The 115,343-nt window shown below is 41.9% G+C and carries 87 protein-coding genes and 1 tRNA gene (2 of these 88 only partly in view); 36 read left to right on the top strand and 52 right to left on the bottom strand.

Going from position 1 to position 115,343, the window contains the following annotated elements; all coding sequences use genetic code 11:
* The 10 genes from H8744_RS02555 to H8744_RS02510 all read left to right on the top strand — a co-directional run.
* A protein-coding gene (locus tag H8744_RS02555; RefSeq protein ID WP_262433352.1) for a SusC/RagA family TonB-linked outer membrane protein crosses the window boundary here: on the top strand, nt 1–2,505 show its 3' portion. It extends 696 nt beyond the left edge of the window; the window shows 2,505 of its 3,201 coding nt (coding positions 697–3,201); its start codon lies beyond the left edge, outside the window; the stop codon is at nt 2,503–2,505.
* A gap of 22 nt (nt 2,506–2,527) precedes the next feature.
* Nucleotides 2,528–4,159, top strand: a complete 1,632-nt coding sequence (locus H8744_RS02550) for a RagB/SusD family nutrient uptake outer membrane protein (protein ID WP_262433351.1) — start codon at nt 2,528–2,530, stop codon at nt 4,157–4,159.
* Nucleotides 4,160–4,202: 43 nt separating this feature from the next.
* Nucleotides 4,203–6,083: a hypothetical protein gene (locus tag H8744_RS02545; protein ID WP_262433350.1), complete on the top strand. Its 1,881-nt coding sequence runs from the start codon at nt 4,203–4,205 to the stop codon at nt 6,081–6,083.
* Between the two features lie 283 nt (nt 6,084–6,366).
* Nucleotides 6,367–7,623 (top strand): GTPase HflX, encoded by a 1,257-nt coding sequence (hflX, locus tag H8744_RS02540; protein WP_262433349.1) that lies wholly within the window; start codon nt 6,367–6,369, stop codon nt 7,621–7,623.
* A gap of 17 nt (nt 7,624–7,640) precedes the next feature.
* Nucleotides 7,641–9,632: a DUF4954 family protein gene (locus tag H8744_RS02535; protein ID WP_262433348.1), complete on the top strand. Its 1,992-nt coding sequence runs from the start codon at nt 7,641–7,643 to the stop codon at nt 9,630–9,632.
* Between the two features lie 186 nt (nt 9,633–9,818).
* Nucleotides 9,819–11,456: a fumarate hydratase gene (locus H8744_RS02530; RefSeq protein WP_262433347.1), complete on the top strand. Its 1,638-nt coding sequence runs from the start codon at nt 9,819–9,821 to the stop codon at nt 11,454–11,456.
* A gap of 153 nt (nt 11,457–11,609) precedes the next feature.
* Nucleotides 11,610–12,770, top strand: coding sequence for an acyltransferase (locus tag H8744_RS02525; protein WP_262433346.1), 1,161 nt, complete (start codon nt 11,610–11,612; stop codon nt 12,768–12,770).
* A gap of 403 nt (nt 12,771–13,173) precedes the next feature.
* Nucleotides 13,174–14,091 carry a HEPN domain-containing protein gene (locus H8744_RS02520; protein ID WP_262433345.1) on the top strand — a complete coding sequence of 306 codons (918 nt, stop codon included), beginning with the start codon at nt 13,174–13,176 and terminating at the stop codon, nt 14,089–14,091.
* A gap of 153 nt (nt 14,092–14,244) precedes the next feature.
* A complete protein-coding gene (locus H8744_RS02515; RefSeq protein WP_262433344.1) occupies nt 14,245–14,622 on the top strand; it encodes a hypothetical protein in 378 nt (125 codons plus the stop codon).
* Nucleotides 14,622–15,044 (top strand): DUF6575 domain-containing protein, encoded by a 423-nt coding sequence (locus H8744_RS02510; RefSeq protein ID WP_262433343.1) that lies wholly within the window; start codon nt 14,622–14,624, stop codon nt 15,042–15,044. Before H8744_RS02515 ends, H8744_RS02510 begins: the two co-directional genes overlap by 1 nt.
* Nucleotides 15,045–15,102: 58 nt before the next feature.
* Here the strand turns inward: H8744_RS02510 and H8744_RS02505 are convergent, their stop codons facing one another.
* The 5 genes from H8744_RS02505 to frr all read right to left on the bottom strand — a co-directional run bounded on the left by H8744_RS02505 (nt 15,103) and on the right by frr (nt 22,284).
* On the bottom strand, nt 15,103–16,392 hold the full coding sequence (locus H8744_RS02505; RefSeq protein ID WP_305067424.1) for a TolC family protein: 1,290 nt from the start codon (nt 16,390–16,392) through the stop codon (nt 15,103–15,105).
* A gap of 49 nt (nt 16,393–16,441) precedes the next feature.
* Nucleotides 16,442–19,486: an efflux RND transporter permease subunit gene (locus H8744_RS02500; protein ID WP_262433341.1), complete on the bottom strand. Its 3,045-nt coding sequence runs from the start codon at nt 19,484–19,486 to the stop codon at nt 16,442–16,444.
* A 12-nt stretch (nt 19,487–19,498) separates the two neighbouring features.
* Entirely contained in the window at nt 19,499–20,578 is a 1,080-nt protein-coding gene (locus H8744_RS02495; RefSeq protein WP_262433340.1) for an efflux RND transporter periplasmic adaptor subunit, read from the bottom strand.
* A gap of 118 nt (nt 20,579–20,696) precedes the next feature.
* Complete coding sequence (gene rsgA / locus H8744_RS02490; RefSeq protein WP_262433339.1) at nt 20,697–21,629, bottom strand: ribosome small subunit-dependent GTPase A; 933 nt, start codon at nt 21,627–21,629, stop codon at nt 20,697–20,699.
* Between the two features lie 94 nt (nt 21,630–21,723).
* A complete protein-coding gene (gene frr, locus H8744_RS02485) occupies nt 21,724–22,284 on the bottom strand; it encodes a ribosome recycling factor (RefSeq protein WP_262433338.1) in 561 nt (186 codons plus the stop codon).
* 168 nt (nt 22,285–22,452) lie between these two features.
* Between frr and H8744_RS02480 the strand changes: the two genes are divergently transcribed.
* On the top strand, nt 22,453–23,001 hold the full coding sequence (locus tag H8744_RS02480; RefSeq protein ID WP_305067327.1) for a very short patch repair endonuclease: 549 nt from the start codon (nt 22,453–22,455) through the stop codon (nt 22,999–23,001).
* Nucleotides 23,002–23,039: 38 nt separating this feature from the next.
* On the opposite strand, the gene pyrH is transcribed toward H8744_RS02480, so the two are convergent.
* From pyrH to H8744_RS02465, 3 genes are all read right to left on the bottom strand, one after another.
* Nucleotides 23,040–23,750 (bottom strand): UMP kinase, encoded by a 711-nt coding sequence (gene pyrH, locus H8744_RS02475; RefSeq protein WP_262433337.1) that lies wholly within the window; start codon nt 23,748–23,750, stop codon nt 23,040–23,042.
* Between the two features lie 128 nt (nt 23,751–23,878).
* Nucleotides 23,879–24,610 carry a DUF4373 domain-containing protein gene (locus H8744_RS02470; RefSeq protein ID WP_262433336.1) on the bottom strand — a complete coding sequence of 244 codons (732 nt, stop codon included), beginning with the start codon at nt 24,608–24,610 and terminating at the stop codon, nt 23,879–23,881.
* A 278-nt stretch (nt 24,611–24,888) separates the two neighbouring features.
* A complete protein-coding gene (locus tag H8744_RS02465) occupies nt 24,889–26,211 on the bottom strand; it encodes an MATE family efflux transporter (RefSeq protein WP_262433335.1) in 1,323 nt (440 codons plus the stop codon).
* A 137-nt stretch (nt 26,212–26,348) separates the two neighbouring features.
* Here H8744_RS02465 and H8744_RS02460 point away from each other — a divergent pair, with 137 nt between their 5' ends.
* The gene (locus tag H8744_RS02460; protein ID WP_262433334.1) at nt 26,349–27,032 is read left to right on the top strand and encodes a tetratricopeptide repeat protein; all 684 of its coding nucleotides are present in this window, start codon (nt 26,349–26,351) and stop codon (nt 27,030–27,032) included.
* Here the strand turns inward: H8744_RS02460 and H8744_RS02455 are convergent.
* The 3 genes from H8744_RS02455 to H8744_RS02445 are packed head-to-tail and all read right to left on the bottom strand — an operon-like array spanning nt 27,022 to nt 28,514.
* Nucleotides 27,022–27,783, bottom strand: a complete 762-nt coding sequence (locus H8744_RS02455) for a biotin--[acetyl-CoA-carboxylase] ligase (protein WP_262433333.1) — start codon at nt 27,781–27,783, stop codon at nt 27,022–27,024. The genes H8744_RS02460 and H8744_RS02455 overlap by 11 nt on opposite strands.
* On the bottom strand, nt 27,767–28,123 hold the full coding sequence (locus tag H8744_RS02450) for an MmcQ/YjbR family DNA-binding protein (protein WP_262433332.1): 357 nt from the start codon (nt 28,121–28,123) through the stop codon (nt 27,767–27,769). The genes H8744_RS02455 and H8744_RS02450 overlap by 17 nt, the downstream gene beginning before the upstream one ends.
* A 25-nt stretch (nt 28,124–28,148) precedes the next feature.
* The gene (locus H8744_RS02445; protein WP_262433331.1) at nt 28,149–28,514 is read right to left on the bottom strand and encodes a YraN family protein; all 366 of its coding nucleotides are present in this window, start codon (nt 28,512–28,514) and stop codon (nt 28,149–28,151) included.
* Between the two features lie 87 nt (nt 28,515–28,601).
* Here H8744_RS02445 and H8744_RS02440 point away from each other — a divergent pair, with 87 nt between their 5' ends.
* The 4 genes from H8744_RS02440 to H8744_RS02425 all read left to right on the top strand — a co-directional run bounded on the left by H8744_RS02440 (nt 28,602) and on the right by H8744_RS02425 (nt 41,549).
* Nucleotides 28,602–28,835 (top strand): hypothetical protein, encoded by a 234-nt coding sequence (locus tag H8744_RS02440; RefSeq protein ID WP_262433330.1) that lies wholly within the window; start codon nt 28,602–28,604, stop codon nt 28,833–28,835.
* Between the two features lie 5 nt (nt 28,836–28,840).
* Entirely contained in the window at nt 28,841–29,287 is a 447-nt protein-coding gene (locus tag H8744_RS02435; protein WP_305067423.1) for a nucleoside deaminase, read from the top strand.
* 34 nt (nt 29,288–29,321) lie between these two features.
* Nucleotides 29,322–31,439, top strand: coding sequence for an LruC domain-containing protein (locus H8744_RS02430; protein ID WP_262433328.1), 2,118 nt, complete (start codon nt 29,322–29,324; stop codon nt 31,437–31,439).
* A gap of 318 nt (nt 31,440–31,757) precedes the next feature.
* On the top strand, nt 31,758–41,549 hold the full coding sequence (locus tag H8744_RS02425; RefSeq protein ID WP_262433327.1) for a LamG-like jellyroll fold domain-containing protein: 9,792 nt from the start codon (nt 31,758–31,760) through the stop codon (nt 41,547–41,549).
* Between the two features lie 478 nt (nt 41,550–42,027).
* Here H8744_RS02425 and H8744_RS02420 read toward each other — a convergent pair whose 3' ends face one another.
* From H8744_RS02420 to H8744_RS02410, 3 genes are all read right to left on the bottom strand, one after another.
* The gene (locus H8744_RS02420) at nt 42,028–42,315 is read right to left on the bottom strand and encodes a DUF4834 family protein (RefSeq protein WP_262433326.1); all 288 of its coding nucleotides are present in this window, start codon (nt 42,313–42,315) and stop codon (nt 42,028–42,030) included.
* Nucleotides 42,316–42,377: 62 nt separating this feature from the next.
* Nucleotides 42,378–43,085 (bottom strand): CDP-alcohol phosphatidyltransferase family protein, encoded by a 708-nt coding sequence (locus H8744_RS02415; protein WP_262433325.1) that lies wholly within the window; start codon nt 43,083–43,085, stop codon nt 42,378–42,380.
* Nucleotides 43,086–43,095: 10 nt separating this feature from the next.
* Nucleotides 43,096–43,782 (bottom strand): phosphatidylserine decarboxylase family protein, encoded by a 687-nt coding sequence (locus H8744_RS02410; RefSeq protein ID WP_305067422.1) that lies wholly within the window; start codon nt 43,780–43,782, stop codon nt 43,096–43,098.
* A gap of 164 nt (nt 43,783–43,946) precedes the next feature.
* Here H8744_RS02410 and dnaE point away from each other — a divergent pair, with 164 nt between their 5' ends.
* The 4 genes from dnaE (at nt 43,947) to H8744_RS02390 (ending at nt 50,977) form a co-directional block, all read left to right on the top strand.
* Entirely contained in the window at nt 43,947–47,744 is a 3,798-nt protein-coding gene (dnaE, locus tag H8744_RS02405) for a DNA polymerase III subunit alpha (protein ID WP_262433323.1), read from the top strand.
* A gap of 104 nt (nt 47,745–47,848) precedes the next feature.
* Entirely contained in the window at nt 47,849–48,163 is a 315-nt protein-coding gene (gene trxA / locus H8744_RS02400) for a thioredoxin (RefSeq protein ID WP_262433322.1), read from the top strand.
* Between the two features lie 28 nt (nt 48,164–48,191).
* Nucleotides 48,192–48,527 (top strand): hypothetical protein, encoded by a 336-nt coding sequence (locus H8744_RS02395; RefSeq protein WP_262433321.1) that lies wholly within the window; start codon nt 48,192–48,194, stop codon nt 48,525–48,527.
* A 125-nt stretch (nt 48,528–48,652) separates the two neighbouring features.
* Nucleotides 48,653–50,977, top strand: coding sequence for a GH92 family glycosyl hydrolase (locus H8744_RS02390; RefSeq protein WP_262433320.1), 2,325 nt, complete (start codon nt 48,653–48,655; stop codon nt 50,975–50,977).
* A gap of 203 nt (nt 50,978–51,180) precedes the next feature.
* On the opposite strand, the gene H8744_RS02385 is transcribed toward H8744_RS02390, so the two are convergent.
* From H8744_RS02385 to H8744_RS02305, 17 genes are all read right to left on the bottom strand, one after another.
* Complete coding sequence (locus H8744_RS02385) at nt 51,181–51,276, bottom strand: smalltalk protein (RefSeq protein WP_262436253.1); 96 nt, start codon at nt 51,274–51,276, stop codon at nt 51,181–51,183.
* Between the two features lie 61 nt (nt 51,277–51,337).
* Entirely contained in the window at nt 51,338–52,282 is a 945-nt protein-coding gene (locus H8744_RS02380) for an MraY family glycosyltransferase (protein ID WP_262433319.1), read from the bottom strand.
* Between the two features lie 30 nt (nt 52,283–52,312).
* Complete coding sequence (locus tag H8744_RS02375; RefSeq protein ID WP_262433318.1) at nt 52,313–53,269, bottom strand: NAD-dependent epimerase/dehydratase family protein; 957 nt, start codon at nt 53,267–53,269, stop codon at nt 52,313–52,315.
* Nucleotides 53,270–53,334: 65 nt separating this feature from the next.
* Nucleotides 53,335–54,060, bottom strand: coding sequence for a WecB/TagA/CpsF family glycosyltransferase (locus tag H8744_RS02370; protein ID WP_262433317.1), 726 nt, complete (start codon nt 54,058–54,060; stop codon nt 53,335–53,337).
* Nucleotides 54,061–54,129: 69 nt separating this feature from the next.
* Nucleotides 54,130–55,143, bottom strand: coding sequence for a polysaccharide pyruvyl transferase family protein (locus H8744_RS02365; RefSeq protein WP_262433316.1), 1,014 nt, complete (start codon nt 55,141–55,143; stop codon nt 54,130–54,132).
* A gap of 7 nt (nt 55,144–55,150) precedes the next feature.
* The gene (locus H8744_RS02360; protein WP_262433315.1) at nt 55,151–56,314 is read right to left on the bottom strand and encodes a glycosyltransferase; all 1,164 of its coding nucleotides are present in this window, start codon (nt 56,312–56,314) and stop codon (nt 55,151–55,153) included.
* Nucleotides 56,315–56,411: 97 nt separating this feature from the next.
* The gene (locus H8744_RS02355; RefSeq protein WP_262433314.1) at nt 56,412–57,245 is read right to left on the bottom strand and encodes a glycosyltransferase family 2 protein; all 834 of its coding nucleotides are present in this window, start codon (nt 57,243–57,245) and stop codon (nt 56,412–56,414) included.
* A 5-nt stretch (nt 57,246–57,250) separates the two neighbouring features.
* Nucleotides 57,251–58,336 carry an EpsG family protein gene (locus H8744_RS02350; RefSeq protein ID WP_262433313.1) on the bottom strand — a complete coding sequence of 362 codons (1,086 nt, stop codon included), beginning with the start codon at nt 58,334–58,336 and terminating at the stop codon, nt 57,251–57,253.
* A gap of 80 nt (nt 58,337–58,416) precedes the next feature.
* Nucleotides 58,417–59,814: a lipopolysaccharide biosynthesis protein gene (locus tag H8744_RS02345; RefSeq protein ID WP_262433312.1), complete on the bottom strand. Its 1,398-nt coding sequence runs from the start codon at nt 59,812–59,814 to the stop codon at nt 58,417–58,419.
* A 6-nt stretch (nt 59,815–59,820) separates the two neighbouring features.
* Nucleotides 59,821–60,999, bottom strand: a complete 1,179-nt coding sequence (locus tag H8744_RS02340) for a glycosyltransferase (protein ID WP_262433311.1) — start codon at nt 60,997–60,999, stop codon at nt 59,821–59,823.
* Between the two features lie 3 nt (nt 61,000–61,002).
* On the bottom strand, nt 61,003–62,067 hold the full coding sequence (locus H8744_RS02335; protein WP_262433310.1) for a nucleotidyltransferase family protein: 1,065 nt from the start codon (nt 62,065–62,067) through the stop codon (nt 61,003–61,005).
* A gap of 61 nt (nt 62,068–62,128) precedes the next feature.
* Nucleotides 62,129–62,797: an acetyltransferase gene (locus H8744_RS02330; RefSeq protein WP_262433309.1), complete on the bottom strand. Its 669-nt coding sequence runs from the start codon at nt 62,795–62,797 to the stop codon at nt 62,129–62,131.
* Nucleotide 62,798: 1 nt separating this feature from the next.
* Nucleotides 62,799–64,034 carry an ATP-grasp domain-containing protein gene (locus H8744_RS02325; RefSeq protein ID WP_262433308.1) on the bottom strand — a complete coding sequence of 412 codons (1,236 nt, stop codon included), beginning with the start codon at nt 64,032–64,034 and terminating at the stop codon, nt 62,799–62,801.
* Nucleotides 64,027–65,160: a DegT/DnrJ/EryC1/StrS family aminotransferase gene (locus H8744_RS02320; RefSeq protein WP_262433307.1), complete on the bottom strand. Its 1,134-nt coding sequence runs from the start codon at nt 65,158–65,160 to the stop codon at nt 64,027–64,029. Before H8744_RS02320 ends, H8744_RS02325 begins: the two co-directional genes overlap by 8 nt.
* 25 nt (nt 65,161–65,185) lie before the next feature.
* Nucleotides 65,186–66,394 carry a polysaccharide biosynthesis protein gene (locus H8744_RS02315; protein WP_262433306.1) on the bottom strand — a complete coding sequence of 403 codons (1,209 nt, stop codon included), beginning with the start codon at nt 66,392–66,394 and terminating at the stop codon, nt 65,186–65,188.
* Nucleotides 66,395–66,535: 141 nt separating this feature from the next.
* Nucleotides 66,536–67,030, bottom strand: coding sequence for a UpxZ family transcription anti-terminator antagonist (locus H8744_RS02310; protein ID WP_262433305.1), 495 nt, complete (start codon nt 67,028–67,030; stop codon nt 66,536–66,538).
* A gap of 25 nt (nt 67,031–67,055) precedes the next feature.
* Nucleotides 67,056–67,589 (bottom strand): UpxY family transcription antiterminator, encoded by a 534-nt coding sequence (locus H8744_RS02305; protein ID WP_262433304.1) that lies wholly within the window; start codon nt 67,587–67,589, stop codon nt 67,056–67,058.
* An 814-nt stretch (nt 67,590–68,403) separates the two neighbouring features.
* Between H8744_RS02305 and H8744_RS02300 the strand changes: the two genes are divergently transcribed.
* Together H8744_RS02300 and H8744_RS02295 are read left to right on the top strand one after the other, a co-directional pair.
* A complete protein-coding gene (locus H8744_RS02300; RefSeq protein WP_439649365.1) occupies nt 68,404–68,688 on the top strand; it encodes an SH3 beta-barrel fold-containing protein in 285 nt (94 codons plus the stop codon).
* A 799-nt stretch (nt 68,689–69,487) separates the two neighbouring features.
* The gene (locus H8744_RS02295) at nt 69,488–69,793 is read left to right on the top strand and encodes a hypothetical protein (protein ID WP_262433302.1); all 306 of its coding nucleotides are present in this window, start codon (nt 69,488–69,490) and stop codon (nt 69,791–69,793) included.
* Nucleotides 69,794–69,807: 14 nt separating this feature from the next.
* Here the strand turns inward: H8744_RS02295 and H8744_RS02290 are convergent, their stop codons facing one another.
* Nucleotides 69,808–70,539, bottom strand: a complete 732-nt coding sequence (locus H8744_RS02290) for an RDD family protein (protein WP_262433301.1) — start codon at nt 70,537–70,539, stop codon at nt 69,808–69,810.
* Between the two features lie 98 nt (nt 70,540–70,637).
* On the opposite strand from H8744_RS02290, the gene H8744_RS02285 reads away from it, so the two are divergent.
* From H8744_RS02285 to H8744_RS02260, 6 genes are all read left to right on the top strand, one after another.
* The gene (locus tag H8744_RS02285; protein WP_262433300.1) at nt 70,638–71,600 is read left to right on the top strand and encodes a stage II sporulation protein M; all 963 of its coding nucleotides are present in this window, start codon (nt 70,638–70,640) and stop codon (nt 71,598–71,600) included.
* The gene (locus tag H8744_RS02280) at nt 71,581–72,516 is read left to right on the top strand and encodes a hypothetical protein (protein ID WP_262433299.1); all 936 of its coding nucleotides are present in this window, start codon (nt 71,581–71,583) and stop codon (nt 72,514–72,516) included. The genes H8744_RS02285 and H8744_RS02280 overlap by 20 nt, the downstream gene beginning before the upstream one ends.
* A gap of 17 nt (nt 72,517–72,533) precedes the next feature.
* Nucleotides 72,534–73,172 carry a DUF4129 domain-containing protein gene (locus H8744_RS02275; protein ID WP_262433298.1) on the top strand — a complete coding sequence of 213 codons (639 nt, stop codon included), beginning with the start codon at nt 72,534–72,536 and terminating at the stop codon, nt 73,170–73,172.
* Entirely contained in the window at nt 73,169–74,500 is a 1,332-nt protein-coding gene (locus H8744_RS02270) for a DUF4350 domain-containing protein (RefSeq protein ID WP_262433297.1), read from the top strand. Before H8744_RS02275 ends, H8744_RS02270 begins: the two co-directional genes overlap by 4 nt.
* Nucleotides 74,501–74,599: 99 nt before the next feature.
* On the top strand, nt 74,600–75,592 hold the full coding sequence (locus H8744_RS02265; protein WP_305067421.1) for an AAA family ATPase: 993 nt from the start codon (nt 74,600–74,602) through the stop codon (nt 75,590–75,592).
* 83 nt (nt 75,593–75,675) lie between these two features.
* Nucleotides 75,676–76,986, top strand: coding sequence for a DUF58 domain-containing protein (locus H8744_RS02260; protein WP_262433295.1), 1,311 nt, complete (start codon nt 75,676–75,678; stop codon nt 76,984–76,986).
* A gap of 4 nt (nt 76,987–76,990) precedes the next feature.
* On the opposite strand, the gene H8744_RS02255 is transcribed toward H8744_RS02260, so the two are convergent.
* The 9 genes from H8744_RS02255 to H8744_RS02215 form a co-directional block, all read right to left on the bottom strand.
* Nucleotides 76,991–77,203, bottom strand: a complete 213-nt coding sequence (locus H8744_RS02255) for an immunity 17 family protein (RefSeq protein ID WP_262433294.1) — start codon at nt 77,201–77,203, stop codon at nt 76,991–76,993.
* 10 nt (nt 77,204–77,213) lie between these two features.
* Nucleotides 77,214–77,630 (bottom strand): tRNA (adenosine(37)-N6)-threonylcarbamoyltransferase complex ATPase subunit type 1 TsaE, encoded by a 417-nt coding sequence (gene tsaE / locus H8744_RS02250; RefSeq protein ID WP_262433293.1) that lies wholly within the window; start codon nt 77,628–77,630, stop codon nt 77,214–77,216.
* A gap of 62 nt (nt 77,631–77,692) precedes the next feature.
* Entirely contained in the window at nt 77,693–79,270 is a 1,578-nt protein-coding gene (gene porX / locus H8744_RS02245) for a T9SS response regulator signal transducer PorX (RefSeq protein ID WP_262433292.1), read from the bottom strand.
* Between the two features lie 55 nt (nt 79,271–79,325).
* Nucleotides 79,326–82,343 (bottom strand): type IX secretion system periplasmic lipoprotein PorW/SprE, encoded by a 3,018-nt coding sequence (porW, locus tag H8744_RS02240; RefSeq protein WP_262433291.1) that lies wholly within the window; start codon nt 82,341–82,343, stop codon nt 79,326–79,328.
* Entirely contained in the window at nt 82,316–83,113 is a 798-nt protein-coding gene (locus tag H8744_RS02235; protein ID WP_262433290.1) for a metal ABC transporter permease, read from the bottom strand. Before H8744_RS02235 ends, porW begins: the two co-directional genes overlap by 28 nt.
* Before the next feature lie 177 nt (nt 83,114–83,290).
* A complete protein-coding gene (locus H8744_RS02230; RefSeq protein ID WP_262433289.1) occupies nt 83,291–83,713 on the bottom strand; it encodes a hypothetical protein in 423 nt (140 codons plus the stop codon).
* 73 nt (nt 83,714–83,786) lie between these two features.
* A complete protein-coding gene (locus H8744_RS02225) occupies nt 83,787–85,016 on the bottom strand; it encodes a 3-phosphoshikimate 1-carboxyvinyltransferase (protein WP_305067420.1) in 1,230 nt (409 codons plus the stop codon).
* Between the two features lie 121 nt (nt 85,017–85,137).
* Nucleotides 85,138–85,359 carry a hypothetical protein gene (locus H8744_RS02220; RefSeq protein ID WP_262433287.1) on the bottom strand — a complete coding sequence of 74 codons (222 nt, stop codon included), beginning with the start codon at nt 85,357–85,359 and terminating at the stop codon, nt 85,138–85,140.
* A gap of 83 nt (nt 85,360–85,442) precedes the next feature.
* Nucleotides 85,443–85,516 (bottom strand) — tRNA-Pro (locus tag H8744_RS02215).
* Between the two features lie 387 nt (nt 85,517–85,903).
* On the opposite strand from H8744_RS02215, the gene H8744_RS02210 reads away from it, so the two are divergent.
* Nucleotides 85,904–88,618 carry a sensor histidine kinase gene (locus H8744_RS02210; RefSeq protein ID WP_262433286.1) on the top strand — a complete coding sequence of 905 codons (2,715 nt, stop codon included), beginning with the start codon at nt 85,904–85,906 and terminating at the stop codon, nt 88,616–88,618.
* On the opposite strand, the gene aroB is transcribed toward H8744_RS02210, so the two are convergent.
* Nucleotides 88,615–89,676 carry a 3-dehydroquinate synthase gene (gene aroB / locus H8744_RS02205; protein WP_262433285.1) on the bottom strand — a complete coding sequence of 354 codons (1,062 nt, stop codon included), beginning with the start codon at nt 89,674–89,676 and terminating at the stop codon, nt 88,615–88,617. The two genes, H8744_RS02210 and aroB, sit on opposite strands and share 4 nt — an antisense overlap.
* Before the next feature lie 81 nt (nt 89,677–89,757).
* Here aroB and H8744_RS02200 point away from each other — a divergent pair, with 81 nt between their 5' ends.
* From H8744_RS02200 to cls, 4 genes are all read left to right on the top strand, one after another.
* Nucleotides 89,758–90,162 carry a hypothetical protein gene (locus tag H8744_RS02200; protein ID WP_262433284.1) on the top strand — a complete coding sequence of 135 codons (405 nt, stop codon included), beginning with the start codon at nt 89,758–89,760 and terminating at the stop codon, nt 90,160–90,162.
* 34 nt (nt 90,163–90,196) lie between these two features.
* The gene (locus H8744_RS02195; protein ID WP_262433283.1) at nt 90,197–92,935 is read left to right on the top strand and encodes a TonB-dependent receptor; all 2,739 of its coding nucleotides are present in this window, start codon (nt 90,197–90,199) and stop codon (nt 92,933–92,935) included.
* Nucleotides 92,936–93,064: 129 nt separating this feature from the next.
* A complete protein-coding gene (locus H8744_RS02190) occupies nt 93,065–95,974 on the top strand; it encodes a TonB-dependent receptor (protein WP_262433282.1) in 2,910 nt (969 codons plus the stop codon).
* 224 nt (nt 95,975–96,198) lie between these two features.
* Nucleotides 96,199–97,638: a cardiolipin synthase gene (cls, locus tag H8744_RS02185; RefSeq protein ID WP_262433281.1), complete on the top strand. Its 1,440-nt coding sequence runs from the start codon at nt 96,199–96,201 to the stop codon at nt 97,636–97,638.
* 16 nt (nt 97,639–97,654) lie between these two features.
* Here cls and H8744_RS02180 read toward each other — a convergent pair whose 3' ends face one another.
* The 3 genes from H8744_RS02180 to H8744_RS02170 are packed head-to-tail and all read right to left on the bottom strand — an operon-like array spanning nt 97,655 to nt 99,637.
* A complete protein-coding gene (locus H8744_RS02180) occupies nt 97,655–98,188 on the bottom strand; it encodes an RsmD family RNA methyltransferase (RefSeq protein ID WP_262433280.1) in 534 nt (177 codons plus the stop codon).
* Nucleotides 98,179–98,970 carry a DUF3822 family protein gene (locus H8744_RS02175; RefSeq protein ID WP_262433279.1) on the bottom strand — a complete coding sequence of 264 codons (792 nt, stop codon included), beginning with the start codon at nt 98,968–98,970 and terminating at the stop codon, nt 98,179–98,181. Before H8744_RS02175 ends, H8744_RS02180 begins: the two co-directional genes overlap by 10 nt.
* The gene (locus tag H8744_RS02170; RefSeq protein WP_262433278.1) at nt 98,951–99,637 is read right to left on the bottom strand and encodes a hypothetical protein; all 687 of its coding nucleotides are present in this window, start codon (nt 99,635–99,637) and stop codon (nt 98,951–98,953) included. The genes H8744_RS02175 and H8744_RS02170 overlap by 20 nt, the downstream gene beginning before the upstream one ends.
* 105 nt (nt 99,638–99,742) lie before the next feature.
* On the opposite strand from H8744_RS02170, the gene H8744_RS02165 reads away from it, so the two are divergent.
* Both H8744_RS02165 and H8744_RS02160 read left to right on the top strand, forming a co-directional pair.
* Nucleotides 99,743–101,161, top strand: a complete 1,419-nt coding sequence (locus H8744_RS02165) for an ATP-dependent DNA helicase (RefSeq protein ID WP_262433277.1) — start codon at nt 99,743–99,745, stop codon at nt 101,159–101,161.
* A 62-nt stretch (nt 101,162–101,223) separates the two neighbouring features.
* Nucleotides 101,224–101,988, top strand: coding sequence for a hypothetical protein (locus H8744_RS02160; protein ID WP_262433276.1), 765 nt, complete (start codon nt 101,224–101,226; stop codon nt 101,986–101,988).
* 177 nt (nt 101,989–102,165) lie between these two features.
* On the opposite strand, the gene H8744_RS02155 is transcribed toward H8744_RS02160, so the two are convergent.
* The 6 genes from H8744_RS02155 to H8744_RS02130 form a co-directional block, all read right to left on the bottom strand.
* Nucleotides 102,166–104,175 carry a glycoside hydrolase family 97 protein gene (locus H8744_RS02155; protein WP_262433275.1) on the bottom strand — a complete coding sequence of 670 codons (2,010 nt, stop codon included), beginning with the start codon at nt 104,173–104,175 and terminating at the stop codon, nt 102,166–102,168.
* Between the two features lie 98 nt (nt 104,176–104,273).
* Nucleotides 104,274–106,208, bottom strand: coding sequence for a BT_3987 domain-containing protein (locus tag H8744_RS02150; protein ID WP_262433274.1), 1,935 nt, complete (start codon nt 106,206–106,208; stop codon nt 104,274–104,276).
* Between the two features lie 38 nt (nt 106,209–106,246).
* Nucleotides 106,247–107,401: a DUF1735 and LamG domain-containing protein gene (locus tag H8744_RS02145; protein ID WP_262433273.1), complete on the bottom strand. Its 1,155-nt coding sequence runs from the start codon at nt 107,399–107,401 to the stop codon at nt 106,247–106,249.
* Nucleotides 107,402–107,409: 8 nt separating this feature from the next.
* Nucleotides 107,410–108,429: a glycoside hydrolase family 18 gene (locus tag H8744_RS02140; RefSeq protein ID WP_262433272.1), complete on the bottom strand. Its 1,020-nt coding sequence runs from the start codon at nt 108,427–108,429 to the stop codon at nt 107,410–107,412.
* Between the two features lie 11 nt (nt 108,430–108,440).
* Nucleotides 108,441–110,024, bottom strand: a complete 1,584-nt coding sequence (locus H8744_RS02135; protein WP_262433271.1) for a RagB/SusD family nutrient uptake outer membrane protein — start codon at nt 110,022–110,024, stop codon at nt 108,441–108,443.
* An 18-nt stretch (nt 110,025–110,042) separates the two neighbouring features.
* Entirely contained in the window at nt 110,043–113,396 is a 3,354-nt protein-coding gene (locus tag H8744_RS02130) for a TonB-dependent receptor (protein WP_262433270.1), read from the bottom strand.
* 347 nt (nt 113,397–113,743) lie between these two features.
* Here H8744_RS02130 and H8744_RS02125 point away from each other — a divergent pair, with 347 nt between their 5' ends.
* Complete coding sequence (locus H8744_RS02125; protein WP_262433269.1) at nt 113,744–114,190, top strand: helix-turn-helix domain-containing protein; 447 nt, start codon at nt 113,744–113,746, stop codon at nt 114,188–114,190.
* 136 nt (nt 114,191–114,326) lie between these two features.
* On the opposite strand, the gene gnd is transcribed toward H8744_RS02125, so the two are convergent.
* Nucleotides 114,327–115,343, bottom strand: the 3' portion of a protein-coding gene (gene gnd, locus H8744_RS02120) for a decarboxylating NADP(+)-dependent phosphogluconate dehydrogenase (protein ID WP_262433268.1). Its footprint extends 435 nt past the window's final position; only the last 1,017 of its 1,452 coding nucleotides appear in the window; its start codon lies off the right edge, out of view — the gene reads right to left on this strand; the stop codon is at nt 114,327–114,329.

The following is a 115,343-nucleotide window of genomic DNA, read 5'->3' as shown; positions in this document are numbered from 1 at the left end:
GTGGGTGCTGCAAAGGTCACTGTCGATGCTAAATGGGGGGCAAATTCACGCGCAACTCAAAATTATAATACGGTAAGTAGTCCGGCACAATATTATGAAATGTATTATGGTGCATTGAAAAACTATTTTATGGACAAGCAGCAACTGAATGAATCGGCTGCTCATGCGATGGTTAATCAGAATATGACTTCCGGGAATGATTATGGTTTAGGATACAATGTATATACAGTTCCTGTCGGACAAAATCTGATTGGTACTAATGGAAAGTTGAATCCAAATGCAACTTTAGGGAGAGTGGTTGATTATAAAGGCAACCAATACTTGTTGACTCCGGATGATTGGATGGATGCTACTTACAGGAACAGTTTACGACAGGAATATAATGTTAGCGTTTCGGCTGGTAATGATAAAGGGGCTTTTTATACTTCATTCAATTATTTAAAAAATGACGGTATTACTACCAATTCTGATTATGAACGTTTGACCGGTCGTATGAAAGCTGATTATCGGGTAAAACCATGGTTGAAGGTAGGTGCTAATATGTCTTATACGCATTTTGAATCGAACTCATTGGCTGAAGATGGTAATTCTGCTTCATCTGGTAACTTGTTTGCGATAGCCAGTAATATTGCCCCGATTTATCCATTGTATATGCGTGATGGCAATGGAAGTATTATGTTCGATACGAATGGAATCATGAGATATGACTATGGTGATGGGCAAAACGGTGGTGGCATTCGTCCTTTCTTGGGTAATTCTAATGCATTGTCAAGTAATATTTTAGATACGAATAATGCAGAAGGAAATGAAATCAATGCAACAGGATTCTTTGAAGTCCGTTTTTTGAAGGATTTCAAATTCACTTCTACGAATACTGTAAATGTCAACGAGGCTCGTTATACAAATGTTACTAACCCTTATTATGGACAGTATGCCACTTCGAACGGTATCGTAACTAAAGAACATCAACGTATATTTGCTTATAACTATCAGCAGCTATTGACTTATCAAAAAGATTTTGGCCATCATAATGTGGATGTTATGGTGGGGCACGAGGCTTATCGTCTAAAACATTATACTTTGTCGGGTAATAAGTCTAATATGTTTTCACCGGACAATAAAGAATTGGCAGGTGCTGTGACCGATGGCTCTTCTAACTCTTATACAACCGATTATAATACTGAAGGCTTCTTTGGACGTGCGCAGTATAATTATGATGAAAAGTATTTCTTATCTGCTTCTTACCGTCGTGATGCATCTTCCCGTTTCCATCCGGATCATCGTTGGGGTAATTTCTGGTCATTGGGAGGTGCTTGGTTGATTTCAAAAGAAAACTGGTTCAATGTGGACTGGGTAAATGAACTTAAAGTCAAGGCTTCTTATGGTTCTCAGGGTAACGATGATATTGGTAATTATCGCTATGTAAGTACCTATAATATTGTAAATTCGTCCGGTAATCCTGCAGCTGTTCCTGCGACATTGGGGAATAAAAATATCACTTGGGAGACAAATGGTAACTTTAATGCAGGTATTGAGTTTAGAGTATTGGATAACCGTCTGAGTGGCTCTGTGGAATACTTCTATCGCAAAACTACAGATATGTTGTTCTCATTCTCATTGCCTCCTTCTTATGGCTATTCATCTTATTATAAAAATATCGGAGATATGCGGAATTCAGGTGTGGAAGCGGAGTTAAGCGGAACCGTTATCAGAACTAAGGATCTGCAATGGGATCTGAAACTGAATTTTACGCATTACAAGAATAAAGTAACTTATTTGCCAAAAGAAACAAAGTTAATGGAAGTGGATGGAGTGAATGGATTCAGTAGCAGTGAATACTATTTTGGTGAAGGAATACCTCTGTATACATTTCGTGTAAAAAAATATGCAGGAGTCAATGAAAATGGAGAAGCATTATATTATATAAATAAAGTGGCTGAGGATAAAACGGTTACTCGTGAGACAACGACCAGTTATGAAGATGCCTCAAATTATCTTTGCGGAACAGCGCTTCCAGATGTATATGGCGGTTTTGGCACATCATTCAGTTATAAAGGAGTGGATGTTTCCATTGACTTTGCATATCAGATCGGTGGCCAGTGTTATGATTATGATTATGCTTCTATGATGTCATCACCGACATCCAATAGCAAAGGTACAGCTTTCCATGCCGATTTGCTGAATGCATGGACTCCTGAAAATACCGCTTCAAATATTCCACGTTTCCAATATGGCGATCAATTTACGACATCATCGTCTGACCGCTTTTTGACAAGTGCTTCTTATTTAAGCTTGCAGAATATTAATGTAGGATATACCTTACCTGCTCGTATTTGTCGTACCCTCGGTATAGAAAAAGTTCGTTTCTATGCAGTTTGTGACAATGTGTGGTTGTGGTCTAAACGTCAGGGGCTGGATCCTCGGCAGAGCATTACTGGACAAGTGACCGCATCTTATTATGCACCTATCCGTACCATTTCAGGTGGTGTTACATTTACATTCTAAAATGATAAAGAAATAACAGAATATGAAAAATATATCAAAATTAATAGTAGGCGTTTGTTGTTCGACAACCTTATTGATGACCGGATGTATCGATGAGACTTTTCCAACCAATGGAGCAACAAGCGATCAAATGTCTTCATCGGCTAAGGCTACTGAAGCATTGTTATGGGCGATGCCTGCATATGCGAATAAACTGGATATTTATAATCAGCAACCGACTGAAGACCCTTATGGCTTTGATTGGGGATATGGTTCTATCATGCATATTCGCGACGTAATGACTGAAGATATGCCGATAGTTAGTAGCGGTTACGACCATTATGATTATTGGGAACTCAATACGGGGCAGGGAGAGGGCAATCTGTTTCCACAATATATTTGGAATTATTATTGGAAATATGTGCAGACCTCTAACAACATGATCGAGGCTTTGAATCCCGAAAGCGCGACTCCGGTCCAATTGGGCTATTTAGGAGTCGGTTATGCTTACCGTGCGTTTCTTTATCTTGACTTAGCACAGATGTTCGAATTTCTTGAGAATGATAAAACTTCTCCGGTGAATGCTAAAGGGAATAATGTATTGAATCTAACAGTTCCTATTGTAAAAGAAGGTATGACCGAGGAGGAAGCGCGAAACAATCCGAGAGTGACCCGAGAAAAAATAGCAGAGTTTATCTTTTCCGATTTGACGAAAGCTGAGGAATACATTGCGAACCTAGCTCTTTCTATAAAAACGTTACCGAATTTGAGCGTGGTGTATGGTTTGAAAGCTCGTTATTATATGTGGTTAGCCGATTATGCCAAGGCTCAGGAATATGCTCGTAAAGCTATTGATACGGGCACTTATCGTCCTATGTCAAAAGATGAGTGGCTAAGCCCAACGAACGGTTTCAATGATATGTCCGTTGCATCATGGATGTGGGGCTCTAAGATGTCGAAAGAAGATGATGTCGTTAAATCCGGTATTTTAAACTGGACTTCTTGGATGTCTAACGAGGCCTTGTATGGTTATGCGGGTGCAGGACCCATGGTTATGATCAATGCAAATTTATATAATAGGATGAATAATACGGATTTTCGTAAGTTGGCATGGAAAGCACCGGTGGGTAGCAGTCTAGATGGAAAGAATATTTATATAAATGAGTCTCAAGCTGAGAATATGCCTGAATATGCTTCATTGAAATTCCGTCCCGCTGAAGGTAATACGAATGTTTCCAATATTGGTTCTTCTTCTGCCTATCCATTAATGCGCATAGAAGAAATGTATTTTATCGAAGCTGAGGCTGTTGCCCATCAGAATGAAGGGAAAGGCCGGGAGCTACTGATTGGGTTTATGCAAAGCTATCGTGATCCGTCATATGTTTGTACTGCTACTGGTGATGACTTAATCCGGGAGATTGTGACCCAGAAACGTATTGAATTTTGGGGAGAAGGATTGACGTTCTTTGATGTGAAACGTTTGAATTTGCCTGTAACACGTGGGTACGAAGGCACGAATTTTAAGGAAATGGCTCGTTTTAATACTACTACTCGTCCGGCATGGATGAATATTACTATTGTACAGACAGAAAAGAATAACAATTCGGCACTGGACGGATACGAAAATCCTGATCCAAGCGGACTTTACATACCATGGCTCGGATCGGGTAATTAAAACTGTATAAGCAATTAGAAACTTATAATTAAAACATGATTATATGAAAAAAATAAATGTATATATATTTGCATTGATTAGTGTCATTGCATTAATGGTAACTGCGTGTACTGAAGAAGTGGAGTATAAGGCAGCTGGGAAGCCGGATAACGCACAAATCTATTTTTCGAATACACTCAAATCGAATGTGGAACTTTCAAAAGATGCTACTTCTTTTACTGTAGAATTGAGACGTATCGATACAAAAGAAGCTGTTAAGGTAAACTTGAAATCCACCGATGAAAGTGGTCTTTTCACTATTCCGACTTCGGTGGATTTTGAAGCAGGCTCAGAGATTGGCAAAATAAACATTGGCTATGATCCGGAGACGCTGGAGTATGACGATTTTAAAGTAATCGCTTTGTCGATAGATGATCAGACAACACCTTACGGAACAGCAAAGTATGAGTTTAAGGCTGGTATTCCTGCTCCATGGACATCGTTGGGGATGGCTACTTTCCGTGATGAATTTTGGTTTAGTGATGATTATCAGGTTGAGTTGCAACAGCATATGTTGGAACCGAATCGTTATCGCTTAGTCGATCCATACTCGCAAGGGATAGAGAATGAAGGATTCGCTGAAAATGGGGAGGCTACCGGCAATCAGGCACCTTTTGTCGAATTTGTTATTCTTCCTGCTGGTTCTGCCGTTAACGGAGTGCAGACGACAATTGACGGCCTTGTATTCTATGATGGATTTAGTACAGGTATAAAACATCCCAAATATGGTGTTGAAGTAGAAGTGATGCACCCATTTAACTTTCAAGGGTTTGAAACCGAAGATACTTGGGTACATAATATAGTAACACAATATACAGAGGCAGGAAAGCCGGGGGTTGTTCAGTTCGCTCCGATGTTATATATGGATGGTCTTGGAGGTTTAGATTACACTCAGGAAGATGGAGTAATTACTATTGTGTTCCCCGGATTCGTCATGGCGGATTATACTACTGAAATAGAATATGGCGGTCGTTTTATAGATGCTAAAGAAAATGCATTTGCCATAGTAAAAGTCACTTTGGGCGAAGATATTGAAAGTGCAAAAGTAGCTTTAGTTCCGGGTGAAGATTTGGAAGCCGCAGTTGAAGGCATAATTGACGGTTCTATGGAATCTGTCGAAATATCTGCAAGCGGCAATGTAAATTTGCCTTGCAACGAGAATGGAACTTATTCTGCTGTAGTCGTTTCATATGCAGGAGATAAGGTTCAGAAGAATGCGGCAGTGACTTTTGATTTCTACATGGCCGGTGGTCCATACGATCAATTGTTGAAAGGGATACAAATTGATCATTATGTAGGAGAATGGCTTGTACCTGCAGAAGATTCTAAACAGTCGGGCGAATTATTGGCAGTCGTAACCAAAGCCGATGACGAAACTTTATTGGTGAATGGGCTTTCCGGTCAGGAAGAGTATGACGATACAATGGTACTGAATTATGACAAAGAAACAGGCTGGTTGACTTTAGTACCTCAACAAGTTGAATCGTATCAAGGTTTTGAAACGAAAGTAGTGCCTGTAAATATTGAAGAAGGATATTTTGATGAGCAGGAGTCTTTTGTCGGTGGTTTGACGGAAGAGGGTACTCTGCTGTTCTTGAATAGTAAAGAGAATACCGAAAAATGGAATGCCATCGCATATATTTGTGAAATGAAGGAAGGCCCGGCTGTTCTTTCACCTTTCAGCCATCTGACATGGACACCTTATTCGGAATCTTCTCCAGCGAAACGTATCGGTGGACTTAAAAAGTTGATGCCAATGAAGAAAAATTTTACAAGTCGATTAAATAATGGCACTCTTAAAAAGGGGAGTACGTCACAGGCTGCCCAAAAGATTACAAAGAACTTCCGTAAGCCTGCAACCCTTATCTCTTACACTTTAAGATGATAGTCGGTTTGAATTTCGAATAATAGTTCTTTTGTGAATGAATCAAGAGGAGGATACATGTTAAGACGCTGTTATCCTCCTTTTGTTTTTACACTTTCTCAATGAGATGCGTCTCTGTAATATACCATTCGGAACTTCTGTTCAACTTATCTTATCAAACCGATTGGATATTATACATATCCTAAAAATATAGCCTCTGGATTTAAATATACTTATAGAACGATGCTTTCTGAAAAAATAACAATATATTTGCGCTCGTAATATCAATATTTAAGAAGAAAGAATGAAAGAATTTGTAATCTCCGAAGCCAAAGTCGAGACTGCAGTACTTGTCGGACTCATCACGCAAGCGCAGGATGAGCGAAAGACAAACGAGTATCTGGACGAACTGGCGTTCCTTGCCGAGACGGCTGGGGCGGAAGTAGTGAAAAGATTTACCCAGAAATTGCCACAGGCTAATACCGTGACTTATGTGGGTAAAGGAAAACTTGAAGAGATAAAGGAATATATCCTGAACGAAGAAGAAAACGAGAGAGAGGTGGGAATGGTGATCTTTGATGACGAACTTTCCGCCAAACAGATACGTAACATCGAAGCGGAGTTGAAAATCAAAATATTAGACCGTACTTCGCTTATCCTTGATATATTTGCCATGCGTGCCCAGACTGCCAATGCAAAGACGCAGGTAGAACTGGCACAGTATAAATACATGCTTCCCCGTCTGCAACGCCTGTGGACTCACCTTGAACGCCAAGGTGGCGGTTCGGGTGCCGGAGGCGGAAAGGGTTCGGTAGGGCTTCGTGGCCCGGGTGAAACCCAGCTTGAAATGGACCGCCGTATCATCCTGAACCGTATGTCTCTGCTGAAAGAACGCCTGGCTGATATTGATAAACAGAAAATGACGCAGCGGAAGAACCGTGGCCGTATGATCCGTGTAGCACTGGTGGGGTATACCAACGTAGGGAAATCTACCATCATGAATCTCCTTTCGAAAAGTGAAGTGTTTGCCGAAAACAAACTCTTTGCTACGCTCGACACCACAGTGCGTAAGGTGATCATCGACAATCTGCCGTTTTTGCTGTCCGATACCGTAGGATTTATCCGTAAATTGCCAACTGACCTCGTGGACTCATTCAAGTCTACCCTCGACGAGGTACGGGAAGCCGATTTGCTGTTGCATGTGGTCGATATTTCCCATCCCGGATTTGAAGAACAGATCGAGGTGGTCAACAAGACATTGGCCGATATCGGTGGCGGTGGAAAACCTATGATACTTATATTTAACAAGATAGACGCTTACACCTATGTGGAGAAAGCGCCGGACGACCTTACCCCCAAAACAAAGGAAAACTTAACACTCGATGAACTGATGAAGACGTGGATGGCAAAGATGGAAGACAACTGCCTGTTTATCTCCGCCCGCGAACGAATCAATATAGAAGAACTGAAGAGTGTAGTTTATCAACGCGTAAAAGAATTGCACGTACAAAAGTATCCCTATAACGATTTTCTTTATCAGACTTACGACGAAGAAGAATAATTCGTAACTGATAATATATGGGAAATGTTTACCGGAAACTGACTGAGGACGAAGTGCTTCAGTTGAAAAGCCAGTCGTGTCTGGCAGATGATTGGGAAAAAGTTTTTGTAGCCGAAGGGTTCTCTACCAAGTATGTACACCACACCCGCTTTTCGGGCGAAGTGAAACTGGGAGAGTTCCGGTCGGAATTTACTTTGCCGGGTGGAATTAAGAAACACTCCGGTTTGCGCCATGTTACGCTGCACAATGTGACAGTGGGCAATAATTGTTGTATTGAGAATATTCAGAACTATATTGCTAACTACGAGATTGGTGACGGGGCATTTATTGAAAATGTCGATATCATCCTTGTAGAAGGCCGTTCTACTTTCGGAAACGGGATAGAAGTTTCCGTACTGAATGAAACAGGAGGTCGCGAAGTACTTATCAATGATAAACTTTCGGCGCATCAGGCATATATCCTTGCTTTATACCGCCACCGCCCGGAATTGATCAGCCGGATGAAAGAGATCACGGATTTCTATTCCAACAAACATGCTTCGACTGTCGGGAGCATCGGGAAAGGAGTGATGATTCTTAATACGGGTTCCATCCGGAATGTGCGGATAGGCGATTGCTGTCGTATTTGCGGTACTTGCCGGTTGAGTAACGGCAGTATCAATAGTAATGAAATGGCTCCGGTGCATATCGGTCACGGAGTGATCTGCGATGATTTCATCATTTCTTCGGGTTCGCATGTAGACGATGGTGCTGTACTGACGCGCTGTTTCGTTGGCCAGGCATGTCGGTTGGGACATAATTATTCGGCTTCGGATTCCCTCTTTTTCAGCAATTGCCAGGGAGAGAACGGTGAAGCATGTGCCATCTTTGCAGGCCCTTATACGGTGACACACCACAAATCTACTTTACTGATTGCCGGTATGTTCTCGTTTATGAATGCCGGTTCCGGTTCGAACCAGAGTAACCACATGTATAAGTTAGGGCCTATCCATCAGGGAACGATGGAACGGGGAGCGAAGACCACTTCCGATTCCTACATCCTTTGGCCTGCCCGTGTCGGTGCCTTTTCGTTGGTGATGGGACGTCATGTGAACCATGCAGATACCTCGAACTTGCCGTTCTCTTATTTGATCGAGCAACAGAATACCACTTTTTTGGTTCCGGGTGTTAATCTGCGCAGCGTGGGTACCATTCGTGATGCTCAAAAATGGCCGAAACGTGATCAGCGGAAAGATCCGAACCAATTGGATTATATCAACTACAACCTGTTGAGCCCTTATACTATCCAGAAGATGTTTGCGGGCAGGAAGATACTGAAAGAGTTGAAACGGGTGTCCGGTGAGACTTCCGAAACCTACTCTTATCAGAGTGCCAAGATCAAGAACTCTTCACTCAATAGCGGCATCCGTTATTATGAAATTGCAATCCATAAATTCCTGGGCAACTCTATTATCAAGCGGCTTGAGGGCACCAACTTCCAAAGTAATGAAGAGATCCGCCAGCGTCTGAAGCCCGATACGGAAATCGGTATCGGTGAATGGGTGGACATCTCCGGTCTGATTGCTCCGAAAAGCGAGATTGAGAAACTCATGAATGGCATTGAAAGCGGTGAAATCAACCGATTGAAGCACATCAATGCTCGTTTTGCCGAGATGCACACTAATTATTACACCTACGAATGGACATGGGCTTACAATAAGATTCAGGAATTCTACGGATTGAATCCGGAGACGATCACTGCAAAAGAAATTATTGCCATCGTGCAAGATTGGAAAGTGTCTGTTGTCGGTCTTGACCGTATGGTGTACGATGATGCACGGAAAGAGTTCTCCCTATCCGCCATGACCGGCTTTGGAGCCGATGGTTCGCGTGACGAGATGAAGCTTGACTTCGAACAGGTACGTGGCGACTTCGAAAGCAATCCGTTTGTCACTGCCGTACTGAAGCACATCGATGACAAAACGGCACTTGGAGATGAACTGATCAATCGTATCGGGCAATTGGCATAAACAGTCATACTATAATGAAGAGCATATGATTTGACGGGATAATTTTGTTGTAGGAATAGTACTTTTTTGGAAAGGACTTTTATCTGCCTGATGGTAACTTTTTTATTGGCAGACTATCGTTTACTTCCTCTTTTTTTGTACTTTTGCCTCACTAACTAACAACATTACGTAATAAAAAGTAAAAATATGGCAACACCTCCGTTTAAGTATCAACCCATGTTCGAGCATGGAGAAGATAAGACTGAGTATTATCAGCTTACGAAAGACTATGTATCCGTAAGCGAGTTTGAAGGAACCCCGGTTCTTAAAGTTGCAAAAGAAGGCTTGACGGCTATGGCTAACGCTGCCTTCCGCGATGTGTCGTTCATGCTTCGTCGTTCGCACAACGAACAGGTGGCGAAGATTCTGAACGATCCTGAAGCAAGCGACAACGATAAGTATGTGGCACTTACCTTCCTTCGCAACGCTGAAGTAGCCGCCAAAGGTGTACTTCCTTTCTGCCAGGATACCGGTACGGCTATCATCCACGGTGAAAAAGGACAACAGGTATGGACGGGCTACTGCGATGAAGAGGCTCTTTCACTGGGTGTCTACAAAACATATACCGAAGAGAATCTGCGTTATTCACAGAATGCTCCGCTGAACATGTACGATGAAGTGAACACGAAATGCAACCTTCCGGCCCAGATCGATATCGAAGCTACCGAAGGCATGGAGTATAAGTTCCTTTGCGTTACCAAAGGAGGCGGTTCTGCCAATAAGACTTATCTTTATCAGGAGACAAAAGCCATCCTGAACCCCGGAACACTTGTTCCCTTCTTGGTTGAGAAGATGAAAACACTGGGTACGGCAGCTTGTCCTCCTTATCACATTGCATTCGTTATCGGAGGTACTTCGGCAGAGAAAAATCTGCTGACCGTGAAGTTGGCTTCTACTCATTATTATGATGAACTGCCTACTACCGGAAATGAATACGGCCGTGCCTTCCGCGATGTCGAACTGGAAAAACAGGTGTTGGAAGAAGCTCACCGTATTGGTCTCGGTGCGCAGTTCGGTGGCAAATATCTGGCTCATGATGTACGTATTATCCGCTTGCCGCGTCACGGTGCATCTTGTCCGGTAGGTCTGGGCGTATCTTGTTCTGCCGACCGCAACATCAAGTGTAAGATCAATAAGGATGGTATCTGGATCGAAAAGCTCGATGATAATCCAGGCAGCCTGATCCCTGAGGAACTCCGTAATGCCGGTGAAGGGGATGCTGTGAAGATCGACCTGAACCAACCGATGGCGGACATCCTGAAAGTGTTGGATAAATATCCGGTAGCTACACGCCTGTCATTGAACGGAACGATTATCGTAGGTCGTGACATCGCCCATGCCAAGCTGAAAGAACGTCTGGATCGTGGTGAAGACCTGCCTCAGTATATCAAGGATCATCCTATCTACTATGCCGGTCCGGCTAAGACTCCCGAAGGTATGGCTTGCGGTTCAATGGGGCCGACCACTGCCGGACGTATGGACCCGTATGTAGACCTTTTCCAAAGCCACGGTGGAAGCATGATTATGCTTGCCAAGGGTAACCGCAGCCAGCAGGTGACGGATGCTTGTAAGAATCATGGCGGTTTCTACCTTGGTTCAATCGGTGGCCCGGCTGCTATCCTTGCACAAAACAATATCAAGAGCATCGAGTGCGTGGAATATCCTGAATTGGGTATGGAAGCTATCTGGAAGATCGAAGTTGAAAACTTCCCTGCATTTATCCTGGTGGATAACAAGGGCAACGACTTCTTCAAACAGATTAAGCCCCGTTGCGCAGTGAAATAATAGATGTGATTACAGCCGTTTCTAGAATGGCACACAGATAATACCGGTGAAGCGGGCGATTGCGGATTTATTTTATTCTATCAAATCTGCACTCGTCCGCTAACTCTGTAAAGACCGTATGTCTTTCTTTTTCATTATAAATATATCTACTCCATGAAACCACAACAGACTACAACATTGACCAAGCAACAACACATCGTTTGGCTGGATGTCGTGCGACTGATAGCCATGTTTACCGTTGTATGCTGCCATTGCACGGATCCATTCAATTTTTATCCCGGTACAGCTTCGAATATAGAAGAAATCAAACTTTGGGGTGCCATCTACGGTGCAGCCTTGCGGCCTTGTGTGCCGCTATTTGTGATGATTACAGGAGCATTGCTTCTTCCGGTACATGGCGAAACTTCCGTTTTCTATAAGAAACGTATTCCCCGTGTCTTTTGGCCGTTCCTGATCTGGTCGGTCATTTATAATCTTTTTCCCTGGCTCACCGGTGTGTTAGGGATCAAGCCTGAAGTTATTCTCGATTTCTTTCCCTATGCGGGTGAGGAAGTGATGCGTCAATCCTTGTCTGTCTCTTTGGGATATATCGCACAGATTCCTTTTAACTTTTCCATTGTGGATGTACATATGTGGTATATCTATCTTCTGATAGGACTTTACCTTTATCTGCCCATTTTTTCGGCATGGGTAGAGAAGGCTTCCGAGAAAGCTAAACTTTGGTGCCTCCTTGCATTTGCCGTTACCACGCTTATTCCTTATTATACACAGTTCGTAGCTCCGTATTTGTGGGGTACTTGTTCTTGGAATGCATTCGGCATGTTATATTACTTTGCCGGTTTCAATGGCTATCTTCTATTGGGTCATTATTTGCGTAATGTCGATTGGTCGATGAAGAAGACGTTTGCCGTGGGCATTCCGATGTTCGCTATCGGTTATGTCATCACCTTCTTAGGATTTCGTTATATCACTGCATTGCCTGAATTCACAGATGAGATGCTTGAACTCTTCTTCACCTATTGTTCGTTGAACGTAGTGATGATGACTATTCCCGTGTTTATGCTGGCTAAGAAAGTGAACATTCAGTCGGTATCACTCCGTAAAGCACTTGCCAACCTCACAATCTGCGGATTCGGTATCTATATGGTACATTATTTCTTTACCGGGCCTTCCGTTGTACTGATGCGTGCTATCCATGTTCCTTTGGGATTGCAGATTCCCTTGGCAGCGGTAGTTGCATTCGGAGTGTCATGGCTGCTGGTTTGGTTGGTTTACCGTTGTATGGGTAAGAAGGCTAAATATGTCGTTGGATGATTTACTATAAGGGCAATTTTTAAGGGAAAAGTTGAAAGAGAATATTTTACATCTGATAGTGTTGAAAGCAACTGGTTTTCTTGTTTGCGGTGAACACCTTGGAGATCACCGATGAAGGGGTCGTTCCTCACCGATGAAGGAGGTCTTTCTCACCGATGAAGAGGTCGTTCCTCACCGAGGTGAAATTACATGTGTAGTGAATTGATTATCAGTTATTTAATTTTTATTCGTTTCCATGATACTATCTTGCTCTCAAAAATAACAATTAGGAGAATTACTTACATCTTTCATTGAAGATCGGACTTGTAAATAGCCATTTTGCGTTTTAAGGTGCAGAATGATTAAAGATATTGAAAAAACGCTTACCTTTGAGAAGTCAATCATTAAATATCGCTTTGCAAAGATGAAGAAGTCAATCAAACATTTGCCTAAACGCACGCAGGAAGAACTTGCTATTCTGCAAGAGCTTATCTTGGAACATATTTCCAATGTCAGGATGATCATTCTGTTTGGAAGTTATGCCCGCGGCAGCTATTCATTGTATAAGAATAGGGATGATTTTGGAGTGCCTTCCAGTTTTCAGAGTGATATTGATATTCTGGTTGTCTCAGAGACAGGCAAGCCGGAAGCATTGGAGCGTTTTGCATCATCCACTGTTATTCCTTTGTATTTTGAACGTTTGTCAAATAAGAAACATCCTACTCCCCCTGAAATACTCGTGGAAAGCTGGGGGCAGTTGGCGAGGATGATCAGGAAGCAACAATATTTCTTTTCGGATATCATAAAAGAGGGTATATTGCTTTATGATGATGAAAAAGTTGTTTTCCCAAAGCCTGAAGAATTGAATTATCGGGAAAGATATCAGATAGCAAAGGAAGAATATGAGGGATGTTATATTTTAGGCGAAGGCTTTCTTGATACAGGTATTTATTGCTTGTCCAAAGAACAGTACAAATTAGGCTCTTTCCAATTACACCAAGCCTGTGAACGTTTCTACAAATCCATATTTTTGGTTTACGATAATTATCGTCCACAAACTCACAACTTAAAATCCCTGTATGTTCGTTCCAAAAACTATTCTCAGGAGCTAGCCTCTGTCTTTCCGCAGAACACTAACGAAGAGATACGTTTGTTTAATAAATTGTGCCGTGCCTATATCGAATCCCGCTATAATTTCCGCTTCCAAGTGGATGAAACGGAGTTTGATTTCATGCTTACACGTACCAAGACTTTACATGATGTGGTAGGACAATTGTGTGAAGCCCGTCTCGCATTTTATAAGGAAAAGGCGGAAGCAGAAGAAAAAGAAGGAATAGTATGATGTTAACTCCTATCTAACGTCAAGTCGAATTTAGGTTGGCTTTAATAATAGGATGTAAGGATAAAAAATGAACTTAGAAATATTTATGATATATCGCGGTAAAAAGTTATAGATTATAGATTATCTTTGTGCAATAGAAAATAGAAAAGAAAAATGGAAACTGAATGGTTTGAAATATTGCCTGATCTATGTCCTCCTGAGGATGCAATGGTTTGTAATGGGGCTTATTATAGAATAGCAAATGGTAATCCTGCCAAATCAGAAGATTTCTTTTCGCAGAGAATATTGCAGCCGGATAAAATATTCCAAGGTGAAGGTATTGATGAATGTGTAATAAGAGCAATATCCTTATTTTCCCGGAAAGAAGAGGCTGAAAAACGATTAAAGCTTCCTAAGTTTAAAAATGCAAAGATCGCTTTAGTTACGCTGGAATCTAAAGATGGCATGATCAAAAAGACTTTTGGGAATGCTCATTATTCTTGGTGGAGAACTACAAAGTTTGATGTATCACAATCTAAAGTAATTGAGTGATGGAAGATGTTTTGAAAATAGATAAAATATTAGATTATTGCGATCAGCCGCAACTGTTTACGGCAAGGGATAATTTTGATACATTATATTTATGTTTGATGTATGAGGATGAGCCTGTTTCTCATTATATAGCAATCCGTGTCTCTACCAGAAGATTGGAGCAATTTTATTTAGGAAATATTGATTTGAGGACACTGTTTATCCAACCAGAAAATACTGAAGAGTATTTTGATGTTACCGTCAGCAATCATAAATTACTGAAAAGATTATCCAATGAAAAAGAATTAACTGAGGATAAATTACCTGCCAGTGGGTATACTTTTTCTGGGGATATTCGTGAAAATGTTATAGTCAATTTACCAATGAAAGACCGTAGTTTATTAGCTGAACTTGTGCGGAAGTTTGGTTGGGCTTGCATGTAAAGGAGTATTTTACCGAGTAGAAGAATTTATAGCCGGAATGTAGAAACTCCGGCTTTTTCTATTCCAAATACTTCAGCACCTTCCCACTGATCTGTAACAACGAGATCTCACACAGCTTTGTGTCATATTCAGCCGAAAGTATTCGTTCTTCGGCATCCAGAAGGCTTTTTTGCGCTTCACGCATTTCGATACCCGCCAAGTCGCCAAGCATGTAGCGTTCCATGGCAATCTCATGGTTCTCTTTGGCGGCAACGAGGTTCTGGCGTTCCAAGTTCAGCATCTTCAGGTTATTGCGGTAGGCTTGCCAAAGATTACTGATGTCTGCTCTCAGTGACTGTTCCAATTCGTCACGTTGTAAGCGTGCGGTTTTTACGGCAAGGCTGGCATTCCGTTTCTCCCGGCGGCGGTTGCCATCGAAAATGTTGAAGCCGATTGTCAAGCCTCCGTTGAAACCGAGCGTCCCCCGTTGGCTGTTGGCAGCTATATCGTACTTGTTCAAGGTATATCCATAACCTGTATTCAGTTTCAGGTACGGGTAGTTCCGGGAGTTCATCTTTTTATAGTCCAACTGTGCAAGGATCGTATTTTGATCCGCCTTTAACAGGGAAGCGTTGGTGGCAAGCGTGGCGTTCCATAATTCATCAAAGTTCAGATTGGCATTCACATTGATGATGGAATCTTCGATGAAGACAGGCTGGTCGACATCGGCATTTGCCATTAATTCATTCAGGTTGATGCGTGAGGTATGAAGCAATTCCTGTTGCTTCATGTATTTGGCACTGTCGGCATTGAAATCCACCTTTGCCTGTTGGTAGTCGAGGCGTGAAAAACTTCCGATGTGATAACGTTCTTCCACGATGCGCAGGCGTTCTTTGGATAGCTTTACAGCATAATGCAGATTGGCAAGGCGTATTTTCTGTTGTACATAGTTGTAATACTCCGCAGTCAGGCTGGCTACAAAGTCTTCAATAGCGATACGGGTATTCGTTTCCCCTTGACGTTCCAGCTCTTTCAGCTTTTGATAATTGGCTTGGATATTAAATCCATCGAAGATCGTCCAGTTCAGGTTAAGACCTACGTTGACGGTTTGGTCGAATACTCCGTTCTCTTTCAACGTCTCGCCACTTTCACGGACTTTGGTCTGTGTGTTATCTACCGTACCTTTATATCCGGCCGTAAAGTCTAGGGTAGGGAGATAGCCGGCATTGCCCAGCGTTGCATTGTTCTTGCTCACCTGTTCTTCATTGTGCGTGATGCGCAACGAATAATTATTTTGCAGTCCCTTATCCAGACAAGATTTCAGATTGTATGTCTCTTGGGCACGGATTTCTCCTCCTGTCCCATTCATGCAGAGAGGGGAGAAGAGTGCGATAAAGGTCATTATTATGGAGTGGATTCTATTTCTTCGGTTCATCATCCTTTTCTTTTTTTCTGTTAGTCGAAATATAACTGTAAATAGCCGGAACGATATACATCGTCAGCAAAGTCGAGATCAACATACCTCCTACGACTGCCGTACCCATGGCGATACGCTGGTTGCTTCCTTCGCCCGTGGCGAATGCCAGCGGGATCAATCCCAGAATGGTCGAAGCACTTGTCATCAGGATGGGGCGCAGGCGTTGTAAGGATGCATCTTTGATGGCGCTCAGCTTGTCTTCGCCTGCCGCTTGCTTCTGGTTGGCAAATTCAACGATCAGAATTCCGTTCTTCGCTACCAGTCCGATCAGCATGATAATACCGATCTGGCTGAATATGTTCATCGTAATGTTGCCGAAGTGCATGAATATCAAAGCACCTGCAATGGCAAGCGGTACGGTCAGCATGATGATCAGCGGATCTTTGAAACTCTCGAACTGAGCTGCCAGAATGAGGTAGATCAGCAAAATGGCGAGTATGAAAGCAAACATCAGGCTAGAGGAACTTTCACGGTACTCTTTGGAGTCGCCTGTCAATGCCGTGCGGAAAGTATCGTCCAGCGTTTCCTTGGCTATTTTGTCCATTTCGTCCAGCCCCTGTCCGATGGTCTTCCCATCTGCCAGTCCTGCCGAGATGGTTGCCGAAACAAAACGGTTGTACCGGTAGAGTTTCGGAGGGGCGATGCCGTCCGTCAGTTCGATCAGGTTGTCAAGCTGTACCATGTCGCCCTTGTCGCTACGTATATAAATAGCTTTCAGGTCTGCCGGTTTATTGCGTTGCTGGCGGTTGATTTCTCCGAGAATCTCATATTGTTTTCCGTTCATATAGAAATACCCCATGCGCTGACCGCTCAATCCGTATTGCAAGGTCTGGGCGATGTTCCGGGTGCTGACTCCCATGATGCTCGCCTTGTCCCGGTTGATGTTGATCCTTGATTCGGGCTTACTGAATTTCAGGTCGACATCCGCCATCTGGAACACGGGATTTTCGTACACCTTCGACATGAATTTGGGAAGTACTTCCTGTAGTTTCTCCAGGTTCGTAGCTTGCAATACATATTGCACGGGCATACCTCCCCGTCGTCCACCGAACGATGAAGACTGCTGGACGAACGAGCGTGCCATTGTCTTTCCCTGTACTGCTTTTGATAGCTGTTCGGCAACATCCATCTGGGTGTAATTACGGTCTGCCATATCCTTCAGCGTGACACGCACGTTTCCGCTACCGCTCGACACACGTGCCGTTACCGATTCTGCATCCGGAATAATGGAGTCGACGAGCGCGGTGATATCTTCCGTATAATCCCGGATGAATTCATAAGTCGCACCTTCCGCACCGCGGGTGTTAATGCTGATTTGGGAACGGTCTTCCAGCGGTGCCATTTCTGCCGGGATATATCCCCAGAGGAAAACGATAATCCCAATGGTCAGGGCAATGAAGGGTAGTGCAATCCACCGTTTCCGCAGAAAAGCCGCCAGTGAACGGCTGTAAATCCGGTTAAGACCTTCAAAGAACGGTTCCGTCTTCCGGTAAAACCAGTTTTGCTTTTCGCGCTTCACCAACAGTTTGGTGGCAAGCATCGGTGTGAATGTCAATGCGGCAAAAGAAGAGATGATCACCGATCCCGAGATTACCATACTGAATTCCCGGAACAAACGTCCGGTCATACCATCCATAAACACAATAGGGAAGAATACCGCTACCAACGTGATGGTGGTCGAAATAACAGCGAAGAAGATCTCTTTCGCTCCGTCTATACCTGCCTCTTTCGGAGACATTCCCTGTTCGATGCGGACATAGATATTCTCCGTCATCACAATGGCATCGTCCACCACTAGCCCCACCGACAATACGACCGCCAGCATGGAAAGCACATTGATGGAGAATCCTGCCACATACATCACAAAGAATGCACCGATCAGTGAAACGGGGATTACGATGCAAGGCACCAGTGTCACACGCCAGTCACGAAGGAACAGGAAGATGATAATGATTACCAACAGGAATGCTTCGTAAACCGTCTGCCGTACTTCGTCGATAGACGCCCGGATAAATTTTGTATTATCAAATCCGTAATTATAGTGTACGTCTTCGGGAAGGTCTTTCTGCATACGTTCCATACGCTCGTACACGGCATCGGCAATCTTGATATGGTTGGCTCCCGGCTGTGGGGTTACTACAACGCCCACCATCGGTACTCCGTTCATTTTCATGTAGCTTTTGATGTCCGCTGGCCCTAGTTCCGCCCGTCCGATGTCGCTGAAACGTACTATCTGGTTGTTCTCTTCTTTGATGATCAGGTTGTTGAACTCTTCCGCTGTGTGCATCAAACCCAATGTCCGGATGGTCAGTTCGACCGTATTCCCCTCGATACTACCTGACGGGAGTTCCACGTTTTCCTTGTCTACCGCATTTTTTACATCGACAGGGGTAATGCCGTAGCCCGCCATCTTGATCGGATCGAGCCAAAGGCGCATGGAGTAACGTTTTTCACCCCAGATGGAAACGCTACTTACATCGGAAATCGTCTGTAACTGCTCCTTTACGGTAAGATCGGCTATTTCGCTCAATTCGAGCAACGAGCGTTTGTCGCTTTGCAATCCCACCATCAGGATAGGCATCGCATCGGCATCTGCTTTCGATACGGTGGGTGGGTCACAGTCGCGGGGCAGGTAACGTTGCGCCCGCGAGACTTTGTCGCGGACATCGTTGGCAGCCGTTTCCAGATCCACCGAAAGTTCAAACTCCACGGTGATCCGGCTTTGCCCTTGCTGGCTGGTACTGGATAAGGAACGGATGCCCGGTATACCGTTGATGTTCTGCTCCAACGGTTCGGTGATCTGGTTCTCGATCACATCGGCATTTGCTCCGGGATAAGAACAGGACACGGAAATGATCGGGTTGTCCACCGAGGGATATTCGCGAACACCCAGGTAACTGTATCCGATAAATCCGAAGAGCAGGATGATAATGGTAAGTACCGTTGAGAGTACCGGTCGGCGTATGCTTAGTTCAGATATGTTCATAGGGCAGCCGCTTTAGTCTATATTATCGAGTGTTACCGGTAATCCCGTGCGTAATTGCAGTGTTCCCGAAGTGATAATAGTGTCACCTACCTCCAATCCTCTTACTACCTGCACTTCCGATTCGGTACGGATTCCCGTGGCTATGTCCACCGGTTCCGCCTTGCCGCTTTTATAAAGATATACCTTGTCTTTGCCCATTTCCGGTACGATGGCTTCCGAAGGTATGGCGATGGCATCCTGTATTTCATCTTTCTTGAGGTGGATAGAAGCATATCTTCCCGGAAGAATCGCACCGTTGGCGTTCGGGAAGAGGGCACGTATGGTCAAGGTGTGCATATCGCTGAGCCTTGATTCAGTGGCATAGACTTTGGCATCGAATTCATCCAGTTTTCCCTCCAGCTTGAAAGTCAGGTTTGCCCCTTTCTTCACCTGTCCCGCATAGCGTTCGGGGACGGAGAATTCCACCTTCAAAGGAGATATCTTTGTCAGTTTTGCTACGATGGTACTGGGAGATGCATATGCTCCCACGCTGACCTGACGCAAGCCGATCACTCCGTCAAAAGGTGCGCGGAGTTCGGTCAGTGCTATGTTGGCTTTTACGATTTCTATGTCGGCATTGAGTGTGGCGAGTTCCGTTCTGACCTGTTCCAGTGCCTCCTTGCTGACCGCATCCCGTTTTAGTAAGGCATCCTGACGGAATACCCGGTCTTCTGCCAGCTTCAACTGGGAAACGAGGCGCTGCAGTTGGGCTTGCAGTTGGCGGTCGTTCACTTTAGCCAGCAATTGTCCCTTCTTGACGGTGGTTCCTTCTTCAAAATTTATTTCGATGATTTTGCCGGAAGTTTCGAATGAAAGGTCTACCTCCTCATCCGGTAACAAGCTACCGTTGATTTGGATCGCATCCGTCAGTAATTGCGGACGGATGATACGTGCATTCACGTTCAATATTTTTTTTCCCTTTTTTTGGCTTTGGCTTACTTTATCGGCAGCAGCCAAATCCTCATTTTGTTTAGGCATTTGTGAGTAGATGCCTCCTCCGATCAATCCGGCACCTACGAGAATAATAATACCCCATTTGATTCTCTTATCCATGTATCTTATATATATTAGTAGGTACAAACGGATGTGTACCTGTTAAGTATAGTGTATAACGCTGACCTTTGGACAACAAATATACGGGAAGGTTTAATGCATCGTTTCTAAAAAAGAGTTAATAGGCTGTGCGATATTTTCCTTCTTCTTTATCTTCCAGCATATTCAGGTAAGATGTGTAGCGTGATTCGCTGATAAAGTGTTTTTCCACGGCATCGCGCACGGCACATCCCGGTTCGTGACGATGGGTACAGTTGTTGTATTTACAATCAGCGGAGATCTTAAATATTTCCGGGAAGTAATGTCCCACTTCTTCTTCTTCCATATCGAAAGTCCCGAAACCTTTGATTCCCGGTGTATCGATAATGTATCCGCCTCCCTCTACAGGAAACATTTCGGAGAAGGTGGTGGTGTGCATTCCCTTGTTATGGTAAGTCGATATTTCAGCGGTTTTTACTTCCTGTTCCGGAAGAATAGCGTTGATGAGTGTGGATTTTCCAACACCGGAGTGCCCGGAAAAAAGCGTTATTTTCCCTTCCAATTCTTTTTTGACTAAGTCGATACCTTCCCCTTTCTTCGCGGAGATCTTTAAACAGGGATACCCTATACTGGTATAAAGATTGATGAGACTGTCCAGATAATGAAGTTCATCGGAATCATAGGCATCTACTTTGTTGAAAATGAGTTTTACCGGCACGCGATATGCTTCGGCAGATGCCAGAAAACGGTCGATAAAGATAGTGGACGTTTCGGGATAGTTGATGGTCACTACCAACATGCACTGGTCGAGGTTGGCGGCAAGAATATGGGATTGCTTGGAGAGGTTGGACGAACGGCGGATGATGTAGTTCTTTCTATCTTCAATCTCGTTGATGAATGCCGTACCTTCCTGATTCAATATGATCTGGACACGGTCGCCCACCGCAACAGGATTTGTACTCCGGATACCTTTGAGCCGGAAGTTCCCCTTTATCTTACATTCGATAAGTTGCCCGTCATCAGTTCTTACCTGATACCAACTCCCGGTATTCTTTATTACTAATCCCTTCATTTAGTTGAAACTTGAAAATTGGAGGATTGAAAGTTGGAAGTTGAAAAACATCTGTGTATTCATCCTCTTCTTTCAACTTTCAATCCTTAATTTATTAAACGGTCATGATTTCTTTATCTTTTTCAGCCAACAGTGTGTCGATTTGTCCGATATACTTATCATGAATCTTTTGCAGTTTCGCTTCTGCATTTTTCTGCTCATCCTCGGCAAGTCCGTCTTTCACTGCTTTTTTCAGTGCATCGATTCCGTCACGGCGGGCGTTACGTACACTGACTTTGGCTGTTTCGCCTTCTGCTTTACATTGTTTTGCCAACTGTTTACGGCGTTCCTCGGTCAACGGAGGAATACCGATACGGATAATCTCACCGTTGTTTTCGGGCATGATGCCCAGGTCGGAGTCGATAATTGCTTTTTCGATGACACGGAACATACTCTTGTCCCACGGCTTGATCGTGATGCTGCGTGCGTCCGGTGTAGTGACAGCAGCTACATTGCTAATAGGTACCATGCTTCCATAAGAATCTACGCGGATTCCGTCCAGCAGTCTCGTACTTGCCTTACCGGCGCGGATATGTGCCAAAGCCTCTTCCAAATATAGGATGGCCATATCCATCTTCTCTTGTGAATCGTTGATACAAGTCTTTACGTCTATCATATTCTTTTGCTTTTATAGTTTCTTCTATAGCTTACTTGAATTAAAAACAAAAGTAACGCATTTTTTGATTTTCTGCAATAACATGCTTATCTTTTTGGAAATAATAAGAGGGCTGTCGGTGTTTAAATATCGTAATTTTGCTATTTTTGTGCATCTAAATGGTAAACCATGGATATTTGGGATAAAAATAAGCGTTCGGCCGTTATGGCAAAAATCAAGAGCAAGGATACGAAGCCGGAACTGATTGTCAGGCGGTATTTGTATTCCCGTGGTTATCGTTATCGAAAGAATGTGAAAGGTCTGCCCGGAACCCCCGATGTTGTATTGCGCAAATATGGTCTTGTGATATTTGTACATGGTTGTTTTTGGCATGGGCACGAAGTGGATAGTCATCTTCCTCACTCCAATCGTGATTTCTGGCAGAAGAAAATCATGCGGAACAAACAACGTGACGAACGGGACAGACAAGCTTTGAAACGAATGGGCTGGAAAGTAATGACCATTTGGGAATGCCAGTTGAAACCTGCCATACGCAAGCAGACATTGCTTGAAATGGAATATCTCATCAATCACTCTTATTTGGAGCGTTTCCAGCGGAAAGCTCCCGTACTTTATGATAGGGGAGGGTACGAAGACATCCCCGGCATGGCTGCCGAGGGTGCTGTGGAATATAAGAAATCAACCCCTTTCGGTGTCATTGAAAAGGCGGATGAGTGAACGTCCGATAGTCGAATCTGAGTTTTCCAGACTATTTTTTAATTGTGTACCAAAGTACCTATCTCTTCGCCCATTATCACCTTCTTAAGGTTGCCTACCGTATCCATGTCGAATACGATGATCGGTAGGTTGTTTTCCTTGCACATGCAAGTGGCGGTCAAGTCCATTACTTTCAAACCGCGTTTCAGCACTTCATCGTATGTGATATCACTGAACTTCGTAGCCGTGGGGTCTTTTTCCGGATCGGCCGTATAGATACCGTCAACGCGGGTGCCTTTCAACATAACATCTGCTTCGATTTCGATTCCGCGCAGGGAAGAACCCGTATCGGTTGTAAAGAAGGGATTACCGGTTCCGGCAGACATAATCACGATTTCGCCTGCTTCCATATATTCGATGGCTTTCCACTTACTGTAGAATTCACCGATAGGTTCCATGCGGATAGCCGTCAGTACACGGGCTTTCTCACCGGCTGCAACGAGAGCCGAACTGAGGGCAAGGCTGTTCATGACAGTTGCCAACATTCCCATCTGGTCACCTTTTACCCGGTCGAATCCTTTACCGGCTCCGGTTAGTCCGCGGAAGAAATTGCCACCACCGATCACAATTCCTATTTCCACTCCTTGTTCATGAATCTCTTTGATCTGGGCTGCATATTCAGCCAGCCTCTTTTCGTCGATACCGCTTTTCTTTTCTCCCATCAGGCTCTCACCACTGAGCTTTAACAGGATTCTTTTGTATTTTGCCATATTGTTCTTGTTTTTAGTTGGTGCAAATATACGATTTTACTCCTTGCTTGCCGGGCTTTTGGCGGGTAATTTTTGTGAAGAGCTTTTGTGATTGCACTAGTTTTCTAAAGTATCGCCCTGTTTTTAATCTATCCACTGCTATTGTAGGGCATACCGGTAACTTTCTGGGGCGGTTGGTAGAAGCTCTCATAGGTATGATAACGAATATCGATGAGTCGTTTTCTATAAATTCTTTCCTCCTTCCTTTCCACCTTCCCCTTGGGGGGAACTGAAAGGGGGAATTCTTTACTGTTCTTTGCTACGCTATGCTTTGCTATGCTATTCTGTGCTATGCTATGTGTACCGGATGTAACATTTTGGGGGATAATTGTTACATTTTGAACCTTAACTTCGTTTTCTTTATCCGTCTTTCCGGTTATTCTCTTGCTGATTGCGTAACCTCTTTTTGCTTGTAAATGAATTAGTTCTTCGTCCGATAGCAGGCAGTAATCATTTTCTATCCGGGAGGTTTTGCGTCGCTTGGTACTGGTGAGGTATTGTCTTTGGATGTCTGCCGAAGTCAGAATGGAATATTCTTCAAAGAGAGAGGCATTGAATAGTTCATATTTTACAGCCAAACGGATGATGCGTGCCACATCTTCTGCATTCTTTTCGTAAAAGTCTGTTGATAAGTCTATATAGAAAAGCGAGTCGGCATGTATATAATATCCTTCTTCCTTATAAATGTATGACAATGTGCTGAGCAAGACGGTAAATGCACCATCTCCCTCTTGCTTCATGATGCGTCGCACACTGCGGTTTTGCATAAGATTGGTATCTACAGGGAAATAATCCAGTCCTTGTTTTCTTGCTCTTGCCATACTTTACTCCTTTCTTAATCTTAATGTTGCTGGTTACTGAAAATACTTCGTATTTCCCGTTCATTGATCATTAATAGCCATCATGATAAGTATTAATGATTAACGTGATAGATATTAATAGTTATCACGATAAATGTTAATTATCAACGCGTCAAGTATCTATACCTTGCGTGTTGGGTAATGTACGCAATGGGAAACAAGCGGGCATTCAGCACCTCACAAAGATAGTGTTGTTTTCATATGGAAAGCAAATGGTTTTAAGAATTAATATTAATTTCTCAAGCTCCTATCATCGGGATCTTTTTTGCAAGTAAGGTTTCCATGATTCCCCTAAGTGAAAGATAAACAAGGAAAGCCAACCACAAGGCATGATTGCCCATCCATTCATGAAAAGCGTAATATACCAGGAAAAAGAAGACAGACGCAACCAGTATGGAAACCAACATTTGCCGGGTAGCAGTTGCCCCTATGAATATGCCGTCCCAAAGGAAAGCGGAAAATCCCGCTAAAGGAATGGCAAGTACCCAATAAAAATAATGACCAGCTTCTTGGATAACGGTTGTTTCATTGGTTAATAATCCGAGAAAAGATTTACCCCCTATGGCGTAAAGCAGGGTAAATGCGACCGAAAGTCCGATACCCCATGCGAATAGCTGGCGTATGGTCTGATGAAGAGCCAATCGGTTTCTTGCTCCGATATATTTTCCAGCTAAAGCTTCACCGGCATAAGCAAAGCCATCCATTATGTATGAAAAGAGAGTGAATAACTGCATGAGTAGGGTGTTCACGGCCAATACTACTTCACCTTGTGAGGCACCTGCCGAAGTGAAATACATGGTTACGATGACAAGGCAGAGGGTACGCAGGAAAATATCCCGGTTCACGGAGAAGAAACGGTACATGGCCTGTTTTTTCCAAATCCCTTTGAAAACAACCCGCTTACGGAGTGATTTATAGTAACGGAGCCACAACAATACTGCCATCAGAAATCCCGCATATTGGGCGATAAGTGTTCCGAATGCCACTCCCTCCACCTTCATTTTCAATAGGTAGACAAAGCTGAGGCTGGCGACAATATTCACAATGTTTTGCGTGATGGCTATGTACATGGGGAAGCGGGAGTTTTGCATTCCGATGAACCAGCCGGCAAAGCCGTAAAGCCCCAACATGGCGGGTGCGCCCCAAATGCAGATATAGAAGTAAAGAGTGGCAAGCGATTCGATTTCCGGGGTGGCTTTTATAAGGAAAAAAGCTCCTTTTAGAATAGGGTATTGCAACGCGAGGAGACAGACGGCAATGAACAAACCGACACCTACCGAACGCAATAATAACCGCGTGACTTCATCCAAGTCGCGCTTGCCATAAGCTTGTGAGGTCATCCCACTCGTACCCATACGAAGAAAACCGAAAATCCAGTAAATGATATTGAATAACAACCCGCCTACTGCAATGGCTCCGATGTATGCCGGTGAACCCAAGTGCCCCACAATAGTGACATCGATCAATCCCAGTAGAGGGACAGTTATATTAGATATTATGGAGGGTATGGCGATCTCGAGGATGCGTTTATTTATTGTACCGATGGAAACTATTCTTTTCATTCTACGGGCAAAGTTACATAAAAAATATATATCATAAAAATTAACGGAACAATAACGCTAATTAATGAGTCCCACAAATACAAATGGCAATAAAATTGTTACCTTTGCCGGTACTTAACTAAATGGGGACGAACGAGATGAAAACCTTAACATTACTTTTTACAATTTTGCTGTCTTTTCCGTTTGCGCTTACTGCCCAATCGGTTGGAGATGTGTTGCAGACGGTGGCTGTAGCTATGTCTGCAGGACAAACGGAAAAAGCTGTCAGCCTGTTTCAACAGGCCATTCAACAGAACGTTGACAAGGCGGAAATGTTCTATTGGACAAACGTGGATAAGAACAGTGATATTTGTGTAAAGATGGCAGATGAGTTGGCATCTCATTATAAGAGAATGCGGAACTATGATAAGGCTTATCTGTTTTATAAAGAGTTGCTTCAACGGAAACCGAACGATGTCGGTTATCTGGTATCGTGTGCCGAAATGGAGGTGGCACGTGGCAAAGAGCAGGAAGCGTTGAGGACTTATAAAAAAGTAATGGAGTTGGATGCTGACAATCTGGCAGCCAACATCTTTATCGGAAATTATCTTTACCTGATGGCAGAGCAGGAAAAACAACAGTTGGAACGCGATTATAAAAAGATTAACGCTCCGACCCGGATGCAGCACGCTCGCTACAGGGACGGGTTAAGCCGTGTGCTGACTACGGGATATAATCAGGCGAAAGAGTATTTGCAAAACGTGGTTCGCCAGTTTCCCTCGACAGAAGCACGGAAGACATTAGAGAAAATTCAACGGATTGAAAAGGAGATCAATCGGTAAACCTAAATTCGACTTCTTTAAACATATATCCTCGTTCCTTACCATTTTCATCTTTTAGTATCAGCCGTCCTTCCGGTTCTACTCGGAGGATGGTGGCTTTGAATTCGCCTTCAGCATCTTTATACGAATGTAATCCGTTGCGTCTGAACAGTGATTTTTGATAACGCACTCCGATCTGTTCTACAGCATCTTGCCGGAGTAAACGATAGTATTCCTGTACACGTTGCATGATGTCACTCGCGATCTCTACCGGATTTTCTTCCTTGCCGGTTATCTGCCACAAAGATACCGGATTCGGAGCCGGACTGAAAAACTGTTGTTGGTTGATATTTATCCCGATGCCTGCAATGCTTCTTTCAATGTAACTTCCCGCGAGATTGTGTTCTATCAGCATACCGCAGATCTTTTTGTCTTTCCAGTAGATATCGTTCGGCCACTTAATGGAGATGTCGTTTGTATAGACATCCAGTGTTTCTTTTATAGCTAGGGAAATGATTTGTGAAAGAAGGAACTGGCGTTTTGCTTCAAGGAATCCGGGATATAGTACGAAGCTGAACAGTAGGTTTTTTCCGTCTTCTGATTCCCATGAATTCCCGCGTTGTCCCCTGCCGGCCGTTTGGTACCGGGATATGACGGTGGTAAACTCTGCCTGCACGGTTTCGTTGCAAAGGTGGTTCAGGTAAAGGTTAGTGGAATTTGTTTCCCTGATCCGGATAAGCGGAACAGGAAATCCATCAGGGGAGTGCATCATATTCGGCTTTTAACTTTTTGGTGAATTTCTTTATTACCTCTTCATAGGAATGATCTATTAATTGGCAGATCAAACGGTCATCGGCATCTTCTTCAAATCGTATGCTGTTCCAATATTTCTTATTGAAATGGTATGCTCCATCGATGGCGGCATAACGTTCCCGCAGTTCAAGGGCGTATTCGGGTTCGCATTTTAAAGTGATCGAATTGGCATATTCCAGATCGATGAGGGCAAACATTTTTCCCATCACTTTCATCACCAAGGATGTTTCATCAAAAGGAAAACTTTCGGTTGCTCCTTTCTTCTTCAAACAGTATTCTCTTGCAGTTTCTATATTCATATGCTTGCTTTTTACATTTACATCTTCAGAATATCGGTGGATAAAATGCCTCTTTTATATGTTCTATTTTAAAGTTTCCCGGCTTTCCGACGACCGTGACGATATCGAAACGTACCGGGACATCGATCTGAAAGAATCGGATATAAGTATCTGCGGCTCTCACCGTATGTTTGATTTTCTGTCTGTCTACCGCTTCTTCGGGTTGCATGATGTCGGCATCGCTCCGGGTTTTCACTTCAACTACAATCAACTCGTCATTTTTGGCAGCTATGATATCCAGCTCCAGATGTCCTTTTCTCCAGTTGCGATGGCGAATGACGTAACCATGACTTTCCAGATAAGCTACTGCGGCATCTTCTCCGGCTTTACCCAAGGCATTATGTTCGGCCATATATTTTTAATAATTTGGTAGTTGATGTGCAAAAATACTCTTTTTATGCTTTGTTTTTACAGAAGTAAAAGTAAATTTGCAAAGTAAATGGGAAAGAGGGATAAAAAGAGTCTGAAAATGCATGTCGAAACCACGAAACGTGAACGGCGTATGAGCATTTTGATGAGCGATGACGAGCAAATGATTGTAGACCGTTATCTGGATAAATATAAGATAACGAACAAATCTCGTTGGCTTCGCGAAACTATCCTCATGTTTATACATAAAAATATGGAGGAGGACTATCCGACTCTTTTTGGCGAACATGATATGAGACGATGATGCCTATGCTCGACGATACCTATTTCATGAAGCAGGCGCTCATTGAAGCGCAGAAAGCCGGAGAGAGGGGAGAAGTTCCTGTCGGGGCGGTAATCGTTTGCAAAGGGCGGGTGATTGCCCGTGCCCATAACCTGACTGAGACACTGAATGATGTGACGGCACATGCCGAGATGCAAGCCATCACTGCAGCTGCCAATGTCCTTGGCGGGAAATATCTGAACGAATGCACTCTATATGTCACGGTAGAACCTTGTGTGATGTGTGCCGGGGCCATTGCTTGGGCACAGGTCGGGAAGTTGGTTTTTGGAGCCGATGATGAAAAAAGGGGGTATCAAAAATATGCGGCACAGGCATTACATCCTAAAACGGAAGTCGTGAAGGGTATTCTGTCTGAAGAATGTGCCGTACTGATGAAAGAATTCTTTGCTGCAAAGCGGAGAGCGAAAGGATGATATAACAACAAAACAAACAAATAATTTCGGTATTATGAAAGAGATCATTTCGTTGCTATTTGTTGCCTGTATATGTTTCTCTTGTGTGGATAATGAGCGCAATCTGTCCGAAGAGAAAGAATCCGGCAATGATCTGGACTTAACATTTGATTTTCATTTAAAATCAAAAAAGAGTTTGACAATTACGGCAGAAAATCTTAGTGGAAAGCTGGCTGCCGGTGTTCCGTTTAATGTCTACGTTGAAAATCCTTATACGGATGGTGATCGATTGAAGGATGTGAAGCCTGTTTTTACGGGTATAACGGATGCTTCGGGGTCAATAACAGCTGACATGCTACTTCCTAACGAAGTGAAGACGATCTATGTAAGTACGACCTATCCGGGTTATGGAGCTATGCAGACATGTGAAGCGGCCAATAGCGCGTCACTGGCTTTTGGCGGTGTGAATCCGTTTGTCATCAAGGAAACGGAGACACGCGGTGGAAGCGAAAACAATGGAGAGATAACGCGTAAGAGTAAAATATGTTATCCGGGAACGGATAATCCTTATCAGTTATATACTTATTATGCGCAGGGCATTCATGCTACATTGGCTTCCGGATTGTTTAAAGACGGTGTATCGGTCGATCCGGAACTATTCAGTGCGGAAGATATCACAAAAATAAGTACGGTTGTCAATAATATGTTTCCCGAACGGGTTGCCGTATCGGATGAGAAATATTTTTCTGCCGATTATTGTACCGATCTGCAAATAACGGAACCGGTTGTAAACGATGGAGGCGTCTATCAAGGTACGGAAATATGGGTTACGTTTCTGGGTGATGGTGGTTTCTCTGATGGTAATTGGAATATTTTTAATGCATTATGTTATTATACGTATGATTCGGCAAAAGGGGTAACTGCCCAAGACGCTGCCAGTATCCGCAAAACGATGCTGTTTCCCAATACGAATGTGGCTAAATTATCTTCTGTCCATGCTCCGGTAGTCGGTGCTAAAATACAATTGATGTATTGGGATGAAGCCAGGCAACTCTATACAAATATTTTTCCGGCCGGTGTCAGCATCGGATGGGTGATGGTAGCTGCACAGCCGGGGCAAAACGGAGCCGGAGATGCAATGAAAAATCTCGGGAATTACCGCTTTTCTACTCCTGTTTTAAATAGCAACAGCGCGATGCCTTATCCCGGAGCTTATACGAATGGTATTGCCCGCTGGAGTGAAGATGCCGGTTGTAATATCGTAGGATTGGATTATCGTTTACATAAAGACCCCAATGAGTTCAATGATATGGATTATAACGATATTCTGATAAAAGTCGAATCGAATCCGATGATTAAACCTAAAGATGAAATACCTGTTCCTCCTGTAGAAGATACGGCATACAAATATTCTGTATTTGGAACACTGGCGTTCGAGGATAACTGGCCGTCAAAAGGTGATTATGATTTTAATGATTTTGTGACGGATTATACTTATACGATTGTGAAAAAGACCGATGCGGAAGGTCAACTGACCAATGAAGTCTCTGCTATTGAATTGACATTTACCCCGCGTGCGCAGGGGGCGGTTTATACAAGCGGCTTTGGCATTCAATTGCCGGTAGCCACTTCCAATGTAGATGTTTCCGCCATGTCCGGAGGAATTTTAGAATCGGCTAATACACAGGCTACAGTGATTGTGTATGACGATATCAGACAGTCCGCTTTTAATTCTGCTTCCGGAGGATTTGTAAATACTGTGGTAGGCGGGAATACGGCACCGGGCGTACCGGTGAAAGTATGGATTCCACTCAAACAGGCAATTACCGATACGGGAAATCTGTTTTCAGAGTTCAATCCTTTTATATATGTTTCAAACCGGGGTAAAGAGATTCATTTGACCGATATGCCACCAACGGACAAAGTCGATATGAAATGGTTTGGTTTAAATTCAGACCGTTCAGACCTTGAACATGGTGTTTATTACCGTATGGATAATGAGTTCCCGTGGGTGTTGGATATTCCACGTTTGAGGGAGAATACGGATGCATGGATTTACCCGGTAGAGAATAAAGAAATTACTCTTGCTTATCCTAAGTATGAAAGTTGGCTGAAAGACCATGGTATTCTTTGGCAGAAGGAGCCGAATGAAGAATTTGTTTACAAACCATGAATTTCGCTGTCGAGCCTTAAATGCCCCCCAAAAGTTAGTTGCAAAACTTTTGGGGGGCATTTAATATATGGTGATTGGTGAAGTTGCCATATATAAGCTGATGTAAGTGTTGCTACTATTATATGGTTTATAGCTATGCCTTTTTTGTTTTTGCCTCTTTGATTCTGTTTGTATCTATTTGTAAATCAATCCTGTTTTAATTTGTAAATCGAATTGTATATCGGTTGTTTTTGCCTTATTCTTGCATTTCCCGTACTTTTATTACCCCAAATATCTATTGTGTATAAAAGAGTAATTTAATAAAAAGGAATAGACCAAATGAGAACAAAACGAATGAAGACAAAACAGACAGTACTTTACAAGATTTTATTCATGATGGGCTGCTTACTTCTTCCGGAATTTGTGCTTGCTAATGTCGCTTTTGATGCTAACAAGCATATCCGCCTCTATGGAGCCGGAAGTGATCACAAGGGAAAAACATTGACTGTTGACCCTGTTACCAGCAATTCTATCGAATGGAAGTTGATGAATTCGGATGTGTATGGCTATTATGACTGTATGCGTAATTTCAAAATCTATTTTCGTGAGGCAGGGAGTAATAAAGATTATCTCTATGTTTGTAACGGAGGTGCGCATTCGACCAAAGACCTTTATATTGAAGACCAATATAAAGATGTAGAAATCTCAGGCTATGCGGAACGGGTAGGAGGAGCCACTAAATCGAGTGATTTTCGTAAGAATCCGGGATTTGGTGATCTTGAAAATACCTCTTATCAATATTGGAGTACACTTCGATGGTATTTACCAGCGGATGCACCAGGTAAAACGTATGATGTAAGAGTGGATTATTGCTGGGACAGAGACTGTGTCGGACGTTGTTACAGGGATGGTTCTATTTATTATACGATTACCGTCAAACCTTTTTCTACGGGAATTACTGTATCTCCCGAATGGAAAGACGGAACTTTTCTAAACGTTGACATCAAGAATGGAAGGACGGATGGTTATGTAACGGGCAAAACCGAGGTCTCTGTTCAATATAGTAATGCAAAGACCGACATCAAACAGTTCTCCGGAGCAGCCAGCAACGTCTATTCGTTGCAGATGCTGCCCAATGAAAATGTCACACTGAACACAAAAGTCACGTTTGAAAGAGAAGGCAATAGATATAAGATGTATCAGACGCTGACAGATACGCGATCTGTATCAGGTTACGAACTGTCTCCGTTGAAAGCCTATTATGATCGTTGTGCGGGATATATCGTACTCTCATGGTCAGCTTCCGATAAATTCCCTGCAACAAAGGATACGTATATTGCCGTCTATCGATCCAATAACAAGGATTTTACATCGCCCGTCTGCATTACGGCGAATGGAACTGAACGCTTTTCAACGGGAGCATTCATGGATACGGAAAAGATGTATGCATCCACCGATATCGGAAAGACGTACTATTATCGGTTATACCATAATATAGGGACAAAAAATGGAACTGCCGATTGCGAGCATGATCCTTATTCCGAAGTGGAATGGACGATTCGTAATCCTGAGAGCGATGTCCCTATGGTACATGTGGATTCTATTAAAGTAAAAGAGGGGGAAGGTATGGGAAAGTTCTTTTTGTCGTGGCAAAAAACATTGTGTTCCAACGAGAAGCTTTCTCTGATTCGCAAAAACTTGCAAACCAATAAATCGACTGTTATTTCGCTGAGTGCAGATGCTACCTCTTATACGGATGAGGCTCCTACTTGTGATTTGTATACCTATTGCCTCGAAGTCGAAGTTATCCATCCGAAGAGTGTCGTTTTCCGGAGTAGGGAAACGGAACCGGTAGTTGCCACTACCAGCATTCAGTTTGCGGAACCGTTCCAAACTTCTCAAGGCATTTATCCCGATAAAGTGACGACCCGTTGGAAAATCAAGGCACTTCCGGCAGATGGAACTACATTTACCATTTTAAGGCGTGAAGCGGGAAGTTCCGACAATTATCAGATCATAGAATCAGGCATAAAAGGTATGGAGAATGTGATGATGTACGAAGATAGGGGGGCTAATGCCGGGGCGTATTACGAATACGCTTTGCAAGCTGTTTTCGATTGTGGAGGTACACGGGTGACGGCAGCGCTTGAACAAGATGTGATTGGATTTGTACAACCGTTGGCCACCATCACCGGAAGAGTGAATTTCGGTACAGGTGATGCTGTAAAAGATGTGAGTTGTATGATGTATGTCAAAGATGCTATCAGTAAAACGATGGGATGGCGAAGCTTGTTGTTTAGTAATTACCTGACAGACGGACAGACGGACGGACAGAAAGACGCTTCCTACGCAACGGTTTGTTTTAAAACCAGACACCCTTCAGTCGAAAGTGGCAATGAGATGACGTGGCAGGCTTGGATTGCACCGATTGCCAAGAACTGGGCTGACGACAAACGTTCGGTCATTTACAACCAGGCGGGTGAATACACCTTATGGATGGATGGTGAAAAGTTATGTTTTGGCAAAGGTGACGATATGACTACTCCACTTCTTACTGCCGACTTGCAAACATCGGTTTCTGTCTCGGGTTTGCAGTACAACCACATCAGTTTGGTTGTGGCGGCAGATTCTCTGCGTTTCTATCTCAATGGCGAACAGGTTGCTTCCGTGAAAAATGAAAGTTACGACTTTGGATATATTGAAGAAGGAATTGCCACATTGGGGAACTTGCAGGCGGAGAAGGCTCTCCGTAGTTATGGCTTTTTAGGATGGATCGATGAAGTACGGCTTTGGAACATAGCACTGACTCAAGGGGAAATTATGCGTGATTATGGCCGTACACTTTCAGGAAAAGAAGCGGGATTGTGTGCTTATTGGCGTATGGACGAGGATCTTGAAAGTGATTTTTACGACTCTTCGTATGAGAATGCAAACAAGTATAATGAGAATCAGGGCACATTGCACAATGTGACCCGCTCGGATGTGACACCTACCGAAAATCAGTTTTGGCTCCGTGGTATTACGGATGAAAAGGGAAATTATCAGGTGTGCGGTATCCCTTATGAAGGTCAAGGAACCACTTACTCCATTGTTCCCGTCAAAGGCGTGCATGTATTCACTCCCTCGGAACGGACGGTATTTATTGGTGCCAATGATGCCACGGTTATCAACAACGTTGACTTCACCGATAAATCCTCTTTTAAAGTTGAAGGCTATGTGATGTATCGTGATTCGTCCTATCTGGCAAGTACCGATCTTTTTCCCGTGGAAGGTGTCAATATCTTCATTGACGGACAAAGTGTCATGCATGAAGGAGGGTTGGCTGCTACCGATGCGCAAGGACACTTTTCGATAGACGTACCTATCGGTAATCATACCATCAGCGTGAAAAAGGATGGGCACGTGTTCGAGAAAGAAGGTTATTATCCAGCCAAAGGTGTGACTGAGAATTATCAGGCGGATATGACGATGCCTTTGCGTTTCTATGACGTTACTCGTGCTTCATTGGCAGGACGAATAGCCGGAGGTAAAACCGAATCGGGGCGTGATGTCGGCTTTGGTGAGAGTACTAATAATGTAGGGCATACTGAAATTTATCTATATCCGGAGAAGAAAGGCTATCCGCTTCCCGGTTTCATCGGAGGAGAGTCTGTAGTGTATTTTGGCCATAGAGATAAGGCGGCTTCACGCATCACCCGTTACTCTGATTATTACCTGATCGAAACCGATACCCTTTCCGGTGAATTTCTCTCTTACCTGATTCCCGAGAAATTTACTGCCCGGCCTAAAGTACAGGGTATAGAAGGATTGGCAGAGAATTATTTCGGTGATCCGCAAGTGGCATTGGACTTGTCAAAGGTGACACAATATGCCCCCGTGCAGTATTGGGAAGACTCTGTATCTGTAGATGGTAAACGAATGCTTGCCTCAGACTCATTAAAATGCAATGTGATCCAGAAATTCACACATTATGAAATGCCACAGATTGCCGTAATAGACTTAGGTGCGAAAGAAGGGGCGTTCGGTGATTCGATTCGTTTTGTATCAGAGAAAGATTCATTGTATTTTTACCGGATGGTGGAGAAATCTGAAGAAGATTCGGAGAGTGTATATAAAGAATTGGAATATACGTTCCATGCGCCTGTTTTCCGTACAGGACAAACTTATAATTTCCGTATCATGGCAAATGAGGTTTATACGAATATGCATAATCCGTCCCTAGAGACCGAGGTACTGGTGGAAGGGGCGACTCTCACCATTCATAATAACTTAGGTTTGGTGGAAGCCAACGCGGATGGAAGTACGGTGAAAGGCGATGCATTGGAAATTCCGCTGGATTCATTGCCTGATGGAATATATACGTTTATAGCCGGTTTTCCGAATATTAACCGGAATGCTTCCAAGGCGGAGGATAGTTATAAGTTGGATTTTAATCTTTCGCTGAAGACTGCCGATGGTACGGTGTTCAACTGGCGTGATGAGCAAGAACCTTTGGAAGCTTATGTTCTCGGTTCATTGCCGAAACCGGGAGCCAATTTCGTGACTAAAGGTCCCGATGCCGTGACAGCAGTGTTGAGAGACCCTCCGGGTTCGGGCAGCTTCGCCACTTATACGAGGAACGATGCAACAAGTGTAACTTTCGATATTTCCTTGACCGGTGGCGGTGGCGGAGGATTCGGTACTGATTTGGAGGTTGGAGTGAAATCGAACTCGTCTTTTGGTACCGGCTTTTTGAATACTATTGCAAAGATTGGCGAGACGGCTAAAAAGAATATAAAAAGCGAGTTTGTATCGGATACTTCTAATGGAGCAACACTTACGACAACTAAGACTGCCACTTCTACGATATCTACCGGATCGGACGATGCACATGTCGGTGCCAATGGAGATCTGTACATCGGGTATAGCAGCAATATAAATATTGCCGAATCGAATAGTATCAATCTGTTTGCCATAGAACAGTTGGAAAAGGGAAATAGCATCGGGATAGAACAAAACGGATGGACAATAGGTCGGAAAGAACAGGATGCAATGGGGATAGAGTTTGATACGGAGTTCATTTATTCGCAAAAGCAATTGCTTGGTGAAGTGATACCTGACTTACGTGAAAAGCGGAACAGATTGTTAATAGCAGAAACTGATACGGTTAGCTTCACTAATACGGGACTATATCCTCTGTGTGTGACCCCATTGAAGGGTGATGACCCGCAGTTTGGAGAGGAGGGAACATATAAATGGTTCAATGGTTCGAAAGTGGTAGCCTATATAGACTCGATCGGTTACTATAATGGAATGATTGAAAATTGGTATTTAGCTATCGAAGATAATGAGAGAGAGAAAGTGGAAGCAATTGAAGGAAAAAAGGGAATTACTCCCAAAAATATCTCTTTCGATTCGGGAAGTACTATTTCACGGACTACATCTAAATACCATTCTTCCGCTTATCATGGTTCCACTTCTTTTGAATATACTTTCAAAGTGAATATTACTATGATAAAGGAGGCTGATGTGGACGCTGCTTATAAAAGCAGCAAAGAGAAAACGATGAGCCTTAAGGTGAATCCCGAATTTTCGGCATCTTATGATTCATCTAACACCTCTACCTATCAGTTTACTCTGAAAGAGAATAACGCCTTTTCTTATTTTTCTACCGATTTATATGGATTTGATGATGCTGTAGAGTCTGAGGAGAAAGAACGTAAATTAAAATATTCACCGGTATTCTTTCTCCGGGGAGGGCAGAGTGCATGTCCATGGGAGAAACCTGAGCATACGATGTTCTATCAGCCGGAAAAGAAGCATCTTCTTTCCAGCGGAACATTGCAAGTGGAAAAGCCGACAATATCTATCAAAAACGCTGATAATACGGATGTCACAAATGGTGAACCGGTCTTGTTGAATGTGCAACTGGGTAATGCTTCCGAAGCTAACTTGACCCGGGTTTATACTTTGACACTGGATAGTGAAAGCAAGACTTATGGTGCGGATATTACTTTGGATGGTAATCCTTTGAATGGTGGTATTGACATAACGGTGCCTGCCGGACAGACCATTACGAAGCAGGTGAAGTTTTCTCCTAACCGTATTGACTCCCTGCATTATGAAAATATTGGGTTGATTTTCCATTCTCCTTGTCAGTATTTTGGCAAGAAATCTGCGGACGGTGTAGCTTCGGGAGAGATTTTTGATGAAGCGTTTTTCTCGATACACTATCGTCAGTCATGTTCACCGTTGCGAATGACATCACCGCGCAACAATGATGTGTTGAATACTTCCACAGGAGATAAACTTACCGTGCGGGTGGATAATTATGACCTGACTTATAAGAACTTCAAGAAGATAGCAGTACAAACTCGTCTGGAGGGAAGTAATGACTGGACTACCCATGCCGTATATTGTATAGATGAAGCGACTTTGGCAGACGAAACGGCACAGAACAAATACCTGATTGAGGAGAAAGAATTCTCATATACGATCGACATGCATGACATGATGGATGGCCGATACGAAGTACGGGTGTCATCCGTTTGCATGGCTTCCGGTATTCCGGTGGAGAATACTTCAGATGTAGTGACCATTGTTAAAGATATGACCACTCCAAAGATTATCAGCTTCGAACCGTCGGGTGGCATTCTTACTCCTGACAAGCAGATTGTGGTGACTTTTAACGAACCCATCAATCAAGGTGAATTGCGTCCGGCCAATGTGAGACTTACCGGTGTACTGAACGGTACGAAAGTGGCGAACAATTGTGGGTTGGAGTTTGACGGGGAGTCATCTATGGCATATACCACTGACACCCTGAATCTTGAAGATAAAGATTTTACTATCGAACTTTGGTTACAACGTACGGCTGGTAATGAGGAAGATGTGATTATCACCGATACCCGCTTACCTTTCCGTATAGGTTATACGGTAGACGATAAATTGCGCATTGTCAGTGGTGGAGAGATATATGTGTCCGAAACGAGTATTGTTCCGCCTACCGATTCGCAAGGTACTCCTGCTTGGCAACACATGGCAGTGAGTTGCCGTAATAATGGAGGCAACTTTTTACTTTCGGCTTTCGTTTCTTACGATCAGACCAATTTGACGGTGTTTGATAATCTTCCGATCACGCCTTCCAGCGGACGAAGTCGCATCTATCTTGCCAAATTGCCAGAAGAAACCAAGGGATTCAAAGGTCGTATGCGAGATTTTCGTATCTGGAGCAAAGTGCGCATTGCAGCCGATGTGTATGCTTCGCAAAGCGTATTGCTTTCCGGCAAGGAACCGGGACTGAATAATTATTGGCTGATGGACGAGATGTCCGGTGATGTTGTACAGGATAAAGCTTCTTCACGGCATTTGCAACTGGAGTGCGGGCGATTTGTCGATCCTGTCGGTAAGTCCGTTCGGGTGTTGAGTACGGATGACCATCCGTTAGCATATGCTTGCTCTACGAAAGGGGTGTTCACACCTGAAGACAATTTTACAATAGAGTTTTTCTTCTCGGCCGATCCATCGCAGCAGGAACAGGAACCTGCCCTTTTCTCCGCAGGAAAAGGCGACGGCACGGATGTGGGTACGGATAACAACAGGGCAGGGGCGCTGTCGGTGCGTATAAATAAAGACGAGGGGCTATTACTCTATAGCAATGGATTGAAATATCGAATAGATGAAGATACGGATTATTTCGATGGACAGTGGCATCACTTTGCTTTGAGTGTCGATCGTTACGGATATGCGAATGTCTTGTTGGACGGTGTTTTGCGCTATCATATTTTGGGTAGTGAGTTTGGAGGCATGAACAATCCGTATATCAGCTTGGGCTCATTATGCTGGGTGGAAGCATTGAATTCTCTTCATTCGAGCAGCAAACTTAACGGAAGGTTCGATGAATTGCGTGTATGGAAGGGATGCCGTTCGGCACAGCTTATCAAAGAGTTTATGCATGTCAAACTGTCGGGTGATGAGTCGGGTCTCGATTTGTATTTCCCCTTCGAACGTTATGATATGGATAACCAAGGCAGGATTGTTGCTACCAATCAGTCACAGGATGCCGAAGCACAGCCAAAAGATGTGATAAATTATGTTGTAGGAAAGCAGGTCTACATAGATCCGGTCTATGCCGATGTGGCTCCGTTGATCCGTGACACACGTAGCGTGCAGGAAGTAAACTCGGAATTTATAGCATCCGACAAGCAATTGGTCATCGTTCCTACAGTGGATAATAAGTATATTGAGAAACGCAATCTCACCGTCAGCTTGCATGGCATCAAAGACATCTATGGCAACCTGATGTCGGGCACTCAGTCATGGAATGTATTCGTACTGAACAGCCGGATGGGATGGATGGAAAAAGAGGTAAGTCTGAAAAAGAGGCTTTATGAACCGCAAACAGTGAAACTGGAGATTGTTAATCTTTCTTCTTCCAGCCAATTGTTCGAAATGGAAGGGGTGCCTTGGTGGTTAACGATGGATACTGATAACGGCATATTAGATCCGTTAACTAAGAAAATTATTACTTGTACCATCGATCCGCAACTTGCCATCGGTACATATAATGAGACCATTTATCTCACCAATACCGAAAACGGAATGGCGGAGATTCTGAAACTGAATGTGAAAGTTTATGCCGAAGGTCCCAACTGGAAGGTGGATCCTTCACTCTCGAAGAAGACTTCCATGAACATCTTGGGCGATTTACGTATTGACGGTGAGTTGTCGATAGACCCGGAAGATAGCATTGCTGCCTTCCAGGACGGAATTTGTATTTCTGTTGCCGCTCCGCGTCCCATCGGAAAGAATCGGAATGACTATCTGGTATTTATGAACTTGTATACGAAAGATGAAATACGGCAATCCCCCATTGTGTTTAAGGTGTGGGATGCGAGTACGGGTACGGTATTTTCCAATGTCACTCCTGACAATCTGAGTTTTGTTGCCGATGGTATATTGGGTACTGCATCCGAACCTGTCCACTTTGTCACCCATGAGGAACGTGAGCAAGTCATCACGCTTAATAAGGGGTGGACGTGGACATCCCTGGCAGTCGATCCGGTGGACAAACGTGTAGGCGCACTTTTCTCGTATAAGGATATTGAGGTACTGAAAGGGCAGGATGGACAAAGCCTGTCCGATTTAGGAGCTGAGTCGATGACCGATCCGGATTATGAGCTGGCTATCGAAAAGATGTATAAGATTAAAACCGAAAAGGATAAGGAGTTGACTATTTCCGGGCGTAAAATTGTTCCCGCAGAACATCCGATCCAGTTGCGCATCAGCAACAAGCTGGGTTATGGTTGGAACTGGATCGGTTACACAGCGGTGGCTCCTCTCTCTCCACAGGAGGCATTTGCAGGTGCGGATGTTCGAGAAGGCGAAATGGTGAAAGGACAAGAGGGCTTTGCCGTTTACTATTCCGAATTGGGATGGATAGGCACGCTGGAAGTTTTGCAACCAGGTAACGGTTATTTGTTTAAAGCGACGAAAGAACGGACTTTCTATTATCCGACCACGATTCTGAACCGTATAAAATCACAAGCAACTGTGCATGGAAAGAATTTGAGAAATACGCATTGGAAAGTGGACATGTATGGCTATCCCAATACGATGTCGATGATAGCCGTGGTTCCGGAACTTGTTCCTGCGGCACAGGATGAAATAGGAGTATTTGTCGGTGATGAATGTCGTGGAGTAGGTGTGTTGAGGGAAGTTGAAGATAAAGGAAGTGTTTTTGTCATTTATATCTATGGAGATCTGAATGGCGATAAACTTACTTTCCGTTATTTCGACTCCAAGGAAGAAAAAGAAATAGCGTTGGAGCAGACTCTTTCATTTGTTTCTGATGAAATGGTCGGTAGCTTCGAATCGCCATATATATTGACGGTTAAAGATCCTATGTCTATTCCGGACATAACTTCGGGCATTCGGATATATCCTGTGCCTACGAAGCGTTATTTAAAAATTCATCTGGAAGGAACCGAACTTAAGCGTCTGCGTTTGTTCGATTTGAATGGCCAAGTGTTAATGCATACAGATAAATTGGTCGATGGGCAAATCGATCTGATAGGATTACCGGAAGGACATTATCTATTGGAACTTGTGACAGATAATGGAAGAGTAATCCGACGCATTATAAAGAAATGAGGGAGCTGACTGGTCGTAGTATGATGAGTTGATGTCCTGCTGTGTATGAAGATAACAGGGGTCTAAATAAAGAATGTACCAAGAGTAAAAGCCGCTATTAGAATAAGAAAATGAGGCGGCATCTTTTGGTACATTCTTTTGGTTTTATTTGACAAATGGCAGACTTGAAACTGATGATTTTCCATGTCCGGGAGGAACACCTTGGAGGCCACCGATGAAGGCCCCCTTCCTCACCGATGAAGAGGCTCTTCCTCACCGATGAGGAAGCCCTTCATCACCGAGGTAAAACTTGCTTTATAAAATTTTGATTATCAGTTGTTTGAAATTTTAATCCGTATCCATGTGCCGGAAAACTGTTTTATGTGGGCAGAAGCACTATTATTTACAAAATAACGGTTGGCAATCAGATCACTTTTCTGCTTTCTGAAAATTAGAAATGAAGAGAGAGAGAAGAATGAATGTTGGCGATTTGGCAGGTTTATATTTCTTCAAAATCGACATATTCTCCTTCGTCTTTTGCAAATATCTTTTTATGCTGTCTTTTGGTGCGTGGCTCTTTAGGAGCGTCTTCAGGTACTTCTCCAGTATCTATATTCTGCCAATCTGACGATTCCTGATGAGGCGATGATCGTTGGTAAGTTTGTTGATGAGAGGAAGTGCGGCGTCCCAATCCAAAGATAGTCCTTAGGAAAGTGCCTACTATAGCAACACCGATGATTAATACGGCTATGATGATAATGAATAAAAATCCTAAAAGGTGAAACATGGACTATTAGTTTTATACGTTGTTTGAAACTTACTCTACAACAAACGTGCCAAAAGGATTGTTTATTTATTTTTTCTTGTAAAAAGTGAAAGTATGATATACCATACGATTACTGCTGAGAATCCACTAATTCCAAGGAAAATAAGCAAAGGAATACAGACGATAAGGAATATAAAACTAACTTTGTTGTCTTTCCAGGAAAGATTTTTGAACTTCAATGAGAACATCGGTATTTCGGATACCAACAACCATGAAAATAAAAGTACTACCACTAGAAGATAGAAGGGATTGCAGGCAGGAGAAATGAGGAAATCGTGCGCACCTACTGTCAAAGCTCCCCAAAACAGAGCGTTTGCCGGAACCGGAAGTCCGATAAACGAACTGGTCTGGCGGGTATCGTTGTTGAATTTAGCCAATCGTAAGGCAGAAAAGACGGAAATCAGGAAAGCGGCATAAGGCAAATAAGGAGCAAGCCATTCCATGCTTCCCGGATAATGCATCTCTTTGAATAAAGAGAATACTACAAATGAGGGCGCGGCTCCGAAGCTGATGTCATCGGCAAGGGAGTCGAGATCTTTGCCGATAGGAGAAAATGCATGGAGTACACGTGCCAGCATTCCATCGAAGAAGTCGAATACAGCACTTAATATAATAAAGGTAAGTGCCAACTCGTAACGGGCTTGGAAAGCCATAAAGCAGGCTATACAACCGGAAAACAGGTTCAGGCAGGTAACAGTATTCGGAATATGTCTCTTGATGGAATTTGTCATTATGGTTTGTTTATTTCAGTTTGGCGATGACGGTCTGATTGCCGGTAGTTAATTGTCCCATTGAAACACATATTTCTGTTCCTAACGGGAGATATACATCTACACGAGAACCGAATTTGATGAATCCCATGTGTTCGTCTATATAACATTCTTCACCCACTTCGGCATAAGTGACGATGCGCCGTGCCATGGCTCCGGCTATCTGGCGGGTAAGGATTTCCACTCCTTCGGGAGTCTCGATGACGATCGTCGAACGTTCGTTTTCTGTACTTGCTTTCGGTAGCCACGCTTTCATGAATTTCCCGTTATGGTGCGATACCATTTTGACTGTTCCGTCTACTGGATACCAATTGGCATGCACGTTTAGTATACTCATGAAAATGGATACCATAATCCGGCGGTCGTGGAAATATTCATGCTCGTCCACCTCTTCGATAACAACGATTTTCCCATCAGCGGGTGCTACGACGATCTTCTCTGTATCTTCTCCGAAGAGGCGGATGGGACACCGAAAGAAGTTCATCATCAATCCGTAGACAATGATACTGGTCAAAGCTACCAGATAGAATGGAATTTTGCAATCAATCCCCCAGTAAAAGGCCGCATTAATGAGTAGCAGCAGGAAAAAGCTTCCCCATAGAATGTGTGTTCCTTCCCGGTGGATGCGTATCTTTTTTAATTTCTTTAGTCGACCCATGTGTGCTATATGATGATAATTGTCTGCAAAAATATAGTTAATTTGAAAATCCCACAAGTAAATGAAGGGAGAAATGATTCTGTTCATAACTTTTTAGATATTATTTTTGTTAGTAACCCCAAGAGGTTGTACTTTTATCGCTCAAAAATCATTAATCAATTAATATGCAGGATTTCGTTCATTTACATGTCCATACCCAGTACTCCCTTCTGGATGGTCAGGCCAGCGTGAGTGCATTGGTCGATAAAGCCATGAAGAATGGGATGAAGGGCATTGCCGTGACAGATCATGGAAACATGTTCGCTATCAAGGAGTTCACTAATTATGTCAATAAGAAGAACGGAGGCCCGAAGGGTGAAATAAAAGATCAGAAAAAGCGTCTTGCCGCCATAGAGGCCGGTGAAGTGCAATGCGAGGATAAAGAAGCGGAAATAGCTGCCTGCAAAGCAAAGATAGCGGAAGCGGAAGCTAAATTATTCAAACCGATTATCGGTTGTGAAATGTATGTGGCACGCCGCACAATGGATAAAAAGGAGGGGAAAGCCGACCAAAGCGGTTATCACCTGATTGTACTTGCCAAGAATGAAAAAGGTTATCATAACCTGATAAAGCTTGTCTCCAGAGCATGGACGGAGGGGTATTATATGCGTCCGCGTACCGACCGGAACGAGTTGCAGAAATATCATGAGGGCTTGATTATTTGTTCGGCATGTCTGGGAGGCGAAGTTCCGAAAAAGATCACTCAGGGTTTGCTTGATGAGGCGGAAGAAACCATTCAATGGTATAAGAATCTTTTCGGTGACGACTATTACCTGGAATTGCAACGGCATAAGGCAACCACGCCTCGTGCCAATCATGAAGCCTATCCTCTACAGGTGAACGTCAATAAACATCTGGTAGAGTATGCGAAGAAGTACAATATCAAACTGATTTGTACGAATGATGTACATTTTGTCAATGCGGAACATGCCGAGGCGCACGACCGCCTGATCTGTTTGAGTACGGGCAAGGATTTGGATGATCCGAAGCGTATGCTCTATACCAAACAGGAGTGGATGAAGACTCGTGAAGAGATGAACGAACTCTTCGCTGATGTGCCCGAAGCCTTGAGTAATACACTGGAGATTCTCGATAAGGTGGAATATTATTCCATCGATCATGCACCTATCATGCCGACTTTTGCCATTCCCGAGGAATTCGGTACGGAAGAGGGATACCGACAAAAATATACGGAAGAAGATCTTTTTAATGAATTCACCCGCGATGAGAATGGGAATGTAGTATTGAGCGAAGATGATGCGAAAGCGAAGATCAAGCGGTTGGGTGGCTATGATAAGCTATATCGTATTAAGTTGGAGGCGGATTACCTCAAAAAACTGGCTTTCGATGGAGCCAAGGCCTTGTATGGCGATCCTTTGTCCGATGAAGTCCGTGAACGAATAATCTTCGAACTGCACATCATGAAGACAATGGGGTTCCCGGGATACTTCCTCATCGTGCAGGACTTTATCAATGCTGCACGGAAGGAGCTGGGCGTATCTGTGGGTCCCGGACGTGGATCGGCTGCCGGTTCGGCAGTGGCTTACTGTCTCGGAATTACGAAAATCGACCCGATACAGTACGATTTGCTGTTTGAACGTTTCCTCAATCCCGACCGTATCTCCTTACCTGATATCGATGTGGATTTTGATGATGACGGCCGTGGAGAAGTGTTGCGTTGGGTGACGAATAAATATGGTCAGGAGAAGGTTGCCCATATCATCACCTATGGTACGATGGCTACGAAACTTGCCATTAAAGACGTTGCACGCGTTCAGAAGTTACCGCTATCCGAATCGGATCGGTTGGCAAAGCTCGTACCCGATAAAATCCCTGATAAGAAGTTGAACTTGCGGAATGCAATAGATTACGTTCCGGAACTGCAAGCTGCCGAGGCATCTCCCGACCCGTTGACAAGGGATACGCTGAAATATGCGCTTATGTTGGAAGGCAATGTGCGGGGGACGGGTGTGCATGCCTGCGGAACGATCATCTGCCGGGATGATATCACCGACTGGGTACCTGTAAGTACCGCAGATGATAAAGAAACAGGCGAAAAGATGCTGGTGACGCAGTATGAAGGTTCGGTGATCGAGGATACCGGGCTGATAAAGATGGACTTTCTCGGACTGAAAACTTTATCTATCATCAAAGAAGCTGTCGAGAATATACGCTTGAGCAGGGGGCTTGAATTGGATGTTGATAAAATCGACATAAACGATCCGGCTACTTATAAATTATATAGTGACGGACGCACCATCGGTACGTTCCAGTTTGAATCTGCCGGCATGCAAAAATACCTTCGTGAGTTGCAACCTTCTACTTTCGAGGACTTGATTGCCATGAACGCCCTTTACCGACCGGGACCGATGGATTATATCCCCGACTTTATCGACCGTAAACACGGGCGGAAGCCGATCGAATATGATATCCCGGTGATGGAGAAATACCTGAAAGATACCTACGGCATCACGGTGTATCAGGAACAGGTCATGCTCTTGTCACGTCTGTTGGCAGACTTTACACGTGGTGAATCTGACGCTTTGCGTAAAGCCATGGGTAAGAAGCTCCGTGATAAGCTGGATCATATGAAACCGAAGTTTATCGAAGGAGGACGTAAAAACGGTCATGACCCGAAGGTACTGGAGAAGATCTGGACTGACTGGGAGAAGTTTGCTTCTTATGCGTTCAATAAATCACACGCGACTTGTTATTCGTGGGTGGCATATCAGACTGCTTACCTGAAAGCCAATTATCCTTCGGAATACATGGCTGCTGTCATGAGTCGAAGTTTGTCCAACATCACGGATATTACCAAGCTGATGGACGAATGTAAGGCGATGGGCATTCAGGTACTTGGACCGGATGTGAACGAAAGTAATCTGAAGTTCACGGTAAACAAGCACGGCAATATCCGTTTCGGTTTGGGAGCCGTGAAGGGAGTGGGAGAGTCTGCCGTACAGAGCATCATGGAAGAACGACAGAAGAATGGGCCGTTTACCGGCATATTCGACTTTGTACAACGTGTCAACCTGAATGCTTGTAATAAGAAAAATATGGAATGCCTGGCTTTATCGGGCGGTTTTGATAGTTTCCCGGAATTGAAACGAGAGCAATTCTTTGCAGTCAATTCGAAGGGAGAACTCTTCCTTGAAACCCTGATGCGGTATGGTAACCGTTACCAGACGGATAAATCTGCTGCCGTCAATTCCCTGTTTGGCGGTGAAAATGTGATCGATATCGCCACTCCCGAGATTCTTCCTGCCGAACGTTGGGGGGATTTGGAGCGCCTGAATAAAGAAAGGGACTTGGTGGGAATCTACCTTTCAGCGCATCCGCTGGATGAATATTCCATTGTCTTGGATCATGTTTGTAACACACGCATGGCGGAATTGGAAGACAAAGCTGCTTTAGCCGGACGCGAAATAACGATGGGGGGCATTGTGACTAGTGTTCGCCGGGGAATCAGCAAGAACGGCAATCCCTATGGTATTGCAAAGATAGAAGACTATTCGGGTTCGGTGGAGCTGCCGTTTTTCGGAAATGATTGGGTGACTTATCAGGGGTATCTCGGAGAAGGGACTTTCTTATTTATCAAGGCACGCTGCCAGCCCAAACAGTGGCGTCCTGAAGAATTGGACATTAAGATAACCTCTATGGAGTTGTTGCCGGATGTCAAGGAGAAGCTGATCGAGAAAATTACGATACTCATTCCTTTGTCGGTATTGAATTCCGCTTTGGTAGCCGAATTGTCATCACTGACGAAAGAACACCTCGGAAACACGGAATTGTATTTCAAAGTGATGGATAAGGATGAGAAGATGCATGTCGACCTGATATCCCGTCCGGTGAAATTGTCGGTTGGAAAAGATTTGATTACTTATTTAAAAGAGCGTCCCGAACTGGAGTTTCGAATTAATTAAGTATATTTGCAACGTAAACAAAAGAGGTTGTGGCAGAAATGTGAAAGTAAATTTGAGCCTATGCCTCTTGACTATTAATTTCTAATATTAAACTATTTATAATTATGGCTTTTGAATTTAAAGACAGCAACTATCAGGAAATTATTGCCGAAGGAAAACCGGTTGTTGTTGACTTTTGGGCTCCTTGGTGTGGTCCTTGTAAGGTAGTAGGCGGTTTCATCTCCGAGTTGGCAGAAGAGTATGAAGGAAAAGTGCTTATCGGTAAATGCGATATTGACGAAAATGGTGATATGGCTGCCGAGTACGGTATCCGCAACATTCCGACCGTACTGTTCTTCAAGGATGGTAATCTGGTAGACAAACAGGTTGGGTCTGCTGCTAAATCTGTATTTGAAGAGAAAGTGAAGAAATTACTATAAGCTTTCAATAATAATTAAATTAAGAACTATGGGACTGGAAGACGATTTTTTACTCGCTGATGCCGATGACGAAAAGACCATCGAGTTCATCAAAAATTATTTGCCTCAGGAACTGAAGGAAAAGTTCTCCGATGATGAGTTCTACTATTTCCTCGACCTGATCGATGAATACTACTCCGAGAGTGGTATACTGGACGCACAGCCCGATGAAGAAGGATATGTAGATATCGACTTGGATAAAGTAGTTGACTACATTGTGACGGAAAGCAAGAAGGACGAGATGGGAGAGTACGATCCTGAAGAAATCCTGTTTGTTGTGCAAGGAGAAATGGAGTATGGAAATTCTTTGGGGCAAGTAGAATAACCGTTTCCAGACTTTAATAATACAATTGAAAGAGGTGCAAGAATATTTGTGCCTCTTTTTTTATATCCTGTTCTTGCCTTGCTCCTCATTTTATTTGTATATTCGCCGGATAAAATGACAAAACTATGAGACGAATTTTGCTAATTGCCACCGGACTGCTCTGCTTGTCCGCGCAAGCCCAGAAACTGACAGATTATGTGAATCCATTGATTGGAACGAAAGACATGGGACATACTTTTCCCGGTGCTTGTGTTCCGCATGGGAGTGTGCAACTAAGTCCCGATACGGATACGATCCCGCACAATGTGGGCGGGGTGTACCAGAAGGATGCCTATCGTTATTGTGCCGGTTATCAATATGAGGATGAGTCTATCGTTGGTTTCAGCCATACCCACATGAATGGTACGGGGCATTCCGATTTGGGAGATATCCTACTGATGCCTACTGTCGGTGCGATACAGTTGAATCCGGGAGTGAAGGAAGACACCCGTTCAGGCTACCGTTCGGCTTATCGGCATGAGAACGAAGTATCCCGTCCGGGATATTATTCCGCCTTTCTTGATGATTACGGAGTAAAAGCGGAATTGACGGCTACCGAGCGTGTAGGTATTCATAAATACACCTATCCGGCAGGAGAAGGAAATGTGATTATCGACTTGGATCATGGTATCTATAACTATGATGGAAAAGTGCTATGGAGTAATTTACGGGTAGAGAATGACACCTTGTTGACCGGTTGCCGGATAACGAACGGATGGGCGCGTATGAATCAGGTTTATTTCGCCATCTCTTTTTCCCGCCCTATACTTCGATATGGAGGGAAAGACGTAAGCGATAAAAGCGTATATAAAGGATTCTGGCGCAGATTCGATATGGAACATGACTTTCCGGATATGGCAGGCAGAAAACTTAAGACCTATTTTGTATTCGATATGTCCGATGGCACTCCTTTGGAAGTAAAAGTGGCGCTCTCTGCCGTTAGTACCGATGGCGCATTGAAGAATCTCCGCGCGGAAACTGCCGGGAAATCATTCAACGAACTTTGTGCGCTGGCAACTGAAAAATGGGAGAAAGCGCTTTCTGTCATAAAGGCTGAAGGTGATGAAGATATCAAGACCAGTTTCTACACCTCTTTATATCATACGATGATCAATCCTTCCGTTTATATGGACGTTGACGGTGCTTACCGCGGGTTGGATAGAAATGTTCACCAGGCAGACGGATTTACAAACTATACCGTGTTCTCCTTGTGGGATACATTCCGGGCACTTCATCCGCTGTTCAACCTGATGGATGCACGGAAAAGCAAGGATATGCTCGGTTCTTTGATGAAGCATTATGGGCAAAGTGTGCATAAAGCCCTTCCAATATGGTCGCATATGGGAAATGAAAACTGGTGCATGATCGGTTATCATGCCGTGTCGCTTTTGTCGGACGGTATAACGAAAGGGATTGTATTGGATAATGGACAGGCATTGGAAGCTATGTTGAACAGTTCCACTTTATCTTATTATGATGGGATTGCTTCGTATATGAAATTGGGATATGTACCCTTGGAAGAGAACCAGAGTGCCGCTTCCATTACCTTAGAATATGCTTATGATGACTGGACGATCTATCATCTGGCAAAAGCGATGGGGAATAAGGAGGTAGCCGACCGTTATAAGGAGAGAGCGATGAACTATAAGAAGATGTTCAATCCGGCAACCGGTTATGTATCTCCCCGTTACACTGATGGAAGCTGGAAGAAGGACTTCAACCTGTACGATACTCACGGACAAGGATTTATTGAAGGGAACTCCCTGAATTATTCATTCTTCGTGCCTCATGATGTCAAAGGGTTAATCTCTTGTATGGGCGGTGATAAGGAATTTGTGAAACGCCTCGATCGCCTCTTTACGGAAGATCTCCCTGCTGAGGCTTATGAACATACCGAGGATGTAACGGCAGAAGGAATTTTAGGCAGTTATGTTCATGGTAACGAGCCGAGCCATCACGTTCCTTATTTATATATGTGGACTTCCCAACCTTGGAAGACGGCAGAACGCATCCGGGAGGTTTTTGATAAAATGTATAAGAACCGTATCGATGGCTTGTGTGGGAATGATGATTGCGGCCAGATGTCGGCTTGGTACATCTTTTCAGCGATGGGATTCTATCCTGTATGTCCCGGCAGCGATCAGTATGTGTTGGGGGCTCCGGCACTCGATTCAATAGAGATGCAGTTGGAGGATGGGAATACCTTCCGGGTAAAGGCAGAAAATCTATCCGCGGCAAATAAATACGTAAAGTCTATCTATCTCAATGGCAAACCTTATACGAAGGCATATCTGAATCATGCGGATGTTGTGAAAGGTGGTGAGCTGCGCTTTGTAATGAGCGACAAGCCGAATAAACGGAAATATAAAGAAGAAGAAAAGCCTTACTCATTGTCGGCTGAGTCGAATTAGTTTTTTTCTGTCGGATATTTGTTATACCAAGAAAATTTTTCTGTCGGATACAGTACTAAAAGGATACTTACGTACCTATTCTCTGAATCACAGTATATACACTTTTGGTGGAATATAGTCACAAAAGAAATCTCCCGGAAAGTTTCATTCTTTGAAACTCCCGGGAGATTTTTTGTTCACACTTAGTCTTTGCTACATGTTGGCTAAGCCATTATCGCTTGTCCTCCAAATATTCCGGTAATAGTGATTGCAATAGCTATCACAACTTTCAAAATCGTATTCCAAAGCGTTTTTTTCATCTTCATTTTCCATTTTTAATGATTCACTTCTGTAAAATAAAGGCATAATGACCTCCTCATCTCACCTATGTAAATGAAAGTATTTATGCATAAACCCAATATAGATGGCAGTCAGTACTAAAATGCTTCCCAACAGATACCAATAACCTTCCTGTCTGAGATATAGATACCCCACAATAATCACAGCTTGCACTGCCATATAGACCGATGAAACCATTTGATGGGGTATTTTCAATTCGTTCGCCATAATTTGATACAGATGTTTCCGATGTGGCAAACCGATGTTTTCATGAAGCATCAGGCGATGAATGATAGTCAACACGCTATCTACCCCATAAACAACAAGCAGAATCATCCAACTGAAATTTTCTGTCTTAATTATCAATCTGCCTATTAGAAACAAAATGATAAAAGCAATACTTACCGAGCCCACATCGCCCGCAAAGCATTTCGCTTTCTTCCGGAAATTGAAGAAGTTGAATACGAATACTGCACATATTATCGTATAAATCAATCCTTGTTCCACGAACGGTACAATCATTTTATTGATATATGCCAATGCCAATAGAACGACAAGCGAATAGCCACCGGTAATCCCGTTGATGCCATCCATGAAGTTATATGCATTAATGATACCCGTACAGACTATCAGTGCCACAAGGATAGTCCACCAAGGTAAGGCAAACATTCCCCACTGGTAGAACATCAATGCCATGGCCGAGAAATGAAACGCCAAGCGCAAACCTTGAGAAGTGGAACGAATGTCATCCACAAAACTGATAAAGGTAATCAAAGTCAAAGCCAATATAAACCAAGGATATTCGAAACTGTTCGTCAGAAAAAAGACCAAAGCACCAAAATAGAAAATTATCCCGCCTCCGCGCAAAGTAATCCGGGTATGCGAACTACGCTCATTGGGCTTATCGATTATATTGCATTTATCGGCTATACGGAAATAAAAAAGTTCTGCCAGAAATAGCAGAACCAATATGATAAGATAATACATAACCTATTGTTTTTATTATACGTAATCCCGTTATATTTTTCCAGAGTCTAGAAAGCTTCGAATCGTTTTCACCAATCCTTCTTTTGCCGTAAATGGCATTTTTTCAATACCCAATGCCTTTTTTATTTTAGCATTACTCACAACATAATTCTCCGTAAGCTTACGAAGACGCTCTGTATTTAAAGGCAAATGCAGTAACGTACCCAATTCGGCACACCCTTCCATCATTCTACGGTTCATCTTCCAGATATGTGGCTTCTTTCCCATCACTTCACACATCGTCTCGATCAATTCATTGGTAGACATTGCTTCATCATCACCCATATGGTAGATACCACTTGCTACATCCCTGGTCAACAGCCCCTCTAGTACATAGCAAAGATTATCTATCGAAGTAAACGAACGACGATTTTCAAAATCGCCCAAGGGCCATGGAATACCCTTCTTCACTACATTATAAAGTAAGTTCAGATTCCCCTTATTTCCGGGGCCATGAATCATGCAAGGACGAAGAATGTAAACTTGCTTCTCTTTTGAAAGATGCTGTCGTATATACTCTTCCGCCCTGATTTTACTTTCCCCATAAGGGCCAACCGGTGTGGGAATTACATCTTCAGTCAACATATTTCCTGCCACACTGTCAGCAGCAGCTTTCACAGAGCTAAAAAAGATGAACTTCTTGGCTGACGATTCCAAAAAGAAATCGAATATCTTCTGGGTAAGACCAGTGTTGATATCAAAATAAGACTGTGCAGCTGATTGGTTCTTGGTATCATGAGCCTTGCCTGCTAAGTGGATGATAGCATCGAATGGAGGTAGTGATTGTAAAGGGTAAGAAGTAGTTTCGATATCTTTCCATGAAAAGGTTTTAACTACTCCATTTTTTGGAGGAGCAATGATATCCAATCCATAAAGCACATGCTGCTTGAGGGACATGGCAAAATTGGTGCCCACGAAGCCGTGGATACCTGTGATAAGTATGTTCATTTATTTATTATCTATAGATTAAACTTTCCCAAAATCAATGATATGATTATGTTGAGATTGAGAGTTTATGTCTTCTTTATTTGAAATAGGAGAAACCAGACATAGGTAATGACGAATTTTGGATAAGTTTGGAGTAATCGCTTAAGCATCCCTCTTTGTGTAAATAAACGGTACATCCAACGTAGCCCTAATTTATTAGACCATTCCGGAAATGACATTATATTTTCTTGTATTTGGTGTATAAAACCACCACAAGTATACACAGATCCAATATAACCACTATTTTTAAGCAATACTGCCATCTCATCTTGCATGGGAGCCCCCATACCAATAATAACCACTTTAGCGCCACTCATTTTAATCTCCTCAATAATTTGCTGTTTAGAGTCATTAATGTAACCATGATGAAAACCTGCAATTTTGATTCCTTCAAAATTTTGCTTTATAGTTTGTACTGACTTATCCACCTCACCTGGTTTTGCTCCTAACACATACATACTTTCATTGTGGGATATCATATCTCGAAAAACAGGACCAGCCATTGCAGACAAGTCAAAAGATAATCTAATGGATTTCTGATGACCGCAATATTTATTTAACTTAATTGGTCCCATCCCATCTGAAGGAATGTAGTCAAAGTTTTCATACAATGAATAGTCTATAGGGGTTAGCTTTACCAGATAATACGGGTTCAGACATGTTACTAATTTACATCTATCATATACAGGTAAAATATCATTAAGAGTATTGGGGAGTTTATCATAAAAAATTTGGTAAATTTGTTTGATCATATCTATGGATTTATTATCACTATTGTTGCTTTATTCTATAAAAGAAAAAATTAGAATGTGATTTATCAGCTATACTAAGATATTTCTTAAAAACGAAATTTGTTTTTCTTGAAGATCATAAAGTTGTTGAGGATCCAATGATACAGGCTTGCTTTTTAAAGCCTCCAAATCTATACCTACATTTTCAAAAAGGGCAATTCTTGGACTATCAGAATAGATTCTAGCTTTATTACCAAAGGAAAGAGTAGGTATACATGCATGAACCCTGTCAGAATATGTTTCTTTTACATTGTTGTATAAAAACAAATAGTCTAACGGATAATCAGAACAAATAATATTTCTTTTGGCTAATTTACTAATTTGAGAGTATGGATATGGCTTATGATCGGTATATATTATATTATTGCCTAGATTATCAGCTAATTGCTTCTTTATATTTTTATTCTTTGGAAGATCAAAATTAAGTATTACATAAGGATCTAATGTCGTTTCTGTTTTTGGTACCCCAATGCGGTTTACAAAAAATACATTATCTATACCATTGAATACTTTATCTGCATATGTGTGATAGTGATTGTATGCTACACTATCTCTAAAAGATATTGCATATGGCTTTAATTTATTGAGCCACTCTCGTGTACAATCTTGTTCTTCCGTTGTATAATAATTACCACTTGCGCCCCAAAAAATCAGCTTGCATCCTTGCTTTTTCTTTTCTTCCAAAAATTTACCAAAAATCACAAAGAATGGGACTGTTAAAACACATCCGGGGATTACGAGATAATCTATCTTTGCAATTTTTGCAGGACTAAGTACATCTAATGTACTAACAGCTTTATAAGTCTTATCATGGAGTTGATTGACAAATTTTTGCATTATTCTTATCCAAAACCAATATACAATAGGATTTTCTTTTATTGCGAACATTCTGCCCAATGAGGCTGCAAAATTAGCGCATTGACTAACTTTAATTATTTCGGCTCCTTTGGGCAAAGCAGCCTTTATCTGAACCTCTGTTCCTAAATCTATAAATGCATTACCTATATTGTTAAAAAATACAGATGTAAACAAACCTACTTTCATGCTAAAATCAGATTGTTATTATATTATTGATAATAGTATACCATTGTGTCTTTATAGAGTCTATTGAGAATACAAGACTTTTTTCTACTGCCATGTTTGCCAGCAATTCTCTTTGTTTATTATCATTACACAGTGATATAACACTATTGTCAAATTCCTCCTCATTAAAAGGATAACCTGTTATTATACCATTCTTCCCTGCATCAATAATGTCATAAATAGCTTCATAAGAGCCATAAACAACAGGAACTACACCATAACTCATTGCCTCAATCACTACCAGTCCAAATCCCTCCAAATCAGAAGTTAACAATAAGATAGAGGCTTTTTTATAAAATTCAATGGGGGGATCTACAGCAAAAGGTTTAAATTCTATTCTAGGTAAATTTTTAGCCTTTTCTTCTAATGCTTGCCTATATGGTCCATCTCCTATTAAAACCATATTCCATTCTGGTAATCTATTATGACATCTAATCCAAAAATCAACAACTCTGTCAACTCTTTTATTAGCATAATCCATTCGTCCAACGTATAGTAAGGTTTTGGTCTTTTCTGTAGAATAGTTATTATAGTCAGTTTTAACCGTTATAGGATTTCCTATCGCATACAGTATTTTATTGTTGTGTTTTCCAATAAATGTTTCTAGGACAGGAATAAATGATGGTGATAAAAGAATATATGCATCATTTACTCTCAAATTATATCTAAGCCCATATTTTATTACACATCGTTTGAAAAATAAAACCAGACGATGCTTTAATTTATCAAATACAGTCTTAGACATGAATATTTTCTCTTTAGTTGTCAATAGTGTTTTTGTAACAGTAGGGGAGCCATGGAGTTCAGAAATTAGAGGTATATTGGGAACTGCAATTTTCAAAAATAAAGATGTATAAAAAGGAAGCCCCCATTGATTAATAATAACATCTATATTATTAACCTTGCAATAACATTTCATCCTTCTCATATTGTGTAAAGATAAGACACTTCTATTAAGATGTAATAAAAAGACACGCTTGTCCAATTGCTCTAAAAGCCCTTCTTTTCCTCTCTCAAAAGATGCTATTGTAACTCTATGTCCATCTTTTATAAACTCATTCGCCAGCACAGTAGTCACCACCTCAACACCTCCATAACTGGGGTATATTCTATATAAAAAAAGTATATTCATATTTAGACTAATGATATTATCGTGAATATAAATGAGGGAAAATTTAAAATTCAAAAATTAAATTACCTGTTTCAAATAGCACAACCTAAACTTCATATTATTTTATAATAGGAGTAGCTAAACCTTTTATCCTTCCTCTCAAAATGCTCAAAGATCTTTTCGCCATATAAAAATCTGCTTTTAACAGAAACAGCAGAATACCCAAAGACGGTCGAAATAAAAGACTAAAAATATATAGCATATTCAAATGATTCTTCTTGGCAATATATCCAGTTCCTATAGCATATAAATATGTCTTTTGTAAGTATTTATCGGTTCTTGACAATGCGTGTATCGGATGATGAACTATTAATAGAGGAGTGAATAGAACCTTATGATTCTTTCCCATGTATCTTATCAAATAATCACTTTCTTCTCCTGACCCTATTCCATATTTAGAGCCTACTCCTATATTTTCATCAAACGTCAAAGATTTATCATACTTTAAAAACATACATATTGATGATGCTCCACAGAGGTTATTCCTTGATAATTCTTTAGAGCTAACAGGATACTTATTGTATTTAATACCATTCTCATTTGTAACCACACCTGTAACCCCATCGTATATATTATCCATAAATACGTCTATGACTTTTTTCAAAAGATTTTTTGGATACCAACAATCATCATCGGGAAAGGATACTATATCCCCTGTTATTTTAGGAATGGCCAAATTACGTGCATGACTTAACGAACATTTATCGGTCTTTATATATACAAAATGCAGTCTTTTTTCAATATCCACAAACAAATCTCTATTATCTGCTTGATCAACGAATATGTATTCTATATCAAAACTTGCATCATGTAATTGTAAATGTAGTGTAGAGATAAAGCGTATTAATTCATTACGTCTATTTCCAGCTGTCTGTATCAGTGTTATTCTCATACTTTCTATTTAAATATTTCACATACATATGGCACTACATCTTTAAAATTATCATCCATAATTCTATTTACAAATAAAACAAGGCAGTAAAAAATGGTAATTGTTTGATACATTACTGAATTTTTGCTGTTTTTCCACTCTTGCCATATAAAAGGTAGAGCCAAAATAATATATATCTTTAGATTATCAGACACTCTAATAAACAGCCATGACAGCGGGCTTAGTAGGACAAGGATTAAAGTGCCTATAGCGTAGATTTGAAGCCATGGATTTCTTTTATGCGTTGTATATAAAAGAAAAATAGCAAATAGAGCATGAAGCGTATTAGAGAAATAAGAAAAACTTTCTTGAACAGTAACGGTTTCCAAATATGAACTATATTTATCACTACCCATAAAAGAAATATCTAACATAGAAATAGCCCTGACTAATAAACTACTTAAAAAGATCGAAGCTAATAAACTAACAATTAATGTTAAAACTAACTTGTTGTTAGATAGAAATTTAGAATGAGTATATTTTAAGATAAATGGGACAATTATTGAAACAACAAGAGACTTATGAAAGAAAAAAGCGATAATTAAAATCCATAATGACGAAATAATGGCATTTCTTAGGCTAAGCTTATGTTTTAAAAATATTGTAATGACCAATAGAGACAATGATATTGCAAATGCTTGTCTAATACCATTAAATGAAAAAAAATAGAATGACAACGAATAGTAAATAAACAATGTTAAGATTGGTTTTGTCGATAAGTTTAGAATACAATAATAAAGGCTTGCAAATGATAACAAAAACAACACTCTTACAATCGTCATCGAATCATCAAATATATGCTTAATGGCTTTAATAAGAAAAATAAAACCGAATTCAATATCACTATACATTAATTGCAAACTGTCAATATGGAAGAAATCTGCAGCTATACCATCAAATAAATTACAATATGATTTTACATCTGTGCCAACACTGTCCGTCCTGAGAAAACCTATCAAAAATAAAGTAAATGAAAGTATTGCAAATGATTTTTTTTTATTATTGCTAATATTAGATAGAAGAAACAACAATAAAATAAAGTAAATTATCATAGCTAAACGTATGTATGTAAATTTCTAAAAGCAAACATAGCCAATGAAGTGGATGATGAAGTTTTCCACTTGTCATTAACCTATTGCATATTAAATCTTATATAACCTCCATTATTCCTATATAACTTCAATATTACAAATGAAAGCAAAATTAAACAGCATATAGATCTATATGTAAAAGAAAGGGAAAAATAGTTACATAAAAATGATAATAAAGAACATATAACTATAGAAACTAATAGGCTTATAGGACATTTGAAATGTAAATATTTACTGGTTTTATTCCACATGAAAACAAATGAAATAATACGAGAAATGCAGAGAGATACGGGAGCTGCTAGTACCCCAATATATTTTATTAGCAGTAACATGGAACATATATTAAACATGCTTCCAAATAGATACCCTAACCCTATGTAATAAGTGTTCCTAGCTATAACAATGCCAGAGGTTGCAAATGGAAAAATCATGTAAAATGACATTGCAATACACAAAATCGGTAAATATAACGAGGCATTAACATAGCTATCATTACTTAATAAAATGATAAACTCTTTAGCTAAAAAAGAAAAAACGATTGATATACCAAGTAACATTGTAGTTATAGTAGAAAATAGCCGAGTAACCTCTAATGAAAAAGTGTCCTTATTATAATTCTCATATAAGTATGGTGACCACACATTTTGAAAAGCTGCACTTATTAGAGTAAAAACGGAAGCAATTTGTAAAGATAAGGAATAAACACCCAATTCCTTTAAATCAATAAAACGTCCAACTATTATTTGTCCTAAAGAGCTATCTATCCATCCTGCTAATATTGCTGGTAGTGTTGGAATGGCAAATAGTAGTGCCCTCTTTAAATATTTCCGTTCAAAGCAAAAATCAATGTAGCTCCTATTTAAAAAAGAAAAATATATAATAGATACAATCTCACCCATTAGTACACCCAAAAATATACTTGGAATTCCTAGCTCAAGATATACAACACCTATTAATGAAATACTAATTTGTACCAATAGTTGAACAAAACTACCAATAGAATATTGAATAGGCTTTTTTTTGAACCTTGTTAATATGGAAAAATATGACATTAAACTTCCTGCCGGGATAGATAAAGCCATTAATATAAATGAACTTTTGAATTCAGCTATTCCCAAGACTTTTTCAATAAAAAAGTTAGTCGATAATAGAACCAATAGTAATGTAAAATTTGAAAAGCCTAAAATCGAGAAAAAACCTGTCGAAATCAATTTTGTCCTATCATCTTCTGTTTCGTAATAATCACGTATAATTCCCGAATGAATGTTTAAATTTGAAAATAAATCTATAATACCCTTACATGAAACTATAAGAGCCATTGCCCCATATTCCTCTTTTGTAAGGACACCTGTATAGACTGGGATGAGTAAAATCGCAGCAAGTTTCCCCATGATAGAAGCAACCCCATATATAAAAAAGTCTTTAAAAAAACGAAACATTAAGATTCAAATTGTTTGTTTCAATAGATTCGAATATGCGGAAGCCCATGGCTTAATACACTCGTTCCATGAATATTTTCCACCACCAATTTTAATATTTGCTTTACACACATCAACATAAGATTTATAAGACCACATGATATCATAAAATTTCTCAATTCCAGAATCTAAACTACCAACTTCCCAATAAATAAAGCCATCTTCTTTCAGAATATGGTAATTAGAAAACCAATTACCACAAATAAGGATTGCTCCACTACTTAATATCTCTTTAATTGAACTTGACAAGCCGTCAAATTCGGATAATTGAAAAGCCAAATCTGTAGCGTATCTTAAAATTGCAACGTCTTTATCAGTTTGATACTCTGATTTTATCATTGTATAACCACAACCTGTTTTTTTCAAGGTCTCTTCAACTTCAACTATATATTGTTCGGTTGCTCCTCTTGTCATAGATACTACAAAATGCAGTCTTTTTTGAAATGCTGCAAATTGCTTGTTAGATAGAATTTTATTTAAAATTTCTACATGTCTGTGGATTGATTTCCCACTATATCCGAGCATTACTGCAATTTTGTTTGGATGTATATTTAGTGTTTTCTTTGCTTCTATTTTTGAAATAGACATATTCTGCATTTCTTCAATAATTGAAGAACCATACATTCCATAAAAAAAATTGCCACTAAAACCTGTTTCATTTTCCACAAACTTTTTACTTTCACCGAGGCCAATATAAAACGAGAATGTAGACAAAAGTTTTTTTAATTTATAACGATAAATACTTTTTGATTGCAACAATCGAAGTTTTTCTAGCTCTCCTCCCCACATGCTGCCGCCAACATTAGACGAATATTTCTTATATTTTTTGGGGAAAATGGTCCATGCCGGTAGTAACCAGTGAAAATGAATAATATCATATTCTTTATTTTGAGATTTCAAAAATCTTTCAAACTTATATCTCTGAATATAAGGTTGTAACCTGCTGCCAAAAAAGCGGAGTTTTCCTAAAGCACTACTTCTATATTCATCAAAGTAAACTCTATCATATGGATATTCCTTTTGAATATGCCTATTATGAAATGGTGAATAAACAGTCACGTTAACATTACAATTAGCTTTTAATGCTTGAACAAACTTTATTATAAAAATTGAGCTGGCATCAGCAACTAACAAAATTCTATACATATTCTAGCCATTAAACACATTTATCATCTTTAAATATTCAGGCCATTCTCCCATATCTTTCCACTGACCATCACTAACCGGAAAACATCCGACACGTCCTCCCCTAATATTAACTTTCTCAATTAAATGAGTGATGTGAAAGAATTCCCCTTGAGGAATTTCTCTTATTAAATCTGCGTTGAGGAGATATACGCCTGTATTTATCATATATGAGATTTCGGGTTTTTCAGTGATTTCTTTCATAATTCCATTTTGACCAGTTTCAATAACTCCGTAAGGAATATTATAGCTTTTAATTGCCGTAACGATAGTTATGTCATTATGGTTTTCTTTGTGGTAATTATATACATCACGAAAGTCTTGATCGATACGAATATCACAGTTACTTACAAAAAATGGAGTTGAGATTTTATCTTTTAGCAAAGAGACACTTCCAATTGTACCTAGAGGTTTATCTTCCATAAAAAACTCAATGTCATAGTTCTTGTCTAATTGGCGAAGATAATATTCTATCATATCGTATTTATAATTTACTGACATATAGAATTTCTTACAACCAATAATCTCAAACTGATCCATTATTTCTTCGAGTATCGTTCTATCACCCACAGGAATGAGAGGTTTAGGAATAATATTTGTAAGTGGCTTAAGACGGGTACCTTTACCTCCAGCCATTATCACAACAGGTAAATCTATCTTTTCACGTTCCGGAACATTTTTAACTGCAAAAAAATCTTTCCAAAAATAAACGTCTACTAATTTGCCATTATCATCTAAAACTGGCATACTTTCAGCGCGCATAGATTGCATTTTCTTTTTGATAAGGTTAATGGGTTGACCTAATTGAGCATATACTTTTTCCTTGTCAAGAATACATGCAATTGGAGTATCAAGTGGAATATTCCTTATTATTGCTCGCTGAATATCACCAATAGATATTAGTCCAACGAACTGTTCACCTTCAAATGCATAGAATAAACGAACGTTACGTTCATCCATCTGCTTCATGGTCTGAAGGATGGTTTTATCTGCTTCAATTTTAATTGAAGCTATTTTTTTATTCAGCATATCATTCTTTATTGTATCTGAGACCAATTACTCAAATTAAAATTTAATAAAAACGCTCGAATTATTCTGTATTACTACTATTATAGTCTATATTAGCTTTTAGATAATGAGCGGGATTACCAACATAAATGGAGTTTGCATTTAAATTCTTAAGGGCAACACTTCCCATTCCTAATACGACATTATCACCTATGGTTATACGGTTACGTATGGTTGCATTTATACCGATAAAACAACATTCCCCTATTTCCACTAATCCCGCTATTGCCACTCTTGCTGCGATAAAAGAATGCTTGCCTATTTTAGAATCGTGACTAACTAAAACTCCAGGTTTTATTGTTACATTATTTTCTATACTTGCACCTTTACAAATAGTCGCGTTTTCACAAACTATGACACCTGCACCAATATTTGATTTTGGACTAACGTAAGCAGTGGGATGAATAATCGTTGCAAATGGAATTTTGTTACTATATAACTCAAATAGTTTTTTCTTTTGTGCAAACTGAGTATATGCCAAACAAATAATGACACAGTCAAATAAACCTTCTCCATACATAATAAATGCATCATTATCATTACCCAAAATTTTATAGCCATTAATTATATCACCTACTGAAGCGTATCCATCAAAATAACCGATAATTTCAAACTTATTTGTTGATTCAATGATATCAACAACTCTTGATGCAAACGCCCCTGAACCAATTAGTGCAATTTTCTTTTTCATTTTATTCCCAAATGACTTCCTTTACAACCCCATCATTCTTAGATTGTATATTAAGTATTTGCTTAATATACACTATTCTATTATTTAATTGTTCGTAACTTTTGGCAGATACAACCATAAAATAACGTGATGTCTTATCTGTGTTTGCCTTAACTTTTAATCCGACATATAGAGTATCAAGATTATTACTATGTATAAAAGGTAATGACAAAATCTCATCAATACCATCACATCTCACACATTCACCAATTGGTAAGAAAAAGGCTACATAGCATGCTATTGTTTTCATATCTTGAACAAATGGTAATGATCTCGCTTGCCCTGTAACAATGTCTATCAAGAATTTCTGAGTATCTATACCTGTCGTAAGAGGAACAAGATCGGAAGAAATATATACACCACCTCCTCTTGCGGCTACTTCAATCAAAAAAACTTTTCCATCACATATAATATATTCACTGTGAGTAAGCCCCTGCTTTAATCTAAATCCTTCAATGATTTTTTTATTTATATCTAAAACTTTTCTTACAATTTTTGGGTTATGTTGAGAAGGAAATATTCTTTTGCACGCAGCAAATACATTATTTGTACTTTTAAAGTAAAATGTATCTCCTATAACAGTATTGATAAAGTTATAATTGAAAGCACAGCCTTCAACAACTAGTTCATCACCATATACAAATTGCTCGATAAGAATTGGTTTATTATTCGCATAGGTGTTTACATAGGGATAATAATGTAAAATATCTTGTTCTGATGCTGCTTTATATATTCCTTTGCTTCCCTGATTACCGATTGGCTTCAGGATGACTTCTTTGAACTGGGAATGCTTAAAGAAATCAATAGCATCCTGAACAGAATAACAGAGTTTGTATGCGAGTGTTTCTATACCCAGCTCTTTACACCTTTCACGCATCAAAAATTTATCTGTAAATATACAAGCCGTTTCATAAGAATTGCCTGGTAATCCAAGTTTTTCTGAAACATAGGCCATAGTACGCACTGGAATATCTGTCTGATCTGTTAGCACTCCAATAACCTTGTATTGTTTGGCAACTTCAAGCATTCTACTCTCATTACAGAAATCATCTTTGACAATTTCATCAGCAAATTTGCAAGCAGGTTCATTAGGATCAAGAGTCACTACTATAGTGTAATAACCCTCTTCGTGAGCCTTCTTAATGATAGGAATCTGTAATCTTCCAGCTCCAAAGATTAGAATAGATTGTTTATCCATTGATAGCTCTATTTAAAGTCTCACAGATGAAGTCAATTTGTTCCATAGTTAGAGACGCATACATAGGCAATGTAATCTCACAATCTGTTACATATTCTGTTTCAGGAAGAACAGTTCCTTCTTCTATATAGATTGTAAATTTGTGGATAGCAGGATAATGAACACTCGTTTGTATGCCTGCTGCATGAATTTTCTCACGAATTACATCACGAGTACCTTTGTTGCTGTTAATGAGAACTACAGGCATAATGTAATTACTTGTAAATTCAGTACAGTCAGCGAAAGGAACTACAACTCCTTTTACATTTGTGAGTTTTTCTACGTAACGTTTGCGTACTTGAATTCGTTTCTCTAAGTCAGCGGGTAATTTCTTTAGCTGTTCTATAGCAATGGCAGCACGAATGTCATCCATGCGAAAGTTATAGCCCAGCTCTACTATGTCGTAAGCTGTAGCGTGTCCTGAGGCTCTTTGATATGACATGGTAGTCATGCCATGTGAACGAAGTAAACGAACTCGATCCGCCATTTCCTTATTGTTGGAGATAAACATACCACCTTCGCCTGTACTAATATTTTTGTTTGAGAAGAAGCTGAATGCGGCACAATCGCCAATGGTGCCCAGTTTTTTACCCTTGTATTCAGAAAGTGGACCATGACAAGCATCTTCTATTACTTTTAGGTTATACTCTTTAGCAATAGTCATTATTTCATCCATCTTAGCAGGGAATCCAGCCATGTGAACAACAACAATAGCCTTTGTTTTTGGTGTAATTTTACGTTTGATATCTTCAGGATCTATATTAATGTGATTAGGCCCAACAATGTCACAGAACACAGGCGTTGCACCTACATATCGAATACAGTTTGCACTTGCTGCAAAAGTGAGGGAAGGGCAAAGAACTTCATCTCCAGGGCCAACGCCACATACTAAACAGCACAGGTGAAGAGCGTCAGTACAATTTGACACGCTGACTGCATAATTCACCTGGAACATATTTACGAACATCTGTTCGAGTTCTGCACATTTCGGACCGGTAGAAATCCATCCTGATTTGATAGTGTCAGCCGCTGCGATAGCCTCTCTTTCATCGAAATTAAGGTTAAATAATGGTATTTGATAACCCATAATTACATCATATCTTTTAATAATATTACATTTTCTGGTCTAAACTCTTTCCCTTCTCTTCGTGTTCAAAATTGGGAATGAAGTGTTTGATGGCTTGCACCACTTCGTCCTTGGTGAAGGCAGGCTCGGCAAAGATGGCCTCCATCTCTGTAAAGAACCGGTCGATTTCCTCCATCGGGCGTTTCTTTACTTCCTCGATAACACCGAGGCTTTGGAAACGGTCCATATTCAGTTTCTCACCGGGCACATAGAATTCTTCGTAGGCCTTCTCACCGGTGGTGTCGCTGCCAAAATACACCACGGGATATTCTTGGTTGTCGAAAGGCATTTCAGCGGCAAACTGCTTTGCCTCTTCGTCCGTCGAAAACTGGCGCTTGGCACGGCCAATGCTCTTTATATACTCATCGCAAATGGCAGAAAAGGTAAGCATTTGCTTCTCGCCCAATTTTGGAAAGAAGATTTCACCGTTTTTACCTAAAATACAAGCTAACATACAAATCTGGCCACTTTCTTCAGGCGACACGAAATAACGTTTCACATCGTTGGGTGCGGCAAGGGGCTGCTTACGCATGACACGATGAATCCAACCATCGGGCAACGAGCCGTTGGAGAAAGCCACATTGGCGAATCGGGCGGTGGTGACCTTAAACCGGGTCGTATATGCCATAATCATATCTTCCATGATGCGCTTGCTAGCCCCCATTATATTTACGGGATTGGCAGCCTTGTCGGTGGACACACAAAAGAAATGGCGGGGTGGAAACTCACAGAGGAGGTCGAGTAAACGCTTGGCCTTGATGTCGTTATTCTCGATAAGTGCCTGAACCGAATACTTGTCCTTTTCGCTACGGACGTGCTTGTGCGCAGAGAAGTTGGCGAAAATGTCGAAACCGTGTTCCTCACGGAAGATACGTTCGAAGATGGGGTCGGCAAAGTTAAGCGTGTAAGTGCGGTAATCCTCGGGCACATACATGCCGTAGGTGGAGCGAAGGTCGCGTGTCAGTTCGGCCAACCCGTTCTCGTTTAGGTCTATTACAACCAAGGTTTTGGGCTTAAAAGTGAGTACGGCACGGATGAAGGAAGATCCAATAGAGCCGGCACCACCTACCACGCATATTTTCTTACCTTCAATTTCACGGTGCAGAGCCTCGCTGTTTGCCTCAATATCTGCAGCGAACATGCTATGAGGGCGGTTTATCACACAGTCAGAGATAAACTTCTGTAAGTTAAACATGTATATATGATTTGATTATTGGAATTAGAGCTTAATATTTCGTGGCAGAGATAGTAGTTAGAAAATTAAGCCTTTTTTAAATGCTTACACAGTAACGATAAGCCCTTTCTGAAAACATGCGTTATGCAGAAAGCTCATTATTTATTCTTCCACTTCCACCCAGGGATATGGATTCTCCTCGATCCCCCTCAACAGTTCAATCATTTCCCTCTCCTCGGGGGCCAATGAGTCCTTGCGCCATCCATCCATGATCGCATGCGCCTCCTCCGCCAAGCTGTCGTCATATACCTCCGCGTAGCAGTAAGTGAGCAGGCGGACTTTCAGTAACGAGGACGGGAGCCGTTCCAAAACGTGCCAGCAGCGGTCCAATACCTCCTGGATGCGCGCCTGCTTGTCACCGTCATCATAGATGGTGGCGTTATAGCCCATCAGGAGGGAGAGGCAAACATCCGCTTCCTCCTCGGGGATAATAGAACCGGCAGCGCGCCAAAGGGAATACAATTCATTGCTCAGCGAAAGGACGGCACCGTTCTGCCGGGTAAAAACGTCCGAATACATGGGGGCATCGTCCTCGAGGAAGAGGAGGCGGTGCGCCTGGCGCTGGAGTTCCAGCGATTTTGCTACAATTGATTCCATCAGAGTGATGTGTTATTTAGATTGTTTAACCGATAATTTTCAAGTAACTCCTGGGGAGCTTGACGCTGGCGGTCAAGACACCGCGAATGCGGATGACCACGTAGGTCCTGTTGGAAACGGTGCCGACCTCTCCTTCGACGCCCGATAGTTCGCCCTTGACGACCTTCACCCTGCTGCCCATCGTGAGGGACGCGTCGTCGAAGCTGACCCCGTCGGGGGAAAGGTCCATCATGAAGCGGAAATCGTCCATCTGCTTGTCGGGAACGACCAACATGCCATGGGTGGAAAGATCCTTCATGTAAAAAAGGGCGACCCCCTCCTTGTTGGGGAGATCCACAGCGACCTGCCGGGTGGCCCTGACGAATATCAGGTTCCTGATGACGGGGACCTCCACCCGTTTCCTCCGGTATTTCAACTGCCGGAAGACCGTCCTTGTGGGAAGGTAATATTCCAGGTCGACACCATGTTCCACCCGCAGCCTTTGCAGCCTTTCGCGGATGGCGAACTCCTGCTTGTCACGGGTGCGGGCGGCAAACCACTGCTTCTGTATATCAACCATTTGGGATGTCTGTTTGAGAGTCCGAACCTTCCCTTCCGGGCGCGCTTCGCGGTTTGAACGGGACATCTCCCCCGCTCAAACCATGACTGTTCTGATGATATTTCCAACGTTAAACGAAGCGGTAAAAACAGATGAAAGTGTTTCAATAGACGTTCGTTTAATGGAACACTTTTTTTACAATAATTTTTCGATACAATATTCATAAAAGCAGACGGATAAATCCTCAATTTTATTTTTCATGCAGATAACTGGAAAATAGATATTTAACCACGTATAAATGGACGTTGAAATATTTTTTTTATTAAACATTTTGCTATTATGAAAATACCCCATATCTTTGCGTTCCATTAAACGAACGTCTATTGAAACACTTTTCTCCAATCGCATCATCATGCAGTGTGTCAATTAATTATTATCTAAAACATCCATATTTACAGATATAATTTTACCATTCTCTTTCCGATACTGAAATAAATTCGGCACCTTTGTCTTTTTCGTACAATTTAACATTGAGTTTATCAACCGCTATTTCATAGCATAAAAAAGAATACAAATGACGACAAGGGATATATCAAAAAAAAGAGAAGCGAAAAAGTTTTGACTGCTAAGAAACAGCCTGTTAACGGGAACAAGTCCCCCAGCTGGAAAGATGGTATCCAAGGAATTCTTTTTAACCATGAGGATGTGATACGGTATTTCATTTCAATCTATCAGAAGGGGTACATGGGAGAAAAATGAAGACATACAAGTCCCACCTGGCCCGTTTCCTGGATGAAAAAGGATTACTTGTCTACATTGAGAACGGGGAATGCAAATTATTAAGCGAAAGGTCGATAGCAATCTACATCTCCACCGTCTTCAGGGAGGAGTGGAAGCATTGTTTGACCACATGCTATGCGGGCATGCACTGATCGCCTATCGCAAGCAAAATGGGGAGTTCAGGCTCGTAAAAGCGACGCTGGTTCATTACCAGGGGGACTTCCACAAGGAATTCGATCCCGGTAAAATTGATGGTGCTGTTGTCCACTGGGATGTTGAGCAACAGGGCTGGATAACTTTCCAGGTGGAGAATTTCCTTGAATGGAGACTTGTAATCTGATAAAAAAGAAGATTGACAATGGTTGGCGACTGGCAAGCCGCGACAACACGAGACACACCGGTCGCTAATCATTAAACTCTAATCACCAATTTAACGTTTGGATGGAAGCTACGAGCCGTAGAAAAAGGGATTTAAGTAAATTGCCCCACCTGTTAATAGAAATCACCAACGAGAAAAACAAAAGTAGGAAACCTGAAAATGTAAACATCCTGCCGACAAAAATGGAAGTAAACCCTGAAATTTCGGACATTTCCGGATAAATCACAGTAAAGCAGAGTAGAGCAGAGAAAAGTCAAAGATGAGGACCATCCGACTTCCCTGCCCGAACCACCGGCCTATGCACTCAATACGAAAATGCACAACTATCACGGACTATTGGAAAGCCTGAGGTTACACAAAATAACCGAAATGAATGAAATCAAGGCAGGTAAGTCACAAAACAGTTAACATGAATCAGGCTATGACAAGTACGTACTTTTGTGGTAGTAAAGTACGTACTATTGGGTGAGTTAAATGCGTATTTAATGATCTGTTAAATACGTGCTGTTTATTACTTGGATAATGCAAGATACGGATAATACTTTTCGGCATATGTTTTTGCAATTTCCTTGTCTATTAACTGAATAGCTGCACCTTTTTTTGTAGATAACCAGTTGGGGAGTGAAAGTGTACTCTTGCTTTTATTATTTCAAAGAGCTTCTTTTGGGGGAACAACTGTTTACGAAATAGGCGATTGCATGCTTATTCCGCATATACGGTTTAATTTGGGCGATACCCCCCCGATTATACTTATCGCGACATGCCCGAAAAGAATAAGGATACTTATCAGTTAGGTATGGTGATGGAAACTGATACCCGTGTATATTTCAGTTACAATGTCGATCAAGAAACTTTTGGGGATATTACAGTAAGAGTGATGGCAAAACTTATGTTATTATACTACCCACTGAAGACCAAATTACGGACAAAGGCGAAAACTGTAATTTCTTTCCTGCATGGGACTTTGGCTCCGAAACAGTCCCGCCATACAACCAAGAGATCAAGAGCCGGTTATTGTAGTGGGAGTGTTGAAATAATTTGCCTGATTGATATGGTGAATGTGTAACCAAGAATTACTCCTTATATTTCTTCTAACGCAAAATACTGATAATCTCTCAGTAACGTTTGCAGGAACTTTTCATCGTTCCCTTCTGTTTGCTTGATATTCAGAAGCGTACGAACTTTTTCAGCCAGAAGTTTTACACGTCGTGCGCGGTCTTTCTGTCCGGATGTAAGTGTTTTATTAATTACATTCACCTGTTCCAGTGATAGGTCTGTGGCAGAGGGATAAACGGGATGATACCCTTTTGTCAGATAGTCGTATTCGTCTAGACTGACCTGAATCTTGCGGTAATTCTTTTCCTTTATTACCATTGTCCCACCTGCAAGATCGCCCAAACGCTGATGATTTTTAGTCAGTAGGACGAATAGTATTCCCAATCCTCCAGTGATAGGCAGGTCGATAGGAAAAAGCAACCAACGCAATAAGTAAGAACTGAGGCTAGGTGTGGAACCGTCTGCTTTGACTACCCGGATGTTCATTAAACGCTTTCCTAAACTTTGACCGTAGTTGAAAACTTCGCAAAGCAACGAGTAACAGACTATCGGAAGGTAAATAATAACAAAAAGGAAAAAGAATGAGAAACTGGAAAAAGCATGTATATGTAGTTTTGACAAGATGATGCTGATCCCTACCGTATATATGAACAGGAAAAAATAATCGATGATGAGAGCCAATGCACGTTCGCCAATACTGGCCGGTGTTTGGCTGATACGCACGAATTGTCCTGTGATTATGGTAGATTCTGACATTTCTCTTTAAACATTTTTGTGATTCCGTTGCAAATATATCATATTTCTCTTACTTTTGCTTCCGATTCGGACAAAACTTCTGCCCGTATCTCCGAAATATGAAAGAAGTTACGTTTATTCGCCGAAATATTGAAAAATGGAAAGAGATGGAGAAAGTCGTGGAGAATGCTGCCCGGCTTAATCCGGATCGTCTTGCCGACGTATATACTGAACTGACCGCTGACTTGGCTTTTGCACAAACACATTATCCCACTTCGCGGATTACGATTTATCTCAATAATTTGGCTTCGGCATTGCACAATGTCATTTATCGTAATAAACGGGAGAAATGGTCGCGCATCGTAACCTTTTGGACTCGCGAAGTTCCCCAGACGATGCACGATGCCCGGAAAGAGTTATTGGTTTCTTTTATCATTTTTGCTTTTAGTGCATTGATCGGTATCATTTCGGCTTGGAATGATCCCACTTTCGTACGTTTGATTTTAGGTGACGGATATGTGGACATGACATTAGAGAACATTGCTAATGGCGAACCAATGGCTGTCTATAATGGCTCGGAGGAAGTTCCTATGTTTCTTGGCATCACTTTCAATAATATCATGGTATCCTTTAATTGCTTTGCCATGGGACTGTTGACGAGCTTTGGTACGGGATACATGCTCTTTTCAAATGGTGTGATGGTTGGTGCTTTCCAGACTTTTTTCTATGATTACGGATTGTTGAGAGAATCGATGCTTGCCATCTGGCTACATGGGACGTTGGAAATTTGGGCAATCATTGTGGCAGGAGCTGCCGGATTGGCTTTGGGCAATGGCTGGCTGTTTCCGGGTACTTATTCTCGTTTGGAATCTTTCCGTCGGGGAGCAAAGCGGGGACTGAAAATTATTATCGGTACCGTTCCGGTTTTTATTATGGCTGGATTCATCGAAGGTTTCCTTACTCGGCATACCGAACTGCCCGATATACTCAGGCTAAGCATTATTTTGCTTTCACTTGCTTTTATTATCTTCTACTATATTTATTTACCAAACAGAAAACAACATGGAATTAGAGAAACCTAAAATTGCAATGTATGCAAAACGTTCGTTCGGGGAGAAACTGAACGCTACCTTTGATTTTATAAAGGAGAATTGGAAGCCTTTATTCAAATACATCACTTACCTGATATTGCCTTTGTGCCTGATTCAAGCATTAAGTTTGAACGGTCTGATGAGCGGATCTTTGAGTATGTCGATGAATGCACAAGCTGGCGCATTGAGTCCCTTAGCTGGGGCAGGGTTGATGTTTTGGATGAATTATGGGTTGATGATTTTATGTTCACTACTCGGCAGTATGATTTTGGTTGCTCTGCTTTATAGTCTGATGGCGACTTATAACAATAGGGATGGACGCCTTGAAGGTATAACGTTCACGGATATTCGTCCGTTATTGTTTAAGAATATGGGTAAGTTATTGTTGGTTGGCGTATTCTGTGTTGTCGTTATTTTTATCATATGCTTTATTATTGGATCACTTATGTTTCTCACTCCGTTTACGTTAATCCTTACTGTGCCTTTGGCATTGGCTGGTTCTGTACCTTTGGCTTTGTTTGCTCCCATTTATCTGTTTGAGAATATAGGTGTAATGGCTGCTTTTAAAAAGACTTTCCGGTTAGGATTTGCTACATGGGGCGGCATATTCCTCCTTACCATTATTATGAATCTCATAGCCGGTATTCTTCAATCTATTACTATGTTGCCATGGTATATTGCTACTATTGTCAAATATTTCTTTGCAGTGAGCGATGGGGGGACTGCGGCAACTGTATCACCGCTTTATAGTTTCTTTTTGTATCTGTTAGGAATTCTACAAGGCTTTGGCGCCTATCTTTCCATGGCTTTTGTTTACATTTCCTTGGCCTATCAATATGGTCATGCTTCCGAAGTAGTGGACAGTGTTTCCGTAGAAGATGACATTGATAACTTCGATAAACTTTAATTTTGAGGTAACTTTGAATGATAGTCCCTACTGATACATTGGTTTCCGATACTCTGGTCTACGACACAGCGACAGTTGCCACTTGGCAGCGGATGCCCGAATATGACTATAACCGTGAATTGATTACTCCCGAATTCAATATTCTCGAGTGGCTTAATTTATGGTTGGGCAAACTGTTACAGAAAATATTCGGTAGTAAGTTTGCAGAGCAATATACGGAAATAGTTTTGGTAGTGTTGTTTATTCTATTACTTTTACTTATTATCTGGTTCCTGTATAAGAAACGTCCTGAACTGTTCATGAGGTTAAAGAAAAGCCAGATGGTGTACGACATAGAAGAAGATACTATTTACGGTGTCGATTTCCAAAAGGAAATTGACAGGGCATTGCTGCATAAAGATTACCGGGAAGCGGTACGTTTGCTCTATTTACAGACATTGAAGCATTTAAGTGATACAGAACGGATAGAGTGGCAACCTTATAAAACACCGACGGAATATATATACGAGTTGAAAACGGATATATTGCGGATACCTTTCCGTGGGTTGACTGATCGTTTCTTACGAGTGCGTTATGGCAATTTTGAAGCAGACGAGTCGCTCTTTCGTGAGATGCAGGCACTACAGGAAAAAATCAGGAAAGGAGGAACCGAATGAAATCAAGCCATTGGTTTATATTGATAATGGTGTTGTTTCTCGGAGTGATGTTCCTCATAGAATATCAACTCCCGAAGAAATTTGTGTGGAATCCTACCTTTAGCCAATACGATTATCAGCCTTTTGGTTGTGCCATTTTTGATGATGTTGTAGGAGAATCTTGGGAGAATGATTATTACTTGAATGATTGGACTTTCTATAATTTTGCTAATGACACTACGAATGAACCATTGGCCGTTTTGGCAATAGCCGACCGTATACAACTTACGGATACTGACCGGAAAGGGCTTTTTGAGTTGGCGGAACGTGGTAATAAGATTGTTTTGGTAGCAAATGCCTTTTCGTTGTCCGATACCTTGAAATACGATATGTCGAGTAGTTGGTTCAATGCGGGTACCTTGAAGAAATATGCCTCAAATGGTTTGAACCGTAAAGACACTCTCTATTGGCTTGCCGGTTTGGAAGATTCTTTATCTTATCCAGCGAAGATATTTGAATTTTATCCACAGATGTGTGGTGTTCATTTTACTAAATTTGATTCATTGTTTACTCCCTTGGTTCAAAGAGATTGTGATACTCTCTATCAAAAAGGATGTTTCAAACCACTGCCGCATAATAATATGCTGGAAAATGTTTCCGATTCCGTCTGTGTTTACATCGATTCTATCGGCAGTAATGCTTTATTATCGTGTTCTCCCGTAGCCTTGAGTCGTTCGATAGGGAAAGGTGAAATAATCCTGATCACTACGCCTTTGCTTTTCACCAATTATGGTGTGCTGGACGGTGATAATGCGACCTATATATTCCGTCTACTTTCCGAGGTGAGGGGGTTGCCTCTCTATCGCACGGAAGCTTATAATAAATCTGCTTATGAACGGCAGTCGCCTTTCCGTTATTTCCTTTCTCAGCCTGCATTACGGTGGGGATTGTATTTGACAATGATAACAATACTGCTTTTCATGATCTTTACTGCACGAAGGAGGCAGCGACCGATTCCCGTTGTTAAGGAACCGGACAACAAGACATTAGAGTTTACCGAGTTGATCGGTACTCTTTATTTCCAAAAGAAAAATCACTCTGATCTGGTATGTAAGAAGTTTACATATTTTGCCGAAACTATCCGCCGGCAAATGCAAATGGACATTGAAGACGGTGGCAGCGATACGACCATCAGTCGTAAAATTGCAAACCGGACAGGATTGGAAGAACAAGAAATTGTAAGGTTATTTGCCCGCCTGCGTCCTATAATCCGTGGTGACAGAAAAGTAACCGAACAAGAGATGAAAGAGTGTATTGATGAAATGAATAAGATATTAACCATGCTATAATAAGATCCGATTATGGAAGAGCAACCAAAAGAACAACAGGAACTGCAACAACCGCAGGATATACAACAGCCGGAGCAACAAGGATTGCAATCACAGGAAATGCAACAGGTACAAGAACAGCAACATCAGGGGCAGTCACGTGCTGATTTGACTCTTTTTGCCCAGAAGATGGAGGCGTTGAAGTCCCAGATTGCAACGGTGATCGTTGGACAGGAACGCACAGTCGATTTGATGCTGACAGCTATTCTTGCCAATGGGCATGTATTGGTAGAAGGTGTGCCGGGAGTGGCGAAAACACTGCTTGCCCGTCTGACAGCCCGTTTGATCGATGCCCGTTTCAGTCGTATACAGTTTACACCGGATTTGATGCCGAGTGATGTACTTGGTACTACAGTCTTTAATATGAAGACAAATGAGTTCGACTTCCATCCGGGACCTGTTTTTGCCGATATCGTTTTGGTAGATGAGATTAACCGTGCCCCGGCCAAGACGCAATCCGCTTTGTTTGAAGTGATGGAAGAGAGACAGGTCAGCATTGATGGTGTCACACATGGCATGGGCGATCTTTATACCATACTTGCTACCCAGAATCCGGTGGAACAGGAAGGAACTTACAAATTGCCTGAAGCTCAGTTAGACCGTTTCTTGATGAAAATCACAATGGATTATCCCTCTTTGGAAGAGGAGGTAAATATATTGGAACGCCATCACAACAATGCTACGTTGGTTAAGTTGGATGCTGTTCGTCCTGTAATCACCCGTGAAGAACTTTTGGAACTCCGTAGGCTGATGGATCAGGTGTTTGTGGATCGCACATTGCTCCAATATATAGCTCTTATTGTGCAGCAGACACGTATCAGCAAAGCTGTGTATTTGGGTGCGTCACCCCGTGCTTCGGTAGCTATCCTGCAATCTTCCAAAGCTTATGCATTGTTACAGGGACGTGACTTTGTAACTCCCGAAGATATCAAATTCGTAGCTCCTTACGTTCTCCAACATCGTCTGATACTAACTGCTGAAGCTGAGATGGAAGGATATTCTCCCGTGAAAGTAACTCAGCGTTTGATCGATAAAGTGGAAGTTCCGAAATAGTGACGGGAAGTATTTGCCGATGACGAGTGAGTATAGCCGAATGGATGAGGTGATTTTATTTATGAATAACGAATGACGGGATTATGTATCTGACCAGACGTTTTTATTTTTCCATGCTTTTCATAATCTTGCTGCTAAGCAGCGGATACATGTTCCATACCCTGTTTCTGATGGGGCAATTGTTGTTGGGCTTGTATCTGCTCGCCATAGCTTTGGATGTATTTCTGTTGTACCGTGTCCGGGGAATTACTGCTTCCCGTCAGTGTCCGGCTCGTTTATCCAATGGTGACGATAATCAGATACGTTTGCGAGTGGAAAGTAGTTACTCTTTCCCAATCACTCTTTCCGTTATAGATGAAATCCCGGTTGTTTTCCAATTGCGGGATGTATGTTTTCATTTGAAGCTCTCTCCTGGTGAGGGTAAGACTATAAAATACACTCTTCGGCCTACTCGCAGAGGGACATATGCTTTTGGTCATATCCGTGTTTTTGTATCCGATCGCATTGGTTTGGTGCAACGACGATTTACCTGTGCGGAACAGGAGAAAGTAAAAGTATATCCTTCGTTCTTAATGCTTCATCGCTACGAATTGCTTGCTATGAGTGACAATCTGACGGAGATCGGTATTAAGAAAATTCGCAGGGTTGGTCATCAAACCGAATTTGAGCAGATCAAGGAATATGTAAAAGGAGATGATTACCGAACCATTAATTGGAAGGCAAGTGCGCGGAGGCATCAACTGATGGTGAATGTTTATCAGGACGAACGTTCTCAGCAGATATATAATGTGATAGATAAAGGTCGCGTGATGCAACAGGCTTTTCGTGGGATGACCTTGTTGGACTATGCAATTAATGCTTCATTGGTACTCTCATATGTAGCTATGCGCCGTGACGATAAAGCCGGATTGGTGACATTCAACGAGCATTTTGATACCTTTGTTCCCGCATCTCGTCAAAGTGGGCAGATGCAGACTTTACTTGAGAAACTTTATGCGCAGGAAACCACTTATGGAGAAACTGACTTTTCCGCTTTGTGTGTGCATTTATCAAAGCATGTAAGTAAGCGGAGCCTGCTCGTCCTTTATACGAATTTCAGCAATTTAAATAGTATGAACCGGCAGTTGCCCTATTTACAACAACTCTCTCGGCAACACCGTCTGTTGGTCGTCTTTTTCGAAGATTCCGAATTGAAGGAATACATTAACAGAAATCCTGTCAATACAGAAGAGTACTACCGTCATGTCATTGCTGAAAAGTTTACTTATGAAAAACGCCTTATCGTGACAACCTTGAAACAAAATGGCATCTATTCTGTACTAACTACACCCGAGAATCTTTCGATCGATGTTATCAATAAGTATCTGGAGATGAAGTCGCGTCAATTGATTTAAGCTCTTATTTGGTTTGTCCGTAGAACCAAGCCGCCATGACGATAAGCAGGATACCCAGCATTCCGTACAAGATACGTGCCCGTTTTCGTCCTGCCCATCTTACTATACTTTGGGAGTTACGGGCAGTGAAGAACCAATCCCAATCGAAGATCGCTGCCGCTAGGGAGATGATCCCTGCGACAACGAAAATTCCTTGTACAAAGTGATGTCCTGTCATTGATGTCCTGTCATTGGAGTGTGATACAGCGGCTGCCGTCTTCCAGTTCTTCTATGTTTACTTTTACGGCATCACCCGGCAAGAGGTCTTCTACCAATTCCGGCCATTCGATGAAACAGAGGGCACCGCTATAGAAATAATCTTCATATCCCATGTCATATACTTCACTCAATTTCTTGATACGGTAGAAATCGAAGTGGTATATAAGTTCTCCACCTTCATCCGAACGATACTCGTTGACAATGGCAAAAGTCGGAGAGGTGATAACGTCGCTTACGCCAAGTTCTTCGCATAATGCTTTTACAAAAGTTGTTTTGCCTGCTCCCATCTTACCGTAAAGGGCAAAGACTGTGTTATCGCCCATAGCAGCGATAAATTCGCGGGCGGCTTCATGGATATGGTCTAATGATTGAATCTTGATTTCCATACGGGTATATTTATTTATGATTGTTTACTTTGTTATCTGTCTTTTGCACTCGTTCATCTCGTTTATCCACGTGGGGTACGGCTTTTCAGAGTAATCAACGGAATCATCATCTCCTCCATCGAGATACCGCCGTGCTGGAAGGTATCGGTATAGTACTGTACGTAATAGTTGAAATTGTTAGGATATGCCAAAAAGTCCCGTCCACTGGCAAAGATATATTTGGTGCTGACATTGGGTGATGGCAACAAAGCATCTGCCGGCCGGGAGATTTCAAATACTTGTTTGGGGTTGTATGACATGTTGCGTGATAACTTATAACGCAAGTTCGTATTGATCTCCCCATTATTGGCCTGTACCCTGATGGGATTATCCACGCGGATACTGCCATGGTCGGTTGTGATGACTACTCTTACCCCTCGTTCGGACAACTCTTTCAACAGATCGCGTAATGCCGAGTGGCGAAACCAGGAGAGGGTAAGGCTACGGTAAGCAGCTTCCGTTGAAGCCAACTCGCGTATCATTTTACTTTCCGTGCGCGAATGGCTGAGCATATCGATGAAATTGAACACTACCACGTTCAAGTCATTCTGCATCAACTTGGGGAGTTGCGCCAACAGGCGTTCACCTCCTGCGACATCATTAATCTTGTGATAAGAAAATGTATTGCTGCGGCGGAAGCGATCCAGACATGTTTGTATGAGAGGTGCTTCATTGAGGTTCTTGCTCTCTTCTTCATCTTCGTCTACCCATAAGTCGGGGAACATGCGAGCTATCTGGTCGGGCATCAACCCTGAGAAGATGGCATTCCGTGCATATTGTGTGGCAGTAGGAAGGATGCTGAAATAAAGTTGCTCTTCAAAGGTGAAAAGCTCCGCCACTTCCTCGGCTACCACCCGCCATTGGTCGTAACGGAAGTTATCGAGAACCAAGAAAAACACCTTTTCTCCTTGATCGAGCAGAGGGAACAGCGTACGTTTCATAAGATCGGGACTCATCATCGGACGGTCTGCTTTCGGAGCTTTGGGGTTCATTCCCGCTATCCAGTCGAAATAGTTGCGTTTGATAAACTTCGCAAACGCATTATTGGCTTCCGTTTTCTGCATGGACAACATCTCGCTCATGGGGCTGTCACTGGCTTCCAGTTCCAGTTCCCAGTACACAAGACGGCGGTAGAGTTCTATCCAGTCGTCCGATGTAAGCGAATCATTGATTTGCATTCCTATTTTACCGAAGTTCTGCTGATAGCCGGTTTGAGCTACTTCCGACACTATGTCGCGGCGGTGCAGGTTCTTCTTCAAAGTCAGAAGTATCTGGTTCGGATTGACCGGTTTGATCAGATAATCCGCTATCTTGCTTCCGATGGCCATGTCCATGATGTTTTCTTCCTCACTTTTCGTGATCATGACCACAGGAACTGTAGGAGATATGTCCTTGATTTGTGCCAATGTTTCCAGTCCGCTGATGCCGGGCATGTTCTCGTCCAAAAAGATGAGATCGTAGTCCGTGGTCTTACAACGGTCGAGAGCGTCCTGTCCGTTGCTGACTGTATCTACTTCATAGCCTTTCGCTTGGAGGAAGAGAATGTGGGGACGGAGCAAATCTATCTCATCGTCTACCCAAAGTAATCGGTCATTCTTCATGTGCTGATTTACATTTTACAGGTTGCTATATAGAGCCTTTTGCAGGCTTTTCTTTTTAATAAACATAGTACGAACCACCATCTTCTTCTACTTCTTCACCGTCATCCTCCTCTTCCGGTTGGGTTTCATCCACCGGAGGAAGGTTTTGCAACGGTTCGTCCAACGTACTTCCATCGGTCGGTACTTCATCTTCGGGGAGCGTACTTTCGTCTGGAAGCGGATGCTCTATAGGGACAAGTTCCTGATAGAAGGCATCGTAATCATCAAAACTATAATACTGGTTCAAAAGTTCATAGTTTGACTCTGATATCAGTATGGCTCTCATTCCGCTAAGGCGTTCGTTCATGTGCGGGTCGGCATAGAGGCGCTGTTGGTAATACTTCGCTTCTTCATAGTTTGCGAAAGAACGGATGATCAATCTTCCGATGCCCCGGTCGTGCGCAAAGTCAAGGTCGAAGTTTTTCACCATGAATGAAGAGAAGTTGTAGCGGGCTACCTCATAAAGCAATTGATTCTCGTTCACTTTTCCCTCTTCGTAGGCCAAAATAAACAAGTAAGGGGTATTGCGCTCCGTACTGAAGGTAGGGATGCTATCCATACGCAGGCTGTCATTCTCGCCAAAACCTTCTGCTGCCGAACGGCGACCCCAGATGCTACCGAACGAAATGCTTCCTTTCTCTAAAAGACGGCCCTCCTGGACTCCTTTCAGAATGTGTGCCGCCAAATCGGTTATTTCATTTTCCGGATATTGCTGTACCAACTCTTTCAATTCGGTGAGAAACTGTTTCTGATCACCCTCTAACAGGGCTGCGACTGCATGGAGGAACATGAATTTAGGCCGATGGTGCCCCATAGGATACTTACGGGCTGATATCTCGGCATTGGCTGCTACCTGCTTGATGTTACCTTCCTGATATTTCTTGTAAGTATCGGCGTAGAGCGAGTCTTCCAGATGCTTTCCGTAGACTGCGTTATAAGCAAAGTCCGGATCGGAGAGTATGAGTGCATATTTACTTTCCGGGAACGCTGTAATCAGAGCTGTCTTACAACTGTCGGCATCGGTCGTGCGTTCCTGCTGACCCAACATGAGATAAAGATTATAATACGCCTCGTCCAGTTGGTTAAACTCCGGGAAATGATAGATCAACCGCTTGAAGGAGTGTTCCGCACGGGGATAGTCTTCTAATTTGTCTTTGAAGATCATTCCCATATGGAAAAGCCCGTCGGATAATATTTCGTTGGAGGCAGCCATCTTTTCTTCAGTCAGCGGTATTTGTTCCAGATAGAACTGCGGGTTTTTGGCATCTATGGCGGCAGTATCCGCTTCAGCGGTGGCTATGCTGTCGTTGGCCGCACCTCCTTCACCGATGTTTTTCGCTTTACCGTCGCCCGTTGTGTCTCCTTCTCCGGAAGCGGTGTCTCCTTCTGAATCGGGTTCATCGTAGTTGGTTGGTTCGAAGTCATCGAGAGCGACCACGGTTTTGTTACGTCTGCGCCAGTTATCTTCCAGTTTGCGCTTTCCCCATTTGCGTTGGAAATCCGCTTTTCCTTGCGATACGATCTGGGGATTATAAAAATACCAGGAGTTGTCTCCGGTAGGTATAGTCGGTTGCGGTGTGCTTGGCTTCTGCGGATTTTGAGCTGCATTTTCCGCTTCTATCTCTTCGCGCATTTGCTGTCTTTCCGCTTCGCGGGCGGCTTTCTTCTCCGCCTCTTCCTTTTGGATGACACGGGCTATGAGCGTATCGATCACGATCATCCGCGCTGCACTGTCCAGCGATGCCAGGTGTTGCAAGCTATCCTGTAACTCCACAGCCGTGGTGAAGGGCACTAGTTCATCCAGTACTTCCGAACGCCGGGTGACTTCGGCATATTGGGGATGAGTCTTTTCCAACAAACCGATGGCATCCGCATAAGCCGTTTGTGCCTCGGCAAAGCGTCCCATTTTCCAACACAGATCGCCTAACGTCAATTGTAGGATACCCTTTTCTACTCCTCCACGGGTGCTTTTCTCTACTCCCGTTTTGTATTCTTTAATAGCCTGTAACGTGTCTCCGCCTGCCAGATAGATGTTTCCGATGCCATAATAAATCTGATCCAGATAATCTTTATTCTTGTCACTACGGCTCATTTTTCGCAATTTATCTACTGCTTTCTTATCTACCATCTTGACTGCACCTGCCAATGGGATGCGACAAGCGGTCTGGCGGATACGTGCGTTCAGTTCCAATTCATAGGGTGGGCTGAGTTTGATGACTTTACCGTAGGCGTCATAAGCCTGGTTTCCTTCACCTATTAATTGGTAAACTTGGCCGAGCAAATAATATTCACGTGCTTTTTGCTTTTTATTCTTTTCATGCTTGATGGTAGTGAGCAGGTGCGGAATGGCATCTTTGTAGCGTTTACTCCCCAAGAGGTAATGACCGTAAGCTGTGGAATAAGCCGGGGCGAGTGTATAAGGAAGACTGTCGTTGTTCACCTTTTGCAAAGCATCTTCCGCATCATAGAACCAACCTAGTTGTGTGTAACAGCGCGCCAGCCAGATACGGGCATCGGCCGTGATCTTCGGTTGTCCGGCATATATACGGATGATGTATGAAAAGGTGGCGGCAGCTTCCGGGAAGTCACCTTTCTGGAATTGCGCTTTGCCCATCAACATCCACGCCCGATGTAGAAAAGGATTGAATTCGCGCCGGGCAAGCCATTTCTTGTATTCGTCCGTATAGCGCCGTCCCGGTTTCCGTTGGGGTTTCCGCTTGATGGAATGTACGGCAATGGCTTTCTGTGATTTCTCTATGGCCCGTTCAAAGTCACCTCCACCGGTTCCGACCGTCGATTTATTGCCGATGGGATACAGTGGGAGCATCTCCATATAGTTGTCTTTGTTGCCCTGTTCGATGGCTTTGCATCCTGCCTTATAAGCTTCGTTACCGTTGAAGTAAACGTTATAGCGCGTAGTCATGGCATGATAAAAACGTGTACCCGCTGTGTTCTTCTTGGTTGAACAACCGGCTACACCCATCAACAGTAGGAGGGCTATTGCGATTATGACCGGCTTTTTATCACTTTGCATACGGCATAGATAAGGATTGATACGAATATGATGGCAGCCCCGGAAGGAACTTTCCAGTGATAAGAGACGAAAAGGCCGCCTAAACACCCCAGAAAACCGATACCGATGGAGTACCAGATGATCCGTTTGAAATTGTATGTAAAGAGGTTCGCTGTCATCTGCGGAATGGTGAGGAGCGAAATGGCAAGTACGATGCCCACCATGCGCAGGCATGAAACGATGGTCAGAGCGATGAACATCATCATCAGGTACTCAAAAAGAGCCACGGGCAAACCTTGTGAACGTGCGAATTCACGGTCGAAAGCGATATAAATGATCGGATGTATAAAGAGGCAGAAGAAAACGACCATCACCAATGCCAATATGCCGAGCATCAATAGGTCGCCCTGCGTGATGGTAAGTATGTTGCCGAAAAGGTAGGCCGAAAGGTCGGGGGCAAAACCGGGGGAAAGAAAGCTGAACATAATACCCAACGCCATACCTAAAGTCCAGAATACGGCAATGGCGGAATCCTCGCGCATGTCTTTCCGTTTACTCAGCCATTCCACTCCGAAAGCGGAAAGAACGGAGAACACGGCTGCTGATAGGATGGGGGATATTCCGGCAAAAAGCCCCAATCCGATACCACCGAAAGAAGCATGGGTGATACCACCGCTGATGAACACCAAGCGGCGTGTCACGATATAAGTGCCGATGATGCCACAGGCAATGCTTGCCAGAAGGCTACCAAGTAGGGCGTGTTGGAAAAAGGTATATTGTAACAGATCCATGCTGATGCGATAACTTCAAATTTCGAATTACTAATTACAGATGTCCGTTTATGCCAGGCAACTGCCGGTTTAATAATAACGGACAGCGGAGGTACTTATTATTAACGGAATGTATTCTCGTCCATTATAGTAGGATGTATGTCATTTAATGAGCCAGAATCCGTCCTTTAATCTGCTTTACGGATGTATTCTCCGTTCGCCTATGATAAGGAAAACTTCGTCTTTCACATCGTCCGGCAAATCGATACCCCGCAATTGAAGGCTGCGAACCCATCCGGCAACATCGATGTCCTGCATAGTCAAGAGAATGTCACGAAACTGTTCGGACTCTTCAGCGGTATAACTGTCAGATGATCTGCCGATGAATTTATCCAATTCTTCGTCATCGTAATACTCTATTTTTTTGCTCACGGCAGCAAGCAAACTGTCCCGTTCGCATACTTCATGCTGGCCGCAACATTCTACATCTACTTCCTTTACCTCCGGAAAACTCTCCAACTCTCCGCGATCTATTTTCTTTTGCAACCGTACGTTGCGGATATACCCGGCAATCAGAGCTACAATGGCCAGAAGTAAAAGGCTTATGATCAATATCCACATAATTCTATTCCTCCGATTTCGTGCAAAGATACTAATTAGAAAGGAGAGATGTCACCAGCGACAACGTTTTTTATCATATATCCTCTCTGATGCTAAAACCAGCCTGCGACAGATGCTGCCAATAAGCGGGATAGGATTTTGTGACAACTTGCGGTTCGTCTATCTGTAAGTTCGGAAATCGAAGGGCAGCCGGAGCGAATGCCATCGCCATACGATGGTCTTCATAGGTCTTTATCACCGGTACGGCTTCAGGTTGGCAGCACTCACCGTCCCAGTAGAGAATGCTGTCTTCTTCATCTCTCAGTATGTACCCTAATTTCCGAAGCTCTACTTTAAGGGCGGAAATCCGGTCGGTCTCCTTAATGCGTAAAGTTTGCAGACCAGTGAACTTGAATTGCACTCCGAGCAGGCAACAAGTGACAGCGAACGTCTGTGCCAGGTCGGGGATGCCGGCCAAATCTTCTTCCAAACGATTTGCCCGGCTGTCCGTTTTCCGGAGACGAACCCCATTGGGGGTGTACACCGTTTCAATGCCGAGTTTTGTAAAGAGGTCAGCCCCGCGGCTGTCTCCCTGGTAGCTGTGTTTGAAAAGTCCGGTCAATTCGAGTTCGGCATTTGGTGCAAGGGCAGCCATTTGATACCAGTAAGAAGCAGCGCTCCAATCACTTTCGATAAAATAGGGAACGGGCTTGTAAGGCTGAGGCATGATTTGTATCGCTTGTGTGGATATCCAATCAGCGTTTGCACCGAAATCCTTCATTAGCTGTAAAGTCAAGTTGATATAAGGGCGTGAAATGACGGTGCCGGTCAGGTTAAGCCTTAGTCCTTCGGGAAGGAGAGGCGCGATCATTAACAAAGCCGAAATATATTGTGAACTCACATTCCCGGGCAGAGAAAGGGTATTTCCAGTCAGTTTGGTGCCCTGAATTCGTAAAGGTGGGTAACCTTCTTGTCCGGCATATTCTATGTTTGCCCCCAGTTCGCGGAGTGCATTGACAAGAATTTGTATCGGACGTTGTTGCATACGCTGTGTTCCGGTGATGAGATGCGTACCGGATGAGATGCTAAGATAAGCCGTCAAAAAGCGCATTGCCGTTCCCGCAGCCATTATGTCTATTGTTTCTGGCATCTGTGTCAGGGCGCGGATCATGACGAAAGTATCATCGCAATCCGATAAATTGTCCGGAGGCGTGTTGCCCGATGCGAGTGCGTTAAGAATAAGTGCCCGGTTACTGATACTCTTGGAAGCAGGAAGTTGTATCAGAGCCTTTACTGTGGAGGGAGCGGAGATTTGATAGCGCATGGCAATATATGAAGATTGATTATTAACTGCGGCAAAAGTAATCATTTAATTTTGTTTTTCCTATAAAGGGAACAAGCTATAAGGTCTAGCCCTCCATTTGACTCCTTAAGACCTTGCCATGTCAGACACCCCCATGTTTAACAGTGAAACACCCCCATGTCTCACTGCGAGACATGTACATGTTTGACAGTGAAACATCCCCATGTTTCACATGGGAAGGTAACGGGAAACTGTTCGTCCCTTTATAAGGAAAGTATCTTTCATTTAGGACGGAGCCACTACACCCTACGTAGAACTTCCTTGCTTCCTTTTTTTCTCCTCCTTCTTCCCTCTTCTTTCCCATGTCGATCCTTTGAACTTTCAAGAACTTTTGTAAAAAAGAAAAAGCATCGACAATCATTAGATTATCAATGCTTTTCTTTTCAGTCGGGGCAACAAGATTCGAACTTGCGACCACACGCCCCCCAGACGCGTACTCTACCGGGCTGAGCTATACCCCGAATTGCGGATGCAAAAGTAATGCTTTATTTTTAATTGGCAAATAAATCAGATGATTTTTGTTTTATCTAAATACTATATATGGTTATAAATATCCTATTATTAGTGCCTTATAAAGATGGAATGTATCATGCTTAAATATGATTAAAAATAGGGAATAGTAATTTATCCTATTTCTTCTTGCTTATACATTGCTTGCTGTCAAGCCCTTTTGTAGATGTCTTGATTGATTATCATTAATTTGTATCAGCCTTTTTGATAAGAATATAAACTTAAATGCCGGCACAGTGTTAATTAATAACTGTAAATGCGGTGATCTTTATATTCCTGAAACGGTTTTGAACGAAGCATGAACTTACAGGCTAAGATTAAAGTGGACTTTTTTTAGGATGAGAAAAATAACAAATAAATTTATAGGAGAATGGGCAATAGCCTGTGTGATCGTGTTTTTACAGGCTTTTATCTTTCATTCTTTTGCGGCAAATTCCGACACGAAAGAGGAGTGTATTCTTATTATTAATGCTAATTCCGATTTAGCACCGTTAAGTAATTTTATTATCAGTGATTTAATTCACAAATTACCGGTCGATTATAAGGGGACAAAAATTTCTTCCGAGAACCTGAATTTGATGAGAGTGCAGAATGAACAACAGATGGATACGGTTCGGAGGAGTCTGTTTGCCAAGTACGAAAATAGCCAGCCGAAACTCATCATCCTGATGGGGGCAAATACTTGGGTGCTGATCCATGAAGAGTTGGAGAAACACTGGCAAGGTATTCCGATTGTCCTGTTTGCCGAAAAAGAGTATGTAGGATCGGTGGATGCCTATTTACAAAAATATCCTATTGCTCATGAAGAGCAAATTTCCTTACGAAGTATCCTCCAGGGACGTAATATGACTTTGGTTTATGCCCCTTTTTATGTAAAAGAGACCATTGGACTAATGTATCAGCAGATTCCGGTCATGAACGAGCTGATATTTATATCAGACCGTAAATGGTTCAGTGCCCAGAACCGGCAGGAAGTAGCGCAAATAGTCGTGAAGTATTATCCCGATCTGAAATTGCGTTTTTTCACGGAAGGGCAAAAGAACATCGAGGAAGTAGTCAGTACGCTTAGGCAAACAAATCCGAATACAGGCATATTGTATGCTGCTTGGGAAGATTTCGATATAGCATCGGCTAATGCCACATCATTGACCCGTTCTTCCTGTGCTATCGGGAAGTATGCTGTGCTGCCGGTATTTACCCTGTCCGATATGGGAGGGCAGGCCGGTGTCTTGGGAGGATATTATTCTTTGACGAAAGATATCAGCAAGACCGTTTCAGATGTCGGTATCGAGATATTGAAAGGTAAGAGAGCCTCGGAAATGTCTGTTGTCAAAGTACCGTCACAACCGGTACTCAATTATGAGGAGTTGTTACTTACCGGCTTAAATCCCAGCCTTTGTCCACAAGATACCTTTTTCTATCATAAACCCGAAAGTTTTATAGGAGAGCATAAATATCTGCTCGGTGCCATCGGGCTGATGATTGTTTTTGCTATCGCGCTCTTATTGCTTCGTATTCATTTTTTAAGTAATATACGCAGAATGCAGGTCAAGCAGATACAATTGATGAGCAATTATGATAATCTGTTCAATGATATGCCTATCGCTTATCTGCAATGTCGTTTGTTGAGAGATGATAAAGGAGAAATTGAAGATTATGAGATATTGAATGTCAATCCGAGTTTTGAAAGGCATTTCTTTAAGAAAGAGGTGACATTCGGTAAAAGGGGGAGCGTGTTGAATAATCCTGAAACCTATGCGAAGCTGAAAGATTACATGGATATCGCCAATAAAAAGCACCAATCGGTTTCCTTTCCTATACATGCCACTAACAATCATGATTATGATGTAATAGTAATGGCAACGAACGAACCTGATATTATGAATATTTTCTGTCATGATACGACGGAACTCACCCATACCCGGCAGTCATTAAGAACCATTAATCATAAACTGTCTATGGCGCTGTCCATGGCAGATATATCACCTTGGAAGTGGAATATAAAAGATGAAACAGTGTGGTTTGACGAGAACAAGTCTTTTGAAAACAATAATGGTTTCGAAGTGAAGGAAGGAGCCTTTGCCGTTCCATTGTCCAGAATACAGAAAGGAGTGCATCCGGATGACATTAAACGTGCTAAGCGGGTTTTCCGGGATTTACTGGAAGGGAAGATTAAAAAGATCAATGAAAAGTTCAGGGTGTATACGGCATTGGGAGCCGGATATGAATGGCTGGAAGTGTGGGCGGTCGTTGACGAACGTAATTCGGCAGGAGAACCGCTTACGGTAATTGGTTCGGCACTTGTGATTACCGTCAGAAAGCAGATGGAAGAAGAGTTGATTGCTGCCAAAGAGAAAGCGGAAGAGGCGAACCGTTTGAAATCGGCTTTCATTGCCAATATGAGCCATGAGATACGTACACCGCTGAATGCTATTGTTGGTTTTTCAAGCGTGCTTGCTTCTGCAAAAACAGAGAAAGAAAGGAAGGAGTTCTTACATATTATAGAACACAATAATCAATTATTGCTCCAACTCATCAACGACATTATCGATCTGTCCAAAATAGAGGCGGGCATCATGGACTTCATAATTTCTGATATTTCTTTGGATGAACTCATGACAGAGCTAGAGCGATCGTTCCGTTTGAAACTTCTTACGGATAAGGTATTGTTGCAGTTTGATGATCTCGATTCGGGGTATATAGTCAAGGGAGACCGCAGCAGAATTATGCAAGTGATGAATAACCTGATATCGAATGCGATTAAATTTACTACCGAAGGAAGCATACATTTCGGCTTTACCCGTCAATCGGACGAAAGTTTCCGGTTCTACGTCACCGACACGGGAACGGGTGTGCCAAAAAGCAAACAAAAAGAGATCTTCAATCGTTTTGTGAAGCTCAACAGTTTTGCACAGGGCATCGGACTGGGACTTTCCATCAGTGAAACGATCGTCAGGCACATGGGAGGCGAAATGGGCGTTGTTTCGGAAGAGGGGCATGGTGCCACCTTCTGGTTCACAATCACCTTTCAGGACGTGAAAAAGGAGCTTTAAGCTCCCATGCATTCACGGTAAAAGTCAAACATCTCAAAGATGGTGTCCTTGTCTGCTGTTTGGTTGATACTGATATCTCCGATCTCTTTTAACAGGGTGAAGTTGATGCTGCCTGCCATGTTTTTTTTGTCATGCTGCATAAAAGCATATAGTTGCTCGTATTGCTTGCAGTCAAAAGCGAACGCACCGTAGTTCTCTTTGATGAATCCGATTGTCTGACGCATTTTATCTTTGGGGAATCCTGTTTTGATATGCGACAGGTACAGTTCGCAGACAATGCCCCATGCTACGGCATAGCCATGCAGTACATGACGGTTTTCCGTCAATGCGAGGCTTTCGAATGCATGTCCTGCCGTATGCCCCAGGTTTAGTGCTTTCCGTATGCCGTGTTCAAACGGGTCTTGAGCCACAATGTCTTCTTTGACTTGCACGGACTGTCCGACCAGCTGTTTCAGGTATTGGTAATCGATGTTGTCGGTATCGAAGTTAAGTAGTTCCGCCCAATGGCCGGTATTGCTGATGAGGCCGTGTTTCAACATTTCGGCATAACCGGAAAAGAAATTGGATGCATCCAGGCTCCGTAGGAACTCTGTTTCGATCAGTACGCTGTTTGCGGGAGCAAAGGCGCCTATCTCATTTTTCAGTCCGTTGAAGTTGATGCCGGTTTTCCCTCCCACGGAAGCATCGACCATGGCAAGCAATGTAGTAGGTATGTTGATGTACGCTATTCCCCGTTTGAATGTCGCTGCGGTGAAACCTCCCAAGTCTGTCACCATGCCGCCTCCCAAATTGATAAGTAGCGAATGGCGGGTAGCTCCTTTGTCACTTAAAGCTTGCCAGACTGAAGCCAGCGTTTCCAAGGTCTTATGGGTATCTTCCGCTCCGATCACTATTTCGATGGCCTCTCTCATACATGAAATTTCTTTCATGCGTGGCATGCAAAGACGATGAGTATGTTCGTCAGTCAGGACAAACAGACGGTCGTGCGGGCACTTTTCAATGGCTTGTCCTAAACTGATCTCCAGTTCTTCACATAAGAGTATTTCTTGCTTGCTCATAATTAAATTGCATTTTCTGCTACAAAAGTAGATAAAATTCTTTCTTTTTGCCTATTTTTGTCACATTAAAACGATAAAACCATGAAAGCTTTACTACCTGTTTATTGCCGTCCTTTGGGATATGTCATTCTTGTTGTTTCTTTATTCCTTCCTTTTATCCTTGTAATGATGGGACAAGTGACGGACGCTAATCTGCTATTTTACAAGGAGTGTACCAAACTTCTCATGATGGTGGGCGCTTTGATGATTCTCTTCGCATTGTCTAAAAACGAGAGCCATGAGACAGAGTTGATTCGTAACCGGGCTACTCGCAATGCCATATTCCTTACTGTATTATTCATTTTCGGAGGAATGCTTTACCGGGTGGCAACGGGAGATATCGTTCATGTGGATACCTCTTCGTTCCTGACATTCCTTATTATTAATGTGCTTTGTCTTGAATTCGGGATGAAAAAAGCGGTTGTCGATAAGTTGTTTAAGAAATAGAGCATACTCTATTACCCCAGCACAAACCTGAAACATGAAACATACTTTAATCTTGCTGGTGCTGTTGTGGTTTAGCACCGGATATCTATTTGCACAGAAGAAAGATATTGCAGTTTCGGGACAAGTGATTGAAACAGATACTAAAGAGCCGGTCGAGATGGCTACCGTTCAATTGCTTGCCTTGCCGGATAGTGTGCAGGCGGCAGGTATTACCACCGGGAAGCAAGGGCGTTTTACACTTCCTAAAGTGAAAAGCGGAAAGTATCTTCTTAAAGTTTCTTTTGTCGGTTATATTACACGTTTTCTCCCCCTGACTCTTTCGGATAAGTCGCTGTCCCGGAATGTGGGAAGTGTCACATTAACTCCCGATGATGTTCTGTTGGATGAAGCGGTCGTGACTGCCGAGGCTCCTCCGGTAGTTATAAAAGCAGATACCACCGAATATTCCGCTTCTGCTTTCCGGGTATCAGCGGGTGCCGTCCTGGAAGATTTGATTAAGAAGATACCGGGAACGGAAATTGATGCCGATGGTAAAATAACGCTAAACGGGGAAGAGATAAAGAAAATCATGGTCAACGGAAAAGATTTTTTCGGAGGAGATACGGAGATGTCCTTAAAAAATCTTCCGGCAGATGCTGTCAATAAGATTAAGGCTTATAAGAAGCAGAGCGACCGGGAGCGTCAGACCGGTATTAAGGATGGGAAGGAAGAACCTGTCCTAGACCTCACTCTGAAGAAGAATAGTGGCTGGATGGGTAATATTGTTGCTGGATATGGTAGTAAAGATCGTTATGAAGGGGGAGTCATGGCAAATCATTTTACAGATGATGTCAATATGTCTTTGATCGGTACGGCTAATAATACGAATGGAAGGGGCTTTTCCGAATTGGGCGATGCTGCCAGAGGCATGGAAGGCGGAAGGAATGGCGGATTGACAACTGTTCAGACAGGTGGTTTTACGTATGCGAAGAAAAAGGATAAGCTGGATATAAGAGGAAATATCCGCTATCGTCACAATGACAGGGAGTTTGATGTGGAATCTTCCAACGAAACGTTATTGGGGAATGAATCGACCTTTTCGAATAGCCGCAGGACGAATAAAAGTAACGGTCATAACTTAAATGGGGACTTTCAGGTGGAATGGAAGATCGATAGCTTGTCTACCCTGACTTTTTCGCCCAACTTTAATTATAGTAAGAATAGTTCTTTGAATGATTCTTGGAATAAGACTCTGAACGGTAGCAAAGAGCCTGTAAACGAAACGACCTCCGCAGGATATGGCGATAATAGAAACATGGTCATATCGGGCACCATGAGTTATAACCGGCGTTTCAAGAAGCAGAGACGCAATCTTCATGTTTCGGTAAATGTGGGCTATAATAACAACAGTAGTGAGAATTTCAATGATTCTTATTCGCAATTCTTCGAACGGGACAGTATCTCCGATATTGAACGCCGGAATGTCGGCAAAGGGGATTCGCGCAATTATAACCTTTTTGCTATGTATTCGGAACCTATATCGAAACATTACATACTCAGTCTGGGATATAATTATTCCCATTCCAAAGGACTTTCGCAATCGTTGGTATACGACAGTATCAATTACGAACAGCGTTTCAATCTTGATTTTAATAATGAACTGAGTTCAAAAGTAGAAAACTTTTATGATGATCATAATTTGAACCTCTCGCTTCAAGGTGATTATGTGAATCGGGAAAAGGATTATACCGGGTTAAGCTATAATGTGGGGGTCGGTATCAACCCTAAATCGACAAGGAGTGAAACAACCATAGGCCCGAATGCATTCAAGGATCTTCCTCGACAGAATGTGGTAAACTGGTCGCCGAATCTTCGGTTGGAATACGCTTTCTCTTCCCGCGAAAGGTTGCATATCAATTATAACGGTAACAGTAACGCGCCTAATCTGCTCGAGTTGCAGGAGGTAATCGATGTGACAGATCCGATGAACCTGCGTTATGGTAACCCGAACCTGAAGCCTTCGTTTTCGAACAATGTATACATGGGATACAATCGTTATTCACCCAAAAGCATGCGTAGTATTAACGCGAATGTAAATTACAGGAATACGATGAACTCCGTCGTAGACCGAATGACTTATGATAAAGAAACGGGAGCCCGTACCTATCATAAAGTCAATGTCAACGGCAATTGGAGTACCGGAGGCTGGATATCATTCACTACTCCCTTCAAGAACAAGAAGTTTAATTTAAGTGCCAATGTAAACTTGAATTACGGTGACCAAATGAGTTATACTACCGTCAATCAAGAGGGTATGGAAATGGTGTTGAGTACCACCCATAATTTTTCTACCGGTGAACGGATAAGGGGTAGTTACCGCAGTGACAAATTCGATGTTTCCATCAATGCCTCTTTCCGTTACAATAATATCTACAATAACAAGCAAAAAAACAGTAACCGTGAGACATTTGATTATACCATCGGAGGCGATGCGAATGTGAAATTACCTTGGGACATTGAGTTGTCCACCGATGTCAACTATCGATTGAAAGATGGTTATAGCGGGAATGGAGATAATGACGAACTGATGTGGAATGCGCAGGTTTCTAAAAAGTTCCTGAAGAAGAAACAGGCAATGATCCGTTTTAAAGTATACGATATTTTGCAACAACAAAGTAATTTGTTTCGTTGGGTGAGCGGAACAAGCATCAGTGATACGCGCTACAATACTTTGACGAGTTATTGTATGTTGCATTTTGTTTATCGTTTCAATAGCCTTGGAGGTAAGCGATAGGAGGATTTTCCTCACATTTGTATAGGTTAGGTTATATTAATTTTTGAAAGATAATCGATCAATCATTAAACCTTTTACGTTGACTTTTGTCAAAAGGCAATCGTATCCTACTACAAACGTATAAACTAAATGAAGAAATTATGTATTTGGATGGTACTGTTGGTGTGTACCCTTTCCTCCTTTGCGCAAAACAAGGTCATCACTGTTTCAGGACAAGTGATTGAAGAAGACACCAAAGAACCTGTCGAGATGGCAACGGTTCAATTACTTTCTCTACCCGATAGTGCCCAGGCTGCCGGGGTTGTTACCCAGAATCGGGGAACGTTTACATTACCTAAGGTGAAAGCGGGTAAATATGTCCTGAAAATTTCTTATGTCGGATTTATCACTCAAAATATTCCTTTGCAATTGACTGATAAAGTGCCTGCGAAGAATATGGGAACAATCGAATTGAAACCTGATGCGGTAATGCTGAGCGAAGCGGTCATTACAGCCGAAGCACCTCAGGTGGCGGTTGTCGAAGATACGTTGGTATACAATTCCACTGCCTACCGCACGCCCGAAGGAGCCATGCTTGAGGAACTGGTCAAGAAACTGCCCGGTGCCGAAATCGATGAAGACGGCAATGTAAAAATCAACGGTAAGGATGTGAAGAAGATTATGGTAGACGGCAAAGAATTCTTCGGTGGTGATGTAAAGACCGGGTTGAAGAATCTGCCGGTAGATATGATCGATAAACTGAAAACATACGATAAGAAATCCGATTTGGCACGTATCACCGGTATAGATGATGGGGAAGAGGAGACGGTACTCGACCTGAAGGTGAAGAAAGGGATGAATAAGGGTTGGTTCGGTAATGCCGATGCGGCTATCGGTACAAAAGACCGCTATGCCGGCAATTTGATGTTAAACCGTTTTGTGGATAAAACACAGTTCTCCTTGATAGGATCGGCTAATAACGTGAATGACGAGGGATTTTCCGGAGGAGGTGGCGGACCCCGTTGGCGGAGAAACAACGGATTGAATGCCACCAAGACCATCGGTGTGAACTTTGCTACCGAAAATTCTAAACTCGAGACAGGAGGTAGTGCCCGTTACAATTACAAGGATGCCGATGTATATAATAGTGGCTATTCCGAGCGCTTTCTGACTGCTGGCAACTCTTTCTCGAACTCCAATAGCAGCAATCGCAACAAGAATCTGGACTTCAATGCCGACTTTCGCTTGGAGTGGAAACCGGACTCGATGACCAATATCATTTTCCGTCCGAACGTTTCGTACGGCAAGGCTGACAAGAATACAATTTCCAACTCCGGTACATTTAATGAAGACCCTTTCAACTTAGTTCCCAATCCGAATGATTATCTCAACTTTAAAGCAATTGAAACAGACGATCCTTTGGAAAGTATCCGTGTCAATGCAACGAACAGTAACTCGTTGGGTGAGAGCAATAGCCTATCAACCAATGCCTATTTGCAGTTGAACCGTAAATTGAACGATAAGGGGCGTAATATCACCTTCCGTGGTTCATTCGGATATAGCGACCGTGATAACGACCAGTATTCCAAGACGGAAACCCGTTATTATCAGGTGCTGAATTCAATGGGACAGGATTCCGTACTCTATCGGAATCAATATATAACTACCCCTACCGATAATTTCAATTATAGTGCCAGAATTACCTATAGCGAACCGATCGCTAAAGCTACCTTTTTACAGTTCAGTTATAATTTCCAGTATAAGTACAGCAAAAGTGATAAGAGTACTTTCGATCTGATTGATTTTCCTGAATGGGAGATCGATGCTCCGCTTCCCGAAGGTTATCAGGCTCATCGCGTGGATAGTCTCTCAAAAGATGCGGAGTATAGGTATTATAACCATGACATTACAACCAGCCTGCGCTTTATCCGTGAGAAGTACCAACTGAGCGCGGGAATTTCTCTGCAACCTCAGAAGTCGCGCCTTTCTTATAAAAAAGGAGACTATGAGAAGGACACCACCCGCAATGTGTTCAATTTTGCACCTAACATCGACTTCCGCTATCGTTTTTCCAAAGTGAGCCAACTGCGCTTCACGTATCGCGGATATGCCGGACAACCCGGTCTGGAGGACTTATTGCCCATTCCCGACAACTCCAATCCGCTTAATATCCGCATTGGTAATGCCGGTTTGAAGCCTTCGTTCACGCACAGTATGCGTATGTTCTATAATACGTACAATGCCGAACGGCAACGGGGGATCATGGCACACGCCAGTTTCTCGGCTATTCAAAACAGCATCAGCAGCAGTACGGAGTATAATGAACAGACCGGTGGTACGATCACCAAGCCGGAGAATATCAATGGTAACTGGAATGCTTTCGGATTGTTCGGCTTTAATACGGCATTGAGAAACAAGAAGTTCACCATCAATTCTTTCTCCCGCATCAACTATGCGAACAATGTGGACTTTCTTTTCAACCAGTCCAGTAAGACGAATGAAAAGAACACAAGTACAAGCTTGAACTTGAATGAGAACCTGAATGGCGCTTATCGTAACGATTGGTTTGAGTTCGCACTGAACGGTTCTTTCGGATATACTTTCGAGAAGAACGAGTTACGTCCGGAAAGCAACCAGAACCCTTATAACTTTTCTTACGGAGCCAGCACCAATATCACATTGCCTTGGCGGATGACCGTTGCCACGAATATTGCCAATAATAGTCGTCGTGGTTATAGGGATGCAAGCATGAACCGTAACGAACTGATATGGAATGCCCAGGTTGCCCAGAACTTCTTGAAAGGTGCGGCTACGGTCAGCATTGAATTTTATGACATCCTGAAACAGCAAAGTAACATAAGCCGCTCGTTGACTGCAAGTATGCGTTCCGTGTCCGAATACAACGGTATCAACAGTTACTGTATGCTTCATTTTATCTATCGACTGAATGTGTTCGGCAATAAAGGAGCCCGCGAGGGGATGAGAGACAGAAGATATGACGGTCCCGGCCATGGGCCGAGTCGGGGACATGGAAGCTTTGGCGGGCGTCCCCGCTTTTAAGTTCGGATAAGATAAGAAAGGTTCATAACATAGGAAAGGATGTTGTGAACCTTTTTTCTTTTAATCTTTCGTCTTGTTTATATGCTATGAACCTATAAAACATCCCCATGTTCTGTATCAAAACATCCGGATGTTTTGATACAGAACATGGGGATGTTTTTATGTTTCATCTTTAATGAAGAAGATGCTTTGATATAACAATCCTTTTCTCTACATTTGTTATCATGTTTGATTGGAATCTATTATTTAGCCAAATAGCAACTATAGCTTTCGACATTATCTATTTCGGAGCTATCATCGGTACGATTATCATTGTTGTCCTTGATAACCGCAATCCGGTGAAGACGATGGCTTGGATATTGATACTGATGTTTCTGCCCATTGTCGGACTGGTGCTTTATTTCTTTTTCGGACGCAGCCAGCGGCGTGAGCGTATCATCGGGAAGAAGAGTTATAGCCGTTTGTTGAAGAAACCTATGGCTGAATATCTGGCACAAGGCCCCGCATTGGTGCAGAAAGAATATAGCCGGCTGATCCAACTTTATCAGAACACCAACCAGGCATTGCCTTTTGAAGGCAATCAGATAGACGCCTATACTACTGGTTATTCTATGCTACAATCGCTTATCAGGGAATTGCAAAAGGCGAAAAAAAGTATCCACATGGAGTTTTACATCTTTGAGGATGATGCCATAGGACGTTTGGTAAGGGATGTTTTGGTGGAAAAAGCCCGTGAGGGAGTTGAAATTCGTGTTATATATGATGATGTAGGATGCTGGCACGTTCCTCATCAGTTTTTTGAAGAGATGCGGGGAGCCGGCATTGAAGTCCGCAGCTTCCTGAAAGTTCGTTTTCCGCTATTTACAAGCAAAGTGAATTACCGCAACCATCGTAAGATCGTAGTGATTGACGGCATTGTGGGATTTGTAGGGGGGATGAATCTGGCAGAACGTTATATGCGTGGCTTTTCCTGGGGTGTCTGGCGCGACACTCACATCATGATTCGTGGTAAAGCTGTGCATGGTTTGCAGAGTGCTTTCCTTGTTGATTGGTACTTTGTCGACCGCACGCTGATTACCTCCTCCCAGTATTTTCCTAAGATAGATTCTTTCGGCAGTACGTTGGTGCAGATCGTGACGAGTGAGCCTATCGGCCCTTGGAAGGAGATCATGCAGGGACTTACCATGGCTATTTCATGCGCAAAGAAGTATTTTTATATGCAAACACCCTATTTTCTCCCTACCGAACAGATTCTGGCAGCCATGCAGACTGCCGCACTGGCTGGGGTGGATGTACGGCTCATGATCCCTAAGCATGCCGACAACCGGATCACGCACTTAGGCTCACGCTCTTATTTGGCCGACGTGCTTCGTGCAGGTGTGAAGGTGTACTTTTACAAGAAAGGTTTTCTACATTCCAAACTGATGGTGTCCGATGACATGCTCTCTACGGTTGGTTCTACCAATGTGGACTTCCGTAGCTTTGAACATAATTTTGAGGTAAATGCCTTTATGTATGACATGGAAACCGCCTTGCAGATGAAAGAGATTTTTATGCTCGACCAACGAGACAGCACGCAAGTCTTCTTGAAAAAATGGGTGAAACGTCCTTGGTGGCAGAAGGCTTTGGAATCGGTAGTCAGACTGCTGGCTCCCTTGTTATAACCGATTGTCTGCCGGTTTATTTGAAAAACGAGAAGTTCACGCTTCCATATACTCTTCTCTCCACAAAGTGCGGATGGTCTTCAAAGTTGTTTTGCTTACCATGCTCGAGGACAAACATTCCGCCCTCTTTCAATAGTTCTTTTTGGAAAATAAGGTCGGGGATGGTTTCCAGTTCTTTCAGCTCATAGGGAGGATCAGCGAAGATAAAATCAAACTGTTCCCGTCCGCTGTTGATGAATTTGAATACATCTCCACGCAGGGGAATACATTTGTCTGTTTGCAACTCTTTCATTATTTTGCAGATGAAAGCATGGTGATCCCGGTCTTTTTCCACACTGATCACCCGGTCGCAACCGCGGGACACCAATTCTATACTGATACTGCCCGTTCCGGCAAACAAATCGAGTGCCGATATTCCTTCTTCAAAATCAATATAGTTGCCCAGCACATTGAACAGGTTTTCCTTGGCGAAATCCGTTGTAGGACGTGCTTTGAATGTACGGGGTACTTCAAATCTTCTTCTTTTGTATATTCCACTGATTACTCGCATGTTAATAGAGCTTGCATGTCAATATTAGTTTCCGGATTCATGATGAATACCTGCAAAACGTATTTTCTTAATTCACTGACGAATGTTTCTTTTTCTGCCATTACACCGCTGAGATGTAATTCGTCTCGCTCTTGGTCGAAACCAAGTTGTTTCCAGGCATATAACAGATAATAAACGCGGTCGGAAGTTTGCTCACAATCAAATGAATTAGCCAACAGCAGATGTCCGCGTTCATAACAAAACAAATCCATGGCACTTTTTCTTAGGGAAACATACATTTTTTTGCTGTTTCCTAACCGGCTTTTGTTAGAGAAATATTCACTTAGCGGACTTGCCTGTGAATAGAAGCGGGCATCGGGGTATTGATCTTTCAGGAATTGGTAGGCGCTTTTGTCCATTCCGAAGATGACGGCAATGTTGTTCCTGGACAGGACATTGTAGAGAACTGTTTCATTTTCCTTTCCGGAATGGTTGTGATAGAACAAAGGTTCCGCCAGTTCGTCTTCAAACAGTTCAAAAGGAACGTGTGTATAACGGCTTCCCGACATCATGATGTTGACCCGTTTATAACTGAAGGTGAGAAATTCCATCTCCCGGAAAGCCTCTTTCAGGTTGGCTGTGAGAGATAATGAAGGGTTAACCTCTTTCTCAAAAAAAGAGATTGAACTTTCATGAATCGGATTGTAGACAGAAAAAGAAAATCCATCCGTACTAAGACGGATGGATAATGTATATTGTTCCGATTTACTGAAATCGATTTTATTATTCCCAGTTTCCAGCACCGTTGTTAGGACTTTCGATAGAACCTACCATCAAACCGTTATATTTGCCCAATTTAGTCTGAAGATCTTTCAGGTTAGCAATTTCTTGTTTGTCAAGGCCGTTCAGGTATATGTCATAAGGAGCTTTCACTTCGAACATAAAGATAGGGGCACCTGATTTTGCAGTATCATTCTTGATAGCCATTTCAAATTGCGCACCGTTTCCAAAAGGAATATATCTCATGGAATCAGGATTAAAACCTTTCGGATAGATTGTATCCAATACAGCTACCCACATTGTATCACGTCTGAAGTTTTTAAGTCCCATTTTCTCTACTTCGCTGTAGTTACCGGTCTTTTTAGCTTTATTAATGATAGTCATTGCTTTCTTTTCGGTCAAACCGTCTTCCAACTGTTTATCTGTCAATTCGCCTACTTTGAATAGGTAAGGAAGCTTTTGGTTTTTAACGAAATCGATCAAAGTATCAAAGCTTGCAGTATACTGTCCCTTGTTCAGGTTACGATATTCCATCTGTGCTTTACGGATGTCGATCAAACGAGCAATGACTGCATCGTCTCTGTGCTTTTTAGCGTTCTCAAAATTGATAGGTCCCATAACGCTGGCATAACAAATGTAGACCAAGGCACACGCGCACAGAACTAATACGATATTAAATACTGTTTTCATGATAAATATGTTTTTTTAGTTGTTATATTCGTTATATTCGCATCGCAAAATTAAAATAAATAAATCTAAATACGATAGTTCCGGGAACTTTTTTCTCGTACAAAAATGATAAATAACTATTTAGAAAGGCAAATTAAGGAAAATTTTCCTTATCAACCAACTAATGAACAGGAAAAAGCTGTTAAATATCTTTCAGAGTTCCTGTTGTCACAGGCTAAAGAGGCGGTTTTTGTGCTTCGTGGGTATGCTGGAACAGGTAAGACCTCGCTGGTAGGAGCGCTTGTGAAGACAATGGATAAGTTGCAGCAAAAGTCTGTTTTGCTGGCTCCTACGGGAAGGGCAGCAAAGGTCTTTTCTGCCTATTCGGGACATCCGGCTTTTACAATTCATAAGAAAATATACAGACAACAATCTTTTTCGAATGAGGTTAGTAATTTTTCCATAAATGATAATCTTGCGACACATACCTTATTTATAGTCGATGAGGCTTCCATGATCTCTAACGAGGGATTGTCAGGGAGTGTGTTCGGTACGGGACGTTTGTTGGACGACCTGATACAGTTTGTTTATTCGGGAACAGGTTGCCGCCTTTTGCTAATGGGTGATACGGCACAGCTTCCTCCGGTGGGAGAAGAGTTAAGCCCGGCGCTTTCTACGGAAGCTTTGAAAGGCTATGGCTTGGATGTGGGTGAGGTGAATCTGACGCAAGTGGTGCGACAGGTTCATGATTCCGGTATTTTGTGGAATGCAACCAGACTACGTGAATTGATTGCTGTGGATGAATACGGTAAACTGCCAAAAATAAAGGTTTCAGGTTTTCCCGATATCCGCGTTATTTCCGGAAATGAACTGATAGATGCTTTGAATACATGCTATGAACGTGACGGAATGGACGAAACCATTGTGGTCTGTCGTTCGAATAAACGGGCGAATATATATAATAAAGGTATAAGAGCCCAAATACTTTATCGAGAAGATGAATTGAACACAGGAGATATGCTGATGGTGGCTAAAAATAATTATTACTGGACAGAGAAGTCGAAAGAAATGGATTTCATAGCCAATGGGGAGATTGCAGTAGTACGTCGCGTCCGGCGAACACGGGAACTATACGGCTTTCGGTTTGCCGAAGCCACATTGTCTTTTCCTGATCATGAGGATTTTGAACTGGAAGCAAATTTGCTCTTGGATACGCTCCATTCGGATGCACCTGCATTGCCAAAAGCGGACAATGACCGTTTATTTTACAGTGTGCTTGAGGACTATGCGGATATTACTTCCAAACGTGAACGCATGAAGAAGATGAAAGCTGATCCGTATTACAATGCTCTTCAAGTAAAATATGCATATGCCGTTACTTGCCATAAAGCACAGGGAGGACAGTGGCAGAATGTCTTTTTAGATCAGGGATACATGACGGACGAATATCTGACCTCTGACTATTTTCGTTGGTTATATACCGCTTTTACACGGGCGGCAAAAACGTTGTATTTAGTTAATTACCCAAAAGAACAAGTTATTTAATTATATGATTTTCAGATTAAACGATTACTTTTGTTTTGTAAATAACTAAAGCTGTTTCGATAATGACGACAAAACTCTTATTCTTTTTCTGTTGCCTTTTATTTATTTCCTGTCAGGATGATGAAAAGTTTCAGGTTCTCCAGCCTTTGGGAGGACAAGTGATAACCGGTTACATACCTTGTACAAGTCTGGAGTTGGGAATTCTCGGTTCAGAAGCGTTGGAGGTAAAAGGTGGTGGTGATTGGACGGTGGTTTCCAATGATGAATCTGTTGTGAAGGCGGAAAAGGTAATTCCGGAAAGTGCTTCTTATTCCTATTTGTCAATATCTCCTATGCAACAAGGAAAGGCGGTAGTAACTGTTACTGGTGATGCGGGGGATAAAATAAATATTCCGGTATCTGTGGGAGTTTCCGTGCGAACGTTGACTGTGCTGGGTGAGTTGAATCATATCGAAGGTGTTAGTAAAGAGGATAGTACGCTTATTGTTGAACATCTGTATGATGATGTGTTTATAAGGGAGAGAGGCTGGTACCGTCTTACTTATTCCGAAAAGAGAAATGGCAAGCTCATAGTCGAATCCTTTGAGGGAAAAAAGGAGGAAGGGACCTTTTCGTCTGGAGATGGCTGTTATGATTTTACTTTCGGTGGGAAATGTGTACATTATATGATAATGTATAATACACAAGGAACACAAATGGAAACTCGTATGGAACAAAGGTTGCCATTCTATCTGGTGGAAGATGTTACAGATCGGTATCAGACAAATTATCCTACTATTAAATTAGTCCAGCGTGCCCAAAAAGTACGTATATCCGATAATAATTAGCTTAAGCTTTATATATGAGATGAATAGCTAAAAAGGGGAATACTTGCATTTCAAATTACATATTATTATAATACATATTGCATAAGTAAGACTGCCTCATGATTCATTTTGAGACAGTCTTATTTGTTTTAATAGTTTACCGTAATATGGATTTTATGGCACATTACCTGACAGGGCTTATTGTAAAGGCATAAATGTGATTGCCTGTCCACCTCCTTTAGCCATGATTATTTCCAAGTCATCATCGGCTGTTACCATCTTTTCAATGATTTCATAAGAAGTTGGGTTTGTTTCCCAATCTGCCTCTTTTCCGTCAGCATAGATGGTTGCTTTATAACTTTTGCCTTTTTCTAGGAAGTCCAGTTTGACGTTTACAGTACGAGCCTCTTCATTAGTTGTTGCACCTAGGAAGTAGTTCTCTTTTGCTTTACGTACGATAACTACGAATTCACCCGGTTCACCGTCTAATGCTTCTGACCAGTCACAGTCGGCATCGAAATCACGGAAAAACTGGAATGCAGGATGGCCTTCATAATTTTCTATCATATCCGAAGCCATTTGCAGCGGTGAATAGATAATTACCCAGTTGGCAATCTGTTTAGCCAACGTAGTGTTAACGCGGCAGTCTTTGCTATCCATCATGTTCCATTTCTTGCGAAGTGGTGATTTCTTTGCCCTTTCATATAAGATGTCAAAAGTTCCGGGCGTATAATCCATCGGTCCACTTAACAATCTTGTAAACGGCAGAAGTTCATGGTGTTCGGGAGGATTTCCGGCACTCCATGCGTTCCACTCCATACCTCGTGCGCCTTCACGTGTCATCATGTTGGGATAGGTGCGGCGGATACCGGTGTCTTTGATCGGTTCATGCACATCCAAGGTGGTGTGGTATTTGGCAGCGGTTTTTACAACATTTCTATAATGGCGTACATTGTACTGTCCATGATGGTTGTGTCCGTCCGGAAGGCCACCGGCATAACCGGTTTTCACCGAGTGAATGCCTAGATCGGCATACCACTTGTAGGCTTTATCCAGTTGTTGTTCGTAGTTCGGAATATTTCCTCCGGTTTCATGATGGCCGATGATCTCTATTCCTTTCTCTTTGGCATACCGGGCAATCTCTACGATATCGAAGTCCGCATAGGGCTTCGTGTAATCGAATGCCTGTGTACCTCCCCAGTTTTCCCAACCTTCATTCCAACCTTCATACATTACAGCTTCGATGTTGTTTGCAGCCGCAAAGTCGATATACCGTTTGGCATTCTCCGTAGTAGCACCGTGGCGGTCGTTGATTACCCAACTTTCTACTCCCAAGTGCATTCCCCACCAAACACCTACATATTTCATCGGACGTATCCAATCGGTTGTTTCCAGTGCGCAAGGTTCATTCAGGTTCAATATCAGTCCGGAGTTGATCAGTCCCACAGCTTTCGGAGCAATCTGTATGGTTCTCCACGGAGTCTTGAATGCTCCACCTGCCATACGAGCTTTCACGCCATCGGGCCACGGAGCTAACTCTGATTTGAAACGGCATTCCCCTTCATTCTTTAATGTCATTTCAGGGAAATCGGTCAAAGCAGCTTCATGAATGCTGGCATAAACATTTCCGGTCTTGAAAGTCATAGGAGTGTTGGCATTGTCTATTTTGCTAATGGGTTGTGTACGGTACAGAAGTTCATAAGTGTCGTAGTTTGCCGGGATAGACCAGGAAGTGCCCTCTTTGGTAATGTTGAATGAAGTCAATTCATTCATAACGAAGATGCTGTCCGTTCCGGGAACTTCATATTCATAACGAAACCCCAGTCCGTCATCGAATACTCTGAAACGCAGTGTCAGTTTGGTGTTTTCATTATCTGCTAAAAGTATAGCCATTTCATTGTAATGGTTCCGTATGGATTTGTTTTCTCCCCATGGTTGTGACCATGTTTCATCCTTTGAGTCGAAGTTTACTCCGGTTATATGGAAATTCTCGGACAGGTTCACTCCGTCTTTTGCTTCAAAGCCCAAAACAGAAGGTGAAATAAAATCCGAATCATTTACTGTGACCTGATAGGTCATTTGGTTATTATCATTCAGGCGGAAAGTTAGTTTGATTTGACCGTCTGGAGAAGTCACTATCGATTCTGGTGATGAACAGCTTGTCAGGAACGAAAGTAAAAGCATGAAAGTGTAAAAAAGAGTTCTCATTTTTAGATTTGTTTTTGTATGCATAAAAAAAGAGAATGTCTCAGGGAGACATTAAATAGTCTTGAGACATTCTCTAAACAGTCGAAAATATAAGAATTTTATTTTTTTACTAATGTATAATTAGCTGTAATATGATATTTTACTTCTCCAGGTAATACATAATTTTCGCCCTCTTTATAACAAGGGTCAATACCATAGCGATCACCTATTCCAGATAAGGATATGTTTCCATTAACTTGATATATTCCACGAATAGAATTAATATCCTCTTTGATAGACCAACTATCACCTTTTCCATAAGTTCCCCATCTCATTTCCCAATTTATCGGATCTTCAGTGTCACCTTCGTGAATAATCTGTGGAGCTGTAATAGATAAAGTACCATTATATTCGGCAATCAGAGGATATTTATTTGTAATTTCCGGATATGATCCCCATCCATATATATAGTAAGATTTACCATTTTCTTTCGCTTCAATACGGATGTTAAATGTTTGAGAGCCACCCCAATCCCACCAAGGTCCTGGAGTATAGTAATATAAAGAGTTACTGGAAGTCACTTCCCACTCACCAAGATAACTTTCATAAGTTGTTTTCATCCCTTGGGTAGCAACAGTTTCTTCTCTATTATAGTAATTTCCACTCCATTCAACTTCATCATTAAATAAAATCTTACTTACAGCCGTAAAGTATTTATCATAACTGTAAGTTCTTGGTTTAGGATTATAAAATACTTGTAATCCATATCCTGCATCTTTTAAATCCTGAATTGTTGCTTCATCAAAATTTACCCAGCCACCATTATACTCTTCATTGATCTTCAATGAATAAGGACCGTATTTGGCTGGAGTCATTCCACTGAATTGTTGTTCACGATCTTTTACATAACGTTGATAAGTACCGTAGCACATGTAATCTACCAAATCTCCGGCTGTTTTCCCTTCGGCAGTCGTACCATTAGGGGCATCATATCCTTGATATTCGTAAATGCCGAGTAATTTGTCAGGCATAATTTTTCGGCATTCCTCGATCAAACGCAGATAATTCTCTGAAGAACGAACTTCAAAGCCTGGACTTGGATTATCGGAATAGTTCGTGTATTCATCATCGAAATCAATACCATCTAGACCATAAATGTCAACATATGCTTTCAATTCTTTGGCAAAATCCTTTGCTGCTTCTTGTGATAAGTTAGCTACTCCGGCTTCATAATGATTTCCTAGAATTGAGAGGTTAACCTTAATACCTTTTGCTTGCAAAGGACGAATGATTTTATCTGCGTTCTTTAAAACATAAGATACTTGATCATTACAGAATACACAGGCACGTCCGGTTTCGCTGTCGATATTGATGTTGGCTGCAAAGATACTTACGACATCGAAGAATGGTTTACCGCTATTTGCCATAGTATATTCACCACAGTTAAGGATGTTTTCATCATTAACTTCCACAAAACAGAGCGTTCTGACATCGCCTTTCTTAGAGTTTGGTATGGCAGGTAAGGGATTAATCAGATAAATATAACTCTCATTATTAGTAGAAAGTGTCACACCATCAGATGCAGTGGCTGATATAGCAACTGCATAAGTTTTTCCAACTGTACCCCCAGCTCCAATGTTAAGAGTAACTGATTCCGATTTCTTTTCACCCGCTTTTACTATAGTGGAACCGGCATTTTCCAATGTCAGTTTATTGGCAGGATACATTTCATAAGATGTGCCATGTTTCGCATTGTATGCGGTAAGTGCTGCCTCATCTATTTTAAACGTTACATTTATATTCTGTTCGGCACTTTTAGACAATTCAAAGAAAAGATGTCCATTACCCGTTGCATCACCAAAAATAGTAATAGGAGTTAGTTCACGTGCCCCTGCAACAGAACGGACATATCCATATGTTCCGTCTACTGTTTCAAGTTTGCTTAAATCGGTAGTGTTCATTGTGATGTCATCTTCACAGCTTGTAAATACTGATCCGACACATACAATAGTAGCTACCAGTAAGCTTGACTTTATATTATTCAAATATTTCATAATAAGCATTTGTTTATTAGTTTAAGATATAACAAATATTATTTCACAGGTAATTCTACGTCCACCCAAGTGATGGCTTTTTCTGCGGTAGCATTATTGCCATTATTAGTATGGTCAAGAATCAGATTACCTGCTTTATCATTGAATTTCCAGTAAGCTACCAAACCTTCACTTTCTGGCAATACTTCATAGAAGTGATCTTTTGAATTGATTTCTTCCTGTGTTAAAACTCTATTCCAAACACGGCATTCTGATATATCACCACTCAACCAGCGATCATAATTATATGAGTGGCCTATCCAGAAACCATTACCTTCATCTGTTTTTGTTTCACCCCAATTTACTGGACCATAGTCCAAGGTTGCTTCCAGCTTATTTTTACCATTAATGTAAATAATAGCCTTTTTGGCTTCTGAATCGTAAGTAACAGCAATATGTGTCCACTCATTGAGAGGAATAGCGAGATCAGAAGATGTGATATTTCCACTTCCGGTAGCAAGTTGTAACTGATTATCAGGAATACCACTGTCACCAACGCGGAGCAAAAATTTGCCTTCTATACCCATTATTGTACTTAACATTTTACCAAATTCGCTGACACGGATTAATGCTTCAGCGGACATTTGCTTCATGTCATTTACCACATCCGGAGTAGTCCAGTTGACATAGATTGAATTTTGGTCAATATTAGCAACTACATTGATTAAAGCTGCTCCTTTCAATACATAATACATTGTGCGGGCACTTTGAAGTATCCCGATGCTGGCTTGGTCAATGGTCACTGGTAATACATAAATCTTTTCGTCATCCAATTTATCCAAATTATTGAACTTTACGATGACATCCTCTGAGAGAATACTCCCCGGCAAAATTGTAGTTTGAGGAGAAGGGATTGAATAATAGCCTTCCGGCAATGCTTCTGCATTACTGTAATAAGCTGCATTGTATGTAGTTGTCAATGATGGATCAGCTTTCAAAGAAATAGTTACTTGTTCATTTTCAGGCTTTGCTATTGCAATCTGGAAACTACTTTCAGTATTTGGCATTGTTGCCTTTAGCAGGATATTACTCGTTTTCACTGAAGCATTTACATATACTTGGTTATCGAATGTTTCAGTATCATCATTACAACCGGCAAATAGACTGCCTGCCAGTAATGCCATTGAAATTAAATATAAGTTTTTCAGTTTCATGGTTCGATTTATTTTTGAGGAGCAGGGTTCATAATGTTAATGGCCTCTTTCACATATTTGTATGTGTGATTAGCGTTGTAATAGTCGTTCTGAACATTATAAATTGCCAGTCCGGATTTTGTAAAATCAGTTGTTGGTTCCATTACCCAGTAAGCAGCTTCAGTGATTGCTCTATCCTCACCATAAAAACCAGTTTTCTTATCAGAGGCATCCAATGAGGCTGTTGAAACTGTAACAATGAAACGATCCGAAGGTACATTGTCTGCAAGTAGAGCTTTTCTGGCTACTACGGAAAGTTGTGCATCGTCAACTACATTATCCGTATTCAGTATAATATGCTTGCAGTTTTCAAGAATAGTTTGACTTATCAGATTTTCAGGATTTCCTTGAAAGGAGAGTATTTTTCCTGAATTACTGTTTTTCCAACTAGAGACAGCACCAAAGAAAGAATCTTGATATTTTTTAGCTTCTGTTTTTTCTTCATTGGACATATAAATTGGGTTTCTGCCTTTATATTCGATTATCATGCCGTCATAAATGCCAGCATAACCAATTTGTTTATTCAACTCTGATGTTAGGTATGTATCAAAAGTTCCTTCTGTTAAACTGCCTTCTTTTACTTTTTCAGTATACTCTTTTTGAATTTTGTCAAAACTGATAGTATAAACTACTTTAGTTCCTTTCTGGCGTACCATTTCAATATCAGCTGTTTCAAATTCTGCTAATTCACCGGGATACATTAATGAAATAATATCCAAACTGTCGGGGGCATCAGAAATGTGCTGACCACGACTGAATGGTGACTTTTCACTGTTATCAAACCAAGCATATACTATTTTATGATCAGAATTTTTGTACGAAACGAGATTCTGTAGGTATTTAGCATATTGCTCCGGATTCTGTTCTGCAACACCTGGAGTGTTGATTGTTACACTTTCTACTTCAGTCCAGTCTTCGCATGCACTGAAACAGGTTACAGCAGCGAAGCAGGAAGCTAACAGGTATAATTTGTTCTTTATATTTTTCATGACTCTTATTCTTATTTAATGTTAGGATTGCAGTCCCACCATACTTTAGAAGACATTCTATCATTTGATGGTTTCAGATCTTTCAGAGCGTTTTGAAGATTGGTGCCATTATCTTTGTATTCATCCTGTGGATATGGCAAACGACGTGGGAAAGTACCTTCAGGTACCTCAGACATGTTTTTATTGACTGCAGCAGTCATTAAGCGGGGATATCCCGTACGGCGAAATTCCGCCCATGCTTCTAAACCTAATGGGAAGATAGCAATCCATTTCTGAGTGATGATGCGTTCTAGGTTTTCTTCAAAACTTGCACCTGGTACATACTTAATAGTGATGGTAGGTTGCGAACCATTGTAACTGTATACGCCTAGAGGATCTTTGTATAAATCCGGTAAACTTTTACTGTCGTTTAGATAAGTATCAGCACCGGATGCTCCCCATTGTTCAAATGAAAGTTCTACACCTAATTTATAGAAGCTTTCAGGGGTACCTCCCATGTTCCATCCTCGTAATGCGCCTTCAGCACGTAAGAAAGCAACTTCAGCGGCTGTCATCCAAACCAGTTTTGTATCAGTTTTTACGTTCATATTCGTGTATTTATGAGCTGTCTCACTCGGGATGGGGTCAGTTCCCAAACGAATTCCATAATAACCGTTTTCTGTCACTCCATCATCTTCGGTAAATTCAGATTTTGTGAAGTATTTCTCACGACGGGGGTCGTTATAACCGTTCATATATGCAGTGATGTCTGCTGCGATACGAGAATCTCCACCGTTGTACTCGTACATGATAACTTCAAACGGGTTGGTTGTTGCTTGTATCGTAGCATTATCCGTATTGTCTGTTAGTACTCCGCCATTTTTAGCATTGACAGCTTCTTCGGCTTTTGTCTGAGCTACTGTTGGATTTGCATATGCCATACGCATAGCCATGCGTAATTTCAAAGAGTTTGCATATTTGATCCACTGCTCAACAGCACCGCTATAGACTTTATCAGCTTTTGGAGAAAAAATTTCTGTATGATGTTCTAACAAAGCAGTAATAGCTTCATCTAATTCACTCATCATGGTTGTATATGCTTTTTCCTGAGTATCCAAGGGGGCCGTCAGGTTACCATCTGTGCCCAATTGAGAATAAGGTATGGGGCCATAACCGTCTGTTACACGTTGTATAGCTGCTACTTTTAGAATTTTACCTACTGAAATAAAGATGGGGTCATTGGTAGCACCTCTCAACTGTGCATAATTAGCATAAATATTAGGAATGACATCTTGATATAATTTGCCTACCCAGTCCTGTGATTGATTATAATTTGAGAAACGGTTATTCCAACCTGCATTAGACTCAGCTAGAAAACCACCATAAGGGCCTCCCAATAATGCTTCAAGGAATTGGTTAAGGTTCACATCTGTAGGAATAACATAACCCTGCATACCGGTCAGTGCAGAACGAACGATGTAAGCATCACGCATCATTTCCTCTTGGGTTACTTCATAAGGGTTTGTATTATAGCCCATATAATTGTCCGTACAAGAGGACAATGATCCAAGGACTATTCCACCACATAATGCAATTTTTATAATTGATTTATTCATTGTTTTCATGTTTAGTCATTAGAATTTAAATCTTACATTGAATCCAAGGCTACGTGCGCTCGGTGTCATAAAGTTGTCGATGCCTTGATAATAGTTACCAGTAGAAGCTACGGCTTCTGGATCGAATGGGGCTTTACAATAGATCATCCAAAGATTGCGACCTACCAATGAAACTGTTAAATCTGCAATGTTCCAAAGTTTGTCTTTAGTAATGGTGTAACCAATGCTTGCTTCTTGCAGGCGAAGGTTGGTGGCACTGTAAGTATAGTACTGAGGAATACCTGATTGTGAGCCGATAGTGGTGTACCATTTTTGGGCATTTACCATATCACCCCCATTGATGACAACACCTCCATTATCACGAGCATCGGCTGAAGTACCAGATACACCGTACATATCCATGGCAGCTTGGGTGGCTGAATAAACGATGCCTCCGATTCGTGCGGAGAACATAAAGCCGAAATTTAAGTTTTTCCAACTAAAATCATTTCTCCATGACATATTACATTTCGGGAATACACTACCTAATTTGATGTCTTCTGCATTGTAATTAGCCGTAACGTTGCCATTCTGATCAATAAGAATATTGCCTTCACTATCGCGTTTCAGATCTGCTGTTGAATATAAATCACCCAGTGATCCACCTTTTTTCAGTATGAATCGGGCTTGTCCCATACCACCTACATCTAGGCGCTCTTTAGTAATTATAGCACCGGTTTCAGGATGTACATAGTTCTCGAGCAATTCAGTGATCTCATTCTTATTGGCACTGAAGATGTAGTTACTTGACCATTTGAATTTACCCCATTCATTAGAATAACCTAGAGAAAGTTCTATACCTTTGTTACGTACACTACCTGTTTGTACATAAAGAGTTGAGTACCCCGATGATACGGAAATTTTTGGGTCGAATGTTTGATTGTAAGTTTTAGTGGTATACAGAGCTAGATCTAAATTGAAATGCTTCAGGAAGCGCGCTGTAATACCTACTTCCCATGAATCTGTCTTTTCGGGTTTCAGATTGTACATCGGATAATTACGTTTTGACTGCCAAACTTTATTGGAGTTATCCCATGAATATGTAGGATTGGCCAAGAAACGCGGGAATGGTAAACCTACGGATGCAAATGAACCTCTAACTTTCAAATATGAGATTTGTTCTGGTAGCTTCATAAGTTCTGATAAAATAACAGAACCACCTACTGAAGGATAGAAAAATGCTTTTTGTACGGAATTAGGACCCGCTAACTGTGAGGGCCAATCCGAACGCCCTGTTAATGTCAGGTAATAAGTACTCTTATATCCTAATTCAACACTTGCAAAAAGTGATTGGGTCTGTTCACGGTAACCAGTTTGGATACGTTTTGTTTTGGTATCATCTAATTGATAGACATTAAATACATTAGGTATTCCATCTTCACTGATTGGACCACGGTTTTGTAATACGTCTTGTTGCATGTCTGAAAGAGAACCACCAAGGTTTGCTTGTAAACTAAAGTTTTCACCGAAGTTCTTATTTATATTTACCATGAAGTCAGCATAGAGTTGCTTATCTCTTGTGCTGGTTACTCCGTATAAACCGTTACTTGAACCTTCTGCAAGAGTGGTGTTACTGGTTGCATACATCTTTTCTGTAAAATTCGATACAGAGTTATCCACGCGTACACGACCTGATACGCTTAACCAATCCAAAATTTTATAGTTAAGGCTTGCGTTCAGCATATAGCGGTCTTTATTGTTCTCACGTAAATTGCGGTAAGCAATCCAATATGGATTTTGTCCGGTAAAAGTATCAATGCCTTGAGGCCAATATTGAGTATAAATGTTACGTGAAGTATCCCAACGCTCGTACATTTTAATCTCATTCCAGTCGTCACCACGTGGGAATAGATAGGCAGTCACAAGTGGATTGGAGTAAGTACCTTGGTTAACCATGTTTTTGTCCGACTGTTTGATATAAGAAGCACCCACATCCAATGTCATCTTATCATTTAAGAATGAAGTTGTGTTCCGGAAGGTGAAATTGTAACGGTCATAATCGTTGTTTGGAACCATGCCTGCTGAATTAACCGCACTCGCAGAAAAATAAGTTTGGTTTTTTTCAGTACCAGTAGATAATGATACAGTTTCTGTAGTAACTACCCCTGTTCTGAGAAAATCTTTTATCGGGTCGAATCCCATATAATTAGCCGAGTTCAATTTGTTACCCCAGCTCCTTTCAACAGAACCTGAGGCTGAAAGAAGATCTCCGGTTCCATAGGTATTTTGGAATTCAGGGCTTACTAATGTATTTAAGAATTCTGTGTTTTGTGAAACAGTCAGACTCAATCGTCCTTCTTTTCCTTTTTTAGTTGTGATCACTATTGCACCATTGGCAGCGTGACTACCGTATAAAGCGGCTGCAGCTGCACCTGTCAATACAGACATAGATTCAATGTCTTCCGGGTTAATATCGGCAATGGCCTCAGTAGAACCCTTGGAGTCAAATTCTTGCCCTCCTTCACCTCCAAGGTTGAACATCGGAACACCGTCTATTACATACAATGCGTTGCTGGATTGGTCAATGCCTTTTGTACCACGCATTACAACCTTACTGGCTCCTCCGACACCTGATGAACTGGTATTAATTGTTACACCCGCAACTTTACCTGAAAGTGAATTGATAAGGTTAGCATCTTTTACCGTTGTTAAAGCATCGCTTTTGATTTCTTGAACGTTGTAACTTAAGGCTTTTGTTGCACGTTTGATACCCAAAGCAGTTACTACAACTTCATCAATTACCTGTGTGTCATTCACCATCGTGATATTAATAACGGTCTGTCCCTTCAATGGCACTTCTTCTTGTTTGTAACCGATATATGAAAACTGGATTACCGGATTTTCTTCGGTTGTATTCAATGTAAAGTTACCGTCAAGGTCAGTGATAACACCGGTTGTAGTACCTTTGACTAATACGTTTACACCAATCAGCGGTTCACCTAGATCATCTACTACCTGACCTGTTACTTTACGCTCTTTGCCTGGTTGCTGTTGGTTTACATCTTGGGGGGCATCTGTTTTTTCAGAGAGATACACGATGTTTTCTTCGACTCTAAATGAGATGTCCTTACCTTTTAAAGCTTGGTTCAGTACGGTTTCAAGTGAAGCGTCTTTCACCTTGATAGCGTCAACCGATACAGTAGACAATTTGTCATCGTAAAAAAACTGGTACTTGGATTGAGATTGGATTTGTTTAATGACTGTCCCCAGTGTAGTACGTGGAGTACTCAGGTTTAACTGAGCAAAAGTCCATTGCGTTGGAACTGTCACTAACAAAAGAATCAATAAAGCCCGAAGTAATTTTGAACCTCGAAAAGAATGATTGCTTTTCATACGCAAAATTTAATGGTTGTGAATTAATTAAATATTTATAGAAAGTACCTTGTCTTGCCTTTCTGCTAATAAAACAATGATAAGATGAAATACACTTAGTGCAAAACAAAGTTTTTTTTGAATAATTTATGTATGTAGTTACATTTAGAAGAAGCCACATTCTTTATCGTTTCTGTGAAATGCCTTGGTGTAGGGCAATTTAGGCGAATTCCGCCTCTCGAAAAGATTACTCTTTTAAAGATATATTTTATCGTTATAAATCCATCCTATTCAATTTTTGCCTATATTTGCTACGAGGAAAACTATATATCCTTCATATTGCTCAGAAATTAAATTAAATAACAAGTATGAAAACAGAGGAAGCTGTCATTAATAGTAAAGTTCATCATGGACGCAACATCAGGCGTACGCGCATGGAGAAAAACATAAACCAGGATGTTTTATCAGAAAAGGTATCTATGTCCCAACCGACTGTGTCGAGATATGAAACCATGAAGGTTATTGACGATGAAATCCTCGAGAGGTTTGCTAAAGCTTTGAATGTGCCTATGGATTATTTGAAAACATTGGAGGAGGACGCGCCAAGCGTTGTGTTTGAAACCAATACGGTGAATAACAATGCAGACACTATTAGCACCAGTGGCAGTGGTTATGTAAATGAAAATAATACGAATTATAATCCTGTAGATAAAATCTCCGAACTATACGAACGTCTTTTAAAAGAAAAGGATGAAAAGTACATTGCCCTTGAAAGGCGCGTTCAATTATTAGAAGATAGGATTAACGGTAAATAAAATAGGGAAAAATATCCGAAATAAATCATTCCTCAATATATTATGGAATTGCAGTTGTCTCCCGATTGAAAGATGCACGCTTATTAATAGTATGTGTCTTCTGATCGGGAGATATTTATTTCATGAAGGGAGTAAATTATGCATTATAGGTTCCGGATTTAGTATTACCCCCGTGTCCTGTCCAATTCTCATGAAAGAATTTTCCCGGTTCTTCATCTACTCTCTCAAAAGTATGTGCGCCAAAATAATCTCTTTGTGCCTGAATCAGATTGGCGGGTAGTCTGTCTGTGGTCAGTGAATAGAAATAGTTCAATGCTGAAGAAAAGGCGGGGGAAGAAATTTCTTCATGGGCGGCAGTCGCTACTAACTTTTTCCAATAGGGTAGTGCTTCTTGTATCTCCTTACTGAAGTGTGATGCCAACAACAGGTTTTCCAAATTTGAGTCTTGTTCGAATGCATAGGCTATGTCATCAAGGAATGTTGAACGGATGATGCAGCCTGCACGCCACAGACGTGCAATGGTTGCCAGATTCAGTTTCCAATCATAGGTTTCCGATGCTTTTTTCAATACACCGAAGCCTTGTGCATAAGATACTAATTTGGCGGCATACAGTGTTTGATGAATTTCCTCAATTAGTTCCTCTTTATTAGATACTACCTCCGGTTTTTTCCTCGGATATGTTTTTGCGGCTATCATACGAAGTAGCTTTTCACTTGAGAGGTATCGCTCGAATACGGCAGTGGCAATCAACTCCAATGGAATAGACAATTCGAGCGCATTGATAACCGACCATTTGCCCGTGCCTTTCTGACCGGCTACATCTAGAATACGATCGAGCAAATAAGCTCCGGTAACATCCTTATGTAACAGAATATGCCCTGTTATTTCGATTAAATAACTTTTCAGTTTGCCTTCATTCCAACGAGCGAAGATGTCTCCCATTTCCGCATTTCCCATTCCTTGCAAATGCTTCAATAGAAAATAGGCTTCGGATATGAGTTGCATGTCACCATACTCGATGCCGTTATGTATCATCTTCACAAAATGTCCGGAACCACCGGGTCCCACCCACTCGCAGCAAGGGGTTCCGTTTGCTTTTGCGGCAATGCTTTGCAGAATCGGTTTTATCCTCGGCCATGCTTCAGCTGCACC

It is taken from the genome of Jilunia laotingensis (assembly GCF_014385165.1).
GTDB classification, from domain to species: Bacteria; Bacteroidota; Bacteroidia; order Bacteroidales; family Bacteroidaceae; genus Bacteroides; species Bacteroides laotingensis.
Note: the sequence above shows the minus strand (reverse complement) of the source record. Positions and strands in the feature narration are given on the sequence as shown.

Excerpts from the sequence above, each read along its gene's own strand:
- H8744_RS02550 (WP_262433351.1), top strand. The coding sequence starts at position 2,528 with ATGAAAAATATATCAAAATTAATAGTAGGCGTTTGTTGTTCGACAACC.
- H8744_RS02545 (WP_262433350.1), top strand. The coding sequence starts at position 4,203 with ATGAAAAAAATAAATGTATATATATTTGCATTGATTAGTGTCATTGCA.
- hflX (WP_262433349.1), top strand. The coding sequence starts at position 6,367 with ATGAAAGAATTTGTAATCTCCGAAGCCAAAGTCGAGACTGCAGTACTT.
- H8744_RS02535 (WP_262433348.1), top strand. The coding sequence starts at position 7,641 with ATGGGAAATGTTTACCGGAAACTGACTGAGGACGAAGTGCTTCAGTTG.
- H8744_RS02530 (WP_262433347.1), top strand. The coding sequence starts at position 9,819 with ATGGCAACACCTCCGTTTAAGTATCAACCCATGTTCGAGCATGGAGAA.
- H8744_RS02525 (WP_262433346.1), top strand. The coding sequence starts at position 11,610 with ATGAAACCACAACAGACTACAACATTGACCAAGCAACAACACATCGTT.
- H8744_RS02520 (WP_262433345.1), top strand. The coding sequence starts at position 13,174 with ATGAAGAAGTCAATCAAACATTTGCCTAAACGCACGCAGGAAGAACTT.
- H8744_RS02515 (WP_262433344.1), top strand. The coding sequence starts at position 14,245 with ATGGAAACTGAATGGTTTGAAATATTGCCTGATCTATGTCCTCCTGAG.
- H8744_RS02510 (WP_262433343.1), top strand. The coding sequence starts at position 14,622 with ATGGAAGATGTTTTGAAAATAGATAAAATATTAGATTATTGCGATCAG.
- H8744_RS02505 (WP_305067424.1), bottom strand. The coding sequence starts at position 16,392 with ATGAATGGGACAGGAGGAGAAATCCGTGCCCAAGAGACATACAATCTG.
- H8744_RS02500 (WP_262433341.1), bottom strand. The coding sequence starts at position 19,486 with ATGAACATATCTGAACTAAGCATACGCCGACCGGTACTCTCAACGGTA.
- H8744_RS02495 (WP_262433340.1), bottom strand. The coding sequence starts at position 20,578 with ATGGATAAGAGAATCAAATGGGGTATTATTATTCTCGTAGGTGCCGGA.
- rsgA (WP_262433339.1), bottom strand. The coding sequence starts at position 21,629 with ATGAAGGGATTAGTAATAAAGAATACCGGGAGTTGGTATCAGGTAAGA.
- frr (WP_262433338.1), bottom strand. The coding sequence starts at position 22,284 with ATGATAGACGTAAAGACTTGTATCAACGATTCACAAGAGAAGATGGAT.
- H8744_RS02480 (WP_305067327.1), top strand. The coding sequence starts at position 22,453 with ATGGATATTTGGGATAAAAATAAGCGTTCGGCCGTTATGGCAAAAATC.
- pyrH (WP_262433337.1), bottom strand. The coding sequence starts at position 23,750 with ATGGCAAAATACAAAAGAATCCTGTTAAAGCTCAGTGGTGAGAGCCTG.
- H8744_RS02470 (WP_262433336.1), bottom strand. The coding sequence starts at position 24,610 with ATGGCAAGAGCAAGAAAACAAGGACTGGATTATTTCCCTGTAGATACC.
- H8744_RS02465 (WP_262433335.1), bottom strand. The coding sequence starts at position 26,211 with ATGAAAAGAATAGTTTCCATCGGTACAATAAATAAACGCATCCTCGAG.
- H8744_RS02460 (WP_262433334.1), top strand. The coding sequence starts at position 26,349 with ATGAAAACCTTAACATTACTTTTTACAATTTTGCTGTCTTTTCCGTTT.
- H8744_RS02455 (WP_262433333.1), bottom strand. The coding sequence starts at position 27,783 with ATGATGCACTCCCCTGATGGATTTCCTGTTCCGCTTATCCGGATCAGG.
- H8744_RS02450 (WP_262433332.1), bottom strand. The coding sequence starts at position 28,123 with ATGAATATAGAAACTGCAAGAGAATACTGTTTGAAGAAGAAAGGAGCA.
- H8744_RS02445 (WP_262433331.1), bottom strand. The coding sequence starts at position 28,514 with ATGGCCGAACATAATGCCTTGGGTAAAGCCGGAGAAGATGCCGCAGTA.
- H8744_RS02440 (WP_262433330.1), top strand. The coding sequence starts at position 28,602 with ATGGGAAAGAGGGATAAAAAGAGTCTGAAAATGCATGTCGAAACCACG.
- H8744_RS02435 (WP_305067423.1), top strand. The coding sequence starts at position 28,841 with ATGCTCGACGATACCTATTTCATGAAGCAGGCGCTCATTGAAGCGCAG.
- H8744_RS02430 (WP_262433328.1), top strand. The coding sequence starts at position 29,322 with ATGAAAGAGATCATTTCGTTGCTATTTGTTGCCTGTATATGTTTCTCT.
- H8744_RS02425 (WP_262433327.1), top strand. The coding sequence starts at position 31,758 with ATGAGAACAAAACGAATGAAGACAAAACAGACAGTACTTTACAAGATT.
- H8744_RS02420 (WP_262433326.1), bottom strand. The coding sequence starts at position 42,315 with ATGTTTCACCTTTTAGGATTTTTATTCATTATCATCATAGCCGTATTA.
- H8744_RS02415 (WP_262433325.1), bottom strand. The coding sequence starts at position 43,085 with ATGACAAATTCCATCAAGAGACATATTCCGAATACTGTTACCTGCCTG.
- H8744_RS02410 (WP_305067422.1), bottom strand. The coding sequence starts at position 43,782 with ATGGGTCGACTAAAGAAATTAAAAAAGATACGCATCCACCGGGAAGGA.
- dnaE (WP_262433323.1), top strand. The coding sequence starts at position 43,947 with ATGCAGGATTTCGTTCATTTACATGTCCATACCCAGTACTCCCTTCTG.
- trxA (WP_262433322.1), top strand. The coding sequence starts at position 47,849 with ATGGCTTTTGAATTTAAAGACAGCAACTATCAGGAAATTATTGCCGAA.
- H8744_RS02395 (WP_262433321.1), top strand. The coding sequence starts at position 48,192 with ATGGGACTGGAAGACGATTTTTTACTCGCTGATGCCGATGACGAAAAG.
- H8744_RS02390 (WP_262433320.1), top strand. The coding sequence starts at position 48,653 with ATGAGACGAATTTTGCTAATTGCCACCGGACTGCTCTGCTTGTCCGCG.
- H8744_RS02385 (WP_262436253.1), bottom strand. The coding sequence starts at position 51,276 with ATGAAAAAAACGCTTTGGAATACGATTTTGAAAGTTGTGATAGCTATT.
- H8744_RS02380 (WP_262433319.1), bottom strand. The coding sequence starts at position 52,282 with ATGTATTATCTTATCATATTGGTTCTGCTATTTCTGGCAGAACTTTTT.
- H8744_RS02375 (WP_262433318.1), bottom strand. The coding sequence starts at position 53,269 with ATGAACATACTTATCACAGGTATCCACGGCTTCGTGGGCACCAATTTT.
- H8744_RS02370 (WP_262433317.1), bottom strand. The coding sequence starts at position 54,060 with ATGATCAAACAAATTTACCAAATTTTTTATGATAAACTCCCCAATACT.
- H8744_RS02365 (WP_262433316.1), bottom strand. The coding sequence starts at position 55,143 with ATGAAAGTAGGTTTGTTTACATCTGTATTTTTTAACAATATAGGTAAT.
- H8744_RS02360 (WP_262433315.1), bottom strand. The coding sequence starts at position 56,314 with ATGAATATACTTTTTTTATATAGAATATACCCCAGTTATGGAGGTGTT.
- H8744_RS02355 (WP_262433314.1), bottom strand. The coding sequence starts at position 57,245 with ATGAGAATAACACTGATACAGACAGCTGGAAATAGACGTAATGAATTA.
- H8744_RS02350 (WP_262433313.1), bottom strand. The coding sequence starts at position 58,336 with ATGATAATTTACTTTATTTTATTGTTGTTTCTTCTATCTAATATTAGC.
- H8744_RS02345 (WP_262433312.1), bottom strand. The coding sequence starts at position 59,814 with ATGTTTCGTTTTTTTAAAGACTTTTTTATATATGGGGTTGCTTCTATC.
- H8744_RS02340 (WP_262433311.1), bottom strand. The coding sequence starts at position 60,999 with ATGTATAGAATTTTGTTAGTTGCTGATGCCAGCTCAATTTTTATAATA.
- H8744_RS02335 (WP_262433310.1), bottom strand. The coding sequence starts at position 62,067 with ATGCTGAATAAAAAAATAGCTTCAATTAAAATTGAAGCAGATAAAACC.
- H8744_RS02330 (WP_262433309.1), bottom strand. The coding sequence starts at position 62,797 with ATGAAAAAGAAAATTGCACTAATTGGTTCAGGGGCGTTTGCATCAAGA.
- H8744_RS02325 (WP_262433308.1), bottom strand. The coding sequence starts at position 64,034 with ATGGATAAACAATCTATTCTAATCTTTGGAGCTGGAAGATTACAGATT.
- H8744_RS02320 (WP_262433307.1), bottom strand. The coding sequence starts at position 65,160 with ATGGGTTATCAAATACCATTATTTAACCTTAATTTCGATGAAAGAGAG.
- H8744_RS02315 (WP_262433306.1), bottom strand. The coding sequence starts at position 66,394 with ATGTTTAACTTACAGAAGTTTATCTCTGACTGTGTGATAAACCGCCCT.
- H8744_RS02310 (WP_262433305.1), bottom strand. The coding sequence starts at position 67,030 with ATGGAATCAATTGTAGCAAAATCGCTGGAACTCCAGCGCCAGGCGCAC.
- H8744_RS02305 (WP_262433304.1), bottom strand. The coding sequence starts at position 67,589 with ATGGTTGATATACAGAAGCAGTGGTTTGCCGCCCGCACCCGTGACAAG.
- H8744_RS02295 (WP_262433302.1), top strand. The coding sequence starts at position 69,488 with ATGCCCGAAAAGAATAAGGATACTTATCAGTTAGGTATGGTGATGGAA.
- H8744_RS02290 (WP_262433301.1), bottom strand. The coding sequence starts at position 70,539 with ATGTCAGAATCTACCATAATCACAGGACAATTCGTGCGTATCAGCCAA.
- H8744_RS02285 (WP_262433300.1), top strand. The coding sequence starts at position 70,638 with ATGAAAGAAGTTACGTTTATTCGCCGAAATATTGAAAAATGGAAAGAG.
- H8744_RS02280 (WP_262433299.1), top strand. The coding sequence starts at position 71,581 with ATGGAATTAGAGAAACCTAAAATTGCAATGTATGCAAAACGTTCGTTC.
- H8744_RS02275 (WP_262433298.1), top strand. The coding sequence starts at position 72,534 with ATGATAGTCCCTACTGATACATTGGTTTCCGATACTCTGGTCTACGAC.
- H8744_RS02270 (WP_262433297.1), top strand. The coding sequence starts at position 73,169 with ATGAAATCAAGCCATTGGTTTATATTGATAATGGTGTTGTTTCTCGGA.
- H8744_RS02265 (WP_305067421.1), top strand. The coding sequence starts at position 74,600 with ATGCAACAGGTACAAGAACAGCAACATCAGGGGCAGTCACGTGCTGAT.
- H8744_RS02260 (WP_262433295.1), top strand. The coding sequence starts at position 75,676 with ATGTATCTGACCAGACGTTTTTATTTTTCCATGCTTTTCATAATCTTG.
- H8744_RS02255 (WP_262433294.1), bottom strand. The coding sequence starts at position 77,203 with ATGACAGGACATCACTTTGTACAAGGAATTTTCGTTGTCGCAGGGATC.
- tsaE (WP_262433293.1), bottom strand. The coding sequence starts at position 77,630 with ATGGAAATCAAGATTCAATCATTAGACCATATCCATGAAGCCGCCCGC.
- porX (WP_262433292.1), bottom strand. The coding sequence starts at position 79,270 with ATGAAGAATGACCGATTACTTTGGGTAGACGATGAGATAGATTTGCTC.
- porW (WP_262433291.1), bottom strand. The coding sequence starts at position 82,343 with ATGCAAAGTGATAAAAAGCCGGTCATAATCGCAATAGCCCTCCTACTG.
- H8744_RS02235 (WP_262433290.1), bottom strand. The coding sequence starts at position 83,113 with ATGGATCTGTTACAATATACCTTTTTCCAACACGCCCTACTTGGTAGC.
- H8744_RS02230 (WP_262433289.1), bottom strand. The coding sequence starts at position 83,713 with ATGTGGATATTGATCATAAGCCTTTTACTTCTGGCCATTGTAGCTCTG.
- H8744_RS02225 (WP_305067420.1), bottom strand. The coding sequence starts at position 85,016 with ATGCGCTATCAAATCTCCGCTCCCTCCACAGTAAAGGCTCTGATACAA.
- H8744_RS02220 (WP_262433287.1), bottom strand. The coding sequence starts at position 85,359 with ATGGGAAAGAAGAGGGAAGAAGGAGGAGAAAAAAAGGAAGCAAGGAAG.
- H8744_RS02210 (WP_262433286.1), top strand. The coding sequence starts at position 85,904 with ATGAGAAAAATAACAAATAAATTTATAGGAGAATGGGCAATAGCCTGT.
- aroB (WP_262433285.1), bottom strand. The coding sequence starts at position 89,676 with ATGAGCAAGCAAGAAATACTCTTATGTGAAGAACTGGAGATCAGTTTA.
- H8744_RS02200 (WP_262433284.1), top strand. The coding sequence starts at position 89,758 with ATGAAAGCTTTACTACCTGTTTATTGCCGTCCTTTGGGATATGTCATT.
- H8744_RS02195 (WP_262433283.1), top strand. The coding sequence starts at position 90,197 with ATGAAACATACTTTAATCTTGCTGGTGCTGTTGTGGTTTAGCACCGGA.
- H8744_RS02190 (WP_262433282.1), top strand. The coding sequence starts at position 93,065 with ATGAAGAAATTATGTATTTGGATGGTACTGTTGGTGTGTACCCTTTCC.
- cls (WP_262433281.1), top strand. The coding sequence starts at position 96,199 with ATGTTTGATTGGAATCTATTATTTAGCCAAATAGCAACTATAGCTTTC.
- H8744_RS02180 (WP_262433280.1), bottom strand. The coding sequence starts at position 98,188 with ATGCGAGTAATCAGTGGAATATACAAAAGAAGAAGATTTGAAGTACCC.
- H8744_RS02170 (WP_262433278.1), bottom strand. The coding sequence starts at position 99,637 with ATGAAAACAGTATTTAATATCGTATTAGTTCTGTGCGCGTGTGCCTTG.
- H8744_RS02165 (WP_262433277.1), top strand. The coding sequence starts at position 99,743 with ATGATAAATAACTATTTAGAAAGGCAAATTAAGGAAAATTTTCCTTAT.
- H8744_RS02160 (WP_262433276.1), top strand. The coding sequence starts at position 101,224 with ATGACGACAAAACTCTTATTCTTTTTCTGTTGCCTTTTATTTATTTCC.
- H8744_RS02155 (WP_262433275.1), bottom strand. The coding sequence starts at position 104,175 with ATGAGAACTCTTTTTTACACTTTCATGCTTTTACTTTCGTTCCTGACA.
- H8744_RS02150 (WP_262433274.1), bottom strand. The coding sequence starts at position 106,208 with ATGAAATATTTGAATAATATAAAGTCAAGCTTACTGGTAGCTACTATT.
- H8744_RS02145 (WP_262433273.1), bottom strand. The coding sequence starts at position 107,401 with ATGAAACTGAAAAACTTATATTTAATTTCAATGGCATTACTGGCAGGC.
- H8744_RS02140 (WP_262433272.1), bottom strand. The coding sequence starts at position 108,429 with ATGAAAAATATAAAGAACAAATTATACCTGTTAGCTTCCTGCTTCGCT.
- H8744_RS02135 (WP_262433271.1), bottom strand. The coding sequence starts at position 110,024 with ATGAATAAATCAATTATAAAAATTGCATTATGTGGTGGAATAGTCCTT.
- H8744_RS02130 (WP_262433270.1), bottom strand. The coding sequence starts at position 113,396 with ATGAAAAGCAATCATTCTTTTCGAGGTTCAAAATTACTTCGGGCTTTA.
- H8744_RS02125 (WP_262433269.1), top strand. The coding sequence starts at position 113,744 with ATGAAAACAGAGGAAGCTGTCATTAATAGTAAAGTTCATCATGGACGC.